Source organism: Bacteroides sp. AR20 (assembly GCF_964250605.1).
Lineage (GTDB): Bacteria > Bacteroidota > Bacteroidia > Bacteroidales > Bacteroidaceae > Bacteroides > Bacteroides uniformis.
In genome coordinates this window covers 57,672-173,014 of the sequence record NZ_CAXUGK010000001.1, presented here as the reverse complement: position 1 = coordinate 173,014, position 115,343 = coordinate 57,672, and the positions used below count along the sequence as shown (strand labels likewise).

Annotated in this window: 84 protein-coding genes (2 of these 84 cut by a window edge); 43 read left to right on the top strand and 41 right to left on the bottom strand. The window is 47.3% G+C overall.

Going from position 1 to position 115,343, the window contains the following annotated elements:
• From ACESTD_RS00685 to ACESTD_RS00650, 8 genes are all read right to left on the bottom strand, one after another.
• A protein-coding gene (locus ACESTD_RS00685; protein WP_081106164.1) for a LolA-like putative outer membrane lipoprotein chaperone crosses the window boundary here: on the bottom strand, window positions 1–432 show its 5' portion. Its footprint begins 219 nt before the window's first position; 432 of the gene's 651 nt are visible here — the first part of the coding sequence; its start codon is at window positions 430–432; its stop codon lies off the left edge, out of view.
• 3 nt (window positions 433–435) lie between these two features.
• Window positions 436–2,940 (bottom strand): DNA translocase FtsK, encoded by a 2,505-nt coding sequence (locus tag ACESTD_RS00680; protein ID WP_061411335.1) that lies wholly within the window; start codon window positions 2,938–2,940, stop codon window positions 436–438.
• A gap of 271 nt (window positions 2,941–3,211) precedes the next feature.
• A complete protein-coding gene (locus tag ACESTD_RS00675) occupies window positions 3,212–3,823 on the bottom strand; it encodes a winged helix-turn-helix transcriptional regulator (RefSeq protein ID WP_005832923.1) in 612 nt (203 codons plus the stop codon).
• A gap of 359 nt (window positions 3,824–4,182) precedes the next feature.
• Window positions 4,183–4,449 carry a hypothetical protein gene (locus ACESTD_RS00670; protein ID WP_005832022.1) on the bottom strand — a complete coding sequence of 89 codons (267 nt, stop codon included), beginning with the start codon at window positions 4,447–4,449 and terminating at the stop codon, window positions 4,183–4,185.
• 13 nt (window positions 4,450–4,462) lie between these two features.
• Window positions 4,463–4,750, bottom strand: a complete 288-nt coding sequence (locus ACESTD_RS00665; RefSeq protein WP_034532966.1) for a hypothetical protein — start codon at window positions 4,748–4,750, stop codon at window positions 4,463–4,465.
• Complete coding sequence (locus ACESTD_RS00660; protein WP_070100542.1) at window positions 4,728–5,303, bottom strand: hypothetical protein; 576 nt, start codon at window positions 5,301–5,303, stop codon at window positions 4,728–4,730. The genes ACESTD_RS00665 and ACESTD_RS00660 overlap by 23 nt, the downstream gene beginning before the upstream one ends.
• A 139-nt stretch (window positions 5,304–5,442) precedes the next feature.
• On the bottom strand, window positions 5,443–6,615 hold the full coding sequence (locus ACESTD_RS00655; protein WP_195288411.1) for a hypothetical protein: 1,173 nt from the start codon (window positions 6,613–6,615) through the stop codon (window positions 5,443–5,445).
• Between the two features lie 23 nt (window positions 6,616–6,638).
• On the bottom strand, window positions 6,639–7,022 hold the full coding sequence (locus tag ACESTD_RS00650) for a hypothetical protein (protein ID WP_195288410.1): 384 nt from the start codon (window positions 7,020–7,022) through the stop codon (window positions 6,639–6,641).
• Window positions 7,023–7,223: 201 nt separating this feature from the next.
• Here ACESTD_RS00650 and ACESTD_RS00645 point away from each other — a divergent pair, with 201 nt between their 5' ends.
• The 13 genes from ACESTD_RS00645 (at window position 7,224) to ACESTD_RS00585 (ending at window position 25,803) form a co-directional block, all read left to right on the top strand.
• The gene (locus tag ACESTD_RS00645) at window positions 7,224–10,043 is read left to right on the top strand and encodes a glycoside hydrolase (protein WP_117680557.1); all 2,820 of its coding nucleotides are present in this window, start codon (window positions 7,224–7,226) and stop codon (window positions 10,041–10,043) included.
• A gap of 89 nt (window positions 10,044–10,132) precedes the next feature.
• Window positions 10,133–12,229 (top strand): BT4734/BF3469 family protein, encoded by a 2,097-nt coding sequence (locus ACESTD_RS00640; protein WP_373158585.1) that lies wholly within the window; start codon window positions 10,133–10,135, stop codon window positions 12,227–12,229.
• Between the two features lie 64 nt (window positions 12,230–12,293).
• The gene (locus tag ACESTD_RS00635; RefSeq protein WP_005832933.1) at window positions 12,294–12,848 is read left to right on the top strand and encodes a DUF5063 domain-containing protein; all 555 of its coding nucleotides are present in this window, start codon (window positions 12,294–12,296) and stop codon (window positions 12,846–12,848) included.
• A 3-nt stretch (window positions 12,849–12,851) separates the two neighbouring features.
• Complete coding sequence (locus ACESTD_RS00630; RefSeq protein ID WP_005832934.1) at window positions 12,852–13,475, top strand: 3'-5' exonuclease; 624 nt, start codon at window positions 12,852–12,854, stop codon at window positions 13,473–13,475.
• Between the two features lie 39 nt (window positions 13,476–13,514).
• Window positions 13,515–14,696 carry a class I SAM-dependent rRNA methyltransferase gene (locus ACESTD_RS00625; protein WP_005826914.1) on the top strand — a complete coding sequence of 394 codons (1,182 nt, stop codon included), beginning with the start codon at window positions 13,515–13,517 and terminating at the stop codon, window positions 14,694–14,696.
• A 314-nt stretch (window positions 14,697–15,010) separates the two neighbouring features.
• Window positions 15,011–16,267 (top strand): nucleoside permease, encoded by a 1,257-nt coding sequence (locus tag ACESTD_RS00620; RefSeq protein WP_005832935.1) that lies wholly within the window; start codon window positions 15,011–15,013, stop codon window positions 16,265–16,267.
• 26 nt (window positions 16,268–16,293) lie between these two features.
• Complete coding sequence (locus ACESTD_RS00615) at window positions 16,294–16,878, top strand: bifunctional nuclease domain-containing protein (protein WP_373158584.1); 585 nt, start codon at window positions 16,294–16,296, stop codon at window positions 16,876–16,878.
• Between the two features lies 1 nt (window position 16,879).
• Window positions 16,880–17,578: a 16S rRNA (uracil(1498)-N(3))-methyltransferase gene (locus tag ACESTD_RS00610; protein ID WP_373158583.1), complete on the top strand. Its 699-nt coding sequence runs from the start codon at window positions 16,880–16,882 to the stop codon at window positions 17,576–17,578.
• A gap of 22 nt (window positions 17,579–17,600) precedes the next feature.
• Entirely contained in the window at window positions 17,601–19,154 is a 1,554-nt protein-coding gene (locus ACESTD_RS00605; RefSeq protein WP_373158582.1) for a DUF4836 family protein, read from the top strand.
• Window positions 19,155–19,195: 41 nt separating this feature from the next.
• Window positions 19,196–19,840 (top strand): ATP-binding cassette domain-containing protein, encoded by a 645-nt coding sequence (locus tag ACESTD_RS00600; protein ID WP_258985559.1) that lies wholly within the window; start codon window positions 19,196–19,198, stop codon window positions 19,838–19,840.
• 11 nt (window positions 19,841–19,851) lie between these two features.
• Entirely contained in the window at window positions 19,852–21,057 is a 1,206-nt protein-coding gene (locus ACESTD_RS00595; RefSeq protein ID WP_098031958.1) for a hypothetical protein, read from the top strand.
• Window positions 21,058–21,059: 2 nt separating this feature from the next.
• Window positions 21,060–23,366 (top strand): helix-turn-helix domain-containing protein, encoded by a 2,307-nt coding sequence (locus ACESTD_RS00590; RefSeq protein ID WP_098031957.1) that lies wholly within the window; start codon window positions 21,060–21,062, stop codon window positions 23,364–23,366.
• A gap of 85 nt (window positions 23,367–23,451) precedes the next feature.
• Complete coding sequence (locus tag ACESTD_RS00585) at window positions 23,452–25,803, top strand: TIM-barrel domain-containing protein (protein ID WP_173675097.1); 2,352 nt, start codon at window positions 23,452–23,454, stop codon at window positions 25,801–25,803.
• Window positions 25,804–25,950: 147 nt separating this feature from the next.
• Here the strand turns inward: ACESTD_RS00585 and ACESTD_RS00580 are convergent, their stop codons facing one another.
• Window positions 25,951–27,810, bottom strand: a complete 1,860-nt coding sequence (locus ACESTD_RS00580) for an SLC13 family permease (RefSeq protein ID WP_005826934.1) — start codon at window positions 27,808–27,810, stop codon at window positions 25,951–25,953.
• A gap of 78 nt (window positions 27,811–27,888) precedes the next feature.
• Complete coding sequence (locus ACESTD_RS00575; RefSeq protein WP_005826936.1) at window positions 27,889–28,164, bottom strand: putative quinol monooxygenase; 276 nt, start codon at window positions 28,162–28,164, stop codon at window positions 27,889–27,891.
• A gap of 166 nt (window positions 28,165–28,330) precedes the next feature.
• Between ACESTD_RS00575 and ACESTD_RS00570 the strand changes: the two genes are divergently transcribed.
• On the top strand, window positions 28,331–28,624 hold the full coding sequence (locus ACESTD_RS00570) for a YtxH domain-containing protein (protein ID WP_035449063.1): 294 nt from the start codon (window positions 28,331–28,333) through the stop codon (window positions 28,622–28,624).
• Between the two features lie 169 nt (window positions 28,625–28,793).
• On the opposite strand, the gene ACESTD_RS00565 is transcribed toward ACESTD_RS00570, so the two are convergent.
• A complete protein-coding gene (locus tag ACESTD_RS00565; RefSeq protein ID WP_009038044.1) occupies window positions 28,794–29,144 on the bottom strand; it encodes a helix-turn-helix domain-containing protein in 351 nt (116 codons plus the stop codon).
• A gap of 213 nt (window positions 29,145–29,357) precedes the next feature.
• On the opposite strand from ACESTD_RS00565, the gene ung reads away from it, so the two are divergent.
• Complete coding sequence (ung, locus tag ACESTD_RS00560) at window positions 29,358–30,020, top strand: uracil-DNA glycosylase (protein WP_057097525.1); 663 nt, start codon at window positions 29,358–29,360, stop codon at window positions 30,018–30,020.
• Between the two features lie 4 nt (window positions 30,021–30,024).
• On the opposite strand, the gene ACESTD_RS00555 is transcribed toward ung, so the two are convergent.
• Entirely contained in the window at window positions 30,025–30,732 is a 708-nt protein-coding gene (locus ACESTD_RS00555) for a TIGR02757 family protein (RefSeq protein WP_022401173.1), read from the bottom strand.
• Between the two features lie 193 nt (window positions 30,733–30,925).
• Here ACESTD_RS00555 and ACESTD_RS00550 point away from each other — a divergent pair, with 193 nt between their 5' ends.
• Entirely contained in the window at window positions 30,926–31,783 is an 858-nt protein-coding gene (locus ACESTD_RS00550; protein ID WP_022401172.1) for a GyrI-like domain-containing protein, read from the top strand.
• A 342-nt stretch (window positions 31,784–32,125) separates the two neighbouring features.
• Window positions 32,126–33,022 carry a DMT family transporter gene (locus ACESTD_RS00545; RefSeq protein ID WP_009038040.1) on the top strand — a complete coding sequence of 299 codons (897 nt, stop codon included), beginning with the start codon at window positions 32,126–32,128 and terminating at the stop codon, window positions 33,020–33,022.
• A 6-nt stretch (window positions 33,023–33,028) separates the two neighbouring features.
• Here ACESTD_RS00545 and ACESTD_RS00540 read toward each other — a convergent pair whose 3' ends face one another.
• Window positions 33,029–34,045 carry an N-acetylmuramoyl-L-alanine amidase gene (locus tag ACESTD_RS00540; RefSeq protein WP_008665171.1) on the bottom strand — a complete coding sequence of 339 codons (1,017 nt, stop codon included), beginning with the start codon at window positions 34,043–34,045 and terminating at the stop codon, window positions 33,029–33,031.
• 137 nt (window positions 34,046–34,182) lie between these two features.
• On the opposite strand from ACESTD_RS00540, the gene ACESTD_RS00535 reads away from it, so the two are divergent.
• The gene (locus ACESTD_RS00535) at window positions 34,183–35,463 is read left to right on the top strand and encodes an O-acetylhomoserine aminocarboxypropyltransferase/cysteine synthase family protein (RefSeq protein ID WP_005826957.1); all 1,281 of its coding nucleotides are present in this window, start codon (window positions 34,183–34,185) and stop codon (window positions 35,461–35,463) included.
• Window positions 35,464–35,527: 64 nt separating this feature from the next.
• Here ACESTD_RS00535 and ACESTD_RS00530 read toward each other — a convergent pair whose 3' ends face one another.
• On the bottom strand, window positions 35,528–38,032 hold the full coding sequence (locus ACESTD_RS00530) for a family 20 glycosylhydrolase (protein ID WP_195288405.1): 2,505 nt from the start codon (window positions 38,030–38,032) through the stop codon (window positions 35,528–35,530).
• A gap of 175 nt (window positions 38,033–38,207) precedes the next feature.
• On the opposite strand from ACESTD_RS00530, the gene ACESTD_RS00525 reads away from it, so the two are divergent.
• From ACESTD_RS00525 to ACESTD_RS00515, 3 genes are all read left to right on the top strand, one after another.
• Window positions 38,208–40,496 (top strand): NADP-dependent malic enzyme, encoded by a 2,289-nt coding sequence (locus tag ACESTD_RS00525; RefSeq protein WP_373158581.1) that lies wholly within the window; start codon window positions 38,208–38,210, stop codon window positions 40,494–40,496.
• A 363-nt stretch (window positions 40,497–40,859) separates the two neighbouring features.
• Window positions 40,860–42,197, top strand: a complete 1,338-nt coding sequence (locus ACESTD_RS00520; RefSeq protein ID WP_195288403.1) for an NADP-specific glutamate dehydrogenase — start codon at window positions 40,860–40,862, stop codon at window positions 42,195–42,197.
• A 189-nt stretch (window positions 42,198–42,386) separates the two neighbouring features.
• The gene (locus tag ACESTD_RS00515; protein ID WP_195288402.1) at window positions 42,387–43,625 is read left to right on the top strand and encodes a GTP-binding protein; all 1,239 of its coding nucleotides are present in this window, start codon (window positions 42,387–42,389) and stop codon (window positions 43,623–43,625) included.
• A gap of 95 nt (window positions 43,626–43,720) precedes the next feature.
• On the opposite strand, the gene ACESTD_RS00510 is transcribed toward ACESTD_RS00515, so the two are convergent.
• The 5 genes from ACESTD_RS00510 to ACESTD_RS00490 form a co-directional block, all read right to left on the bottom strand.
• Complete coding sequence (locus ACESTD_RS00510; RefSeq protein WP_131225381.1) at window positions 43,721–45,925, bottom strand: beta-N-acetylglucosaminidase; 2,205 nt, start codon at window positions 45,923–45,925, stop codon at window positions 43,721–43,723.
• Between the two features lie 120 nt (window positions 45,926–46,045).
• Window positions 46,046–46,624 (bottom strand): nicotinate (nicotinamide) nucleotide adenylyltransferase, encoded by a 579-nt coding sequence (gene nadD / locus ACESTD_RS00505; RefSeq protein WP_005833017.1) that lies wholly within the window; start codon window positions 46,622–46,624, stop codon window positions 46,046–46,048.
• A 22-nt stretch (window positions 46,625–46,646) separates the two neighbouring features.
• Window positions 46,647–46,883: a hypothetical protein gene (locus ACESTD_RS00500; RefSeq protein WP_005833018.1), complete on the bottom strand. Its 237-nt coding sequence runs from the start codon at window positions 46,881–46,883 to the stop codon at window positions 46,647–46,649.
• Window positions 46,880–47,443: a guanylate kinase gene (gene gmk, locus ACESTD_RS00495; protein ID WP_005826973.1), complete on the bottom strand. Its 564-nt coding sequence runs from the start codon at window positions 47,441–47,443 to the stop codon at window positions 46,880–46,882. Before gmk ends, ACESTD_RS00500 begins: the two co-directional genes overlap by 4 nt.
• 36 nt (window positions 47,444–47,479) lie before the next feature.
• Complete coding sequence (locus ACESTD_RS00490) at window positions 47,480–48,364, bottom strand: YicC/YloC family endoribonuclease (RefSeq protein WP_098031951.1); 885 nt, start codon at window positions 48,362–48,364, stop codon at window positions 47,480–47,482.
• Between the two features lie 91 nt (window positions 48,365–48,455).
• Here ACESTD_RS00490 and tsaB point away from each other — a divergent pair, with 91 nt between their 5' ends.
• The 7 genes from tsaB to rseP all read left to right on the top strand — a co-directional run bounded on the left by tsaB (window position 48,456) and on the right by rseP (window position 55,307).
• Window positions 48,456–49,148 carry a tRNA (adenosine(37)-N6)-threonylcarbamoyltransferase complex dimerization subunit type 1 TsaB gene (tsaB, locus tag ACESTD_RS00485; RefSeq protein WP_005833019.1) on the top strand — a complete coding sequence of 231 codons (693 nt, stop codon included), beginning with the start codon at window positions 48,456–48,458 and terminating at the stop codon, window positions 49,146–49,148.
• Window positions 49,149–49,276: 128 nt separating this feature from the next.
• Window positions 49,277–49,897, top strand: coding sequence for a DUF4290 domain-containing protein (locus ACESTD_RS00480; RefSeq protein WP_005826977.1), 621 nt, complete (start codon window positions 49,277–49,279; stop codon window positions 49,895–49,897).
• Window positions 49,898–49,981: 84 nt separating this feature from the next.
• Window positions 49,982–51,289: a UDP-N-acetylglucosamine 1-carboxyvinyltransferase gene (murA, locus tag ACESTD_RS00475; protein ID WP_005833020.1), complete on the top strand. Its 1,308-nt coding sequence runs from the start codon at window positions 49,982–49,984 to the stop codon at window positions 51,287–51,289.
• Window position 51,290: 1 nt separating this feature from the next.
• Window positions 51,291–51,827 (top strand): ribosome maturation factor RimM, encoded by a 537-nt coding sequence (gene rimM, locus ACESTD_RS00470; protein WP_005826980.1) that lies wholly within the window; start codon window positions 51,291–51,293, stop codon window positions 51,825–51,827.
• Complete coding sequence (locus ACESTD_RS00465) at window positions 51,824–52,681, top strand: M23 family metallopeptidase (RefSeq protein ID WP_005826982.1); 858 nt, start codon at window positions 51,824–51,826, stop codon at window positions 52,679–52,681. Before rimM ends, ACESTD_RS00465 begins: the two co-directional genes overlap by 4 nt.
• A gap of 36 nt (window positions 52,682–52,717) precedes the next feature.
• Window positions 52,718–53,863, top strand: coding sequence for a 1-deoxy-D-xylulose-5-phosphate reductoisomerase (locus tag ACESTD_RS00460; protein WP_055288339.1), 1,146 nt, complete (start codon window positions 52,718–52,720; stop codon window positions 53,861–53,863).
• Between the two features lie 112 nt (window positions 53,864–53,975).
• Entirely contained in the window at window positions 53,976–55,307 is a 1,332-nt protein-coding gene (gene rseP, locus ACESTD_RS00455) for an RIP metalloprotease RseP (protein WP_005826988.1), read from the top strand.
• 132 nt (window positions 55,308–55,439) lie between these two features.
• Here rseP and ACESTD_RS00450 read toward each other — a convergent pair whose 3' ends face one another.
• Complete coding sequence (locus ACESTD_RS00450; RefSeq protein ID WP_044467617.1) at window positions 55,440–56,339, bottom strand: diaminopimelate dehydrogenase; 900 nt, start codon at window positions 56,337–56,339, stop codon at window positions 55,440–55,442.
• Between the two features lie 195 nt (window positions 56,340–56,534).
• On the opposite strand from ACESTD_RS00450, the gene ruvA reads away from it, so the two are divergent.
• Both ruvA and ACESTD_RS00440 read left to right on the top strand, forming a co-directional pair.
• Entirely contained in the window at window positions 56,535–57,137 is a 603-nt protein-coding gene (gene ruvA / locus ACESTD_RS00445; protein ID WP_373158580.1) for a Holliday junction branch migration protein RuvA, read from the top strand.
• A gap of 19 nt (window positions 57,138–57,156) precedes the next feature.
• Window positions 57,157–58,149: a DUF3843 family protein gene (locus tag ACESTD_RS00440; RefSeq protein ID WP_195288400.1), complete on the top strand. Its 993-nt coding sequence runs from the start codon at window positions 57,157–57,159 to the stop codon at window positions 58,147–58,149.
• A gap of 202 nt (window positions 58,150–58,351) precedes the next feature.
• Here the strand turns inward: ACESTD_RS00440 and ACESTD_RS00435 are convergent, their stop codons facing one another.
• From ACESTD_RS00435 to ACESTD_RS00400, 8 genes are all read right to left on the bottom strand, one after another.
• Window positions 58,352–59,515 carry a Xaa-Pro peptidase family protein gene (locus ACESTD_RS00435; protein ID WP_005827001.1) on the bottom strand — a complete coding sequence of 388 codons (1,164 nt, stop codon included), beginning with the start codon at window positions 59,513–59,515 and terminating at the stop codon, window positions 58,352–58,354.
• 229 nt (window positions 59,516–59,744) lie between these two features.
• Window positions 59,745–61,082 carry an NADP-specific glutamate dehydrogenase gene (gdhA, locus tag ACESTD_RS00430; RefSeq protein ID WP_151853179.1) on the bottom strand — a complete coding sequence of 446 codons (1,338 nt, stop codon included), beginning with the start codon at window positions 61,080–61,082 and terminating at the stop codon, window positions 59,745–59,747.
• A 377-nt stretch (window positions 61,083–61,459) separates the two neighbouring features.
• Complete coding sequence (locus ACESTD_RS00425; RefSeq protein WP_034522743.1) at window positions 61,460–63,607, bottom strand: glycoside hydrolase family 97 protein; 2,148 nt, start codon at window positions 63,605–63,607, stop codon at window positions 61,460–61,462.
• 3 nt (window positions 63,608–63,610) lie between these two features.
• The gene (locus ACESTD_RS00420) at window positions 63,611–64,948 is read right to left on the bottom strand and encodes an alpha-amylase family glycosyl hydrolase (protein WP_008665154.1); all 1,338 of its coding nucleotides are present in this window, start codon (window positions 64,946–64,948) and stop codon (window positions 63,611–63,613) included.
• A 310-nt stretch (window positions 64,949–65,258) separates the two neighbouring features.
• Entirely contained in the window at window positions 65,259–66,437 is a 1,179-nt protein-coding gene (locus tag ACESTD_RS00415; protein WP_131225382.1) for a hypothetical protein, read from the bottom strand.
• 22 nt (window positions 66,438–66,459) lie between these two features.
• Window positions 66,460–68,253, bottom strand: coding sequence for a RagB/SusD family nutrient uptake outer membrane protein (locus tag ACESTD_RS00410; RefSeq protein WP_005833034.1), 1,794 nt, complete (start codon window positions 68,251–68,253; stop codon window positions 66,460–66,462).
• Between the two features lie 32 nt (window positions 68,254–68,285).
• Entirely contained in the window at window positions 68,286–71,246 is a 2,961-nt protein-coding gene (locus tag ACESTD_RS00405; protein ID WP_005827017.1) for a SusC/RagA family TonB-linked outer membrane protein, read from the bottom strand.
• Between the two features lie 206 nt (window positions 71,247–71,452).
• On the bottom strand, window positions 71,453–73,117 hold the full coding sequence (locus tag ACESTD_RS00400; RefSeq protein ID WP_005827019.1) for a DUF6377 domain-containing protein: 1,665 nt from the start codon (window positions 73,115–73,117) through the stop codon (window positions 71,453–71,455).
• A 231-nt stretch (window positions 73,118–73,348) separates the two neighbouring features.
• Between ACESTD_RS00400 and ACESTD_RS00395 the strand changes: the two genes are divergently transcribed.
• Window positions 73,349–75,814 (top strand): glycoside hydrolase family 9 protein, encoded by a 2,466-nt coding sequence (locus ACESTD_RS00395; protein WP_373158579.1) that lies wholly within the window; start codon window positions 73,349–73,351, stop codon window positions 75,812–75,814.
• Window positions 75,815–75,849: 35 nt separating this feature from the next.
• On the top strand, window positions 75,850–76,653 hold the full coding sequence (locus ACESTD_RS00390) for a ThuA domain-containing protein (protein WP_195288398.1): 804 nt from the start codon (window positions 75,850–75,852) through the stop codon (window positions 76,651–76,653).
• Between the two features lie 584 nt (window positions 76,654–77,237).
• Here the strand turns inward: ACESTD_RS00390 and ACESTD_RS00385 are convergent.
• The 7 genes from ACESTD_RS00385 to ACESTD_RS00355 all read right to left on the bottom strand — a co-directional run bounded on the left by ACESTD_RS00385 (window position 77,238) and on the right by ACESTD_RS00355 (window position 91,004).
• On the bottom strand, window positions 77,238–78,800 hold the full coding sequence (locus ACESTD_RS00385) for a RagB/SusD family nutrient uptake outer membrane protein (RefSeq protein WP_044468636.1): 1,563 nt from the start codon (window positions 78,798–78,800) through the stop codon (window positions 77,238–77,240).
• A gap of 21 nt (window positions 78,801–78,821) precedes the next feature.
• Window positions 78,822–81,932, bottom strand: coding sequence for a TonB-dependent receptor (locus ACESTD_RS00380; RefSeq protein WP_195288397.1), 3,111 nt, complete (start codon window positions 81,930–81,932; stop codon window positions 78,822–78,824).
• A 254-nt stretch (window positions 81,933–82,186) separates the two neighbouring features.
• Window positions 82,187–83,911 (bottom strand): glycosyl hydrolase family 18 protein, encoded by a 1,725-nt coding sequence (locus tag ACESTD_RS00375; RefSeq protein WP_098031942.1) that lies wholly within the window; start codon window positions 83,909–83,911, stop codon window positions 82,187–82,189.
• Window positions 83,912–83,926: 15 nt separating this feature from the next.
• Complete coding sequence (locus ACESTD_RS00370) at window positions 83,927–85,192, bottom strand: MFS transporter (protein WP_008665144.1); 1,266 nt, start codon at window positions 85,190–85,192, stop codon at window positions 83,927–83,929.
• 53 nt (window positions 85,193–85,245) lie between these two features.
• A complete protein-coding gene (locus ACESTD_RS00365) occupies window positions 85,246–85,977 on the bottom strand; it encodes a 6-phosphogluconolactonase (protein ID WP_057097540.1) in 732 nt (243 codons plus the stop codon).
• 22 nt (window positions 85,978–85,999) lie between these two features.
• Window positions 86,000–86,941 (bottom strand): ROK family protein, encoded by a 942-nt coding sequence (locus ACESTD_RS00360; RefSeq protein WP_005833057.1) that lies wholly within the window; start codon window positions 86,939–86,941, stop codon window positions 86,000–86,002.
• 130 nt (window positions 86,942–87,071) lie between these two features.
• Window positions 87,072–91,004 carry a hybrid sensor histidine kinase/response regulator transcription factor gene (locus ACESTD_RS00355; protein WP_195288395.1) on the bottom strand — a complete coding sequence of 1,311 codons (3,933 nt, stop codon included), beginning with the start codon at window positions 91,002–91,004 and terminating at the stop codon, window positions 87,072–87,074.
• A 125-nt stretch (window positions 91,005–91,129) separates the two neighbouring features.
• Here ACESTD_RS00355 and ACESTD_RS00350 point away from each other — a divergent pair, with 125 nt between their 5' ends.
• Complete coding sequence (locus tag ACESTD_RS00350; protein WP_057255754.1) at window positions 91,130–94,099, top strand: PEP/pyruvate-binding domain-containing protein; 2,970 nt, start codon at window positions 91,130–91,132, stop codon at window positions 94,097–94,099.
• Window position 94,100: 1 nt separating this feature from the next.
• Here ACESTD_RS00350 and ACESTD_RS00345 read toward each other — a convergent pair whose 3' ends face one another.
• The gene (locus ACESTD_RS00345) at window positions 94,101–95,168 is read right to left on the bottom strand and encodes a metallophosphoesterase (protein ID WP_044467338.1); all 1,068 of its coding nucleotides are present in this window, start codon (window positions 95,166–95,168) and stop codon (window positions 94,101–94,103) included.
• A 70-nt stretch (window positions 95,169–95,238) separates the two neighbouring features.
• Here ACESTD_RS00345 and menA point away from each other — a divergent pair, with 70 nt between their 5' ends.
• The gene (gene menA / locus ACESTD_RS00340; RefSeq protein WP_005827044.1) at window positions 95,239–96,150 is read left to right on the top strand and encodes a 1,4-dihydroxy-2-naphthoate octaprenyltransferase; all 912 of its coding nucleotides are present in this window, start codon (window positions 95,239–95,241) and stop codon (window positions 96,148–96,150) included.
• Window positions 96,151–96,196: 46 nt separating this feature from the next.
• On the opposite strand, the gene rfbB is transcribed toward menA, so the two are convergent.
• From rfbB to ACESTD_RS00325, 3 genes are all read right to left on the bottom strand, one after another.
• On the bottom strand, window positions 96,197–97,339 hold the full coding sequence (gene rfbB / locus ACESTD_RS00335; RefSeq protein ID WP_373158578.1) for a dTDP-glucose 4,6-dehydratase: 1,143 nt from the start codon (window positions 97,337–97,339) through the stop codon (window positions 96,197–96,199).
• Window positions 97,340–97,426: 87 nt separating this feature from the next.
• Window positions 97,427–98,299, bottom strand: a complete 873-nt coding sequence (rfbA, locus tag ACESTD_RS00330; protein WP_005827046.1) for a glucose-1-phosphate thymidylyltransferase RfbA — start codon at window positions 98,297–98,299, stop codon at window positions 97,427–97,429.
• Window positions 98,300–98,641: 342 nt separating this feature from the next.
• Window positions 98,642–99,136 (bottom strand): metallophosphoesterase, encoded by a 495-nt coding sequence (locus ACESTD_RS00325; protein WP_005827049.1) that lies wholly within the window; start codon window positions 99,134–99,136, stop codon window positions 98,642–98,644.
• A 155-nt stretch (window positions 99,137–99,291) separates the two neighbouring features.
• On the opposite strand from ACESTD_RS00325, the gene ACESTD_RS00320 reads away from it, so the two are divergent.
• A complete protein-coding gene (locus ACESTD_RS00320; protein WP_118273921.1) occupies window positions 99,292–101,358 on the top strand; it encodes an RNA degradosome polyphosphate kinase in 2,067 nt (688 codons plus the stop codon).
• A 142-nt stretch (window positions 101,359–101,500) separates the two neighbouring features.
• Complete coding sequence (locus ACESTD_RS00315; protein WP_034522753.1) at window positions 101,501–103,753, top strand: inorganic phosphate transporter; 2,253 nt, start codon at window positions 101,501–101,503, stop codon at window positions 103,751–103,753.
• Between the two features lie 43 nt (window positions 103,754–103,796).
• Here ACESTD_RS00315 and ACESTD_RS00310 read toward each other — a convergent pair whose 3' ends face one another.
• Window positions 103,797–105,227 (bottom strand): CCA tRNA nucleotidyltransferase, encoded by a 1,431-nt coding sequence (locus ACESTD_RS00310; protein ID WP_008664002.1) that lies wholly within the window; start codon window positions 105,225–105,227, stop codon window positions 103,797–103,799.
• A gap of 129 nt (window positions 105,228–105,356) precedes the next feature.
• On the opposite strand from ACESTD_RS00310, the gene ACESTD_RS00305 reads away from it, so the two are divergent.
• Window positions 105,357–106,187 (top strand): hypothetical protein, encoded by an 831-nt coding sequence (locus tag ACESTD_RS00305; RefSeq protein ID WP_005827058.1) that lies wholly within the window; start codon window positions 105,357–105,359, stop codon window positions 106,185–106,187.
• Between the two features lie 68 nt (window positions 106,188–106,255).
• Here the strand turns inward: ACESTD_RS00305 and ACESTD_RS00300 are convergent, their stop codons facing one another.
• Complete coding sequence (locus tag ACESTD_RS00300) at window positions 106,256–106,657, bottom strand: response regulator (RefSeq protein ID WP_005827060.1); 402 nt, start codon at window positions 106,655–106,657, stop codon at window positions 106,256–106,258.
• Between the two features lie 86 nt (window positions 106,658–106,743).
• Between ACESTD_RS00300 and ACESTD_RS00295 the strand changes: the two genes are divergently transcribed.
• The 6 genes from ACESTD_RS00295 to ACESTD_RS00270 all read left to right on the top strand — a co-directional run.
• The gene (locus ACESTD_RS00295; RefSeq protein ID WP_005827062.1) at window positions 106,744–108,378 is read left to right on the top strand and encodes an ABC-F family ATP-binding cassette domain-containing protein; all 1,635 of its coding nucleotides are present in this window, start codon (window positions 106,744–106,746) and stop codon (window positions 108,376–108,378) included.
• A gap of 83 nt (window positions 108,379–108,461) precedes the next feature.
• The gene (locus ACESTD_RS00290; protein WP_117958944.1) at window positions 108,462–109,838 is read left to right on the top strand and encodes an FAD-dependent oxidoreductase; all 1,377 of its coding nucleotides are present in this window, start codon (window positions 108,462–108,464) and stop codon (window positions 109,836–109,838) included.
• Window positions 109,839–109,900: 62 nt separating this feature from the next.
• Window positions 109,901–110,311, top strand: a complete 411-nt coding sequence (locus ACESTD_RS00285) for a DUF6769 family protein (RefSeq protein ID WP_005827068.1) — start codon at window positions 109,901–109,903, stop codon at window positions 110,309–110,311.
• A gap of 119 nt (window positions 110,312–110,430) precedes the next feature.
• Window positions 110,431–111,651, top strand: a complete 1,221-nt coding sequence (locus ACESTD_RS00280) for an efflux RND transporter periplasmic adaptor subunit (RefSeq protein WP_005833077.1) — start codon at window positions 110,431–110,433, stop codon at window positions 111,649–111,651.
• Window positions 111,652–111,819: 168 nt separating this feature from the next.
• The gene (locus ACESTD_RS00275) at window positions 111,820–114,942 is read left to right on the top strand and encodes an efflux RND transporter permease subunit (protein ID WP_373158577.1); all 3,123 of its coding nucleotides are present in this window, start codon (window positions 111,820–111,822) and stop codon (window positions 114,940–114,942) included.
• Window positions 114,935–115,343: the 5' portion of a TolC family protein gene (locus tag ACESTD_RS00270; protein WP_373158576.1), read on the top strand. It continues 818 nt past the right edge of the window; 409 of the gene's 1,227 nt are visible here — the first part of the coding sequence; it begins with the start codon at window positions 114,935–114,937; its stop codon lies off the right edge, out of view. The genes ACESTD_RS00275 and ACESTD_RS00270 overlap by 8 nt, the downstream gene beginning before the upstream one ends.

Sequence of the window (115,343 nt, the reverse complement as noted above, 5' to 3'; positions counted from 1 at the left end):
GGTGATGTAATAAACAGACTTGTCTTGCTTACCACCGACACTGCTCAACTTCAATCTGTATCCCTGCTTGTAGAGGGACAACCAAGCATACGGATTAAGAGTCTGCAATTCCTCCTGCGTAGGTTCCGATACATTCACCTCATCTGCCGAAGCCACATAGCTCCACTGCGTATGTCCGTCAAACCAAGTCTTCATTCCCTCGGTCTCAACCACAAATTTCTCACCTTCCAGATAGAGAACTCCCGCATAAGAGCCTTGTTGTTCGTTCACGGTAAACGCCAGCTTCACCCCTCCCGCTTTCCGAAAGGCTTCGGCTGTACGCTCCAATATATTCTTGGCATCCGGTTGTTGTGCCGACATCGGCACAGCAAACAACAGCAATAGCACACCAAGTAAAAGCTTATCAAGTTTCATCATTCTATAAATAACCATTCCTTATTGCAAATTGTTTAACCGCATTTCCAGGTCGCTCTCATCTATACAGAACACCTCACGCGCCTTACTACCTTGCGCCGGTCCCACAATCCCCGCTTTCTCCAACTGGTCCATGATGCGGCCGGCACGATTATAACCGATGGCAAACTTACGCTGAATGAGCGATGTGGAACCCTGCTGGTGAATAACAACGAGACGGGCTGCATCCTCGAACAAAGGATCGAGACGTCCCATATCCACATCCCCCAAATCACCTCCTGTATTTTCATCCACATATTCGGGCAGATAGAAAGCAGTGGGGTAACTCTGCTGGCGGGCGATAAACTTCGTAATCTCCGCCACTTCGGGCGTATCAATAAAGGCACACTGCACACGCACCGGGTCAGCTCCCTGTAGGAATAACATATCACCGCGGCCTATCAGCTGGTTGGCTCCCGGACGGTCGAGGATGGTACGCGAATCGACCATTGCCGATACACGGAAGGCGATACGCGCCGGGAAGTTGGCCTTAATCGTACCCGTAATGATGTTTGTTGTCGGTCGCTGTGTAGCGATAATCATATGTATACCCACGGCACGCGCCAACTGGGCGATACGTGCGATGGGCAGTTCCACATCCTTACCGGCTGTCATAATCAAGTCACCGAACTCGTCGATAACGACTACGATATAAGGCATGAACTTATGCCCCTTTTCCGGATTCAGACGACGGTTGATGAACTTCTCGTTATACTCCTTGATATTGCGCACATGGGCAGCTTTCAGCAAGTCATAGCGAGTATCCATCTCCACACAGATGGAGTTCAAAGTCTGCACCACCTTCGTGACGTCCGTAATGATGGCATCTTCCCCGTCGGGTAATTTCGCGAGGAAGTGATGCTCAATTACGGAGTAGATGCTGAATTCTACTTTTTTGGGGTCTACCAGCACAAACTTCAGCTCTGCCGGATGCTTCTTATATAATAAGGAGGTGATGATGGCATTCAACCCCACGGACTTACCCTGACCGGTAGCACCGGCAACGAGCACGTGCGGCATCTTGCACAAATCCACCATAAACACTTCATTCGTAATTGTCTTACCCAGTGCGATGGGCAAGTCGTAAGTAGACTCCTGGAACTTCTTGCTGCCGATAATGCTCTGACCGGATACAATCTTCGGATTGGAGTTGGGCACTTCGATACCAATCGTACCCTTTCCCGGAATGGGAGCGATGATACGGATGCCGAGCGCCGAAAGGCTGAGGGCAATATCATCTTCCAGACCGCGTATCTTCGAAATGCGGACGCCCTGCTCGGGAGTGATTTCATACAGCGTCACCGTAGGACCTACCGTCGCCTTAATGGTACTGATTTCTATACCGAAACTACGCAGAGTATTGATAATCTTATCCTTGTTCGCGTTCTGCTCTACCATGTCAATGGTCGGACCATTGTCATCGTAATGCTTCATCAAGTCTATTGTGGGGTAATGATAGTTTTCCAAATCCAGACGGGGATTGTACGGCTCCTTCTCCGTTCCCACATACTCCTCCTCTTCGGCCTTTTCAACCTGGAATGCCGGCTCCTTCTCTACCGGCTGTTCCCGAAAAGGGGGCACCGGCTCCGGTGCAGGAGTCTCAAAAGTCATGGTAACATCCTCATCCGCAGACTTGGCTGGCTTTACCTTTCCATCACTTCCACCCAAGTCAAGGGTGATTTCATTCAGCGGTTCGTCCTCTTCTTCCTCTGTAGCAACCTCCTCCTCCTTTTCAAGAACCTTTTCCGGCTCCGCAGCTTCCGGTGTCGGAGCAGTAGTCTTTTCCTTTGCACCCCAAGAGGTCTTGAACTCTTCCGGCGTTTCACCCAGCACGCTTTCCGCCTTCTCCTTACGCTTCAAGAAGCTGAGACTAAACAATCTGCGCAACCAGATGACAGTCCGTGCACTCAGATAGATGAGGAAGCAGATGGCAGTTACCAACAATAGCAGCCATACTCCCGGCACACCGACTTGAGACACAAGCCAGTTGCTGACATTGTATCCGTGCATACCGCCCAGATAGAGGAAAGAGTCCTTGTACTGGTCTACAAACACAAAACCGAAAAATACCGAGAACCACACCAGCATCAACGAACAGCCGATGAACCACTTCCACAAGCGCACCACACGCACCCGCATCAGCTTCAATCCCGCCACAGCCAGGAACACGAGAATCAGGAAAGACGATACGCCGAAACAATCATTTATCAGATAGCTGGCCAACTGCGCACCGCGGCTACCGGCGTAGTTCTTCACCCCATTATTGGTGGAAATCAGCTCCTGCGCACTGCCTCCGTCAATGATGCTCTGGTCTGCCGCTCCCGTGAAAAAGAACGACGAAAAGGCGAGCAACAAATAAACCGAAAAGATTACCAGTACCAAGCCGATAACGAAATGAACAGTTTCACTTCTAAATAACGCTGCCACTTTCCCAAAAAACGAGAGTGACAGCTCCGTATCTTTAGCTGTTGAATTTTTCTTTGCCATATTTTTTAAATAACTATTGAGAATTGATTGCAAAAATAATAAAAACTATCCTTCTGCCGCGTTGTTTTCATTCTTTAATTTCTCGTCTGCCGATTATAGGTATTCCTAATCTACAACTGTAGTTTTATCGCATGTTTTACTTACATGCTTGCATGAAATGACATAGCGCACTAATTTACAACAGATTGCGCCATGCAAGCAGACCTCATGCAAGCATGCAGGCAGATTTTGCCTACATGACGCAATCCATGCAAGCCCTATACGCATCAACCTACTCTTTTTCCTTCAAAAAATAAATCGGCTGTTTCTGCAACCCTTTGTTCACCAACACATTCTCCTCACAAAGACGACGAATCTGCCGCGTCGCAGTCGTGCGGGTCATGCCGCAAATCGACTGTACAACACTGCGGGTGATGAACTCATTCTTACGTAGATAGTTCACCACTTTTTGCTTCACCTCATCATCCGTCAGCCTCTTTTTCGTGAGATTCCGCAATTTCAGCGGCTTTACCTTCAATACTCCTATCTCACTGCGCAGCGCCTTGTCCGGTCTGAAAGTGATGTTTTTCAACTTCACCTTAGTACTTTTCCGCTTTGTCTCCAGTGTCACCGGTTCCGTGCAGGTCAGCGTGGGAACAAAGTAACCGATGCCGTCCAAATGTACCTGCCTGCCCTCCCCCAGCTCGCGTCCCACAAAATGCGACAAAGCATCGAGTACCGCTAGTACATCCGTCTCGGTCAGCGAGCAGTATTCTTGTATATGCCTGCGCAGCTCATCGGTCGTCGTGGAGCCGTTCAGTTTAATCCGGGGATGCAGGGTCAGTTCTTCCCCTTGTTTATCCTTCGTTTTCGGGTTTTCGTACCAATCAAATAAAATTGCCATATTCTTTCCTCCATTTTTAGATTCATTTCTGTTGCTGTCTGCAGGTTTCGCTCATGCAAAGTACCGGCTTTCATTAGGCAGAGCATGGGTCTTCCTTACGCAAAGAAGCGTTCTTCCTTCTGCTGAAAGCTTATCAAAAAAAGATGCGCACAGCTGTGGTTTACCTTCTTCATATTTGTGATACACCTTCTTCACAACTATGAGAAAGACATTCCACGACTGTGCGCAACTACAAACTACAGAGGCAAAGATAATGAAAAGCAGGGGGCTTGGCAAAGGAATGCTAATCTTTTTCAGATTGAAGCATGTAATAATGCGGTAATAATAGCGCTATTTGCCCAGTTCCATAATTGCAATAATTAATCTTCATCATCATCGTCATAATCTTCATCGTAGTCATCATCGTCACCATCCCATCTACACCCACAAGCATCACAAGCATAATCATTAATACCACTTGAATCAGGATAGACCAAATGCGAGCCACACTCAGGGCAACGCAACTTGTTGTTATCATCATCGTCATCCGCAATTTCATCACATGGCCATTCTCTTCCACAATCCGGACAAACATAATTCACGCCATCGAAATAGGCATTCTCATTCAAACAAAAAATACATTCCATAACTATCTTATTTTTAATTATTACTTTTATTCATTATTCTTTTTGCATATAAGCAGCATTTAATCAGCACAACTCCCACCAGCATAGAACAGACAATGCCAATTGCAATGAAAAGAGGACTTCTATCAGCGGAAGCAATGCCGTTTTTTGCCAACACCAAAAGTCCCGTCTGAAAACAAACGGCCGACAACAAGCAGAACAGCAGCACATTGCGTTTCCAATGTTTTGGCATCGGTTCATTTTTTTCTACCTCTTCTACCATTTCCTTCATTGCTTCTTCAATCCATATCTTCATCTTCATTGTCTTGAGGATTTATTTCATATTTGGGGTCTAAATCATATCTGTACGCAAGCAAAAAATCGGCCTTTTTATCTTTGGGTTTACAAAGAGAATACAATATGGCCCCTACTACCAATGGGGCAGCCGCAACAACTGCAATCCCTGCCAGCATACCACCTCCTATTATACCGCCAATTGCAGCCAATCCGGAGGTTATTCCTGCTGCCGACAACCCAGCAACAACACCTGAAGCCGAAATCAAGCTTATCATTCCTGCCACCGTACAAACAGATCCTCCACTTGCCATTATTTTGGCAACCAAATCATCTTTGTCTTTTCTAGTCATCTTTTTGTAAGCATCAAAATCTTTGCCTAATACAACGGTGAACATGATACAGAATTCTGCATAGCACACGTCAGTAGGATAGCTCTTGCCCTCGGCCAAACGTGTAATTGCGTACTTCGACATTGTCATAGCCACTGCAAGTTCATCAATAGAAATAGAAGAATTACTCATGAATGAACGCAAAAACGGAGCGAAACCGACTCCTTTTGGAAATTCTTGATTTTCCATAATCTTTTTTTTTAAAGTTTATATTATGGCGCCCTCTGCCTATAAAAACAAAAAGCAACCGTTAGCATTAACGATTGCAAAAATATGGGGGAAGAATCAAGCACGAAATAGACGTCTACGAAAAAGGCAATCAACCTCTTTATCCATTCCTCATGTTCTTTTTAAATTCTTCCCATTGCCAGTCAGGAAAGTTCAATGTATCATTTACGATTCTCCACGCGTCCTTTGGCAGGTCTAATAGAGTTTGCAATATTTTCCATGCATTTATTATTATAGATGTAGCATCGCCCTTTGTACACACCTTTCTTAGTGTTGCCCCGAAAGATCTGCCGTTCATTGTCATCAGAATCTTGTTGATATGCGTGTAAGGAGGTGAAACAGCCACTATTCTATTATTTTCTTTACCACACTTAGAAGTATCTAATGTTTTCAAATAAAATTGCATATACCCAAGAAGAAGTATAATCACATAGACAAATTGTTTATTAGTTTTCTTCTGGAAATCTCGCTCTTTCACATCTCCGTTTCCTACTATCCGCCACGCTGCCTCATAGTGTTTTTCTTTTGTTAAGTATCCACTTTCAGTGGCCTTTTCCAGCAGCTTCTCAAACAATTTTTTATTTGTCTTCCCCTTTCCCTTTTTCGACATTCGGCCTATCTTTTCAAGCAGTTCCTGATATGCCTCTTTTGTAAAGTTAACATCAGCAGAGAAACGTATCTTATCCTCTTTTTGAGACTCTTTCCGGGAGTCAGAACGTTTTCTCAGAGCCTCAACATCTTCATTTTCAAGATACCCCTCATATACACTTCTTATAAGACGAACCGCCCTTGCACCCACCTCCACAATATCCTCATCTTCATGAAGAGTAATCCAAAAGGGCCAATAAGTATGGTTGTTCGCATTATTTGTAGGCTTAAAGCGGTGAGTGAAAAATTTCCCCGGAAATGTATTTTCAAGAACAGCAGTAACATAATAACGAATATCTTCCCATTCTTCATTGAACATGGCCATCCCATCTTTATCATTCTCATCAAGAATCAGTCCCTTACACCCATAATAAATACCGACAACCGGTTCATACACATCATATTCTATCAGAAATTCATACCCTCTGCATCCATCCTTACTATACAATGTCTCCAGCTTATACATCATGTGATGCGGAGCCTTGTTTCCATGAAAAGAAGCATCCGCTTTAAAATCCTCCACTTCATCCAACAACCTCATCTTCTTTTTATAAAACTCTGAAGCTATGCCATTTAGTTCTTCCCAATGCTTCCGGTTCCTCTCTCTGATTTTATCTTTCTCCATCTCAGAGACAGCCTCCTGACAGTTCACATCACATTCGGCCCATCAAAATCAATGCTAACACTGGAAAAATATTCAAGGGCTGCCTGCACTTCTTTCTTTTTAGCATAGACCTGCCTCGCTATAAAGATGCAAGCCTCCCGCGTAAGGTGATAGTTTTCCACGCTCCTACATGCACCAGAGCCTACCCCAACCATTTCAACCATCAGGTTAAAATGGTCATCCACATTTATGCCATCCGCTTCGGCGGACTTCATGGCCTTTGCCAATGGAACGGAAAATTTCTGGTACGTACTATACCCCAAAGCAGCGCACAATTCCCTCGAAGTCCAGTATGACCGTCCTTGCCCATCAAACTTCCTTATTTTCTCAAAAGGTGATTTATCACTGATTTTCAATTCTTTATTCATAAAGACAGAAACAAATTACATGATATAAAAATCCTCATCTATAATGACGAACACTCAACAACACTAATATCAAGCATGAAGATAGCAATAAAAAAACATCCCGTCACATAATTGGAAACATTTTGTATACAGAGAGACGGGAGCAATGCCCTATATTTGCAACCGGTCAATCAATCACCGGCCATGAAAAACAGGTAGTTTATGAGAAATTTCATTGTATTATGCTTATTGGCATGTCTGGCATCATGTACAGACAAAAAAGAATTCCAGACAATAAGAGAACGAATCGATTTATCAGGAAATTGGAACAGTTCATTAGGGAACTGCACATTGCCCGGTACGACGGATGAAAACAAGTTGGGAGACGGCAGGCATCCCACCAATGTAACCTCCCAGTTGACACGGACTTATCCCTACTCCGGCATCGTAGAATATGAAAAAGATGTTGAAATTCCCGTACAGATGGAAGGGAAACGCCTGATACTCTTCATGGAACGTACAAAGCCCAGTACTCTCTGGATAGACGGGGACAGCGTCGGCACGTTGGGACATATCTATGCACCTCACTGCTATAGCCTGCCGGCCTTGGCACCCGGCAGCCACCATATAAAGATACGCATTGACAATTCCCCCAGCTCCGTACCAGCCGAAATCCAAAGCTCGCATGCCTGGACCGACGGCACACAAACCAACTGGAACGGCATTCTGGGCGATTTCTACATCGAAGCGACCCCACACACCTATCTCGAGCAGGTACAAGTCTACCCGTCTGTAAAGGAGAAAAAGGCCCGCATCCATGTAAACATATACAGCGATTCGGAGCAATCGGGCGTAGTGACCCTTTCTGCCAAGACGTGGAACACCCAACAAGAACACCAGTTACCGGACATGGAAAAACAAGTCGGCTTGAGCAAAGGTGAAAATAAAATAGAACTGACGCTCGACATGGGCAACCGGATGCAGACATGGAGCGAATTCCACCCCACACTTTATGCACTGAACGTGACCCTTGCCACAAACGAGGGTAAAGACAATATAATAACAGATTTCGGTATGCGCGACTTTGCCACCGAAGGTACTCAGTTCACCATAAACGGCTTCAAGACCTTCTTGCGCGGCAAACACGACGCTTGCGTATTCCCACTTACCGGATATGCGCCGATGGATGTAAAGTCCTGGCGAAAAGTTTTTCAGACAGCCAAGAGTTATGGCATCAACTACTACCGTTGCCATTCCTACACCCCGCCCCGCGCCGCTTTTGCCGCTGCCGACATCGAGGGTATCTATTTCCAAGCCGAGTTGCCTTTATGGGGAAGCATTTCACCGGACAACCATCGCTTGAATGACTTCTTGCTGAACGAAGCCTATATGACCCTCGACTACATGGGCAATCACCCCTCATTCACCATGTTGGGACTGGGCAACGAGTTGGGTGGCGACGTTGACCTGATGCGCAATTGGCTGGACGGATTCAGAAAACATGACAACCGCCATCTCTATTCGTTCGGTTCCAACAACTTCCTGGGTTGGGGAGGTGCCATAGACGGTGAAGATTATCTGACAACCTGCCGGGTAGGAGGAGGCGAAGGCTATACAACGCACGTACGCAGTTCGTTTGCCTTTGTCGATGCCGAAAAGGGAGGTATCTTGAACAACACCCGTCCCAATACCCGTGCGGATTATACTGCTGCCATAGCGAAATCTCCCCGACCGGTCATCAGTCACGAAACCGGACAGTTCCAAATTTATCCCGACTACAAGGAGTTGGAGAAATACACCGGCGTATTGCATCCATATAACTTGGAGATATTCCGTGACCGGCTCAATGAAAATGGACTGCAGAACCAGATTGACGCATTCCATCAGGCCACCGGCCGGTTTGCCGTCGAATGCTACAAGGCTGATATTGAATACGGCCTGCGCACTGCCGGTTTAGGCGGATTCCAGATGCTCGACCTTCAAGACTTTCCCGGACAAGGCTCGGCACTGGTAGGCATTCTGGATGCTTTCATGGACAGCAAAGGCATTGTCACTCCCGAAACATTCCGCGGCTTTTGTGCTCCGGTGGTACTGCTGGCGCTTATGGACACCTACTGTTACAGCAACAAAGAAGAGCTGAACATAGGACTCGCCCTGACAAATTACGAAGAGCAACCATGGTCTGATGCATTATGCTGGCGTCTGGAAAGCCTGAGTGACAGCGTAACTTTTGTTCGCGAAGGCAAAGTCCCCGCCCATGTAGAGCAAGGAAAAGTAATGCAGGTGGGTGAGTTGAAAAGCACCCTTACCGAAATAGACAAGCCTGCCCAATTGCGACTGACACTGACCACCGGGAATTATCATAACTATTATAACTTATGGGTATACCCCGACCGGACACCGGAAAGCGAAGCGGACATCTTCATCTGTCAGTCCTTGGATGACGAGGCGCGAAAGATACTGAGCCAAGGAGGGAAGATACTGCTTATACCCGACCACAAAGCCATTGAAGAACAGAGTGTAGGCGGACTTTTTACTCCTGACTACTGGAACTATGCCATGTTCAAAAGCATTTCGGAAAACGCCGGCCGCGAAGTTTCGCCGGGCACCCTCTCCTTGCTGATGGACGAGAAACATCCCTTGTTCCGGCAGTTCCCCACCGAGTGCCATAGCAACTGGCAATGGTGGAGCATCGTACGCCATGCCCGTCCCTTTATTCTGAACGCTACACGCCACGAATACAAGCCGCTTATCCAAGTAGTAGACAATGTGGAGCGGAACCACAAGTTAGGCTTGCTGTTCGAATTTGCCGTAGACAACGGTAAGGTATTGGTTTGTATGAGCAACCTCGAAGCAATTCGCCACACTCCGGAAGGAGGTCAGCTGCGCAATGCCATTTTAAGCTATATGAAGTCGGCTGAGTTCTCTCCCACCGAGACGCTGACCTCACAGCAGTTGCAGCACATATTAACAACCGAGGTGAGGAAGCAAGACATTGTCGGCGTGAAAAACCAGTCGGATTACGACGTACAGCCGGAATAAATATGAGAAGTTTCATCATAATTCCACTTTTCCTCGGCTGTCCCGTCATTTTTCAGTAGCTTTGCGGACTTTAATACAGCAAGCACCCCATGAAACTTACCCTTATACGCACCGCTCGTGAAACCGGCAAAGAGACATTCAGCACATGGCCCAGCGACACCTTGATGGAGAAGATGAAAACCGAGAACAAAGCCGGACACATATCCGCCTTGCGCAGCCTCATTCCCCACATCACCGGAAGCAACGGACACTACCCCTGCATAGACAAACTGCCACGCATCTGCCCTGCCGCAGAATATGCCCGCAGCAAAGAGGGGGAAAGATACCTAAAAACCTATAACGGACTGGTACAGATTGAAGTCAACCACCTGGCCAATGCCGTGGAAGTGGAGCAAGTAAAGCACCAGGCGGCCCTGCTGCCGCAAACTTTTGCCGCCTTTTGCGGAAGCAGTGGACGAAGCGTAAAAATATGGGTACTGTTTGCCACCCCCGACGGTTCGCGCCCCAGGCAGGAAGAAAAAATCAGGCTGTTTCATACCGCTGCCTACCGGCTCGCCGTAAACTGTTACCAGCCCCTGCTCCCCTACCCCATCACACTGAAAGAACCTGCCGTGGAGCAAAGCTGCCGCATGACGCTCGATGACCGTCCCTATTACAATCCGTCTGCCGTCCCTTTCTGTCTGGAACAGCCTTTGTCCGTGCCCGACGAGCCCACCTTCGGCCAACGGAAACAGACCGAAGCAAACCCGCTGATGCGCATTGCCCCCGGCTATCCGGCCTCCCAAACCTTCTCCATCCTCTTCGAAGCCGCCCTGAACCGTACCTTCGAAGAGCTGGAAAACTGGAAACGGGGCGATGACCTTCGCCCCCTGCTCTACCTGCTTGCCGGGCATTGCTACAAAGCCGGCATTCCCGAAGAAGAGGCAGTACGTCAAGTCATGATGCACTACTACCGCGAAGCGGATGAACAACTGGTGCGCATGACCCTGCACAACCTCTACCGCGAATGCAAAGGCTTCGGCACCCGCAGCAGCATGACCCGCGACCAAATCACCGCCTTCCACCTGGAAGAATTCATGAACAGACGCTATGAGTTCCGCTGGAACACCGTGCTGGGAGAATTGGAATTCCGCCAACGGGACTCCATACACTTCCATTTCCGCCCTGCCGACCAGCGGGTAAGAAGCAGTATCGGACAGAATGCCCTGAAAGAAGGAATCAGCGTATGGGACAGAGATGTGGCACGCTACCTCAACTCGGACGCCATTCCCTTGTACAACCCCATCGAAGAATATCTGAACAGCACCGGACATTGGGACGGCAAGGACCGTATCCGCGCATTGGCCGACCTCGTCCCCTGCAACAATCCGTACTGGCGGGAACTCTTCTACCGCTGGTTTCTCAGCATGACGGCGCACTGGCAAAACATCGACCGTCAGCATGGAAACAACACGTCTCCCCTACTGGTCGGAGCCCAAGGCTATCGTAAAAGTACCTTCTGCCGCATCCTGCTGCCACCCGAACTGCGCTTCGGATATACCGACAGTATCGACTTCAAAAGCAAGCAGGACGCAGAGCGGAGCCTCGGCCGCTTTTTCCTGATAAACATCGACGAATTCGACCAAATCAGCGTCAATCAGCAAGGTTTTCTAAAGCATCTGCTGCAGAAACCCGTGGCAAACCTGCGCAAGCCTTACGGCACCGCCATCCAGGAAATAAGACGCTACGCCTCCTTTATAGCCACCAGCAACCAGAAAGACCTGCTGACAGACCCCAGCGGCAGCCGCCGTTTCATCTGCATCGAAGTCACCGGCCCCATCCATACCAATGTCACCATCAACTACCGGCAACTCTACGCACAAGCCATGGATGCCATAGCCAAAGGTGAACGCTACTGGCTGGACGATTCCGACGAAGCCATCTTGAAACAGACCAACCGGGAGTTTGAACAGCCCACACCGTTGGAACAGCTCTTCCTCTTCCTCTGCCACTTCCATCCCGCCGAAAATGAAGAGGAAGGAGACTGGATGACCCCTATGGAGATTCTCTCCTTCTTGCAAACCAAGACCAAAGACCGGCTGTCCATCAATAAAGTGGCTCTGTTCGGACGTGCACTCCACAAACTGGGCATCAGCAGCCGCCGGAAGACAAGAGGAACAGAATATCATGTAGTGAAAAAAGAATAATCCTGCCAATTAATTTGCTTCTACTTTCGGTTTGCGCTATCTTTGCGTTTCAAATCAAGAAGATATGAAAAAAGAAAGTCAAGTGATATTCGACCGGAATGCCGTAGAGTTTGTGACCGTAGCCGCCGAGTTTTGCAAGTTTCTGGAACAAGCGGAAGGGGGGAAACGTTCCGCGTTCGTCGATACCTCCTTAAAAATACTTCCGCTGCTCTACCTGAAGGCCTCCATGCTGCCCGAGTGCGAAACCATAGGAGACGAGGCGCCGGAAACATTCGTCACCGAAGAGACCTATGAGGTACTCCGCATGAACCTCGCCAATATCCTGGCCGAGAAAGACGACTACCTGGACGTATTCGTATCCGACATGAAGTATAGTGACCAGCCCATCACCAGGAACATTTCCGAAGACTTGACCGACATATACCAGGACATCAAGGACTTTATCTTCGTATTCCAGCTGGGTTTCAACGAGACGATGAACGATTCGCTTGCCATCTGCCAGGAAAACTTCCGCCTCCATTGGGGACAGAAGCTTGTCAACACCCTGCGTGCCCTACACGAGGTGAAGTATGCGCAAGGCGAGGATGAAGAGGAAGAAACCGCTGACTTTGAATTTTAAATTATGGTTATCAAAAGAACAATAGATAAAGAAATCTTGAAAGACCTGCCCAAAGCCGCTTTTCCGGGACAGATACATGTCGTACAGACACCATGGGAAGCGGAAAAGGCAGTCGCCTATCTGAAGTCCTGCCCGTTGCTGGGCATAGACAGCGAAACCCGTCCATCGTTCACAAAAGGACAGATACACAAGGTGGCCCTGCTACAGATTTCCTCAGAGGAACATTGCTTTCTGTTCCGCCTCAACCTGACGGGACTGACTCTGCCGGTTATCACATTGCTGGAAAACCCAAGCGTAACGAAAGTAGGCCTTTCCTTGCGGGACGACTTCATGATGCTGCACAAACGCGCGCCCTTCGAACAGCATGCCTGCATCGAATTGCAGGAATATGTCCGCGCTTTCGGCATCCAGGACAAAAGCCTGCAGAAGATATACGCCATCCTCTTCGGGGAAAAGATTTCGAAAAGCCAGCGCCTTTCCAACTGGGAAGCCGAAACCTTGACCGAACCGCAGAAACTGTATGCCGCCACCGATGCCTGGGCATGCCTCAACATCTACAACAAGCTGCAAGAACTGAAACGGACAGGAGATTTTGAGATAGAAGCCAATAATAATGTGGTAATGTAATGCACATTATCACATTACCACATTAATCACATTATATATATGTACAAAGTATACCTTAAACCCAATAAAGAGGAGTCATTAAAGCGTTTTCACCCGTGGGTGTTTTCCGGCGCCATCGCACATTTCGACGGAGAGCCCGAAGAAGGGGAAGTTGTTGAAATCTACACGTCCAAAAAGGAATTCATAGCCAAAGGGCATTTTCAGATTGGCAGTATCGCCGTACGCGTACTGACCTTCCGTCAAGAAGAAGAAATCAATGCGGACTTCTGGAAACGCAAACTCAGCATAGCATACGACATGCGCCGCAGTATCGGCATAGCCGGAAACCCGACAAACAACACCTATCGCCTGGTGCACGGGGAGGGAGACAACCTGCCGGGGCTGGTTATCGACATTTATGCCCGTACCGCAGTGATGCAGGCACATTCTGCCGGCATGCACCTCGACCGCATGGCCATTGCCGATGCCCTTACCGAAGTGATGGGCAGCCAGATTGACAATATCTATTACAAATCGGAGACGACCCTTCCCTTCAAGGCCGACCTCTATCCGGAGAATGGTTTCTTGAAAGGCGGCAGCACGGACAATGTAGCCATGGAGTACGGCCTGAAGTTCCACATCGACTGGCTGAAAGGCCAAAAAACCGGTTTCTTCGTAGACCAACGCGAGAACCGTTCGCTACTGGAACGTTATGCCAAAGGCCGCAGCGTACTGAATATGTTCTGCTATACCGGCGGCTTCTCCGTATATGCTATGCGTGGAGACGCCAAACTGGTGCATTCCGTGGACAGCTCCGCCAAAGCCATCGACTTGACCAACAAGAACATCGAACTGAACTTCCCGGGTGACACCCGCCATGCCGCCTATGCAGAAGATGCCTTCAAATACCTTGACCGCATGGGCGACCAATACGACCTGATAGTTCTTGACCCTCCTGCTTTTGCCAAGCACCGCGATGCTCTGCGCAATGCCCTGCAAGGCTACCGCAAACTCAATGTCAAGGCTTTCGAAAAAATCAAGCCCGGAGGTATTCTTTTCACTTTCTCGTGCTCGCAAGCCGTCAGCAAAGAAAACTTCCGCACCGCCGTGTTCACAGCCGCTGCCATGTCCGGCCGCAGCGTACGCATCCTGCACCAACTGACGCAACCTGCCGACCACCCGGTCAGCATCTATCATCCGGAAGGGGAATACCTGAAAGGACTGGTTCTATATGTAGAATAAAGGAAAAAGCAGGCTTTGTTAGCCTGCTTTTCTTAAATAGAGTTAATAAAAAGCAGAAATACGCCAAAACAGCATGTTATATAACATAAACCGTGTATATTTGCACTGTGTTTTTCATGGTATTAGATTTAAGGTTAATAAAGATTGGGTGTCTGGGATAGATACCCTTCTTTTTTTATAATACATTCCTTCCCAAAACCCATCCCTCATTAATCTCTTTCGTTGAAGAAAAAGCCGTACAGAACTTGTTTTTCTCCTAGTCTCATTGTACATTTGCATCTATTACATAATTCAAAACATAAAAAGCTAATATTATGAGCATCAAATTCCGACTCACTGCCATGCAATTCCTGCAATTCTTCGTTTGGGGAGCATGGCTGATTTCATTAGGTGGTTACATGGGCGGTACGTTACATTTTGAAGGCGGACAAATCGGAGCAATCTTTGCAACCATGGGTATAGCCTCACTGATAATGCCCGGACTGACCGGTATCATCGCCGACAAATGGATAAACGCCGAACGCCTTTATGGCATACTCCACCTCATCGGTGCCGGTGCTCTGATTTATGCTTCAACTGCCACCACATACAACCACATGTACTGGGCCATGCTGCTCAACATGCTTGTTTACATGCCTACACTATCTCTGGCCAACACCGTATCCTACAATGCGCTGGAAAGATATAAAATGGATTTGGTGAAAGACTTCCCCCCCATCCGTGTATGGGGAACGGTAGGCTTTATCTGTGCCATGTGGGCTGTGGACCTCACCGGGTTCAAGGCAAGTTCGGCACAGCTCTATGTGGCAGCCATATCGGCAGCCATGCTGGGACTTTATGCTTTCACTTTGCCAGCCTGCCCCCCCATGCGCAGCGAAGGAAAAACGATGCTCTCCGCTTTCGGACTGGACGCACTGGTGCTGTTCAAGCGCAAGAAGATGGCTATCTTCTTCTTGTTCTCCATGCTGCTGGGAGCCGCCCTTCAAATAACAAACACATACGGCGACCTTTTCCTGGGTTCGTTTGCTTCCATACCCGAATATGCAGATTCGTTCGGTGTAAAACACTCCGTCATCCTGCTCTCCATCTCGCAAATGAGTGAGACGCTGTTTATCCTTGCCATCCCCTTCTTCCTGAAACATTTCGGAATCAAGCGTGTTATGTTAATAAGTATGTTTGCATGGGTATTCCGTTTCGGGCTCTTTGCCCTCGGAGACCCGGGAAGCGGACTCTGGATGCTCATTCTCTCGATGATTGTCTACGGCATGGCATTTGACTTTTTCAATGTATCGGGCTCGCTGTTTACAGAAATGGAGGCACATCCCAGTATCCGTGCCAGCGCACAAGGCTTGTTCTTCATGATGACGAACGGTGTGGGAGCCATCATCGGAGGTTATGCCAGCGGAGCCGTGGTGGATGCCTTCTCGGTATATGCCGAAGGCGGAGGACTGGTAAGCCGCGACTGGACACCGGTATGGCTTATCTTTGCAGGATATGCTTTAGTCATTGGTCTGCTATTTGGAATGGTGTTCCGCTATAAACATAATCCGGAAAAAATAGAGAAAAACTGATTGAGAGTCAGGTTGATTTAATAGGTATGAATAAGAAAAAGATAGAACTACAAGTACTAAACATTTCCAACAGCCAGGCGCAAGCGGGTGCCTATGCCCTGGTACTGGGTGAAGTGGGTGGCAAACGCCAGCTTCCGATTATTATAGGTGCCACCGAAGCACAAGCTATGGTCATCGAGATGAAAGGTATTGTACCGCCCCGTCCGCTGACCCATAACCTATTTGCTTCCGTTCTTGAGGTGCTGGGTGTAAAACTGATGCGTATTCTTATCTATAAAGTAGACAACGGAGTATTCTACTCTTACCTTTATATGAAAGCCGAAGAAACCATTCTCCGGATTGATGCGCGTACCAGCGACGCCGTTGCCCTGGCATTGCGCATGAATGCCCCCATCTTTGTCTACGAAGACATCCTCGAAGCAGAATGTCTGAAAACCGCCGAAGGTTCCACCGACCCGATGGGAGGCAGCGAACCGGACAAAGACGAACTGCTGCAGGAAGACACGATAGGCATACTGAAAACGGCCCTGCAAAAAGCAGTCGATGAAGAGGACTATGAACGTGCCGCAAAGCTGAGAGACCAGATTAACCAACTCAAGAACAATTTATAACATGCACGTATTCTATACACCCGACATACAAGCCCACGCAGAGCTGCCCGAAGAGGAAGCCGCACACGCCGTACGCGTCTTGCGCCTGCAGGCTGGAGACGAGATTATGCTGACAGACGGAAAGGGCTGCTTCTATCGCGCCGAAATCAGTACGGCTACCAACAAACGCTGCCTGGTGAATATTCTGGAAACCCTTCCGCAAGCCCCCTTGTGGAAAGGTCATCTGCACATTGCCATGGCACCTACCAAGAACATGGACCGTACAGAGTGGTTTGCCGAGAAAGCGACGGAAATAGGGTTTGATGAACTGACATTCCTGAACTGCCGTTTCTCGGAACGGAAAGTCATCAAGACGGAGCGCATCTCCAAAATTCTGGTTTCTGCCATCAAGCAGTCGCTCAAGGCACGCCTGCCCCAACTGAATGAAATGACAGACTTCAACAAGTTCATCACACAGCCTTTTCCGGGTCAGAAATTCATCGCCCACTGTTATGAAGGCGAAAAACCGCTTTTGAAGGATATGGTACATCCCGGAGAGGACGCTCTCGTACTAATCGGTCCTGAAGGAGACTTCAGCGAAGAGGAAGTCCGGAAGGCGACGGAAAACGATTTTATCCCCATCAGCTTGGGAAAATCAAGGTTGCGTACAGAGACGGCGGCACTGGTTGCCTGCCACATCCTCAATTTACAGAATCAATGATACTCACTAAAACAAAAACTATATGAAAAAGAACCTATTCTTCCACTTCTCAGTACTGGCAATGCTCATCGTGCTGATAAGCGCTTGTTCGTCCAAAAAGCCAGAATACACCAACGTTATTCCTTCCGATGCCTCGCAAGTCATCGCTGTCAATTTAAAATCATTGGCAGACAAGGCCGGTACCAAAGATAAAGAGACTAAAGAAGCACTGCAAAAGCTGACAGATGCCTTGAAAAGCGATATGAATGCAGCTACTTTCCAACAATTGGAGGCTGTACTGAAAGACCCTGCCAAATCGGGAGTGGACGTCAATGCGCTGATTTATGTCTTCAACGCTCCCTCGTTCCCCTACACCACCATGGTAGCCAAGGTTCAAAGTGAGGATGATTTGCTGAAGCTTCTGGAAGTTACGGAGAAAGAACAGATAATCAGCCATGTGGCAGAAGCGGACGGTTACAGTTTTGCACAAATCAACAAGCGGGCATTGCTCGCTTTCACTCCTACCACGCTTATGGTGGTGAACTACACCGGCACATCGCAACTGGAAAAAGTCAAAGAAGGAATTCCCGCCTTGCTGAAACAGACCGGAGAAAACAGCATCAACAGTAACACCGCTTTCAAGAAAATGCAAAAGCAGGATGGAGACATCAATATGCTCATCTCTCCTTCCAGCCTGCTGAGTGCATACGCCAATCCGCTGAATTACGGAATATCCCACAATATCGACCTGAAAGACTTGAAGATGCTGGGAAGTCTCTCCTTCGAAAAAGGGAAAATAGAACTGAAAGTAGAGAGCTATACCGAGAACACAGAATTGAAAGCACTTTTCGAAAAGCAAATCAAAAGTACTTGTCCCATCGAAAACACGTTCTTGAAGTATTTCCCAAAATCTACCCTGGCGCTATTCAGCATAGGTATCAATGGAGAAGAGTTCTACAATGTGCTGCAAGAGAATGAGCAGTTCCGCAACGATTTCTCCATTACCAAAGCCGCTGAAGTAAAAGACTTGTTCAGTGCTTTCCACAACGACCTGACCATAGGCCTTATCAATGTAACCATGAACAGCAATCCCTCTTTCCTGGCCTATGCCAGCGTAAAGAATGATGCTCCAATGAAAGCCCTTTATGAGAAAAAGTCCGAACTGGGACTGAAACGCGGCGAAGACATCGTGAAACTGAATGAGAATGAATATGTCTATAAATCACGCGCTATCAACATATTCTTCGGTATACGAGACAAACAGATGTACGCCACCAATGACGAACTGCTGTATAAAAACGTCTGCAAGGCTGTTGACCCGTCTGTTAAAGAAACGAACTTCGCTTCCGGTCTGAAAGGCAAGCGCACAGCCTTTGTCATCAATGCGGAAGCCGTACTCGACCTGCCCGTCGTAAAAATGCTTGTTGGATTCGGCGGACAAGAGTATAGCACCTATTACTCGCTGCTCGGCAATATCTCGTATCTGGAAGCTGTCGGCACCGAGGACAAGGCAACCGTTACCCTGCAACTGAAAAATAAGGATGTAAATGCGTTGAAACAGATTGTGGACTTCATCAAACAGTTTGCAGGAATGTAATTTAAGGATTAAGGATTAGAGATTAAGGATTAATACCACTCATGAATAGGATTCACCTACGGCAAACACTACCTCAAGTGTTTGCCGACCGTGATGCCATTACCTCAGACGTATGGCATCGGGACATTACGTTCCACAAAGGGAAACGTTATCTCATAGAAGCCGCTTCGGGTACCGGAAAGTCATCGCTCTGCAGCTATATTTACGGCTATCGGCACGATTATCAGGGAATCATCAACTTTGATGAACGCAATATCCGTTCACTCTCCGTCAATGACTGGATAGATATACGCAAACACTCTCTCAGCATTCTTTTTCAGGAGTTGCGTATCTTTCCCGAACTTACCGCCATCGAGAACATACAACTGAAGAACCGGCTTACCAATTTCAAAAAAAAGAAAGAAGTCCTTACCCTCTTCGAAGCCATCGGCATTGCCGACAAGGTAAACGAAAAAGCCGGAAAGCTATCTTTCGGCCAGCAACAAAGAGTCGCCTTTATCCGCAGCCTCTGCCAGCCTTTCGACTTCATCTTCCTGGACGAACCCGTCAGCCATCTGGATGACGAGAACGGAACAATCATGGGCAGGCTGCTGACAGAAGAAGCCAGCCGCCAAGGAGCGGGAATCATAGTGACTTCCATCGGCAAACATCTGGAATTGGATTATGATGAAATTTATCAATTATAAATGTGGCTAATATGAACCGACTTGTTTGGAAACTTCTCCGCCAGCACATCAGTGTCGGACAGTTGGCAGGCTTTTTCCTCGCCAATCTCTTCGGCATGATGATTGTATTGCTGAGCGTACAATTCTATCGTGATGTCCTTCCCGTTTTTACGGAAGGGGACAGTTTCATGAAGAAGGATTATATCATTGCTACCAAGAAAATCAGTACTTTGGGCAGCTTTGCCGGGAAAAGCAATACCTTCTCCAAAGATGAGATAAAAGACCTGAAAGCCCAACCTTTCACCAAAGGGGTAGGCGCGTTCACTCCTTCCTTGTTCAAAGTCTCTGCCGGACTCGGTATGCAGGAAGCCGGTATCCGCTTGTCGACAGAGATGTTTTTCGAGTCTGTACCCGACGAATATGTGGATGTCAGTCTGGACAAATGGCATTTTGATGAAGATACCCGGATAATTCCCATCATCGTTCCGCGCAATTATCTGAACCTCTATAACTTTGGCTTTGCACAAAGCCGGAGTCTGCCGAAACTCTCCGAAGGTTTGATGAGTCTGGTACAGATGGATATCATGATGCGGGGCAACGGACGTGTGGAACAATATAAAGGCAACATTGTAGGATTCTCCAACCGGCTGAATACCATTCTCGTCCCCCAATCCTTCATGGACTGGGCCAACAAGAATTTTGCACCGGAAAAAGAAGCTGAACCGTCCCGACTTATTGTGGAAGTGAAGAATCCTACCGACACAGCCATCACCGACTATTTCCAGCAAAAGAATTACGAAACCGAAGGCAACAATCTGGATGCCGGAAAGACAACTTATTTCCTGCGCCTCATTACGGCTATCGTCATGGGCGTAGGATTATTCATCAGCATTCTGTCATTCTACATCTTGATGCTGAGCATCTTCCTGCTTCTCCAGAAGAATACGGTAAAACTGGAAAACCTGCTGCTGATAGGATATAGCCCGACGCGGGTAGCCACGCCTTATTATATACTGACAGTAGGGCTGAATGTACTGGTACTGTTCCTCTCCATCGGTTGTGTGATATGGGTACGCAGTTACTATATAGAAGTAGTCAGGAATCTCTTCCCGCAATTGGAAAGCGGGTCACTGCTTCCATGTATATTGACCGGTTGCCTATTATTTTTTGCTGTATCACTGCTGAATATTTTGGCAATAGGCAAAAAAATTATCAGTATCTGGAAAGGGGGAAAATAAAGATGGGAAAAATCCATCCAACAGATATAAAGTTCATGGTATTGTTGGTATTATGCCTCAGCATGGCATTTCCCAGCTCTGCCAATAACTTTCTATTCACTACCATTGACACCTCGCACGGTCTGAGTGATAACCAGATACGCTATATCCTCCAACTTCCGGACGGAAGAATGGTATTTACCACCACCCGGAACGTCAATCTGTATGATGGAGCCAACTTCACCTCCCTGCAGCCCACCCCCGAAGATATATATCCGCTGAAACAATACAAGGGCTTCTACCATGTCTATCTGAGCGGCGATTCCCTCTTGTGGATAAAGGATTACCAACGGCTGATGTGCATCAATCTCCATAACGAGCGATACATTGCCAACCTGGACTCCGTCTTTCAACAGAAAGGCATGCAGCATCCCATAGAGGATTTGTTTGCGGACGAACGGGGGCTTGTCTGGGTAATCAGCCATGGCGAGCTGTTACAGCCGGAACTTTCCTTCCGATTGAAACTGCCTGAAGACCGGGGAACGATACAAGACCAGACTGCAGATGACGAATCGCTGTATCTGTTCCATGACACAGGAGAAATCGTATGCTATGATGTAAAAAACGGAAAGCAACAGTATGACATTGCCGCATATCCCCGGACGGAACAAGAGAAGTTCCAAAACACCTCCCTCATACTCAGAGGAAAAAACGGGTTCTATCAACTGCGCAACGGCTCTAAAGGAGGATTTTTCCATTTCGACCTCCATAAGCGAGCATGGGAGAAGCTGATGGAAACAGACTATACCCTCAATACACTGATGATTTCCGCGGATGAGAAAGCATACATCAGCTGCATCCGTGGTTTTTGGATTATCGACCCTAAAAAGGGGACACGCCACTATATGCCCACCTTGAGGACCCGAAAGGGCAACGTCCTTGCCACAGAAATCAGTACGATTTTCCAAGACCAACAAGGGGCTTTATGGCTCGGAACATTCAACAGAGGATTGCTGTACTACCATCCGGCCCTATATAAGCACATCCACATAGACAAGAAGGATTTCCCCCTATCACTTGAAAGAAATACAGCCGTAGCAAACTTTACGGAAGACCGGGACGGCAACATATTCATAAAGGACCGGACAGCTATCTATAAGCTCGACCTACAGGAAGACGGCAACCGGATACTCATGCCGGTAGAAGCATCCACCCTGCCCAAAGAGCTACAAGGGGAATACGGTTCGGAAGCGGCATTCGTGTCACATGACGGAACGCTCTACTTCGGAGACGCTGACGGATGCAATATCTTTTCTCCCAATCCGGAGCCTCCATCTTCCAGTCTGCCCTATCCACCGGTTTTCACGGCAATCCATGTACATGGAGAACGCATCCTCCCGGGCAGAAGCTATGAAAGCCGGACTATACTACCCGAAAACTCTCCTTATGTGGAAGAAATATCATTGAACCACGACCAGAACTTCCTCACTCTCGAGTTCTCCGCATTGAATTACTTCAACCGCGAGCACACCCATTACCGCTATCAGCTGGAAGGTATCGACGCACAATGGGTAACCGCCGGCAACATGAAGCAGAGCAACGGCATTCTCCAAGCTCCCTATACCAACTTGCCACCGGGAAGCTACACCTTCAAGGTAATGGCCTCTAACGATGGAAAGCATTGGAATGAAGAGCAAACGGCCCGGATAAGCCTAACAGTCCATGCTCCCTGGTGGAAAACCGGCGTTGCATACGTCATCTATATAGTCTTGTCAATCGCCATCATTGCGGCAAGCATCCGCCTCTACATACACCGCACCCGGAAGGAGATGGAACGGAAACACAAAGAAGAAATCCTTTTGCTCCGCATCCGCAACTTGATAGAGCAGTGCAACCGTTATGAAGCGGAACAAAAGAAATCACTGGAAGGAAAAAACATAACTTGTGTACATAGCCATACCGAACCTCACCAAACAGAAAACAAGCAAGACGCATCCGAATCTGTTTTCCTGACAAAAGCTATCGAACTGGTGGAAAAGAACCTGCATGTACCCGGCTACTCCGTAGAGCAGCTAAGCCGCGACTTGTGTATGGAACGCACCGGACTTTACCGGAAACTGGTAGCCATGCTCGACCAGTCCCCCAGCCTCTTCATCCGCAACATCCGCTTGCAACGTGCGGCACAACTCATCCTGGAAGGCAGCCTCAGCATTACGGAAATCGCAGAGCGTACCGGCTTCAGCAGTTCCAGCTATCTCAGCAAATGTTTCCAGGAAATGTACGGCTGCCGTCCCTCGGAATATGCGGAGAAAATGCAGAAATCAACTTGAGTGTTGTTCCGTTTCAACAAGATTGTTGCCACCTAAAGGGGATTCAAGGCTACTTTTGCAGCATAATTTTAAAAGAACCATGAAAATGAATTTTATGAAAAGAGCCGGCTTCGTGCTGACTTGTGCAACCATGCTTGCAAACTTGTGTGCCGCCCAGAACACAGAGCGCACACCTCAAGGAATGAAATGCACCACACAAGGAATGGACATCCGTGTGGAATTCTATTCGCCTTCCATTGTGCGGGTTTACAAAACTCCCGAAGGCAAACCCTACAACAAAGAAAGTCTGGTAGTGGTCAAATCACCCGAAACGGTCAAAGTGGACTTTTCGGAGGAAGCAGGACAAACCGTGCTGAAATCTTCCATATTGAAAATTTTTGTCAATCCGGCAACCGGAGGCATCAGTTTCCATACCATCGCCGGCAATGAGCTGCTGAAAGACAAGGACTACGGCACCTCTTTTGCCGATAAGAATGATGCCGGCACTCCCTCCTATCAAGTAAGGGGCTCTTTCCTATTGGATAAAAACGAACCTATCTACGGAGTAGGACAAGTGATGGACGGCAAATTCAACCGCCGCAACTCCATGCACCACATGCAGAACGAGAACATGTTCACCTATTCTCCTTATTTCATGTCGCCTGTGAAAGGCTATGCCGTATATTGGGACAACTACTCCATTTCAGAATTCATGGATACTCCGCAGGAACTCGCTTTCCAGAGCCTGGGACACTGTGCGGACTATTATTTCATGTATGGCGGAAACGCCGACGGCATCATCGCCCAGGTGCGCGACTTGACGGGACACTCCCCCATGCTTCCGTTGTGGGCCTATGGTTTCTTCCAAAGCAAGGAGCGCTATCATACGCAGGAAGAAAGCCTGAATGTCTTGAAGAAGTATCGCGAACTACAAATTCCCATTGACTGTATGATTCAAGACTGGCGCTACTGGCCCGAATATCAGAAGACGGACAGTGCGTGGAACTCACACAGCTTTGACCCTGAACGCTTTCCCAACCCCAAGAAGTGGGCCGACGAAATACACAAGCTGAATGCCAAGCTGATGATTGTGGCATGGCCCGGCTTTGGCACCCACACAGAGCAACGCAAGGAGCTGGATGCCAAAGGCATGATTATCAATTTTGATACCTGGCCTCCACAAAGTGGCGCACGCCCCTACGACGTCTACAATCCCGAAGCAAGGGATATTTATTGGAAATATCTGAATAAAGGCATTTTCAGTTACATCGGCAACGACGGCTGGTGGCTCGATTCTACAGAGCCCGACCATATCAACCGACAAGAATCGGACTATGACCTCCCCACTCACTTGGGATCTTACCGAAGTGTAAAGAACACCTACTCACTGATGCACAACAGCGGAATAGCCTCGCATCAAAAGGCTTTGAGCAAAGACAAACGCGTTGTCATCCTAACCCGTTCCGGATTTATCGGACAACAACGTTACGGCTGCAACACCTGGAGTGGTGACGTGACCTCCACTTGGGACATGCTGGAGAAACAGATTCCTGCCGCACTGAACTACACCTTAATGGGCATTCCGAACTGGAACAGTGACATAGGCGGCTTCTTTGCCGGACGCTGGAACCAAGAAGGGGGAGCCAAGAACCCCAAATACCAAGAACTGTATGTACGCTGGATGCAGTTCGGCACTTTCTGCCCGATGATGCGTTCGCACGGTACGGAGTTGCCCCGTGAAATCTGGAACTTCGGCAAGCGTGGCGAGTGGTGTTTCGATGCCCAGGAGAAGATGATTAATCTGCGCTATCGCCTTCTGCCCTACATTTACAGCACTTCCTGGGATGTGTCCCACAATGACGGTACATTCATGCGTCCTTTAGTAATGGATTTTGCAGCAGATTCTAAAACACATGAAGTTGGCGGCGAATTTCTTTTCGGACGCTCCCTACTGGTAGCACCGGTCACCCGGCCGGAAGTGACGGAATGGTCGGTTTACCTTCCTCAAGGCGCAGACTGGTGGGACTTCTGGAGTAACGAAAAACAGCAGGGCGGACAGACCTTGAACCGCTGTGTATCGAAAGAGATTCTGCCCGTCTATGTAAAAGCCGGCAGTATCCTGCCGTTCGGTCCCAAAGTACAGTATTCCGCCGAAAAGAATTGGGACAATCTGGAGATACGCATCTATCCGGGTGCCGACGGCACATTCACCCTCTACGAGGACGAAAATGACAACTACAACTACGAAAAGGGAGCTTATTCCACCATCCGCTTCCATTGGGACGACAAGGCTCGTCGCCTGACAATAGAAGAGCGGGAAGGCAGTTTTCCGGGTATGCTGAAAAGCCGCAAGTTCAAGGTTGTTCTGGTCGGTCAGAACTCCGGTACGGGAGACCGGCCGATGAAAGGCGGAAAGACAATAAGCTATGCAGGAAAGAAAAAAAGTATAAAGCTGTAACAGTAAAAAGGAGGAACGTGTCAAAACTACCTTACTATTTTTTAGGCGCGGATTACGCAGATTTCAAGAATTCAATTTGCATAGTCCGCGTTATTCCACGTAATCCGCGCCTAATATTACAGCATAATGAAGTGGTCATATACTTTATTAAAAAGGAAACAGCAACGGCAACACAAATACCATCACCACTCCCATAATAATCTGCAACGGGAGCCCCACTTTTATATAATCCATGAATGTATATTGTCCTGCCGGCATCACCAGTGCATTGGGCGGTGTAGAGAATGGAGAAGCGAAACACATGCTTGCCGCAACCGTCACGGCAAACAAGAACGGAACGGGACTTACTCCAATCTGAACCGCACTTTGAAGAGCAATAGGGGCCATCAGCACTGCCGTCACCGTATTGCTGATGAACATGGTCATCAATGAAGTGGTGAAATAGATACCTGCCATCAACACAATAGGACCATAACTACCCAATCCGCTCACAAGACTGTTGGATATATATTCCGAGGCACCGGTTTTTTCGAGTGCAAGAGACATGGGGAGCATGGCTGCAAAGAGCACAATCGTTTCCCAGTTTATCGTTTTATAGGCGGCTTCCACATTCCTGAAACATCCCGTCAGCACCATCAGCAAGCCGGCAATCATCACCGCTGTCACCGGGGCCACGGGAATAAAGTCGAAGACCATCATGGCAACCATCAGCACCATGATAGCGGCAGCTATGGGCGCTTTATAATCCAGCGTCACTTTGGCGGCTTCTGCCAAAGGCTGCCCCAATACCACCCAATCGGAATCTTCCCTGCTTATCCGTGCGATGTCCTGCCACGCACCCTGCACCAGCAAAACATCGCCACTATGCATACGCTCACGTCCCAATTCACGTAATATATATTCCTTCTTACGACGGATGCCCAATACATTTACATTAAATTTATCACGGAACCCTGCTTCCTTCACCGTCCGGTTCACAATATTGGAAGAGGGCATCAACACGATTTCGGCGATTCCGATGTCATAAAAGTCAAGGGACTTGTCGGCTTTGGAGGCTTCTTCAGTGGTATGCCCGTCGAGCATTTCCATTAAAAAGTCTTCAGCAAAACGATTTACGTTCGACACCTCTCCCGTAATGTAAAGCACGTCGCCCACCCAAATGGTCGTATCGGGCGATGCCAATTTCTGGGTAATGGTTTTCAGGAATCTATGTTGGGAAGAGTCTACACGCCGTACTTCAATGATATTCAGACCATACTTGCGGCGTACATCCAGGTCTATGATGGTTTTTCCTATCAGACGGGAGTCATTGACAGCCCTCAAACGGAACAGATTGCTGGAAAGTCCGTACTCCTGTACCAGTTGGTCCAATGATTTGCCCGACAATGTTCCGTCATTCTTTTTACCTTTCTTGGAGAGAAACCATTTGGTCAGAGGCATTAAAACCAAAGTTCCCACTATCACGCACACAATGCCCACCGGCAAAAAGGAGAAGAAAGACAGCGGTTCAAAGCCCGCTCCCGTCAATGTATTCTGAATGACCAAGTTAGGAGGCGTACCGATAAGTGTCATCATACCGCCCATGCTGCTGGCAAAAGCCAAAGGCATCAATAGACGGCTAGGATTCATTCCGGCACTCAGTGCCAAGCTCACCACGATAGGCAGCATCAAAGCCACCGTTCCCGTATTGCTCACAAAAGCACCAATGGCAGAGGTAACCAGCATAACCAGCAAGAAGAGTTTCAGCTCGCTTTTGCCTGCCAGCTTTAAAATGCGCGAACTTATCATTTTAGCCAGCCCGGTCTGAAAAATGGCGCCGCCCACAACGAACAAGCCCACCATCATAATCACCACCGAGTTGGAGAAGCCGGAAAGGGCCTCTTCAGGAGTAAGAATCTGAAATATCAATAAACCAATCAGCGCACAAAGCGCCACAATGTCCGAACGGACTTTGCCTGCTACAAAAAAGGCAGCGGAGAGAACAAGGATAATAAGGGTAATCAGCATAAATATGTATATTAAGAATGCACAAATATACTTATTTACGCATGATCACACAACCCCTTACTACCTCAAATTACTGATTCAGAACTCGAATTTTTCCAACTTCATGGCAGCCAGCCCCTGGATTTTGGGCACCAGGGCCACAAAATGGTCTGCTTTTTCATGGGCAGACAATGACTCTGCATCTTTCCATGTTTCACAAATCATAAGAACATCGCTGCGAGTGGCGCTCTCAAACACATCATAAGCAATGCATCCATTGTCCTTCAAGGAATATGCGACCAGTTCTTTGGCAGATTCCAATACTGCGGCACGGTTCTCCGCACTTACCTGAATAAAAACATTTAATCTAATCATACTTGTATAAATTTTAAGTGCATCGCAAATTTAAGCAGAATAAATATCTCCACCAACAAAAGTAAATTGTTATTAATTCCTTTCTCGCCGGATGAACCAATCTTTGGCAAGTATGTTGTCTCATCAGAATTGATTCTAACTTTAACTATTAAAAACTGACTTGATTATGAAATGTAAAGATTCTAATTTCTGGATTGGACTGGGAATAGGTTCGGTTGCCGGTGCATTGGCCTACCACTTCTCCCGTACGGAGAAAGCTAAAAAGCTGGAAGATGCCATATGCCGTGCCATCCACAAAGCAAGTGGCGAAGCCAAGGAGTTCATCAACACTGCTGAAGAAGAAGCATTGCACGTTGGCACCAAAGTAGCAGACAAGATGGCCCATGAGGCCCATGAGGCCGCAGAGAAAGCTGACAATCTGAAAAACAAGGTTCACAATTTTGCCGATGCTAAGAAATAAAACAAGCACTTGGAAACTTCTGAAGGGGTGTGTCAAAATTCACCACAGATTACACGGATTAACACAGAATGAGCTTAATCTACTGATAATCAAAGATGCTTATCTGTGCAAATCTGTGTAATCTGTGGTGAATACCAGTTTCGACACACCCTCTTTGCATATCGACCCATCAGTTCTGCAGACTGCGCCGATTCAAAATATCATTCATATGCTCCAATGCCCATCCTACCAAAGATTCAATATGCGGCATCAGGCTACATCCGGTTTCTGTAAGGTTATACTCCACACGGGGAGGAACTTCCGCATAGACTTTCCTGACAATCAGCCCGTCCGTCTCCAATGAGCGCAATGTAACCGTCAACATCCGCTGGGAAATATCCCCTATGGTTTTCTGTATATCGCAAAAGCGCATCGTTCCATTCGCTTTCAGTGTGACCAGCACAAGCATTGTCCATTTGTCTCCCAACCTGCTCAGTACATCCCGTACCGGACAAGCATCCATACGATGAAAATTTTCCATTCCTTTATTTTACCAATCAGTTCAACCTCAGCAATGGCGACTCTATGCTTAGTGTCCGGCATTGCACCACAAAAGTAATAAACTTACTCAAAATAACTATCGTTTCATACAATAATAAAAACATTCTTTATACTCATAAAAGCATCCGTCTCATCCGGATTATTTGTATGTTTGCAACATCATTTCCCATTCATATGTAACTGCAAGACTCTTATGAACGTAAAAATAGAAGAAAGCTGGAGAAAACGCCTGCAAGAGGAGTTTGACAAACCTTATTTTGAGAAGCTGGTAGCATTTGTAAAAAGTGAGTACGGGCATGCCAACGTGCTACCTCCCGGCCATCAGATTTTCCATGTCTTCAACTCTTGCCCGTTCGAAAAAGTGAAAGTCGTCATACTCGGACAAGACCCTTATCCTAATCCCGGTCAGTATTATGGAGTCTGCTTTTCCGTACCGAAAGGAGTAGCCATTCCCGGTTCTCTGACAAACATATTCAAGGAAATACATCAGGACCTGGGAAAGCCCATTCCGACTTCCGGAAATCTGGACCGTTGGGTAGCGCAAGGCGTGTTTCCTATGAATTCCGTCCTCACAGTACGTGCCCACGAAACCGGCTCGCACCGGAACATGGGATGGGAAACCTTCACAGACGCTGTTATCAAGAAACTGAGTGATGAACGGGAGAATCTTGTATTCATGCTTTGGGGAGCGTACGCCAAAGAAAAAGCCGCTTTAATCAATAGCAGCAGACACTTGATTCTGACTACCGTCCATCCGTCCCCACGTTCTGCCGAATACGGATTCTTCGGTTGCAGGCACTTCAGTAAAGCCAACGATTTCTTACGGAGCAGAGGGATACAAGAAATTGACTGGTAACACGCTACAATACTCCGCTGACTCCGCTTCCAAACAAAGCAAAGTCCCCCAGGCACGGGTCATCCGGAAAGGCCTCTGCCAGAGCTTCAGTAATCCGGCGGGCATTCTTCAAAGAAAATGTTTCTGTCTCGGTGAGTCCCAAAGCATAGGCCACACGGCAGACATGCGTGTCCAAAGGCACAATCAGGTCCCTGCAATCAAATCTCTCCCAAATACCAAAATCCACTTCCGGACCTTTCCTTATCATCCAGCGCAAAAACATGTTCAGTTTCTTTTGGGGGCTCTTTGCCGAGACTTCCAAAAATGCACATAACCTTTCCATCGGATTACCGGCATACGTACATAAGGCATCCTCCAGACTGTCAAAAGCAGAATAGGCAGCATGCAAACGCCTGAAATAGGAATGAAAGTCAGCATAAGAAAGCATTCGGTAAAAACTGCTTCTGTCCGTAGCAGGGAAGTCATTCTTCCATCGGCAGGACAACACGTATTGATGAGGTGATACCCCCATCAACCTATGCAACTCATCAGCCTTTTTCAATATCTGCTTACGGTTGCCGAAACTCATGATGGCAGTCAGCAGCCCACTGATTTCAATATCCTGCTTCCGTTCATAGCGATGTGGAAACTGTACGGGGTCGTTCTGAATGAAGCCGGCGCAATGATAGGCCGCCGCCCACTCCCAAAGTTGTCTTTTAATCTCCTCGGTCATCTGCAAGCATTTGTTTTTTCATCTGAAATGCAAAGATATTGCAAATCGAATGCAAAACTTTCATGCTTGCACGAAAAAGTTGTGCCGGGATATAACTTATCTTATTTAAAGATATTGCATTTATAGCAACATCGGACAAGTAACCTATTTCTTTTCCTCCTATTTTTGCAACATGAAAAAGCCCAATAGAACCATGCAACAGAAAAAGACAACCCAGGAGGAATACCAAAAGTGCGTGAACGCAGTAGTGGATTATATAAATCTGCACCTCGGAGAAGAAATTGACCTGAAATCTTTGGCCAGGATTTCCCATTTCTCTCCCTTCTACTTCCACCGCATCATGAAAGCTTTCCTGGGTGAACCCGTCGGTACGTTCATTGTCCGGACGCGTACCGAAGCCGCTGCCCGGTTGCTTCGTTACTCGGACATGCCGATAGCGGACATAGCCTACCGTATAGGCTACTCTTCGCCCTCGTCACTGTCAAAAGTATTCAAGCAGTTCTATGGCATTTCACCATTAGAGTATCGTAACAATAAAAACTTTGTAATTATGAAACCAGCCATTATTCGTCCGGAACTGGAACTGAAACACGAAATCAAAGAAGTTCCTGCCCGAAATGTAATTTACATCCGCCTCTTTGGCGACTATAAACTGAACGACTATTGCAGCGCATGGATGCGCCTTTGCCAGTTCATCCAGGAAGAAAAACTGCCTATGGGAGAAGTGATGCCCTACTGTATCTATCACGATGACCCCAAAGTGACGCCCGCTGAAAAGCTGCGTACCGATGTATGTATAGTCCTACCCTCATCTACAACGGCCAAAGGAGACATAGGATTTAAACAGCTCGCGGCAGGCCGCTATGCCATATTCCTATACAAAGGCCCATATGAACATCTGCAGGCCGTATACGATACCATCTACGGGAAATATATCCCCGAAATGGAATGTAGCTTACGGGATGAGTCCAGTGCGGAACGTTACCTGAACAACCCCGCAGATACGGCGCCGGAGGAACTGTTGACAGAAATTTATATTCCGGTAGAGTAGGCAAACCGTTCTGCCGGAGCTATCAGACTTTCTCCCCGGAAGAGTTTAGGAGCCGGACAGCGAACAAGTATTCGTTCCTCCATGGAGTAAAAATCGTTCCACCATGGTGGAACGATTTTTACTCCGCGGTGGAATGATTTTTACCTCATGATGGAACGAATAAATATCAGGCAAGCCGGTCGATACTATATTAGATACCCATATCTATACTGTATTGTAAAAAAGGGACACTCCCTTGTCTGTATGCTTGTTTTTATTCATTAATTTTGCACGACGCAATGCGAATCAAGCAATTGACGCAAACAGATAATTTTAAAATCTCCATTAAAATCAAGATAAAAAATGCAAAATGTTTCCATAAAAGGGTTTATATATGCGGCTCTCTCCTCTGCCACCTTCGGGCTGGCTCCTTTCTTCACCATTTCATTACTCCTTGCGGGCTTCTCCTCTTTCGAAGTATTGGCCTACCGATGGGGAATAGCTTCACTTACCTTGGTCGTTTTCGGCATTATGCTGGGCGAGACATTCCGCATCAGCAGGAAAGACTGGGGAACGGTGTTCATCCTCAGCCTGCTCCGAGCAGCTACCTCCTTCAGTCTGGTCATCGCCTATCAGAACATATCCAGCGGAGTGGCATCCACCATTCATTTCATGTATCCGCTGGCCGTGGCACTGGCCATGATGGGCTTTTTCGGAGAAAAGAGGTCATTCGCCATTCTGTTTGCCGTGTTGGTGTCACTAAGCGGAGCTGGACTTTTGTCATCCGGCAAAATAGACTTTGAAGGAGGAAACACGACCATCGGGCTGATTGCTGCCGGTCTGTCCGTATTCTTTTATGGAGGATATATCGTAGGAGTAAGGAAGAGCCGTGCCGTGCAGATTCCCTCCACTGCATTGACATGCTACGTAATGGGGCTGGGAGCCTTGTTCTTTATTATAGGAGGATATCTGACCGGAGGCATCCGGCTGGCCAATGATACCTACACATGGCTGAATATTCTCGGACTGGCGCTGCCGGCAACAGCTATATCCAACATCACCCTGGTAAAAGCCATTAAATACATAGGGCCTACACTGACTTCCATTTTCGGGGCCTTGGAACCTCTGACAGCCGTAGTTATCGGTTGCCTGATATTCAATGAAAGCTTCACACCGGCCAGCGCCATCGGCATGGCGCTGATAATAACGGCCGTTACAGTCGTGGTGGTACACGAAAAGAAAAAGGAGAGTGAGAGTTGATTGTCCTTATTTCGCCTTTTTATAATCCGTGATGAAACCCTCCATCATCCACTTGGCCAAGGCCTGGCGGTTCGAACTGATTACAAAACGGCGCTGGTCAAAAGTGTTCTGGATATTTCCCAATTCCACGAATACGGAAGCGGGAGAAGTATTGGCTAACACATAAAGATTGCGTGCGCTGACAGTTCCGGTAAACCCACGGTTGGGCTGGTGCTTGTCATATTTCGATTCGAAAGTTTTCTTCATGGTCTTAGCCAGACGCTTGCTGTCGGGCTTGCTTTTAGAGTGGTAAAAGAACACATCGGTCTGATGGCTCTTACTGCGACTGTCCACATGAAGAAAAATGGCACGGCAATATTTATAGTTCTTGCGGTCCTTCTTGTAAAACTCATTGATTTTGGCGCAACGTTGCCGGAGACGTGCCACTTGGTTCAAGGGTATGGGAGCTCCCATGCACGTCTCACGTTTGCTGTTGGAAAGGTACTTGTCATCACGGATTCCGTCTTTAGCATCCTGGATAATGATACGGACTTCCGCCCCCTCTTGCATCAAGTTACGGGCAAGGCGCAAAGCCACATCATACGCATACTCATCTTCATGCAGTTCTATTTTGCCGATTCTGCCGATAGCTCCGGGGTCGGGGCCTCCATGCCCGCTCACTACATAAAAACAAGCGCCCTGCAAACGGTTGGATGTCACTTTTACACTGGCAAGCGCTTTCCCGAACAAAGGTTCATTGATTGTCTTCTTCCCATTGCCAACCGGCTTTGATAATGGGGGCAGTACATACTTCACTCCCAGCCGCAATTCCTCCTTCCCTTTAAGAAGTTTCTTGTTCAGCTCCAAAAACTCCTTATAATAGGCTCTCCCCGGGCGCTTGTTACGTTCCAGGAAAACAGAGATTCCTTCTCCACGTCTCGGACTATCCCGCTCTTCCTGAGCCGAAGCATTAAAAGCAAACAAAGTACAAAAGAGGATGGTCAGTAAACAAAATATGCGTTTCATATTCCAATTATTCATCATTTATTCGGTTCGCTACAAATTTCCAGCCGCTAATTTATAGCATTTTACCATACTTAAGCACAAAATTATAATTTTTTCCCTACTTTTGCGACAACTTACGCGATAATAGATAAGAAACTTTTAAAACAGATAACATTATGGCAAAGCAATTCAAGCCGGAGACGCTGTGCGTACAAGCCGGATGGACTCCTAAAAAGGGCGAGCCCCGTGTACTCCCCATCTATCAAAGTACAACTTTCAAATATGATACCAGCGAACAGATGGCACGCTTGTTCGACCTTGAAGACAGCGGCTATTTCTATACCCGCCTGCAGAACCCTACGAACGATGCTGTAGCCGCCAAGATTGCCGCCCTCGAAGGTGGTGTGGCCGCTATGCTGACATCCAGCGGACAAGCAGCCAACTTCTATGCCATTTTCAATATCTGCCAGGCAGGAGACCATTTTGTTTGCTCCTCTACCATCTATGGCGGAACATTCAACCTCTTCGGAGTAACTTTGAAGAAATTGGGCATCGACGTCACTTTCGTCAACCCGGATGCCAGCGAGGAAGAAATTTCCGCTGCTTTCCGCCCCAATACCAAGGCCCTATTCGGCGAAACCATCTCCAACCCTACGCTCGAAGTGCTCGATATAGAGAAGTTTGCCCGCATTGCCCACAGCCACGGCGTGCCCTTGATTGTGGACAACACCTTCCCTACCCCTATCAACTGCCGCCCGTTTGAGTGGGGTGCCGACATCGTAGTACACTCTACCACCAAATACATGGACGGACATGCCACCAGCGTAGGTGGAGCCATTGTAGACAGCGGTAACTTCGATTGGGATGCACACGCCGACAAATTCCCCGGACTGTGCACACCGGACGAGTCTTACCACGGACTGACTTATACGAAAGCCTTCGGCAAAATGGCTTACATCACCAAGGCTACAGCCCAACTGATGCGCGACCTGGGCAGCATCCAGTCTCCACAAAACGCATTCCTACTGAACCTGGGTCTGGAAACACTGCACCTGCGTATGCCCCAACATTGCAAGAATGCACAAGCGGTAGCCGAGTATCTTGCCCAGAACGACAAAGTGGCTTGGGTGAATTATTGTGGTCTGCCGGGCGACAAATACTACGAGCAGGCACAGAAGTACATGCCGAACGGCTCTTGCGGCGTTGTCACCTTCGGCTTGAAGGGCGGACGGGAAGAGTCTATCAAGTTTATGGATTCACTGAAACTGGCGGCCATCGTGACTCATGTGGCCGATGCACGTACTTGCGTGCTGCACCCAGCCAGCCATACACACCGCCAGTTGACAGACGAGCAGCTGATGGAGGCAGGTGTACGCCCCGACCTGATTCGCTTCTCGGTAGGTATAGAGAATGCAGAGGATATTATTGCCGACATCGAACAAGCGCTGAACGCCTAAAGGAATAAACAAAAGGGAGTGCATTTTCGGACAATGCACTCCCTTTTCATTTCAATATTCTCTATTACTCAACATTCAATATAATCGTCAAACTTTCCTTGCCTTGGTAGAAGGTCTTTGCTTTCACTACCAGGGAACCACACTTCACCGGTTCTTTCCATAAGGTTGACTGGGCAGTAGGTTCCGAACCATCAGTTGTGTAACGTACTTCAGCACCATCAATGGCCACATTAGCATACAGATTTCCATCTTTTACCAATAATCCCGGCTGAGGCAAGCGGAAGTTAATCCCATTCTTTGCCCAATAAGGCATTTCACTCTTGCTGATTTTCTCATAATAAAGTGCCAAAGCCTGATTGAAAGCCTGCTGCTCCCGCATGCCGGACAGGTTTTCCCATACCGGATGAGCATTCCAGCCACGTTCTGCCAGCCCTAATATTTTGGGGAAAAGAAGATATTCCACGCCATCAAAACTACGGATAGTTTCGGCAAACAATTGCCCTTGTACACCCATAATATGCTTCTTGCCTATCTCTGTCAAAGCAGTCTTCCCCTTTTCCGCATTATCCAAATCAATGGGATTGCCTGCCATATCCACACGCAGTGAACGATAAATGCTGAAAGGAAGCATAGAGAAAGAGACAGACTCATCCACATAACCTCCCCAATCGAGTCCACGCTCGTCCGGATGACCATTGTAAGCCATATCCATATAGAAATTGCCCACGTTGCAAAGGATGACCGGGTAACCGTTATTGGCTGTCTGATAAACCACTTCATCAGAGCCCGGTACAGTATTCCAGCAATACACACCGGCAGCCTGGCCCCTCAACTGTTGATGAGCCTCTTCGGTATGCCCCAAAGCAACTTCCTGCCAACCACTGAATTTCAGTCCGTTCTTCTGCATCACATCCGCCATTTGCGTAATGAAATACTCTGACAAACCATGAGCTTTCGTCATGCCTTTTTCCTTCATCAGTTCCTGGCATTTCGGGGAGCCCATCCACACACCGCGAGGCACTTCGTCACCACCCAAATGCACTGTGTACAGTGAAAGACCAGCTTCCTGATACATCGCATTAAGTTCCTGAATCACCTTCTCCATAAAACGGTAAGTAGAAGGCAAGGCGACATTCATCACATTGTCCGTATAATATTGTACAGAAACATAACGTGAAGTATCTTCCGGTTCACTCAACATATATTCTGTAGCTTTCCCCGGATCAGTTTCAAAATATTTGTTATAGCGTGCCCTCATGGAGACAATGGCAGCGCGGGCATGCCCCGGAGATTCTATTTCCGGAACAATGCGGACATGTCTTTCGGCAGCATACTTCAGCAAATCAATAAATTCCTCGCGGCTATAATATCCATTGCCTACAGTCTTTGCATCAGGGTCATAGCCACCGTCATAACATGGGTAGAGGCACTGGCTTTCGTCAGTGGTATGCCCGCGACGGCTACCCACAGCAGTCAGTTCCTCCAAACCAGGAATCTCCAAACGCCAGGCTTCATCATCACAAAAATGGAAATGCAGGACATTCAATTTATAAGATGCAAAAATATCCACCAGTTTCTTCAAGTTCTCCGGAGCGGTGAAATTACGGGCAATATCTATCATTTGTCCACGATATGCCAAGTCCGGATAATCCCGAATGGAGACTGCCTCCAGCAAATAAGGTGTCTGCTTGCCCTTCAACATTGACAAAAGTGTCTGTGTACCATTAAAAATGCCATGAGGAGTGGCAGCACTGATTTTTATCAGGTTGTCACCTATATTGATAGTATAATATTCATCATTTACGGCCTCCTTCCTATCAAGCAGTTCTTCCAGCACAATCTTCACGGAAGCATTTCCGACAACTTCCAAACCATACAAACCAGTCAGTTTCTCTTTCAGCAACTTGGCTTCACCGGCAAAGTTCTCCGGAAATGCCAAAGCTACCTTACCTTCCAATACGACATTATCGCCTTCAATGGCTACCACTTTCTTTACAGACGGAAGAATGTCTGACTGCACCAAAGCAGGAGCACCAGCCAAGCGAAGATTGGATTCATAAATCTTAGTCGCATCCGGATAGCCGCTCATTGACTCGGGAGAAGGAAGCGGCAGCGCCTTCAAAGCCACGGGCAACGGACTGCCCTCTTTACCATCCACAGTCTCCACCCAATAAGTTCCTTCCGGTACATGGGAGTTCCGGTCCAGCTTGTAAGTGCAAAGGAAAGTGATCCGCATGGAATCACCGGGAGCCAGCGGAGCAAATTCGTCTGTCGGATACATTTTGAAAAAATTACCGTTCACTACCTCTACCTTCACTTCAGAGGCTCCTTCCTGCTTCACCCCTCGGGGAAGCTGTGAATAGTAAATCGTCCAGTTCTTTTTTAGAGGTTTTTGAGAGATATTCTTGAGAATAAAGGTATTCTCATAATATCCGGGTTCGATGTCACTTGCACCCATTTCCCAGGTCAGAGCAACCGGTGCCTTAGGTTCATTACTCGTTTTACATCCAGCAAATAGTGCCATTACACAAAATAATAATCCTGCCAGAGGAAGTTTCAAAATTCTCATGCAACTCATGTGTTAAGTTAATAAATGGGGGTAATCTCTAAAATCTGATGCCAAAAATAAGCATTTTAAGCTAATTAACTGATAAAAGTAATAGATTTTATTGACAGCGAGCTACAATTTAGAACTTTTATACCTACATTTGCAGCCAAATTATAACCAATTTAACTATTCTACCATGGCTAAAATAACCAAAGAAGCAGCCTTGCTCTACCATTCGCAAGGCAAACCGGGTAAGATTGAAGTAGTACCCACCAAGCCTTACAGTACACAAACCGATCTTTCTCTCGCCTACTCTCCGGGCGTTGCAGAACCGTGCCTCGAAATTGAGAAAAACCCGCAAGATGCATATAAATATACAGCAAAAGGCAATCTGGTAGCTGTCATCTCCAACGGAACCGCCGTGCTCGGCCTGGGCGATATCGGTGCCCTCAGCGGCAAACCCGTCATGGAGGGTAAAGGTCTGTTGTTCAAAATTTATGCCGGTATCGACGTATTCGACATCGAAGTAAATGAAAAAGACCCCGACAAGTTCATCGAAGCTGTCAAGGCTATTGCCCCAACATTCGGAGGTATCAACTTGGAAGACATCAAAGCACCCGAATGTTTCGAAATAGAACGCCGCCTGAAAGAAGAATTGGACATCCCCGTGATGCACGACGACCAGCACGGCACCGCCATCATCTCCAGCGCAGGATTGCTGAACGCCCTGGAAGTGGCAGGCAAGAAGATAGAGGAAGTGAAAATCGTCGTAAACGGTGCCGGGGCTTCCGCCACCTCATGTACCAAACTGTATGAAGCGCTCGGTGCACGCCGTGAGAATATCCTGATGCTGGACAGTAAGGGAGTCATTACCAGCGATCGCGAGAATCTGACCGAGCAAAAACGTTACTTTGCCATCGACCGTCGCGATGTACATACTCTGGCAGAAGCCATCAAAGGCGCCGATGTATTCCTCGGACTGTCAAAAGGTAATGTGTTGACCCAGGACATGGTTCGCAGCATGGCAGACCATCCCATCGTGTTTGCCCTTGCCAACCCTACTCCGGAAATCTCTTACGAAGACGCCATGGCAGCACGTCCGGACGTACTGATGTCCACCGGTCGTTCCGACTATCCTAACCAGATTAATAATGTAATCGGTTTCCCCTACATCTTCCGCGGCGCCCTCGACACGCAGGCAAAAGCCATCAACGAAGCCATGAAAATTGCTGCCGTACACGCCATTGCCAACCTTGCCAAGCAGCCCGTGCCCGATGTGGTGAACGAGGCATACCACGTAAACAACTTCACTTTTGGTCCCGAATACTTCATCCCGAAACCGGTTGACCCGCGCCTCATTACCGAAGTGTCCTGCGCTGTGGCCAAAGCTGCCATGGAAAGCGGTGTAGCCCGCAAAGACATCGAAGATTGGGATGCCTACCGCCTGCAACTGCGCGAGCTGATGGGTTACGAAAGCAAACTGACCCGCCAACTCTACGACACCGCCCGCCGCAACCCGCAACGTGTGGTATTTGCCGAAGGTATCCACCCCAATATGCTGAAAGCTGCTGTGGAAGCCAAGGCTGAAGGTATCTGCCATCCTATTATATTGGGCAACGACGAAGCCATCGAGAAGCTGGCAAAAGAACTAGACCTTAGCCTTGAAGGTATCGAGATAGTAAATCTGCGTCATCCGGATGAAGCGCCGCGCCGTGAACGCTATGCCCGCATTCTATCTGAAAAACGTGCCCGCGAAGGAGCCACTTACGAAGAAGCCAACGACAAAATGTTCGAACGTAACTACTTCGGTATGATGATGGTGGAGACGGGTGAAGCAGACGCTTTCATCACAGGTCTTTACACCAAATACAGCAATACCATCAAGGTTGCCAAGGAAGTCATCGGCATCCGTCCGGAATACAAGCATTTCGGCACCATGCATATCCTGAACTCCAAAAAAGGTACATACTTCCTGGCCGATACGCTGATTAACCGTCATCCCAATGCCGAAACGCTAATCGATATTGCCAAGCTATCGGAATATACCGTCCGCTTCTTTAATCATACACCGGTAATGGCCATGTTGAGTTACTCCAACTTCGGTGCGGATAAAGAAGGCAGCCCGGTAAGTGTACACGAAGCTGTGGATTATATGCAACAAAACTATCCTGACCTTGCCATTGACGGAGAAATGCAGGTGAATTTCGCCATGAACCGCGAAATGCGTGATGCCAAGTATCCGTTTACGCGCTTGAAAGGAAAAGACGTAAACACACTGATTTTCCCGAACTTGAGTTCTGCAAACTCTGCTTACAAGCTGTTGCAGGCGATGGATACGGACTCCGAACTGATTGGTCCTATCCAAATGGGATTGAACAAGCCTATCCACTTTACCGATTTTGAGAGCTCCGTGCGCGATATCGTTAACATCACTGCAGTAGCAGTTATCGATGCTATCGTAGACAAAAAGAAGGCTGCCAAATGAGACGACCGTTATCAAAATTCCAAATAGTTTGCATTGTGCTGCTTTGGGCAGCACTTTGCTACATTGTTTTGATATCTGTCGAACGAATTGACGGTCCAATTATCCTAACGCTTGCCATTTCGGCGGCTTTAGTATTTATTCCCGTCATAAAGTCTCTAAAAAGAGGATAAATAATATCTTTTTATTCCATTTTGCGGTATAAAACAATAAAATTGTTGTTTTATACCGCATTTTCTTTATAAAATGTTTGCTCGTTTCATTTTTATGTGTACTTTTGCAACCGCAATGAGAGGAAAAGGAAACAAACCGAAAATCGAATTGTTTTAGGTAACATATAGTAGCAACCAATAAAAGAAATAGATTATGAATGCAGCTAAGGTATTAGAAGACCTGAAAAGACGGTTCCCCAACGAACCGGAGTATCATCAAGCAGTAGAAGAAGTTCTTTCTACGATTGAAGAAGAGTATAACAAGCATCCGGAGTTTGACAAAGCCAATCTGATTGAACGTCTTTGCATCCCCGATCGCGTTTACCAATTCCGTGTTACTTGGGTAGACGATAAAGGTAACGTACAAACCAACATGGGCTATCGTGTGCAGCACAACAACGCTATCGGCCCTTATAAAGGCGGTGTTCGTTTCCACGCTTCTGTAAACCTGAGCATCCTGAAATTCCTTGCTTTCGAGCAGACATTTAAAAACTCATTGACAACTCTGCCCATGGGTGGCGGTAAAGGCGGTTCGGACTTCTCTCCGCGCGGCAAGTCGAATGCTGAGGTTATGCGTTTCGTTCAGGCTTTCATGCTGGAGTTGTGGCGTCATATCGGTCCTGAAACAGACGTACCTGCCGGTGATATCGGTGTAGGTGGTCGCGAAGTAGGTTTCATGTTCGGTATGTATAAGAAGCTGGCTCATGAATTTACGGGTACTTTCACCGGTAAGGGCCGTGAGTTCGGCGGTTCGCTGATTCGTCCGGAAGCTACCGGCTACGGTAACATCTACTTCTTGATGGAAATGTTGAAGACTAAGGGTACTGACCTGAAAGGCAAAACTTGTCTGATTTCCGGTTCCGGTAACGTAGCTCAATATACGGCCGAGAAAGTATTGGAATTGGGTGGCAAGGTATTGACCATGTCTGATTCTGACGGTTATGTATACGATCCGGACGGCATTGACCGCGAAAAGTTGGATTACATCATGGAGCTGAAAAACCTCTATCGTGGACGTATCCGCGAATATGCTGAACAATATCCGGGTGTGAAATATGTGGAAGGAGCCAAGCCTTGGGGCGAAAAGGCTGATATCGCTTTGCCTTCTGCCACTCAGAATGAATTGAATGGCGACCATGCCCGTCAGTTGATAGCTAATGGGGTAATGGCAGTATCCGAAGGCGCCAACATGCCCTCTACACCGGAAGCCATCAAGGTATTTCAGGATGCAAAGATTCTGTATGCTCCGGGTAAGGCAGCCAATGCTGGCGGTGTATCAGTATCTGGTCTCGAAATGACTCAGAACTCTATCAAGTTGAGCTGGAGTGCAGAGGAAGTGGACGAGAAATTGAAGAGCATCATGAAGAACATTCACGAAGCTTGCGTGCAATATGGTACGGAAGCCGACGGTTATGTAAATTACGTGAAGGGTGCCAATGTGGCCGGATTTATGAAGGTGGCAAAGGCTATGATGGCACAAGGGATTGTGTAAGGACTAAAGCCATAGTACAACTATAACAGAAGAAAGGTGAGGAGCTCAAAGCTTTTCACCTTTTTTCTGTTTAGATAATATAGAAGAAACAAAAAATTATCTCTTTTCCAATCCATTGTCACATAAATCAGATACTTTTGCAGAAGTTAATGAAAGAAGACCATCATCATTGAATAAAATCAAACGATTATGAATACAACAGAAATCCCCGTACTGCTGTTGACCGGTTATCTGGGTAGTGGCAAAACGACGTTGGTAAATCACATCCTTTCTAATAAACGTGGCATTAAGTTTGCCGTTATCGTCAATGACATAGGCGAAGTGAACATTGATGCAGACCTTATACAGAAAGGTGGCGTGGTGGGAAAGAAAGAGGAAAGTCTGGTAGCTCTACAGAATGGTTGTATCTGCTGTACGCTGAAGACAGACCTGATAGAGCAGATGTTCGAAATCATGAAGATGCAACGCTTCGACTACATCGTGATTGAGGCGAGTGGCATCTGTGAACCGGAACCTATTGCCCAAACACTCTGCTCCATTCCTCATATGGGAGGAGCGTATACTAAATACGGTATTTGCCGCTTAGACTGCATTACCACCGTAGTGGACGCCTTACGTCTGCAAAGTGAATTTTCTTGCGGAGATAACTTGACACGCAAAGGCATTGATGAGGAAGATATAGAGAACCTCATCATTCAGCAAATTGAGTTCTGTAATATTATCCTGCTGAACAAAGCAGCAGAAGTACAGCCCGAGGAATTAAAACGTATCAAACAGATTATCCGCACCTTGCAACCCGGTGCCCAAATTATAGAGTGCAATTATGCAGATGTAGACCTGGATAAGATTATCCATACCCACCTCTTTAACTTTGAACGTGCCGCAACTTCCGCCGGATGGATTCGTGGCATAGAGCAACAAGTAAGCGAAGAGGAGGAAAAAGAGGCGCATTACCATCATGAAGAGGGTCATCATCACCATCACGAAGATGAACATCATCATGAAAGCGAACATCATCACGAGAAATGTCATCACCACCATCACGAAGGAGGTGAAGTAGAAGAATACGGTATTGGCACATTTGTCTACTACCGCCGTCCTGCATTCGACATTCATAAGTTCGACCACTATGTCGCTACCAAATGGCCCCGCAGCGTTATCCGCACCAAGGGTGTCTGCTACTTCAGCCACAACCGCGACATGTCCTTCCTCTTTGAACAAGCAGGTATACAGAAGAAAATAACTGAAGCCGGACAATGGTATGCCACCGCCCCCGAAGAAGACATGATAGAACTGATGCGCCAAGAACCGGGATTGCTAAGAGACTGGGACGAGCAATACGGCGACCGCATGCTGAAGATAGTATTCATCGGACAAAATATGGATAAAGAGCAAATCATCCGCGACTTGGACAAATGCCTTGAATAACTTCCTAAAAAAGTGCTCCCTGTCATTCCGATCTTAAGAACAACGGGGAGCATCGTCCCAGGCGCGTAACTCTATTTTAAGAATCAGGAACCATATCAATTCTCCGTAAAACGGAACATTTTGAAATACACCTTCTGCTCTGTGTCGGATACATTCACCAGCCTCATCTTCGCAACGCTCAAATCTTTGAGAGATGCCTTCACCTGCGTTCTGTATCCCGGCTTCAAATCCACCGCCTGCCAGTTTGTGCCATCCGAAGTTACTTCCAGTTTAAACTTCGAATCAGCAACCTCCGCATCTCCCAAATCGATAAGCACCGAACTCAACTGGCGGGCATAATCCATCGAAATGGTCAGCACACCGCCTGCCTGCCAGTTGATGACTTCATTGGACGGAATAATTGTATTCACCTTTCCCTTCTGCTGAATAGGAAGCGAAGCCAACTGATTCACGTCGCTCTTCAACGTGTAGGGAGAATAAACAGCCTTTGTATCAAGCCCGGCATGGAACGCTGCATTATAGCCCGTTGTCGCCGCTTCGAACAAAGCATTGAAAGTAGGCATCAGATGCAGGCTACCGCTCTTTATGCCCGCTTTATATTGGGCATCCGTCTCACCCATCAGCACCAGCAGGGCGCGGGCGTGTTCGTAGCTACCTATAAATGCATCCTTCTGCTGGCGCAGGCGTATCATGTTCAGCACCTCCGCACCATACTCTCCCACTTGTTTGAACTGAATGAGCCAAGGCCTTATTTCAGTTATCAATGGACGATTCTCATTTCCCGACGCAAGCAATCCATCAGCGGCAACGATTATCTTCCGGCATTCCTCAGCTACCTGCCGATAGGCATCTTCATCTATCTCGTTTTTCTCTTGATAGGCTTTCAACAAGGCAGAGAGAGCAGGCTGAATGGCAACGGACTCTTCACGACGGAAGCGATGTCCATTCTGTCCCGGGTCGGAATTATGAGCAGCGAAGATTTCCAAATATTCGGCATGAAGTGGCATAAGGTCTCTGACTGCATGTTTCCAAGAAGTTTCACTATCATAATTCTCCATATTCCAAGTATAATCAGCTACACTGTACAGAGAGATTTTGGAAGCCTCGGCATGTTCCATCGGATTGGAAACAAAAGCAGACATATCATCTTTTATATCAAGCCCGTTTCCATAAACCGGCCCTAGCAGCAAATGGTCTTGTACATAATCCGAAACGGGGAAATTCCACCAAATGTACGCCTTACGTTTCAGAAGCGGATTGACGAAGTCCAGCGTAGACTTATCTATAGTAGCAACTACCATATCACCGGTCCACATCACCTTGATACCCTCGTTCAACTTATCACCAAGCGTAGTGAGATAGCCCCCCTCCACATCAGTCCATGACTTGTTATACTCCGTGGGACACAGTATTAACGGCGCAACATCCCGCTTGACTTTTACAAAATGGTCATCAATATAGTTCAACAGTTCAGCCTGCTTGTCCGCCTTTGTCCCTTCACCCGAAATATCATCAAAGAAAACGGCAAAACCACGCACACCCAACTGGTACATGCTTTCGAACTTCTGCAACAATAACGAGCGGTCTTCTTCATTCCAGCGAATATCCTGACCCGGATGAATGGCCCAATAGAAAATAACATTGTTCTCCTTCGCCCTATTCACCAATACTTTCAACTCTTCTCCTTCTCGAGCAGGATAAGGCTTGCGCCAGTTGGGAGTCCGGTGATAAGGATCGTCTTTCGGTCCATAGATATAGACATTCATTTTGTTCCGACCATAAAAATCAAGCTGGCGTATACGCGCCTCCTGACTCCAAGGAGCACCGTAAAACCCTTCCACCACACCCCGATAGGGAACATCGGGATAGTCCGTCACTTCAGCCAAAGGCAGCTTGTCTAAAGCAAGCAACTGCGCAAGAGTCTGTACACCATAGTACGCTCCCCGTTCGTCAGCACCGGCTATGACGATGCAGTCTTTTTCTATTTTCAGGAAATAACCTTCGGATTTGCGTGGAATCCGATGTTGGTATTTCTTAATAATCTTATCTCCTTTCACTCCTATATATACACGGAAAGAAGCGCCAAGCACCTCTTCCGGCATCAATGAACGGAGTAAAGGCAACGCAGGTCCGTCCTGCACGGAATTGCCGGAAAGGATCTGGTATTGTCGGGGAATATCAACAGAATCTTTTTGCGTAATATATTCTTGGGGAGTAGGTTGCAAATGAAACTCTTGCGCACAAAGCGTCGCTGTCGTCAGCATACCGAATGCTCCCAGTAACAGTAGTTCTTTTCTCATAAGCGGATTATAAAATTAAGGAATATCTATGTATTAAGAAAACTCTTCCATGCATTCAAGGTTGATACGTTCAAAAATAAGAAATAAATATGAAAACACGTACAAATACAGACATTTATTTCAGTTTAAAGATTCATTCTGCATCCGTTTGAGTTCATCGCACACTGCCGGATGCAGGAAGTAGCGTACGTCTTTCCCCTCCTCCATGGCCCGACGGATAAAAGTGGAGCTGATTTCAAATATCGGAGAAGAAACTGTCCGCACATTTTGAGGTAAAGAGGCGGCCTCTACCGGATAGCCGGGGCGAGGATAGACCAGAAGATGATTTTCGGCAAGAATACGTTCCGACTTGTACCAACGGTGGAACAGCCTCCAGTTGTCCGAACCAATGACAAGATGGAAAGTGTGTTGAGGATAAGTTCGTTTCAGCGCATCCAACGTATGAACTGTATAAGAAGGCCGAGGCAGATGGAATTCAAAATCGGAAGCGCGAAATTTGGGATAACCCTCAGTGGCTAGCTGCACCAGCTTCAAACGTAACTTGTCATCCATCAGTTCGTTTTCTTCCTTCAGCGGATTGTGGGGGGTGACCATAAACCACACTTCGTCCAGGTCCCCGTATTCGCAAAGATAGTTGGCGAGGGCCAAATGTCCGATGTGTATCGGGTTGAACGAGCCGCTGAAGATTCCTATATTCATTTATTCTTATTCATATACAACCTTACAAAGGACGTCTTTGCAACGCACGCCAGGCAGCCCAAGCATTGAAAATCGTCACTACAGAGATAAGAAACATTGAAATACTGGAACGAGGCTCGCCATGCTGTATATACAATACACCCACAACAAGGGAGCAGACGAACAAAACGCTATTAATAATCAACAAAGCCTTGTTCAGCTTCGGGCTGTTCTTCCTCCTCGGTGCCAACTGGTTGTACACTCCTCCACGTTGTTTCATTCGTTCAAGAATTGAGAGATTACTTTCAATGCTTCCGCTTTGGCTGTCTCCAGGTCATCGTTCACAATCACGGTATCGAACTTCGGTGCAAAGCCCAGTTCGTATTCGGCTTTCGCCACGCGGCTCTCTATCACTTCGGGAGCATCTGTTCCGCGCCCCACCAAGCGTTTGCGCAATTCCTCCACTGAAGGTGGCTGAATGAAAACAGACAAAGCACGCTCACCATAGAATTTCTTGATATTGCAACCACCCACTACATCCACATCGAACACTACATTCTGTCCGGCAGCCAATTGCTTTTCCACCTGCTCCTTCAGTGTTCCGTAAAAACGGTCCTGATATACCTCTTCATACTCCAGGAATTCATCATTGGCTATGCGACGACGGAACTCGTCAGGAGTCAGAAAGAAGTACTCCACTCCATCTTTCTCCGTTCCGCGGGGCGGACGGCTGGTCGCTGAGATGGAAAATGCCAAGTTCAGATTTTGAGTCAGCAGATAGTTGATAATCGTTGACTTGCCGGAGCCCGAAGGGGCTGAAAATATGATAAGTTTTGCCATCGAATTATTTACGATTTGACGATTTACTATTTGATACTACATGACGTTCAATACTTGTTCCTTGATTTGCTCCAATTCATCTTTCATCTGAACGACAATCTTCTGCATCTCCGCATGATTGGACTTACTGCCCAAGGTATTGATTTCGCGTCCCATCTCCTGGGCGATGAACCCTAACTTCTTGCCTTGTCCGGTTCCGGTTTCCAGCGTATTGATAAAATATTTCAGATGATTGCCAAGACGCTGTTTCTCTTCGTTCACATCCAGTTTTTCGATGTAGTAGATGAGTTCCTGCTCCAGACGGTTCTTGTCATAATCCACGCTCAAGGTCTTTTCCAGTGCATCGGTAATACGCTCCTTCACTTTGGCCACACGCTCTTTCTCGTAGGGAGCGATAGTCTCCAACAAATGGGAGATATTGGCGATCTTCTCACGGAACTTCTTTTCAAGGGCAGCTCCTTCCTGCTTACGGAAGTCCACCAGCGCACCGACAGCCTTTTCCACAGCCGAATAGACCACAGTCCATTCCTCCTCACTCAGTTCCTGCGTATCATTCTTCGTCATCACATCCGGCATACGGAGTAACGTGGCAAACCAGTCCGTCGCATCCGGCACAGGTATTCCTAGATTTTCTGATATAGCACAAATCTGCTTGTAATATCCCTCAACCAATGTCTGGTTGATGGGAGTGGCGCTTTCCGCACTCTCTTTCTTTTCTATCCAAAGGCTGAAATCCACCTTTCCGCGCTCCAGTTTCCGTGATATTTCATTACGGATTTCCATCTCCTTCTCACGATAAAGCGGAGCAATGCGGGCAGATAGGTCCATTGCCTTACTATTGAGCGACTTTATTTCAACGTTGATTTTCTTATCAGGCAGTTCGACGGTTGCTTTGCCGTAGCCTGTCATAGATTGTATCATAATGTTATAGTTTTGCGCAAAATTACACGATTATTTTAATTAGTGAAAATAATCACGTAAATTTGCCACAATAAAATCAAGAATAAAAGTTATGTCATGTATCTTGCATATTGAAACGTCCACTTCTGCCTGCTCCGTAGCCGTGAGCGAGGATGGACAGAACGTTTTCAAGAAAGAGGACCTGAATGGCCCTTCACACGCCGTTTCATTGGGAATCTTTGTGGACGAGGCGCTATCCTTTGCCGATAGCCATGCCATGCCGTTGGATGCAGTCGCCGTGAGCTGCGGCCCTGGTTCGTATACCGGGTTGCGTATCGGCGTGTCGATGGCAAAAGGTGTCTGCTATGGACGTAACCTGCCACTTATCGGGCTGGAAACCCTGAAAGTCCAGTGTGTACCGGTATTGCTCTACCACGATGAGTTACCCGACGACGCATTACTCTGCCCGATGATTGACGCCCGCCGTATGGAAGTCTATGCTGCCATCTACGACCGTGCCTTGAAATCGGTGCGCGACATTGCAGCCGATATTGTGGACGAAAACTCCTACCTGGAATTTTTAGAGCAACATCCCGTCTATTTCTTCGGTGACGGTGCAGCCAAATGCAAAGAGAAAATCACGCATCCCAATGCACACTTCATCGACGGCATCCGCCCGCTTGCCGGCATGATGTTCCCGTTGGCAGAAAAGGCAATAGCCGAACAAGATTTCAAGGATGTGGCCTATTTCGAACCCTTCTATTTGAAGGAATTCGTAGCCGGCACGCCAAAGAAACTTATTTAGGGTTTAGCGATTAGGGATTAGGGATGAATACCATGCGGTATCACTACGTAGCCCATTAATCACTAATCACTAACCACTAATCGCTAAACCCTAATCACTAATCGTTGAACATTAATCACTAATTAAAGATGCAATATAACACTCAACAAAAACGGATGCCCCTACCCGAATATGGTCGTAGCATCCAGAATATGGTAGACCACGCGCTGACAATCGAAGACCGTGCAGAACGCCAGCGTTGCGCAAACACAATCATCAACATCATGGGAAACATGTTTCCCCATCTGCGCGATGTGCCCGACTTCAAACATAAGCTATGGGACCACCTTGCCATCATGGCCAACTTCCAATTGGATATAGATTATCCGTACGAAATTATCCGCAAGGACAATCTGAATACCAAGCCGGAGAGCATCCCCTACCCCAGTACCAAAATCCGCTACCGCCACTATGGCCGTACACTGGAAGTACTGATAAAGAAAGCCATCGAATTTCCGGAAGGAGAAGAGAAGCAGAACTTGATAGCGCTCATTTGTAACCACATGAAGAAAGACTACATGGCATGGAACAAAGATACCGTCGATGACCGTAAGATTTCAGATGACCTCACCGAACTCTCTGACGGAAAACTGCAAATGACAGACAGTATCGTCCGTCTCATGGCCGAACGTATTGACCAGAACTACCGTCCGAAAGTGAACAACCAGAATAACCGGAACAACAACCGGAACAATAAACGGAAATACTAAAATTGAATGATTAGTGGTTAGTGATTAATGCCATGCGGCATCACCATGCAGACCACTAATCACCAACCCCTAATCACTAATTTCATGGCATCATTTGTAATCGAAGGAGGACACAGACTTTCCGGTGACATTTACCCCCAAGGAGCAAAAAACGAGGTGTTGCAAATTATCTGCGCCACATTGCTCACTGCCGAAGAGGTGACTGTGCACAATATCCCGGACATACTGGACGTCAACAACCTTATCCAATTGATGCGAGATATGGGAGTCAGCGTATCTAAAAAAGGCATTGACACTTACAGCTTTCAAGCTGCCAACATTGATTTCGCCTATCTGGAAAGTGACGCGTTCCTGAAAAAATGTTCCAGCCTGCGCGGTTCCGTCATGCTGGTGGGGCCGATGGTGGCACGTTTCGGCAAGGCCATGATTTCCAAGCCGGGCGGAGACAAGATAGGACGCCGCCGTCTGGATACACACTTTATCGGTATCCAGAATTTAGGAGCCGACTTTGTCTATAATGAGGAGCGTGGCATCTACGAAATCTCAGCCAAACAACTGCATGGCAGTTATATGCTACTCGACGAGGCATCTGTTACGGGAACTGCCAATATCGTAATGGCAGCCGTCCTTGCCAAAGGCAAGACCACCATCTACAACGCCGCCTGCGAACCCTACGTGCAGCAACTTTGCAGAATGCTGAACCGGATGGGAGCTAAGATAGAAGGCATCGCCTCCAACCTCCTGACTATCGAAGGAGTAGACGAGCTGCACGGAACCGAGCATACCATCCTCCCCGACATGATTGAAGTGGGCAGTTTCATTGGCATGGCAGCCATGACCCGTAGCGAACTGACCATCAAGAATGTCTCCTACGAGAACTTGGGAATTATCCCCGACAGTTTCCGTCGACTCGGCATCAAGATGGAGCAGTGGGAAGACGACATTTACGTGCCCGCACAAGAGACGTACCAGATAGAGTCCTTTATCGACGGCTCCATCATGACCATTGCCGACGCACCCTGGCCCGGACTGACACCAGACTTGCTCAGTGTGCTGCTGGTGGTTGCCACCCAGGCAAAAGGTAGTGTACTCATTCATCAGAAAATGTTCGAAAGCCGTTTGTTCTTTGTGGACAAGCTGATAGATATGGGAGCGCAAATTATCCTCTGCGACCCGCACCGCGCCGTTGTCATCGGTCACGACCACGGCTTTAAACTACGTGGCGGCAACATGACCTCGCCCGATATCCGTGCGGGCATCGCCCTGCTGATAGCTGCCATGAGTGCGGACGGCATCAGCCGCATCCACAACATAGAGCAGATAGACCGTGGGTATCAGAACATCGAAGGGCGACTGAATGCGCTCGGAGCAAGAATAACAAGAATAGAATAAGATGATAAAGAGAGAAGAAGTATATAAGATAGGTATATTCAACAAGCCCCACGGCATTCACGGAGAACTATCGTTCACTTTTACGGATGACATCTTCGACCGGGTGGAAGCCGAATACCTAATCTGCCTGCTGGATGGTATACTGGTGCCTTTCTTCTTGGAAGAATACCGTTTCCGCTCCGACACCACCGCCCTTGTCAAACTGGAAGGCGTGGACACAGCAGAACGCGCCCGCATGTTCACTAATATTGAGGTCTACTTCCCCGTAAAACATGCAGAAGAGGCAGGACCAGGTGAACTGAGTTGGGACTTCTTCGTCGGTTTTCGTATGGAGGAAGTACATCACGGCACGCTGGGAGAAGTGACGGACGTGGATACATCGACCATCAACACACTGTTTGTGGTAGATTATCAGGGAGAAGAACTGCTGGTGCCGGCACAAGAAGAGTTTATCATAGACATTGACCAGAAGCACAAGGTCATCACCGTAGACCTGCCGGAAGGTTTGATAGCTTTGGACGAAACAGAAGAGGTATGAAAAAGAAACGAAGAAAAGCATTTTGGAGTAACATCAAGTTCAAGTACAGACTGACGATTACGAACGAGAATACCCTTGAGGATATCATCACGTTGCGCGTATCCAAGCTGAACGGACTGTCCGTATTGCTCTCCGTGCTGTTCGTATTGTTTCTCATCGCCTCCCTGATCGTAGCCTTCACCCCGCTGCGCAACTACCTGCCGGGATATATGAACAGTGAAATCCGTGCCCAGGTAGTGGAGAATGCCTTGCGCGTAGATTCCCTCCAGCAACTGGTGAACAGACAGAACCTCTATATCATGAATATCCAGGACATCTTCCAGGGCAAGATAAAGGCAGATACCATACATTCCATCGACTCGTTGACCCACCTGCGCGAAGATTCGCTCATGGAACGTACACAACGGGAAGCCGAATTCCGCAAACAGTACGAGGAGACAGAAAAGTACAACCTGACGAGCATCACCGCTCGCCCCGAAATAGACGGACTGATTTTCTACCGCCCCACACGCGGCATGATTTCATCTCCCTTCAATGCCGAAACAAAACACTTCGGCACGGACATTGCCGCCAATCCGGGCGAAAGCGTATTGGCCACCTTAGACGGTACCGTCATACTGAGTACCTACACTGCCGAGACGGGTTATCTGATAGAAATACAGCACAACCAGGACTTCGTGTCAGTCTACAAGCATTGCGGCTCTCTGCTGAAACGGGAAGGCGATGCGGTGAAAGGGGGTGAAGCCATCGCACTGGTAGGAAACACCGGCGAGCTGTCCACCGGTCCCCACCTTCACTTCGAGCTGTGGCATAAGGGCAGGGCCGTAAATCCCGAGCTTTACATCGTATTTTAGTCTCCAAATAGTAAATTGTAAATAGCATAATAGTAAATGAAACAGATTGCCATACTCGGTTCTACCGGTTCCATCGGTACACAAGCGTTGCAGGTCATCGAAGAACATCCCGACCAGTACGAAGCATACGTATTGACCGCCAATAACCGCGTAGAGGAACTCATAGCCCAGGCACGCAGATTCAAGCCTGAGGCAGTGGTAATAGCCAACGAATCGAAATACACGCAACTGAAAGAAGCGCTTGCCGACCTACCTATCAAGGTATATGCCGGCGCAGATGCCCTCTGCCAGATTGTGACCGAAAATCCCATTGATATGGTATTGACCGCCATGGTGGGATATGCAGGGCTGAAGCCCACCATGAATGCCATCCGAGCCCGTAAGCCGATAGCCCTTGCCAACAAAGAGACGCTGGTGGTGGCGGGAGAGCTCATCAATGACCTGGCACGCTTCAGCGGTGTCCCCATCCTACCCGTCGACTCCGAGCACTCCGCCGTTTTCCAGTGCCTGGCCGGTGAGATAGGCAACCAAATAGAAAAAGTGATACTGACTGCCTCCGGAGGTCCGTTCCGCACCTGCACTATGGAGCAACTAACAACCGTCACCAAAGCGCAAGCACTGAAACACCCCAACTGGGACATGGGCGCCAAAATCACGATAGACTCTGCTTCCATGATGAACAAAGGGTTCGAGGTAATCGAAGCCAAATGGCTGTTCGGTGTACGTCCCGACCAGATAGAAGTCGTGGTACACCCGCAATCCGTCATCCACTCCATGGTACAGTTTGAGGACGGTGCCGTGAAAGCACAACTGGGAATGCCGGACATGCGCCTGCCCATCCAATATGCCTTCTCCTATCCCGACAGGTTGAAAGCCTCTTTCCCGCGCCTGGACTTCAAGCTGTGTACGGAACTGACGTTCGAGCAACCGGACACCACCCGTTTCCGTAACCTCGCCCTGGCCTACGAAGCGCTGCATCATGCAGGCAATATGCCTTGCATTGTCAATGCCGCCAATGAAGTGGTGGTAGCCGCCTTCCTGCAGGACAAAATTTCGTTCCTTGGCATGAGTGAAGTAATAGAAAAGACCATGTCGCGTGTATCCTACTTACAGAAGCCCACCTATGAAGACTATGTGGCTACAGATGCCGAAGCCCGGCGGATAGCAGAAGAGCTGATTTGATAGATACACCGGAATGAAAAGAATTATAAAAAACATCTACTCATTTGATACGTTAAATAAGAAAACGTACCTTTGCGAAAATTATAAAAATCGTAAAACAGCAAATAATTAGATGGAAACATTCTTGATTCGTGCCCTGCAACTCATTATGAGCCTCTCGTTGCTCGTTATTGTTCATGAGGGGGGGCACTTCCTTTTTGCGCGTCTGTTCAAGACGCGGGTAGAAAAGTTCTGCTTATTCTTTGACCCTTGGTTCACATTATTCAAGTTCAAGCCCAAACACAGTGACACGGAATATGGTATCGGGTGGCTACCCTTAGGTGGTTATGTAAAAATAGCAGGTATGATAGACGAATCTATGGATACCGAACAGATGAAGCAACCCATGCAGCCATGGGAGTTCCGTGCCAAGCCGGCATGGCAGCGCCTGCTAATTATGGTAGGCGGTGTATTGTTCAACTTCCTGCTCGCATTGTTCATCTATTCCATGATACTTTTTACTTGGGGCGACGAATATATACCAGTACAAAAAGCCCCATTGGGTATGGATTTTAACGAAACAGCCAAAGCCATAGGCTTCCGCGACGGCGATATCCTAATATCTGCCGACGGGGTACCGTTCGAACGCTATGATGGCGACCTGCTGACCAGTATTGTCGATGCTCGCCAGGTAAGCGTATTGCGTGATGGGGAAGCTGCTTCAGTCTACATCCCCGAAGACATGATGAACCGCTTGCTGGCAGACAGCGTGCGTTTCGCCAGTTTCCGTTTCCCTTATGTAGTCGACAGCCTGATTGTAGGATACCCTGCCGCTTCCGCCGGTCTGCAAGTAGGTGACAGCATCACCCACTTGGATGGAAAGTCAATAGCCTACTACGACTTCAAAGAAGAGATGCTGAAGCGCAAGAAAGCCAATGCATCCCATGAGGTAACCTTGACATACGTCCGTAACGGTGTGACAGACACCTTGAGCATGATGACCAATGCCGACTATGAAATAGGCGTAGCAGCACGTACGGCAACCGACAAACTGCTGCCCGTTGTCCGCAAGGAATACAGTTTTCTTTCCTCTTTCCCTGCCGGCGTATCTTTGGGGGTAAAGACTCTGAAAGGCTACGTAGGCCAGATGAAATATCTCTTCTCCAAGGAAGGAGCCAAGCAACTCGGAGGTTTCGGAACCATCGGCAGTATTTTCCCCGCCACGTGGGACTGGCACCAGTTCTGGTACATGACGGCATTCCTCTCCATCATCCTTGCCTTTATGAATATTCTGCCCATCCCCGCACTGGACGGCGGACACGTGTTATTCCTCATTTACGAAATCATTGCACGCCGCAAGCCCAGCGACAAGTTTATGGAACGTGCACAGATGGTGGGCATGTTCCTCTTGTTCGGTTTGCTGATTTGGGCAAACTTCAACGATATACTGAGGTATTTCTTTTAAAGAACAAGACATAAAAAAACGCATCATCCATTCGCAGTAGAACGGATGATGCATTTACATCAAACAGATGATGTGTTCGGGGCAAGCAGACGATGCGTTTGAGCCAAACACATCATCTGTTTTTTCTGTGTCTTATACCAAATGGCCGATCCACTCTTCTCTATCGCCCGGAAGCAGGTCTATTACCGGAACTTCAACCATTGTATAGCAACCCGGCTGCTGACGCATAGCGGCACGCGCCACACATACCAGCACTTGTGCCGTGAGGGCAGGATTGTTAATACGCATGTTGAACTCAAATAGCTGGTTCTGCGTCTTGCCGGACACACCCTTACGGGTCAAGTTTACCCCATGCCCCATATCGAGCAGTGCATCCACACTCGGAACCAATTTTACATGTGTTTCGTCATTCACGAAGTACGGGTCGGCTTTGATGGCTGCAGCCACCTTATCAAATTCGTAACCATCCTTCAACTCAATGTACACCATACGACGGTGAATGCCGGTTCCTGTAGGAATAGTCATGGAAAGAGCGGCTTTCACACCTTCGATGGCCTTTACAGCCACGGTGTGTCCCATGCTCATACCCGGACCAAAATTAGTATAGGTAATGCCTTTCGGAGCAATGGCTTCCAGCATAGTGCGGACAATGGAGTCACTACCCGGATCCCAGCCGGCAGAAATGATGGATACCGTATTATGCTTTTTAGCCTCTGCATCCAGTGTGCGGCGCAAGGCAGTGATACCCGTATGGATATCGAAACTGTCCACAGTATGAATGCCTAAAGCAAGGATCTCCTTTGCATACTCTTCCACCTTGCGGGTAGGCGTACAAAGGATAGCAACATCCACGTCTTTCAGTTCCTTGATATTCTTCACAACGGGATATGCACTCAGTTCCGCAGGACAGTTTTCAGCTCCGGCACGGCGTACTACACCGGCAATTTCGAAATCGGGAGCTGCTTGCAGGGCTTCGAGCACATAATGCCCGATATTACCATAGCCAACGATGGCCGCTCTTACTTTTTTCATTCTTTTTATGAATTTATTTATCAGTTTTCTACTTTATCGGCGCAAAAGTAAGCATTTTAATTTATTATATCGGCAGAACTCCCTGCTGTTTCACACAGTTTTTCTTTTTTTAGTGAGTGAAAGTCCAATAATAATTCATACATTCGCAGATGATATGTATGCAAGGCGCATTTTGGGCCGACAAGTAAAAGAATTATGATAGAATACATCAGAGGCGGAATTGCCGAACTAAGTCCGGCAACCGCAATAATAGACTGCAACGGATTGGGATACGGCGTCAATATTTCATTGAACACGTATGCCGCCATCCAGGGCAAGAAAGAATGCAAACTATATATATACGAAGCTATCCGTGAAGACGCCTATGTCCTCTACGGATTCGCCGACAAGCAGGAACGCGAACTATTCCTGCTGCTCATCTCCGTTTCAGGCATCGGCGGAAATACAGCCCGCATGATTCTCTCGGCGCTCTCGCCATCCGAACTGATAAATGTCATCAGCACGGAAAATGCCACTCTACTGAAAACAGTTAAGGGTATCGGGCTGAAAACAGCCCAACGGATAATTGTGGATTTAAAAGACAAAATCAAGACCGGCAGCGTTGTAGCCGGCAACGCAGGGAGCATAGGTACACTGGTATCGGCAGCCAACGCACAAGTACAAGAAGAAGCCGTAGCCGCCCTTACCATGCTGGGCTTTGCACAAGCCCCCTCACAAAAAGTAGTGCTTGCCATTTTGAAGGAAGAACCAAGTGCACCGGTGGAACAAGTCATCAAATTGGCATTAAAAAGACTATAATCTTTATCTAAAACAAATCATGACAACAATCAACATGCAATATTGGTTGGGGGCCAATGAACGCACCCGCGTACTGCCAACAGACAAATGGTACCTCGACTTCGCCACAAGCATCCTGCCCCTCGTCAAAGCCTCTCCTCTGTTCAACAAGGAAGACCTGCGTACCCAAATTGACGCAGCCATCTCCCTCGGCATGTACTTTCAAGATGCCATTGCCCAAAGCGGAGGCTGGAAACTTTTCTCCGAAGCCTTTCAAGGAGTATACGGAACTTACCTGCCGTTCTATCCACTGGGTGACGATTATACGCCCGATGAAATAAATCAGGAAGACATTGCATTCGTACTGTGGACATTGAAATCACAATTCAGTATTTTTGACAAGGAATACACCTTGTTCAGTCCTTATGACAAAGACCTGCTTGCATTAAGCCAAAGCGCCTATGAACTGATGGATGCACGTTTCGAAGAAGCTCCCATCAGCGAGGGAGAATCTTCCTTCCTTTGGGTAATGGGACTTGATTTACTGGATATGCCCATTACTCCGCTGCCGGAAGTCACTCCGGAAACCAAACTGAGTAAAGATGCCGCCCGCTGTCTGGAATACAGCCAGGGGAAACCGCTGCTATACTTCACCGATTACAAGGAGCTTTGCACTTTCTTTGTCGATGTCTTGGGATGGGAAAACAAACGGTCCGCACTATTGCCCGACCTGGAATACCAAAAAGAGTTCGTGATTTATGCCAACGCCAAAGGTATGCTCGTAGCCCACAACGTGGCCGCCTATTTCTGTGAAGAACATAACCCGATGTACGATGCCAAACGCGCTGCTGCAGAGGGTTACAAGATGTTCTGCCAACCCGGAGAGTGTCCGTTCGACCTGCTGAAATACGGAATGACCAAAGGAATTCTACCCGATGTGGAACTTCCCTTCCTGAAAGGAAAAGAAACACTGCATCAATATTGGGACTTTATAGCCCGCTACTACTTATGTGAATATTATGAAGGCGAGTAACCATTCCGGCATAAAGCCCAAACGAAGCAACAAGGCCAAGCCAACCGGAAAACGGATTGGTAAATCCAAACCTTCGAAAGCGAATAATCAGCTTAACAGAAGGGTGAAATAATGGAAAATGGATAATGGAAAAACAAACAGTGCAGCGTATTTATTGAAACCGCATGGCAATTTTCCATTATCCATTATCAATTTTCAATTTTCAAAGTTCCACAATCTCTTCCTTACACAACGTCAGTTTCTCCACTCCTTCCGCTGTTACAACCCAAGAGTTTTCGATACCAACGGGACCAATGCCCGGCAAAACAATTTTCGGCTCCAATGCAAAGACCATACCCGGCTCCAACTCCTGCTTCATACGCGGAGCCAATACCGGCATTTCATTGATTTCCAAACCGATGCCATGACCGATAAACTTGGCCTTTTGAGTGGCTCCCATAAAGTTGTCGGCAAAGCCTGCTTTGGTGACAATATCGATAGCGAGATTGTAAAGGTCCTCACAAACAGCACCCGGTTTCGCTTTTTCTACAACAGCCTCTTGTATGTCCAGGCAAACTTGATGGGCAACATATGCCTTTTCCGGCAGCTTTCCGATAGAGAATACACGGCTCATGTCTCCCATATAGCCATAGAAGTTACCCCCCATATCAACCATAAAGCTCTGACCGGGCTGCAACAGTGCACCGTTCACACTGATAGGCAGTGACGGGTCAAGTCCCTCGCCTCCCAGAGCAAAATCATAGGGGGCAGGCGCAGTGGCATTGTCTCCTGCCAGCAGACTTCCCATAAAAATCTCCATACTTTGTCCGAAGGTACGAAAAATACCCAGACAACCTTCCAGACGCATCAGGCGCTCTATTTCGATGGATAACTGGCGGTCTGTCATTCCTGGTCTATAAACCGAGGGTATTTGTTCGTAAGCTTTAGCATGTGCAATGCCGGAACGACGGAACATCTCAATCTCTATTTCAGTCTTGACACTTCGGGCCTTCCGGATAAGTGCCGTACCACAAGGAAGCACCTCCGTTTCAGGGAAACACGCAGCCAAACGGTTATATTCCGTAAAAGACAACTCATCCCCCTCCAGCATCAACCTCGCAGGTATGGGCAAACCACATTCCTTTAGTAAGTCAGGCAGTTGTTCCGGTTTACGGATAGGATGAATATGTTCCCCTTCAATATTGTTAGGACGTTTGATGAATAAACGGGCGGGAGCATTCAACGGCAGATACAAGTAACCGCTGACGACACGTCCGTACGTATAGATTAAGTTTACATTGCAAGCGATAAGAGCGGCATCAATCTCTTGTTGAGCCATGAGAGAGCGTATTTTATCACGTCTCAGTTTCAATTCAGGTAGTAACATTTATATATTTATGATTTATAGATTTATGATTTCATTGCATACGACAGCTTTTAAAGTATTACCCGCATCTTTTACGAAGCGCAAAGATACAATTATCGCCTCATAAATCATAAATCATAAATGATAAATCATAAATCTATAAATCATAAAAAAAGTACTGCCCCATACCTTCACAGGCGTAGGGCAGCACAAACCACAAATACAAATACAACTAAACAAAGTTTCTCTCTTAGATAATTCCCTGACCCATCATGGCATGAGCCACCTTCATGAAGCCGGCGATATTCGCTCCCTTCACGTAGTTGATGTAGCCATCAGGTTCTGTCCCATATTTTACGCATTGAGCATGAATTCCGTGCATGATGGCGTGGAGTTTTTCATCCACTTCGGCTGCACTCCAGCTGAGGTGCATGGCGTTCTGCGACATTTCCAGTCCGCTGGTAGCCACACCACCTGCATTGACAGCCTTACCCGGTGCATACATAATCTTGTTGTCAATGAAAAGGTCGATAGCTTCGGGCGTACATCCCATATTGGAGATTTCGCCTACACATGTCACCTTGTTGTCAATGAGGTGTTGTGCATCTTCGCCGTTCAGCTCGTTCTGGGTAGCGCAAGGCAGAGCGATGTCCGCTTTCACTTCCCACGGGCGTTTGCCTGCCACGAAAGTAGAGCCGGGGAATTCGTCGGCATACGGTGCTACGATATCGTTGCCCGATGACCGGAGTTCCAGCATATAATCTATCTTTTCGCCACTGATACCGTTCGGGTCGTAAATGTAACCGTCGGGACCGGAGATGGTAACCACCTTGGCACCCAATTCGGTAGCCTTGGTAGCAGCACCCCAAGCCACATTTCCAAAACCGGAGATAGCCACGGTCTTGCCCTTGATGTCAATGCCTTTTGTCTGTAACATTTGGTTTACGAAATACAAGCCACCAAATCCTGTTGCTTCAGGACGAATCAGCGAACCGCCAAATTCCAATCCTTTACCGGTAAATGTGCCCGTAAATTCGCGAGTCAACTTCTTATACATACCGAACATATAGCCCACTTCGCGACCGCCTACACCGATATCACCGGCAGGAACATCCATATCCGGACCGAGGTGACGCCACAATTCCAGCATGAAGGCCTGACAGAAACGCATGATTTCAGCATCGCTCTTTCCGCGCGGAGAGAAGTCGGAACCACCCTTACCACCGCCCATAGGCAATGTAGTCAAAGCATTCTTGAAAGTCTGCTCAAATCCCAGGAATTTGAGGATAGAAAGATTTACGGAAGCATGGAAACGAATACCGCCTTTGTACGGGCCAATGGCATTGTTGAACTGCACACGATAGCCGAGGTTCGTCTGAACTTCACCCTTATCATCCACCCACGTTACACGGAAAGTAAAGATACGGTCAGGTTCAACCAGACGTTCTATAATTTTCACTTTCTCGAACTCGGGATGTTGGTTATAGATATCTTCGATGGAAAGAAGAACTTCCTTTACGGCTTGAAGATACTCAGACTCGCCGGGGTGCTTTGCCTCTAAAGAGGTCATGATACGTTCGATATTCATAATATTACGTTTTAAAGGTTATTACCTTGTTGACTTTACGCTATTCAAACAAAATGTCAATGAATAACACCGCAAATATAAGAAAACTTTTCAAAACAGCTAAATTTTACGGTTATATTTTGATTAAAGAATGATAAAATGTCAAATCCCCGGCATTCTCTATTCATACCTAAATGGTCTATTCTTTTCCTATTCTGTCAACAATTCGCCATAACGGCATAAATATAGAAAAATTATAATAAAGCAAATAAGAAATGACGAATAATTTACGAAAAAAGACACAATCCTCACGGACTATGCCTTTCCAATTGCTAACTTTAATTCTTAAATGCTTGTATTAAATCCGCAACATAATAATTACTATGTACGGACAAGCTTCATAATTTCTTCAATCCTTTTACCTCTTCTTTTGTTGCTTCTCGAACACTGATAGCCACCCCTCCACTACTTGCCAAAGGTTGACGCAGCACACTCTTTGACGTTACTATGCCACGACGGATGTCATAGCTCTGCGGATTATCTTTCCAGTCTGCATCCCGACCATCTGCATAAACGGTAACAATATATTTCCTTCCTTCGGGTAAGAAAGAGAAAGGAATAGTTGCCGTACGAGGATGTTCGTCGGTAATAGCACCTACATACCACTCTTGTTTTCCTTTGGCTTGACGAGCCACTGTGATATAATCACCCGGTTCGGCTTCCAAATACCAAGAATTGCTCCAATCCACCGCTACATCCTTAATAAATTGAAACGCATCGGGAAAACGGCGATAATTATCCGGCAGGTCTGCTGCCATCTGTAACGGAGAGGGCATCGTTACATATAGAGCCAATTGTTTTACCAATGTAGTACCCGCCTGACCTTTAGGTTTCGAACTATTATAATACGAAAGTTTTGTCTGGAAAATACCAGGAGTGTAATCCATCGGACCACCCTTCAACCGAGTAAACGGCAAGATACAAGTATGATCCGGATCATTGCCCCCCATAGATTCAAACTCACCACCACGGGCAGATTCTTGCGCTACCCAGTTGGGCCAGGTCCGACACAAGCCGGTGGGACGAACAGCCTCGTGACTATCTACCATAATCTTATAATCAGCAGCACGCTTCACCACATGTATATAATGATTGTTCATCCATTGTGAGGAATGATATTCACTACGGGGAATGATTGAGCCCACATATCCTGTCTTTACAGAATTATAGCCATTATCTACCATAAATTGAAAGGCTACATCCAGCTGCCGCTCATAATCGGCAGCATTAGCAGCCGTCTCATGATGCATGATAATCTTTACCCCCTTTGATTTGGCATAGGCATGTAGTACCGCAACATCAAAGTCCGGATAAGGTTTGTCAAAAAGGAACTGACGATCCTTACGATAGGATACCCAATCTTCCCAACCTTCATTCCAACCCTCAACCAATACCGCATCAATACCATTCTCCGCCGCAAAGTCTATGTACTCTTTCACATGTTCAGTATTGGCCGGATGATGTCCATTAGGAGTTAACTTTGAATAGTCGGTTATGCCGGGTTTAGCCTTATAATAGTCGCTATATGCCCATGTACCTCCTCCACCAGTAAACATCTCCCACCAGACACCGATAAATTTCTGTGGCTTAATCCAAGAAGTATCTTCCAGCTTACAAGGTTCATTCAGATTAAGAATCAACTGAGAAGCAAGGATGCTACGTGCATCGTCACTAACCATAATTGTACGCCACGGGGTATGCAACGGTAATTGCAGATATCCTTTCTTTCCTAATTTATCGGGAGTAAGATGAGCAGAAAAGTTAAACTCTTTATCATCCACATTCAGCAACATGGCAGAATAATCTACCAAGGCAGCTTCATGAATATTGATATAAAGTCCTTCGGTAGTCTTTATCATAAGGGGTGTTTGTACTGTGAATGAAGTCGCTTTAGCTTCATATCCTTTTTTACGTAGATTACGTTCCATAGCTTCGCGCACTTCGGAAATGGCCGCAGTAGTATAGGCAAACTCATTCGTATCATAATCACCGGGAATGCAATAGAGTGTATGATTACCGGTCAGATTGAATTCCGTCAGTTCGTCTTTTACCGTCAGATAATTCATGTTTTTTTGCTCCGGCAACTCATAACGGAATCCGAGTCCATCGTCAAACAATCGAAAACGTACAATCATCGTACGGTCGTACTTTGCCGGTTGTGAGAGAGTGACAGTAAGTTCATTGTAATGGTTACGGACTTTTTCATACTCTCCCCATACAGGCATCCAAGTTTCATCAAAAGTAGAATTTGTTGCATCAAGAATCCGGAAGCCATTTGACAAATCCGCTTCTTCCATAAGTATTCCCAAGGCAGAAGGTTCTACAACCGGCTCTCCTTTGTAATATAAGCTATAGACCGGCCCCCCCTCGGAATCAAGCACAACATTGAGTTTCAGATTCCCATTGGGAGATAACAATTCGTGTGCCATCGCCACACAAGCAATTCCCAGAAATACAACTGTTAATAATACATGTTTCATATACATCCGTTATTGTTGATATATAAAATATTGATAAGGCTCCATCGTCATTACTGTAGGCAACTCCACATCCACACCGGCAATCACATCGGTCATGGTCTTGCCAGCATGCTCCATAGGTACTTTCACTTGTACAGACTCATTGGCGGTATTCACCATGACCAACATGCCATGACTGCCTGCTGCCCGATAAAATGAAGCGACATCTCCGGTAGTATAAACTTCCAGTTCACCACCACGTACACTGCTCGTAGCTTTATAGGCTCTGATGATTTCTGCCATCTCTTGCGCAAAGACTTCATTGGACTTCAAGTCTATAACTCCGTAATTGAAAAAGTTAAGTGACCGCGGATAGGCTACTTCCTGCGAACTATAAATAAGAGGTATCCCCTCGAGCATAGTCGTTAATACAAAAGCAGACATGGCACCACGCTCACCGCCATAACATTCTATCGGTGATGCCTCACTTGCCTGGTCATGATTAGTAGAATAGCGTAACCGTAACGTACCCTTCGGCATTCCCTCCAATTCGGAAGTATTCATAGCATAAAGGTCAGTAAGTGAGCATTTACCGGCATAATAGTCTTTCAGTTTACTATGGAAGTTCCAGCCGTAGAGCAGATTGAAACCATTGTTCATTAAAGACGTTTTTCCGCCTTCGGCAAGCATCAGCAAATTATTGTCAAGTGTACGGAGCTCGGCGATTGCTTTCTTCCAGAAAGCATCTGGTACCCCCTCGGCATAATCACAACGGTATCCATCAATACCAATTTCTGTTACCCAATACTTCATGGCATCAATCATGGCTTGCTGCATGGTTTCGTTGTCAAAATTCAAGTCAGCAACATCCGCCCAAGGCTGTTCTTGAGGTTGTACCACATTGCCATTTGCATCCTGTGTATACCAATCCGGATGCTCAGTCACCCAAGCATTGTCCCACGAAGTATGGTTGGCAACCCAGTCAAGAATCACTTTCATTCCTTTGGCATGGGCAGCATCTACCAGTTCTTTCAAGTCTTTTTTTGTTCCGTAACGTGTATTCAGCTTTTTATAATCCTTTATACAATAAGGTGAATTCACACTTTTCAGTACTCCCGGCTCATTTACAGGCATCAGCCAAAGCACGGTAGTCCCCAGGCTTTGAATACGGTCAAGCTCTGCTTTGATGGCAGAGAACGCATTTTCTTCGGCAAAAATGCGGGGATTTGCCTCATAAATCACCATATCCGAAGCCATGTATTCTTCCTGTGGGACGGGAATCGGTTCCATGTCACTCTGACTATCACTACACCCCATACAAGAATGTAGCATCGTAAAGAGCAGTGTCGCAATTATTACTTTTTTCATATTTCTACTTTTTATCTATACTTATACTCATTGGCGGAACTGATATCTGCAAAAGGAGCATCCAAACTCTCCAGTAATGGGCATTGGCAGAAAAGATACTAAGCCTTAATACTAAAAATCCCGGAAGCCAATACTAAAAAACAAAAGAGCTAAGAGATAACTTCTTCCCAAGGCTTGGTTTTTCTATCCCAAGACTTGGGATAGAAAAACCAAGCCTTGGGACATATATCCGCAAGATTGAAAAGAGATATCCTATCCCCAATCTCATTCCACCAATAGGTCATTTAACATCTTCATTACTATACAAAACTCATTTCAAGAAATTATTCTGATTAGGAACAAAAGCCGCTTCAGATTCCGGTTCAGAGTCTCCGTCCGGATTGTTAGGGTCAATCTCCTCACCAGCTATGTCCGTAATACGGAAATAATAATCTCGATCAAGCGTCACTGCTGCGAGGTCAAATTGTGAGCCTCCATTGTTATTATTCATTATCAGATTGTAAGTCAATCCCTTATTTGCTTCACCTGTATCGTAATAATTATACGTGACACCTTTTATCTCAACACTACCGGTTGGTAATATTCCTGGCCAACTGCCAAAGAGTTCCGGTATATCATTTCCCCACGCATATATGGTTGTTTCTGCCCATCCGGACTGGTCTTCAATAAAAATGGTATAACCATCATGGATGACCACTGCATCCGGATCTATTTCCGTCCAACCGCTTTCTGTGATTTCCAAATATATGTCACGGTCAAGAGTAAAGTTCTGTGGTCCATCAAATTGTGAACCTACTCCATTATCGTTAAATATCAAATTGTAAACCAATCCCTTATTTGCTTCACCTGTATCGAAGTATTTATAGGTAATTCCTTTTATCTCAACGCTACCAGTAGGTGAAATACCGGGCCAACCTCCAAAAAGTTCCGGCAAATCATTTCCCCACGCATAAAGTGTCAGTGCATCCCAACCTGTATTGTCCATCACGAACACAGCATAACCGTCGTGGGTCACTTCACTTGGGTCTTCCGGCTCCTCAAAATAAGCATTCCAGCGGGTTACCGTTATATCAGTGCGAGTACCTACCTTAGCCGAAATTTGATGTAAAGCATCCCCATTCTGCAAAGTACGCTCTATACCTTGTGTCTTAGAAACGAAATAAAAGCCATCGGCAAGTGTCTTTCCATTAACAAAATCTTCCGGATAGAGGTATATGCCCCATTTAACATCATTGTTTGCAGCTTTCTCCATCTGCCACTTAAGGTCTCCGGAAGCAGCATCCTGACCTCCATTGAAATCGCCTGCAATATAAATTATTTCATCGGCACCAGTTCCTTGGGGCATAATCACCTCCAGCAAGATAGCATCGCTACGAAGTTCAAATTGCGGCAACTCATGGTCAAACACAATTTCCTCCTTGTCACAACTACTGATGAAAGCTACAAAAAGCAACAAAAGCCATAGCGGATTACATATATATTTTTTCATTGTTACTATTATTATAGGATGATTAATAATTAGGATTCTGTACCAGTCCCGGATTTACCATAAGGGCAGACTGGGGCAAGGGATACCACTCGTATTTGCGGTCACGTTTAGCCGGATAGCTTAAACCGTCGTCCGTGGCACGGCCAAAGAACCACCATTGCCCTTGCGTAAACTTATCGAAACGACGCAAGTCTGTACGACGACGACGCCCCTCTCCCAAGAATTCAAGTCCCCATTCACTCAACATCCAATCCATATCAAAGGATGTAAAACCAGGACCGGGCTGTTCGAGAGCCGATTTATCTGTAAAATAGCGTGTTTTAACTCTATATACCAGCTCTTTAGCACCTTCTGTATCACCTGCACGCATTTTACATTCAGCAAGAGTATAGACCACTTCACTCAAACGGAATTCCACCTCATCGATGTTTTGGAAATCAATGCCTGCACTCTCCGGATAAACCGGATATCTTACCAAACGGACACCTGAATTCGTTTCACCCCAGCGAGGTGACATGACAGTCTCCAGATTACGTCCTAAATTAAGGAATGTACCCACTTGATCCACATAAACCAAATCCTGACCGTCACGGTCGGCATCTGCTTTCAAAGCCGCACCCTTACCATAGTTGGCTTTAATAGCCCCTTTCAAAAAAATGCCTTGATAGTTTCCTGTTGTTTCATTATACACATAGTTCTGCTTACGGATATCTTTATCGTGGAAACGTTCATAAACTGCTCCTAACTTATCACCGTAGTCGGTAAGAAAGCTCTTAGGATTGTCAGTACCACCATACGGCTGTACATTTCCAGAATTATCCCATGAAGGTGCCAAGCATACACAATTCCATCCGCTCTGGCTGTATGTACCTCCAAAGTAATCCCAACAATTGTAAGGCATGAAAGGCATGTTACGCATCCAACCGGTATTGACCTGACCGACTTCCATCGCCAATGCCATTACAACTTCCGGACATTCTACATTGTTTATCGAATAAATATCACGATAGTCATCGGTAATGCTGTAAGTACCATAATCGCCATTCAGAATTTTTTGGCAAAGAGTGGCACACTCATTATAACTGTTTTGTTTGATAAACACCTCAGAATTCAGCAACAAGCGCATCTTAATCATACGATTGGCAGCTTGGTTCATGCGGTTGCGAGTCTTTCCAGAACCATCTTCTTTCATAAGATCTGTAACTGACTCATCTAATTCCTGACTGATAAAATCGTAGATAATCTTGCACCCCTTATCAAAATCAGTATCTGCAGAACCAGGGATTTCCGCACCCGAAGAAATGTTCAAGGGAAGTGCTCCACCCCAAATCTCAAAGATATTGTAGTATGCCCAAGCACGCAGGGTACGTACTTCGGCAATATAACTATTCAAAGCATCCTCAGTCATGCGTATAGATGCGGGGCTGATTGCCTGCAAATCTGTAATAAGCGTATTGCAAAGCCCAATAGTGGTCCACGCATTCTCCCAAGTTTGGCGAATAATGGTTGATTCTGACGTCCAGGTATGTGAAGACAAAGCAAACTTCAATGCCTCATCCCATCCCCAAAGTCCACCGTTCCAACTGCGCCATGCCACCTGGTCGGCAGAAAACTCCTGCAAATACCAGAAGTATTCCAAATAACTATATGCAGCTTTCGAATAGATGGCTGCCACTGCCCCCTGAACACTCGTCTCATCTTGATAATAAATTCCGGCATCCACACGATCGAACACTTCCTCGTCCAAATTAGTACAAGAGAAAAGTGAACATGACATAATCATCGCCAATAACCAACGACATTTTATATATTTCATATCTTTCATATTTTTAATAATTTGTTTCTCATTTATTTGAAGCGAAGAGTCACACCTAAACTCAATTGAGTTGCTGTAGGATAAGCACTATTACTATCTACTCCCGGCTGGATACCATTCACGTCTATAATTGAAGGGTCATTACCAGAATATCCGGTCAAGGTAAACAGATTCTTGGCAGACAGATATATGCGCATATTATCCAGTAACTTACGGTTCTTAGGAGTAAAATTATATCCCAAGGTTACATTTTCCAGTTTTATGAAGCTACCATCCTCCAGGAAATAGGAAGATATTACTCCACCACCGGTACGGATATTCTTATCTTCCAGATACGCAGAGCGAAGAACATTATCTGTACCACATCCCTGAAGCCCCATACCATATTTACGCATATTGAATACATCAAAACCGAATGTACCGCGGAAGAATACACTCAAATCAAAATTTCTCCAAGTCAGGTTGTTACTCCAAGACAAGAAGTGCTTGGGAGCACCATTGCCAATATAACGTTTATACTTGGCATCAGCCTGAGAAATCGGTATTTGCTCATCTTTATCATTCAAAATAAGCATATTGCCATTTTCGTCAACACCTGCATATTCATAACCGTAGAACTGCCCTATCTCTCCCCCTTCCTGCACACGGAAGAAATATTCGCTGGAGCCAGTACCCGGTTTTAAGTAAAGGTCGAGATAAGATGCCTTGTAAATATCGTTAGAAAGTTTGGTCAACTTAGTCTTCCCATAAGAATAATTGATTCCGCTCGTCCACTTCACTGCTGTTTTAGTAAGGATGTCACCATCCAAAGATACTTCTATACCGGTATTTTTCGTTGTTCCAACGTTAACCAAAATAGTGGAATAGACAAAAGGCGGTTGAGGTGCCGTGTACGTATAAAGCAAGTCTTTAGAACTACGGTCAAAATACTCCACTGAACCACGTAAACGATTCCATAGAACAAAATCAACACCCAGATTAATCGCAACGCTCTTTTCCCAAGCCAAATCCGGATTAGCATTACTAGAGGGAGCATAGCCCGTTACCCAACGCCCGTCAAAGAGATAACTACCATTGGTATTGTAAGTAGAAAGTGATTTATAAGCATCAAAATCCGAACGACCGGTAATTCCGAAAGAAACACGCGGTTTCAAACTGGTCAACACTTTCCGGGTATTCTTCATAAAGCCCATCTCCATCATTTCCCAAGCCAAAGAAGCTGCTGGGAAGTACCCCCACTTTTGGTTAGCACCAAATTTGGAAGAGCCTTCATAGCGCAACGAAGCCGATGCAAAAAGCATATCCTTCCAATTATAGTTCAACCGACCAAAGAAGCCAATAAGTGTCGATTCAGAGCGACCGCTATATAAACTTGCCAAACCATCCTTCAGATAAGAGCCACTGCCCAAATCCCAATATTTCGTATTATCAAAAGAGAAGTCGTTGTTACTACCACCAATCTGTTCCCAGATAGACTTCTCATAAGTATAGCCCACTACAGCCTTAATATTGTGGTCGCCCAAGTTCAGTGCATAATTTCCCAACCACTCCAATCGATTGGTGTACCATTTCTGATACTTCATTTCCGCACGTCCTTTATAACCATTCCAATAGGACTCCGAACCGGCAGACGAAGCATAATATTGTTGCTTCATGTCATTGTAATGCAATGAGTAACTTAATGTTGTATTCAACAAATGCTTTTCTGTCTGCAAAATATTCAGTTTAGCCTCAGCCGTACCCAACAAATACATACGCTGGCCGTTGTTATCTCTCAAAGCAAGCTCCGCAACCGGATTGGTTGCACCCGTAGGAGAAGTAGGCTGATAATACGAACCGTCTGCATTATATACCGGCATTGTAGGATTCATTGTGAGTGCCCTATCGAAGAAACCATCATTTCCCCAGGTTTCATTTACACGACGTGCACTCAACGAACCGTTGAATTGTAAGCGATTCTCCAGTACACGCTGTTCCATAGAAAAACGACCTCCAAATTCTTCACGACCACTCACGATGTCAAGTCCATTGGCACTTTTGTAATTGAAGGAAGCACCATAGAAACCATTCTTTGTGCTACCATCAATAGATATATATTGGTTTGTGTCGTATGCTACATCACGAGTAATCAGTCCATACCAGTCAGTGTCGGCTCCATAGTCTGTACCTCGTCTCGAACGACGGAATTCATCAGCCGACAGAATATCCGGAGAGGGCTTGGCTACATTAAAAGCGATGTAACTGTCATATGTGACTACCGTTTTTCCAGCTTCACCCGAGCCACGTTTCGTTGTAACTAAAATCACACCATTAGCACCTCGCGTTCCGTAAATAGCAGCTGAACCCGCATCTTTCAATACCGTAATAGATTCAATATCCTGTGCAGCGATGTTACGGATATCGCCACCTGCCACACCATCTATGACAATCAAAGGACTATTACTTGCAGAAACAGATGTTGCACCACGTACTTGTAATGAAGAACTGGAGTTAGGATTGGCAGCTGCCTGCGTATTGACATTCAAGCCCGCGACTTTTCCCGATACCATTTCCATCGGGTTATTCATAGCCCCCAAATTAAAATTTTTCTTATCCACTTGTACAATGGAACTGGAAACTTCTTTTTTACTCAATGAACCGTAACCCACTACTACAACTTCTTCCAACACCTGCTGGTCATCATGCAAGACAACATCAATCTTGTTTCTACCGGATACGTTCAGTTCCTGCGTTTGGTAACCTACATAAGAAAAAATAAGTATTGCATCAGGATTGACATTCAATAACACATAGTTACCGTCAATGTCAGTTATCACCCCCGAAGTTGTACCCTTTACCAATACACTTGCACCGATAAGACCTTCACCCGTTGCATCGGTCACCTTTCCTTGTACCTGAAGTTGTTGCGCAACAGCAACACCAGTCATCATAAGAAAACCCAGTAAAAGGATCATGCGCTTTTTAAGGCATCTCTTTAGACTTTTCTTTTTCATCTTATTAGAAATTAGTTAAACAATAAATAGATTGATGCAAATGTATTATCAAAACAAACGCACGATTTGGGCTGAGATAAAAATCTAAAGTCCTGCAACAGGCAATCAACTATAATACAACGCATTACGAAAATGCTATTGCTACTAATTTCTAAATCATTTCTAGACTTTTTAAGGCAGAAGAAAGCCTCAAAAGGAGGATAAAATCAAAAAGAAGTTATTTTCATCACTCGTTCTTCAAAGTCCTCTTTACAAAGAGACTTGTTTTTTAGCTTGGAACGATAAGTATAGATGGTAGTTATGGAATAACGCAAAAATTCTGCAATACGCGCACTGTCTGTAATACCTAAACGAATCAGTGCAAATATGCGCAGTTCGGTAACAAGCAATTCTTCATTTTTAGGATGCAATTGTTCTTCAACTGGCAACAAACGATTAAATTCTTCTACAAAGTTAGGGAATATCTTAAGAAAAGATACATCGAAATTGTGATAGAACTCTTTCAACTCTTGATTTATGAAACGGTCGGACTTCAATGTACGATATAACTCCTCAAGTTTACCGGCAGCAGCCTGCTTGTTCAATATGCGGCGATATTCTTCCATCTTACTTATATAAGAGGAACTTAAACTGAGGAAACGTCCCAAATACTCTTCCTTAATATGATTGGCTTCCGTAAGAGTCTGATTAGTATGCAATAATCGTTCATTAGCCTCATGTTGAGACTTGTTCAGCTTCTTCAATTCACTATTCAATATACTCAATTGGGAATTGGCAGCAACAACTTTTTTACGGGCATAAGACAATTTTTTCATTTGCCATAGCACACACAGTACTGTCAATAGAAGGAAAACAGAAAGGATACATATGCCTGTAATAAACATTCTCTGCCGCTGTTGCTGTATTTCCTTTTCTTGCTGATAAGCACGATCTATGAGCGGAAGCATCTTGGAATTCTGCGAACTACGCAACCGAGTAGTATAATAATTAGCATCTTCCATACTAATCTTGATATAGTGATTAGCACGTTCCAAATCGCCCATTCCATAAAGTAATTCCGCTAATGCGCACAAAGAATAATTTTCTTTCACCACTGCCCTAATGTCAGCAATGGCACTGCTAATACGTGCTTCCATTTCTTTTTGCTTGTTCCCCACGACATGATAAGCAAAAGCCAGAATTGAAGTAGCTACTGCATACTCACGCGTATTGGATTTCAACCGAGGTAAAAAATTCTTCAATAAACATATAGCCTCCTGACTTTTTCCCTGGTCAATGAGCTGAGGTGCATGCACGACTACATATCTATAAGTATCTTCCGGTACTAGGCTGATTATAGAATCCCTATACAAATTTGCTATCCGAAGATAATTGTTCACGTAGTTCCGATCAGTGGCGTACTCTGCCTGATAGAGATATAGGTTTTCAAAACATACATAATAGTCCACTATATTTTCACCCTCCAACGTGTTACGAGGAAGCGATTTCAGCAATTCCATTGCTTCAACAAAAAGGCCCGAAGTATTTAGAATATGTACTTTATTTAATATAGAACTATTTATCCATTGCCTATTATTTAGCCGTGTGGCAATAAGAATATTTTCATTTATATAATGTAATGCAGAATCACTAATATAAGAATTATATTCGGCAAAAAGACGATTTTGTATCAGATAACGCTCCATGTCAGTAAGCCTCCCTTGCTTCAACTCATCCTTTATCAAAGAAATATACCGTTCTTTTTCTTCCTCGTATTGTCTACGCATTACGATAGTCTTATCCAGAACAGACAAAAGGCTATCTATTGCAGATGCATACATACCAAGCGAACATGGCAACAGCATTATTATTAAAATCAAGATACGCATCATAGGTTAACATTGTGACATAACTTCGCAAAGTTACAATTTTCTTCTGTTATGAAAATACGATTTTAGTATTTTCTTTGGCATTATAAGTCGTACATCATAGGGATTATACATCTACCGAAATTCATATTTCCTCTACTTCGGATAGCTTTTAAAGCTTTTATGGCAGTTTTCAAACCTCCTTCTGCCTAATAATGGCTAACATTGCAACCGAAACCAAAGGTTGACATCAACATGAGAAAGACATTATTATTTTTATACCTTTTATCTCTCGGCAGTATTGCCGCATACGGTCAGACACGTCTGACCCAAGACCCCAAACTGGAACGACAACTCCACGAAAGCGGACTGATACATCAACCCCTCCCCCTGAATATTGAAAACTCTTTCGAAACCAACGGATGGAAAAAGGAGGTCTTGCAAAGCGCTCCTCTCACCCGCTCGGCAGGTACAGAGGGATGGAGTCATTCCGGCGCAGGAAGCATGTCCTTCAGTACGGAAAAGACCGTTTCCGGCAAAGGCAGCATCAAACTGCAATTCCCCACATTCACCGGGAAAAGGGCGACCGGCTCTCCTTCCGACCCAGACTATGCCACCTACGGAAACAGCAGTGTTACCTATCATCTAGACGGCGCCAATCTGGAGAAGTACAACCGCATCGTATTCTCCATCTATCCCGATTGCGACGGCGCGCGCATCGTCAACATGAACCTCACGTTTCGCAATGCAGATACTCCTGCCAAGAAAGGATATAATCAGCCTTCGGGTTCACACCTCATTAACCTTATTAATAAGGAGTGGAACCAATGCTTCCTCGAAATAGACGAGTATCAGCGCGACAAGGTGATGTCCATCACCTTCAGCACAGCCCTCAAAGGCAAAGACCGGACTACAGGAGATTCAGCTATCTACTACCTGGACAATCTACAACTGCAAACGGTGAAAGCCCCTGAGAAAGTCAGCGGATGGATACCTGCCGATGGAAAAATCTCCTACTCGACAACCGGCTATGCCGTCAACCACCCCAAAACCGCCCTCATCAACACAAACCTCACCATAGACGCCGGAAAGCGCTTCCAACTGCTTACCCCAACCGGAGAAATAGCTTACGAAGGAGACATCCGAAAAGAGAAAACCACTCTCGGAGAATTTGGCCTTATTGATTTCACCTCCTTCAATAATCCCGGAGAGTATCTGCTGAAGGTCGGAACATCGCTAACTCCCACCTTCCGGATTGGAGAAAGACTTTGGGAAGATTCACAATGGAAAGTACTGAACTTCATCTTCTGCCAGCGCTGTGGACATCCGGTTCCCGGCAAGCATTCCACCTGCCACGTAGACCTCATGTCCCGACATGACGGACGCAGCATCTCCTACTCCGGCGGATGGCACGATGCAGGAGACTTGTCCCAGCAAACCTTGCAGACGGGAGACGTGACCTTTGCTCTGCTCGAAGCCTATAATAAACAAAGAAATATCAACCCAACCCTCGCCGCCCGCCTGCGTGAAGAGGCGGAATGGGGAGTAGAGTTCATCCTAAAGAACCGCTACGGCGATGGTTACCGCGCCAGCAGCATGGGATTGCTTATCTGGCAAGACGGTGTGTTCAATACATTGGACGACATATCTTCCGTACGTGTACAGAACATGGCATTTGACAACTTTCTCTATGCCGGATACGAAGCTTACGCCTCCATGACGCTGGACAACGACCCGATGCTGCAGGAATACCTATTGCGCGTGGCCGAAGAAGATTTCGCTTTTGCTATGGAGAAGTTCAAAAAAGATGGCTTCGACCAGTTCGTCCAGCCTTACGAACACAGTTACAACACTTCGAAAAGTCAGTATATGGCTACCATCTCCTGGTCGGCAAGCCAATTATACAAGCTGACCGGAAAACCTTCTTATGCGGACATCGCCGCCGAATACATCCGCTACACCCTCGACTGCCAGCGCACGGAACCGCTGAAAGACAAAGACGGGACACGCGGATTCTTCTACCGGGACAAATCCCGCAAATCCATCGTACATTACATACACCAGTCGCGCGAGCAGGTCTATATGCAGGCCATGGTGATGCTTTGCGAAACCCAGAAGGAGCACCCCGATTATCCTAAATGGGTGAATTCCATACAACTATATGGAGAGTATCTGAAAGGAATGATGAAGTATACCCATCCCTACGGTATGATTCCAAGCGGTGTTTACCATGCAGAGGAATATAAGGATACCACCAACTTCTACGCCCTCCATCTGTTTCCCCCTGCCAATGCCAAGGAACTGTACACGGAACAGATTAAACGAGGAGTACAACTGGACAAAGAGCACTACATGAAACGTTTCCCCGTGTGGTTCAACATTTTCAACGGCAATACCGCCATCCATCTTTCCAACGGAAAGTCCGCCGCCATCTGCGGAAACTTCCTGAAGGACAAGGAACTGCTCAACATCGGTCTGGAACAGTTGTACTGGACCGTAGGCAAGAATCCTTTCGGACAATCCTTGATTTATGGAGAAGGACACAACTATCCGCAACTGAACACCTTCTCTTCGGGAGAAATGACAGGAGAGATGCCCGTCGGTATCCGTACCCTGGGCAACGACGATGTCCCCTATTGGCCGCAAACCAACAATGCCTGTTATAAAGAGGTATGGGTTACCTCGGCAGGCAAATGGCTGTCTCTGATTGCGGAATATTAGATAATGAAGAATTAATAACTTATAAATTACAAATTATGAAACATCTGCTTATTTTATTGTTTACGGCTTGCACCCTGCTGACGTACGCACAAGTCCCCGAAGGTTATCCGGCAAACTATGCCAAAGCTCCTCGCTTCAAGGCCTTGGTTTATTACACGCAACATGCGGAAGAAGCACACGTACAATTTGCAGAACAAGCAACCACTTTCTTCAAGAAGCTCAATTACGGTGACGGCTTTGTTCTGGATATTACTACCGATTTTTCAAAATACCCATACGAGAAACTGAAAGAATACAATGTCATTATCATGCTTAACACATCCCCCAACACCAAGGCCGAACGCGATGCTTTTGAGCAATACATGGAAAACGGAGGCGGTTGGGTAGGTTTCCACGCAGCAGCCTACAACGACAAAAACACGCATTGGCCCTGGTTCGTTAAGTTTCTTGGTGGTGGGGTGTTCTATTGCAACAACTGGCCTCCCCAGCCGGTATTGGTCGAAGTCGACAACGAAGAACATCCCGTTACCAAGAATCTGCCTGCATCATTCGTGGCTCCCGCCAGCGAATGGTACCAATGGACTCCCAGCCCTCGCCAGAACAAGGACGTAGAAGTGCTCTTGTCCCTATCTCCCAAGAACTATCCACTGGGTATCAAGGATGTAGTGAATTTTGGTGACTTCCCCATCGTATGGTCCAACAAGAATTACAGAATGATTTACCTGAATATGGGGCATGGTGACGAAGAGTTTATCGACGGTACACAGAACCTGCTATTGGTTAATGCTTTCCGCTGGGTAGTGAGCAAAGACAAAAGCGGCAACCCGTTCCTCAAATAAAACGGTTTCCATAACAGCAATCAAGAGAATAAATAGGGGATAATTCCCCTATTTCCTATGTTAACACTACGTTTTTATGCCGAAACAGATACTTTTCGAAGGAAAAGTATCTGTTTCGGTCGTTTTATATAGATACCCTTGCCAGTTCCCAACGGGCCGAAATGACAGTTTCATATCGTTGAAACCAAAAGTTTCACTTGCTGAAACTTTTAGTTTTACGAAAGGAAACTAAAGGTTTCCCTTAATGAAACCAATTATTTTCCCAATTAAAACTTCTAGTATTTAGCCTCAAAACTAAAAGTTTCATGCTGAGAACTAAGATAATAGCCACTTTTACGATTTACCCAATAAATAGGAGGCATCATCTTTTAGAAAGATTGGAAAGCGTGATAGATGGTTGTAACGTTTTTTATCTGTCACGGGTATCTATCACGATTTAATTGATTTATAATCAAAACAATACACCCATTTGCGTGATAGCATGACAGATATTTTGCCAAAACAAACTTTGTGAAGGAACAAAAAATCCCCGGTATTATTCACAAGGAAATACCGGGGACTCTTCAGAAAAAAACAATCAAAACTTATAACCAGCCAGGGTTCTGTGTCAAGCCACCTTTAGCCCTATCCATTTCCGACTGGTCAATTGGGAAGTATCTGAACTTCTCCGTCCAACCTTTGTTACCTAAAATCTCTGTTCCTTTATCGAAACGCAGAATATCAAACCAACGCTGCATTTCATCCATAAACTCATACCCACGCTCTTCAAAAAGAATATCCAACAGCTCCTGCTTGCTCTTTCCGGCCAAGTTGATACGATGCTCTTTGTCTTTGAAAGCGCGGTCTCTGACCTGGTCGAACCAGCCTTGCGCATCGGCACTGGCAGTTCCGTTGATGCGTACATCAAGCTCCACAGCCAGCAGCAAAACATCAGCATAACGGTAAATACGCCAAGAGTTATAATAGTTATCCGTAGGATTCACCGTAGACGTCGTCTCCTTTCTCGGATGAATCTTATAGTGCCCCAGGCCTTCGTAATTTTCCTGCTGGTCACTGACTTGGAAAGCACTTCCTGCCGGCAGTTCACCTTTGGCCACCATTTCTGCCACTTTCTTAGCCTCGTCCGCATAGACAATGACTGTTCCTTCTCGGCGCGTATCGCCTTCCTTAAACATGTTGTAAACGGAACTCGGCATGGTATTCTGCCCATAACCTTCGCCCAAGCCGCCCTGCTCGGCACTTCTCGGGTCAACAATGTTACGACCACCCAAAGAACGTGCAAGACCAAACCCTTCACCGGAGTTATTGCCGGCATAACATACCTCAAAGATAGATTCCGCACACCATTCTCCGTCTTTCACCCATAAGCTTTGATAATCAGGGTTCAACTGGTATCTTCCACTGGTGATTATTTCTTTCATGTCATTCAATGCCACCTGATATTTAGTCTCATCACGATGGAACAAAATAATTTTAGCACGAAGCAGCTTGGCAGCATCCCGGCAAACGCGTCCCTGCTGTGTAGCACTGCGCTGGGGCAGATACTTAGTCACTTCGTCATCCAAGTCACCCATCATAAACTCATAAATTTCTTCACGGGTTCCTTTGGCAACGCTATACATTTCACTGGCTGCCAGATAATGTTTGATAAGCGGGAATTGCTCATACCCCATAAACAGATGGTAATAGAAAATGGCACGGTAAAAGCGCGCTTCGGCAGAAATGGAATTGACAAAGTCTGCACTGAGGTTGCATCCGGCCAATTTGTCAATCAACAGATTGGCAGCAATGACTCCATTGAACAAGCCAAAATCCCACTCATTCCACCAAGAACCATATCCCCATGCACCGAAACAAGAAGTCGCGTCATAGGTAAAAGTATCCCATTTCGTCTTGTAAGACCCCTCACCGATACCACCGCCGGTTTCGGACTCATCACCCAGCAAAGAAGAGTAAGACCAAACCTCCGGCATACGGGTCTGCATTTCATTCATCACGGCATACAAGCCCTTCATCATATCGTCTTCCGTCTTATAGAATTCGGTTTCCGACACCTGAGTTCTCGGATTCACTTCCAGAAAATCTGAACAAGCTGTGGTCGACAAAGCCATCGCACCCAAAGCCAATACCTTTAATATCTTATTCATTGTATCTAATTTTTAGGTTAATCAAAATGTAATATTCGCACCGATAGTATAAGTACGTGCTTGCGGATATGTTCCCCCGTCAAATCCATCACGTGTTCCCACTTCAGGATCATAACCGCTGTAGTTGGTAATTGTAAACAGATTTTCGCCCTGCACAAAGAAACGCAGCCCCTTGACGCCGACACGCTGCAACATCTGTCCAGGCAGACTATAGCCAATCTGCAACACTTTCAAACGCATATACGAACCATCTTCCACAAAAAAGTTTGAAACCTGATAGTTATTGTTGTCACCATCTATCACACGTGGCACCCAATTGGAAGTGCCTTCACCATGCCAACGGTTCAGCCAAGATTTGTCGTAGTTACCAAAAGTCACATTGGAACGTCTGTACAGTTTATAAATGTCGTTTCCGATACTTCCTTGAAAGAATGCACTGAAATCCAGCCCCTTCCAATCGGCAGAGAGCGTAAATCCATACGTCCAGTCGGGATTCGGCTTACCTATCATAGTACGGTCATCGCCATTAAGACCATTTTTACCATCCAAATCTTTAAAACGGATATCTCCGGGCTTGGCATTCGGTTGTATCAAATGAGTCTTTCCGTTAGAATCTACGTAGGTATAGTTGTCTATCTCCTGCTGATTCTGGAAAATGCCATCATGCAAGTAACCGTAGAAGAAGCCGTACGGACGCCCGTTCTCCCTCCAACTGACCTGACCGCCCATACCACCACCGATATTATTGAGACCGACGCGGTCGGGGCCTTGGTCTGTTACGGTATTCTTCACATAAGAAGCATTTCCATTGATACCCAGATTCACTTCACCCACCTTAAAGCGATAGGACGCTTCGAACTCGATACCTTCGTTCTTCACTGTACCCGAATTGACCGTCATACTGCCATAACTGGTATAAAGAGGAATCGGCATGGAAAGCAGCATGTCCTTCGTCTTCTTCACGAAATAGTCGGCAGAGAATGTCAATGCACTGTTGAAGAAACGCAAGTCAATACCCAAGTCGGTCTGTTCGGAGGTCTCCCATTTCAAATCAGCATTGGCATAGCCACTGGGCAGCATGCCCGTATATACCTTTCCATTTATGACTGCATTCTTACCCTGACTCATCATACTTGTATAGGCAAAGGAGCCGATGCGTTCGTTACCGTTCTGTCCCCAGCTCAGACGTATCTTGGCAAAATCCAACCAGGAAGGTCTGTTCTCCATGAACTTCTCACGGGTCAACACCCAACCCAAAGAAACCGAAGGGAATGTAGCATACTGGTGGTCACGACTGAAGTTTGACGAACCGTCCCGTCTTACTACCGCTTCGAACAAATACTTTTCATCATAATTATAATTGATACGTCCGAATACGGATGCAATGCGGTGGTCTTCCGCCCCACCCCATACTTTGGACTGCTCTTCGGGTGCTGTGGCCGTGTCTATATATCCCTTGTCTATATCCACCACCAGCAGATTATAATCTTCCGCTTCCAAATTGGAGTAATGGTAGGAAGACATACTCGTACCGAACAGTGCACCTATATTATGACGGCCGAAAGACTTTGTATACGACAGTACATTTTCCCACTGCCAATAGGAAGACTCCCTTTTCTTATCCTCTACCTTGGAAGTGGCATTCTTACTGGTAGCATTCAGCTCGTAGACTGGAGTCACATTCTTAATGGAATTGAACACCCATTCCGCACCATAGGTAGTCTTGAACTTCAAACCCGGTAACAAGTCCACATCAAGGTTAAAGTTCGCACCGAAATTCTGAGGCATAGTCCTCTGGTTATGACTGACCTGCATGGCTGCCAGCGGATTGGTTATTTCACGCATCTCGATGATATTGTATGCCAGGCCGTTGGGAGCAATGACATGATTTGGATAAGTTACGGCATATTGCTCCAGTATAGCAGGGTCGGTCTGATAAACCGGCTCGGTAGGAGGCAACATATTCATGGAAGTAATCAAGCCTGCAGCTTCACTGTTGCCAATAGTATTACCTGTCTGGATTGACTTGGAATAGCTTGCAATTGCACCAAAACTAATCTTATTCAACCAATTTCGTGATTTCGTGTCCAGTAATACATTATTGTAATTCAAGCGTACATTGTAGCGTTCATAATCAGCATGTCCTTTGGCATAAATACCTTCTTGCTTTACATAACCGAAAGAAGCATAATAGGTAGAGTTGTCCGTACCTCCACTCAACGAAACCTTGTGGTTCATAATAGGAGCATTCTTGTTCTGCAGTTCCTTTTGCCAGTCGGTATTGACGCTGGAAACAGTCGGGAAATAAGGGTCCTTACCTGCGTTGGCAGCCATTTCATTCATCAACATCTGATAATCCGCACTACCCAGCAAATCCACCTTCTTGGAAGGATTCTGAATACCGTACGTAAATTCATAGTTCAAAGTAGCCTTCCCTTTAGTACCCTTCTTCGTAGTAATCAGTACAACACCGTTAGCACCACGGGCTCCGTAAATAGCGGCGGAAGCTGCGTCTTTCAGCACTTCAATAGACTCAATATCAGAAGGATTCAAATGACTGATACCACTTTCAGACGGCATGCCGTCTACTATATAAAGCGGATCGGAGTTGTTGACCGTACCGGTACCCCGAATACGAATCTTTGATTCCGCACCGGGCTGACCTGAATTAGAGATAATCTGTACACCGGAAACTTTACCTTTCAAGGCATTCTGAATATTTGTAGGATTACCTTTATCCAACTCTTCACTGGTAACACGGCTCACAGCAGACGAAAGTACACTCTTCTTTTGTACACCATAGCCTACTACAACTACCTCGTCCAGCAACTCAGAAGAATCAGTAAAACGGACTTTCAGATTTGTATCTGCAGCAGTCAGTTTATACTCAATAGGCTCATAACCGATAAAGGTGAAGACCAACACATCACCCACAGAAGCTTTCAGACTGAAATTCCCATCAATATCCGTCACAGTACCCACAGCCGGATTACTTTTCATACTGACATTAGCACCCGGAACCGTTTCTCCGGAAGGGTCATAAACGACACCCTGCACATTAATTTGTTGTGCGAAGAGCTGCAAAGTGCAACTGAGAATGCAAAGCAGCAAAAGGACTCTTTTTCTTTTCATGATAATAGTATTAGTTTATAAAATAGGAAGTTATTCATATTGTATTGATACAAATTCCAATACTTCGATAAGCGAAATTACGTACTAAACAAGAAATGGAAGTTGAATATTTCTCATAAGGAGTTCATTTACTAACACATCCATAAAAAACGTTTTATTTTAAACTTAAAGTGATAAAGTTTAAACCCATAAAAAAACGGATACGTTTCTGTAACGTACCCGTTTTCTTCCAAATCCATTGATTATAAAAAGTATTACCTTTCTAAAGTCCAGTTAATGGCATTTCTGAACATGGTCGTAAACCCTTCCGTTTCGTACAACTTACTACTATGCCCTATCTGGAAATAAACATTGCGTGCCTTTTTGCTTTCATTGACCCAAACCACCGGATGATCGCCCATCTTGATGTCCGATGCAGGCGTGTAGCTCGATTCGTCTACATTGGCTAATACATGTACATTAGGGCGCGGACTCTTGTCATAAGTATACCACTCGTCATCGGGCACCACGAAAGAGGCCGGAACATCCTTCATTACCGGATGCTGTTTATCTTCCACAATCAGCGTACCGTCGGCCAGCGGAGCTATGTAGTTCTTGAAACGTACACCACCCATGAAATCAGAGAACCATTGCCACATGGGATAACCGTCAAACTCGCCCAGCAAAGTAGCATGATGGAAACCGATCCAGCCGCCACGGCCTTCTTCTATATACTTGACGAATGCATCTTCCGCTTCCTTCGGCCAAGTATAAGGCGGGAAATCCAATTGAATAACCAAGCTGAACTGCGACAAGTAAGCCTCCGTTATGTTCCTGGCATTGTTTATCTCGGTAATACTGAAATTCCCCTTTACACCTTCGGCCGCCAACCACTTCAAGCCGGCATCTGTAAATCCTCCGTGCTGTCCACCACGTTCCGTCAACACCAGTACCTTCGCCTTGTGCGGCTTGCCCAATAGGTTTTCTGCTACCGTACGGCGCAAATCACCCTGCTCATTGTCTCCGCTATAATCCCAATACATGCCTCCCAGCAAATCTTTATCCAGAATATACTGACACTTGATGGCAAGTGAACGGGGATTCTCAAAACCAAATACCAACGTATCATTCTTATCGGCCAGATAAGGCACTTGAGCCACCTCATCCCACTTTTCAGTATATTGGGTATCCGTATTCCCTACCTTATTATAGTCTTGGAAGCTGGGATAACCGTCACCTCCACGACCATAGAAGGGCATACCCATCACCAGCTTGGAAGGCGGTACGCCCGCTTTCAAGTGTGCAGTAACGGCACCGTCCGAAGTAATGTCACCGCTATGTCCTGACGGATAAAGCGCCGAATGGTGCTTGGGAGCAGAAGCCATGTCATAAGCCATGATATTCACAAAATCGACGGAAGGCAAGATAGCCTTGAAGTCAATGTAACGGGCAGAAGCTACGGTGGCAAGTGTCAGTTCCTTTTCATTGCCGATGGCAGCTCTGATATCCTGCATCAGAAGTGTAAAATTCTCCGTATCGTCCGGTGACGAGGATATATTTGCCATAGAGCTGGTGGGATATTCCCAATCGATGTCAATGCCATCCAAAGCGAACTCCTTCACCACACGGTCACAGTCCGCGGCAAAAGCACGGCGATATTCATCATTGGCAGCCATCTCACTGAAACGTCCGCTTCCCCAGCCGCCGATGGAAAGCAGCACTTTCAGCTCCGGCTTCTGTTTCCTCAAATCAACAATCTGTCTCAAACGTTCCTCATTATCAATCTTGACACCGTTAAAGCTCTCGTTTACATGACCGAACGCATAGTTGATATGCGTCATGTACTGCGGGTCGGGCATCACCTCACTCCACGAAGTGACATAAGCAACCACAACCTTTGAATCGCGGGAAGCCGCAACGACCTCTTCTCCCGACTTAACGCTACCGCATGAAACCAATACGCCCAAAGCGGCAGCCATCATCATTCTAATTTTTTTCATAAGTACTATCTTTAATTACAAATTATCGCAGGTCTGACGGACCCGTGAACCTATCAATGCATAATACAGCATAAACGCTTCTCCAAAAAGAACGATGAGCCATGACCATCTCCAGCCTCCAAGAACATCGGCAAGCACTCCTTGCAACAAGGGCAATATGGCACCGCCTACCACTCCAATCATGAACACACCCGAAGCCACCGAAGTGTATTTTCCCAAATGGGCAACGGACAAAGTAAAGATAGCTCCCCACATGATGGAATGGAACAGACCTACTGCCGTGAGCAGCCACGGATTATTCAGAAGAATGGCCAGTAGGGCGAGTAGTCCTGCCGATACCGTAGTAACCGTCAACTGCACGCGGGGAGAAATCCTGCTCAGGCTACTCCCCACCAGGCGGCCCACAAGCATACCACCCCAATAGAGCGTAGCCATCAGTGCCGGAGAAGCATAATCCATCTCGATGGCGTACAGATTGATATTGGCCCCGATACAGACTTCCACTCCTACATAAAAGAAGATAGCCACCACGCCCAATGTCAGATGACGGAAGGACCATACACTTTTTTCCAGCTTTTCTCCCTTCTCTACCCTGGTTCCTTGGATATCGGGCAAAGACAATTTCATCAACAACAATACAATCAAAGAAATAACAGCCATCAATGCCAGGAACGGAACCATCAGCTGGTCAATCTGAATGTCCTCCATAGACAGACCACCGAACACGACACCGGTCACGAAATAAGGAGCAAGCGTAGTTCCCACAGAATTGGCGGAACCGCCTATAGCCAAACGCTGAATGGACTGGGTACCCTTGACATGGCAAGCCGTCAGATAAGGATTTATAACCACTTGCAGAATGGTAGCCGAAGCCCCTACCACGAAAGAACCCAGTAAGAAAATCAAGAACCCTCCAGGGATAACATTATTTCCTGCATGCCAATTCGCTTCAGGAAAGTGTACTGTGAAATAGGAAGAGGCAAAGAACAAACCAAGCCCCACAATCATCACCAGCAATCCACGCATCAATGTTCCTTTATATCCGTATTTGCTAATCCACGACGAGCCTACCCCTCCACAAACCGGATAAGCAAGGAACCAGGAGAAAGTAATCAAAGTAGCAAAAGTATTTTTCAACCCGCCCACTTCCGAAAGAAAAGTTTCTTTCAGAGGACCCTGAAACTGAGTATTGGCAGTCGTAAGGAAACCTACAATAAAGAACAAGAACACCATCGTGATGAATGGCCCCATATAGTTTATTTGTTTTTCTTGTTGTGTCATAGTATTTTGATTATTAATTCAAATAATTAGTTATCAGCCGCCTGCAAGGCGACTTAGCAGTTAAGCATGCTTGCCGCCGCCTCATCCAGCAGAAATTCACAGTTGGGATGAAGCTGAAGGATGGAAGCAGGAACATCTGTTGTCACAGGCCCTTCAAGCATCCGCTTGACAATATCCGCTTTATTAGTCCCTTTGGCAACCAGTACAATCCGGCGTGCCTGCATAATGTTCTTTATTCCCAAAGTAGCCCCTCCCAACTCTTTATCGGGAGGAGTACCCGTTTCTCTACGGATGCGTTCTTCCAGTTCCACATTCATCCGGGTCACCCATGCTTCACCGCCAAAGGGAGATTCCGGCTGGTTGAATCCCAGGTGTCCGTTCTCACCCAACCCTAAAATCAGCAAATCAATACCGCCACGGTTCGCAATTTTCTGCTGGAAATCCCTGCATGACTGTTCAAAATCACCAGAAATGGTAGGCAGCATCAAAAAATTCTCTTCCTTGATGCCCAATGTATCCATCAACTCCGTTTTCAGCATCGTGTAGCATGCTCCGGCATATTCGCGCGGCACATTCGTTACCTCATCCAATCCGAAGAAAGTAACGGTATCCACCTTAAACGGATATTTAGTATAGATTTCTCCCACCAACCGATGAAGATTGCCGGTAGTACGTCCCGTCGAAAGTCCTATCACACTCTCCGGTTCATTCAACATCTGCCCGATGATGCGCCATGCAGCCGTGCAGTCAAACTCCTTTTCATTCTTTGTTATTGTTATTTTCATATTCTTAATCATTAATTCCTAATCACATATTCATCGCCACCGCACCGGCTCCCAGAAGCCCGATAAATCCGGGATTCAGTTTCGTAATGACAACCCCGTTGCTGACAAAACGCATGGTCGTAGGATGAAGTTTCTCCAGAATCTTCTCGTGCATATACCCGTCGGCCACAATGCCTCCACCCAACACCACCGTGTCCGGGTCAATCACACGTACCAGATTCATGATAAGATTGGCAAGCGCCTCAGCTGCATTCTCCACCAGCACCGTACAGAGAGGGTCACCTTTCTGACTAAGTGCAAACACCTCACTCACAATCACCCGTTCCCCTTTTTCAGCCGGAATATGCAGGCCGGTCTCATACTGGTTGCGGAGCAGACGGGCACAATTGTCAAAACCTATGCCGGCAGCAATCGCCTCCACACAGTCCATCCGTCCACAACCGCATTTAATGCCTATGTTCACACCTACACGCACGTGTCCCACTTCGCCGGCATTGAAATGGCTGCCACGGATTTGTCTCCCATTTATCACCGTACCCACGGCAATGCCTGTACCTACATTTACGTATATGAAGTTTTTGGAAATTTGTCCGAATCCCCAGACGCGTTCGGCTCTTGTAGCGCTCTTCACATCATTGTCTATATGGCAAGGCATGCCATATATATCCGACAGTTCCTTTGCCAACTCAATCCGCTGTGTCCTGCTCGGGTCAATCTGCAGCCAGACACCTTCGTTGGGATCTACACGCCCTATCAGCCCAACACCCATCGCTACCGGTTTCTGGTCATACCAGCCCACGGTACGGATATAATCATCGAGCGACGACTTGATGATTTCCAGCGCAGCCTGCTGATTAAAGTAACCGGAGTCATATTTCTTATACCTCAAAATGTTGCCACGGCTATCCATTTCGCCAATCAGCAACTTCGTGCCTCCTAAATCAAGACCTAAATACGTTTCCATTTTTTATATGCGTTTTTTAATATTGTTTACTGTCCACAATATTACGCACTATCAGGGAGACAAGGGTTTATTCTCTGACAAAAAAGGTTTAATACTTGTCAGCGGTGGTTCAAAAGCAGTCTTCATGGCTCTAAATTTTGCTGGGACTGGTGCCAAACTGCTTTTTGAAGCATGTACTAAAATATTTCGGGTCAGAAAATCCGACCATATTCGCCACTTCCCCTATCGAATATTTCCGGGAAACCAGCAGCTCTTTTGCCTTGTTCAAACGGACAATGCGGATGAAGTCATTCGGTCCCTGCCCGGTCAGCGTCTTTATCTTATTGTAGACAGAAGTGCGGCTCATGCCCAGCATCCGGCAGAAGTCATTGATGGAGAATTCCGAATCGGACAACTCCTCCTCAATCACTTTCATAACCTTGTCCAGAAACTCCTTGTCCAACTGGCTGGTATAGTCTGTCTCTTCGGGCTGCGCATCCATCGCCAACACGGTTTCGCGCAAATGCTGCCTATTCTGAAGAATATTCCTGATACGCACTTTCAGCACAGACAAGTCGAAAGGCTTGATGATGTAGTCATTGGCACCGGCCTCCAGTCCGAAGATGATATTTTCCCTCTCACTCAGTGCGGTCAGTAATATAATAGGTATATGGCTTGTATCTACCGATGACTTCAGAATCCGGCACAATTCATCACCTTCCAGTACCGGCATCACAATGTCCGAGATAATGATATCAGGATTGATTTCCCTTGCCGTCTCCAATGCCTTTCCGCCGTCGGGCACGGCAACTACCTTATATTCGGAAGACAAGCTGTCCACCAGATACTCCCTCATATCCGCATCGTCCTCCGCCAGAAGAAGGACATTCTTCCCGGCACGTTCCGTTTCTTCATGCACAGCCCCGGTAGCGGCCTGAGCTTCTTCCCGGCCGTCAGCCTTCGCTTCCACCGCCACGCTCGCCTTTATCCTCTGCGGGAAAGTTACCGTAAACGTAGTTCCCTGCCCTTCCACGCTACTGAAAGAGATGGTGCCGTGATGCTGTTTCACAATGCGGCGCGTAATCATCAGACCGATACCCGAACCGGTTTCCTCAAAGTTCATGGCATTCTGGGCTCTATAATATTCGTGAAAAATATTGCCCTGCTCCTCTTTCGGAATGCCGATACCCGTATCCTTCACTTCAATAGTCCACTTCTTTCTTGCAGTCTTCACCAGTATGTGAATGACTCCCTTCTCTGTATACTTCAAGGCATTGGAGAGCAGATTGTCTATGATATGATCCATCTTCTCCCGGTCAATCCAAACCTTGGGCATATCCGGCTCCACCTCCAACTCTATCCCGACGCTCTTCTGCATGGCGGCTAAATGAAACTCCGCCATCTTTTCCTCCAGATAAGCCTTAATGTCGTATGGAGAAACCTTCAGACACTCCTCGACATGCAGTTCCGTTTTCTGCAACTCAAGCAGTTGAGTAATCATTCCCATCAGTTTTTCCACATTCTTCATTGCCACCGCAACGGTTTTCTTACCCTGCTCCGGAAGTCCCTCCTGCGCTTCGAGCTCGCTCAGCGGAGCCTTTATTAAAGTAACCGGTGTACGGATATCATGGGCTATACTGATAAAGGAACGTATCTTGTCCCTTATACGCCCCTCGTTCACCTTATGCCTCCTATACTGCACAAACATGTAGACAAAGACAGACAACAAGATGAAATAGAGGAGCAGCGCCCACCACGAAACCCAGTAAGGGTTATGAATGACAATGTCCAGACTTCTTTCTCCCACCTGCTGCCCGGTGTACTTATCAAATGCCCGCAAGCGGAATACATACTTACCGGACGAGAGATTCATATAGCTCACGTTCCGCACTGAATTGGAGTGTTCCCACTCCTCATTGTGATTTTCGAGCCTATACTCATACCTGATACGATGCGGGACTGCAAAGTTGATGGCAGAGAAGGAAATAGAGAAGGAGTTTTGATTATACTTCAAATCTATTTTCCGGGTATCATTGATATTCGTTTGCAAAAGAGAGCCTTTCATTCCCGCTTTGACCGATTCGTAAAGCAGTTTAAAGTCTGTCAGAATCAGCTCAACAGACACATGGGGCCCTAAGTCCAAAGACGGGAGAAAGGAAAGAACCCCTTCTGCAGTGCCGAAAGCAAGACATCCATTCTTCAACTTAAGGGCAGCATTCGGGTTGTAATATCCCCAGCTGACATCCAAAAAATCATTGGCACTGATGATAATATCCCGGGAGCAGTCCAAGCAATACAATTCCTTCTCCGTACTGAACCAGATACGCCCTTCGTTATCCTCCAGCAGGCTGTTGATGGAATTGGAAACCAGATTGTCATCTACGGTATAGGCATGCGCCTCTTTCCCATCCGGCCCAACACGTATAAGGCCTTCCCCGTCTGTAGCCAGCCAGGTATCGCCGGATGAGGACTGCATCAGGCAACGGACAGGATAATGCAGAGAGATGTCTCCAAACGTCTGATGCCACTGCGTGTCTCCCGACTTCTTATCAAAGACGGCCAACCCGCTGCAACCGGCAATCAGTAATGAGCCCCCCTTACCCGGCTTTATGTCACCTATGCAATCAATCGGGTAATATGTATAAGTATCCGTCCGTATATCGTAACGGGTAAACTCTCCTTCAATACCACCGAACCAGACATAATCCCCTTCCGCATAAATGGCATAAACATAGTCGGTGGCCATTCCCTTCTCCGGATGTGCATTTCTTTTCTCTTTCTTCTGTACCCGTCCGGTCTGTTTATGAATACAATAGACACCGATACCATAGCCACCTACCCAGATGTTTCCCCCGGAGTCTTCGGCAAGCGCCAATACCACTTTGCCACTATATTCCGTACCGTCCAGATAGTGGGTCCATTTGCGTGACCGAGGTTGATAGAGGCTGACGCCGTTGTTTGTACCATACCAATAATCTCCCTCCGAGTCCTGAAACATCACATTTACATGGTCCGACTTCAGGGAATTATCATTATTGCGTTCGTGCCTGATTCTATAGACATCCGGCATCTCCGGATCCAGATAGCTGATGCCATTCGTAGAAGTGCCAATCCATACAACTCCGGATTCATCCACACAAATATCGGATACCGTATTACCACTCAAGCTTTTGTCATCATCCCCGTTATTCATATAATGGTTCAAAAGTTCTCCGGTAGCGACATCCATGCAAAAAACACCTGCACCGTCGGCTCCCACCAGCAGCAAATTATCCTTTGTCTTTGCAAACGAACGGATAGGTACATGAGGAATCCGGTCATTCAAGGAATGTATTTGCCCTTCGGGACCGTCAAGCACAAATACGCCGTTTGAAAAGGTACCGATGAACAGCTTCGCTCCGAAGACATAGAGCGATTCCACATGCATCTCTGTATGCAGGTCAACCGGCCTCGTCTCAAAAGACGAAGAACCTGCCGCTCCTGCCTTCGTCAGCCGGAAGACACCCTTGTCGGTGCCTGCAAAAAACACTTCATCTTCCATTTGGACTATGCAACGGACAGATTGCCCCTTCAATCCGGCAAAAGACAGCCCTGCACTTTCTTCCCAAGAATAAAGCCCCTTTGACATACACAACCACAAACGGTTTTCGTCATCAAACAGCATATTATACAATACCGGAGAAGGCAGGTAATCGGCCAAGTCCACACGCAATTGGAAAGAGTCCGTCAGTTTGTTGTATGCATAGATTTTTCCATTCTTCAATGCAACCCAGACAATACCCTCCTTATCACACATCATGGTAGTGGAAGACTGGATATTGTCCCTGGAATCAACCATTCCGTCCAGCTTGTAATGCTTGATTTCATTCCCGTCATAACGATCTATCCCGACATGAGTATACACCCAGACAAATCCGGCTGAATCCTTGTTTATCTGGAATACTTGCCGACTGCCCAATCCCTCCTTGATACCCAAGGTGCGGAATGAACCGGCAAACAAGTCAGCGGACAAAAAAACGAACACCCATAACAGCAGAAATGTACATGCAACGGATTTATATGGAAACGGATATGGAGCAGACATAGGTCATATATTGTTTTTCGGATGCAATATTACGCATAAATATAAAAAAAACGGTCGAAAAACTATCCGAATAGGTTCGATTTCTATTACTTTTGCCTTCCGAAACCAACAAATCATGAGAAGCCATGCTCAGTAAGTTCAAATTAAACCAGCTCTATTTCAAGGACACACAGTTTGCCAACCTCATGACACGGCGCATTTTCAACGTCCTTCTGATAGCCAATCCTTACGATGCTTTCATGCTGGAAGATGACGGGCGCATCGACGAAAAGATATTCAATGAATACACTTCGCTCTCCTTGCGCTACCCTCCCCGTTTCACGCAGGTTTCCACTTGCGAGGAGGCGCTGACACAGCTGTCCTCCATCTCTTTCGACCTCATCATCTGCATGCCGGGCACGGGAGACAACGACAGCTTCGACGTGGCACGATACATCAAAAACCTGTATGAACAGATTCCGATGGTGATACTTACCCCTTTCAGCCACGGCATCACCAAGCGTATTGCCAATGAAGACCTCAGTCCCTTTGAGTATGTGTTCTGCTGGCTGGGAAACACCGACTTGCTGGTTTCCATCATCAAGCTGATAGAGGACAAGATGAACCTGGAGCACGACGTCAACGAAGTGGGTGTGCAGCTCATCCTGCTGGTGGAAGACGGCATCCGCTTTTACTCCTCCATCCTGCCCAATCTGTATAAATTCGTATTGAAGCAGAGCCAGGAATTCTCTACTGAAGCACTGAATGCCCACCAGCGCACACTGCGCATGAGGGGACGTCCCAAAATTGTACTGGCACGTACCTATGAAGAAGCCTTTGGCATCTACCAAAAATATAAGAATAATATATTAGGTGTCATCACCGACGTACGCTTCCCCCGCGTAGAACGGGGCGAGAAGGACGGACTGGCCGGTATCAAGCTCTGTGCCGCCATCCGCAAGGAAGACCCGTTTGTACCCCTTATCATACAGTCCAGCGAATCGGACAACGCAGCGTATGCAGCCAAATACGATGCCGCCTTCATCGACAAGAATTCCAAAAAGATGGATGTGGACCTGCGCCGTATTGTATCAGACAATTTCGGCTTCGGCGACTTTATCTTCCGCAACCCGGACACGCTGGAAGAGATTGCCCGCGTAAAGAATCTCAAAGAGCTGCAGAACATTCTTTTTGCTGTTCCGGCAGAATCATTCCTTTACCACATCAGCCGCAACCACGTCAGCCGCTGGCTCTACTCACGTGCCATGTTTCCCGTGGCAGAGTTCCTGCGGCCCATCACCTGGAATAGCTTGCAAGACGTGGATGCCCACCGTAAAATTATCTTCGAGGCTATCGTGAAATACCGCAAGATGAAAAACCAGGGAGTAGTGGCAGTCTTCAGGCGCGACCGCTTTGACCGATACTCCAACTTTGCCCGTATTGGCGACGGTTCGCTGGGAGGCAAGGGGCGCGGACTGGCTTTCATCGACAACCTGGTGAAGCATCACCCCGAGTTCGAAGAGTTTGAGAATGCCCGTGTCGCCATCCCCAAGACCATCGTGCTCTGTACCGATGTGTTCGACGAGTTTATGGATACCAACAATCTGTATCAGATAGCCTTGTCCGATGCCGACGATGACGTCATCCTGCGCTACTTCCTCAAAGCAAAGCTGCCCGACCGCCTGGTGGAGGACTTCTTCACCTTCTTCGACGTGGTGAAGTCGCCCCTTGCCATCCGTTCGTCCTCGTTGTTGGAAGACTCGCACTACCAACCCTTCGCCGGTATCTACAACACCTATATGATTCCCTATCTGGACGACAAGTACGAGATGCTGCGCATGCTGAGCGATGCCATCAAGGGAGTATATGCTTCGGTCTACTTCCGCGACTCGAAGGCATACATGCAGGCAACGAGCAATGTTATCGACCAGGAAAAGATGGCTGTCATCCTACAAGAGGTAGTGGGCAACCAGTATGGTGACCGCTACTACCCCAGCATGTCCGGCGTGGCACGTTCGCTCAACTACTACCCCATCGGCGACGAGAAGGCGGAAGAAGGTATCGTCAACCTGGCACTCGGCTTGGGCAAATATATTGTGGACGGCGGCATGACGCTCCGCTTCTCGCCCTATCACCCCAACCAGGTGCTGCAAACCAGCGAAATGGAGATTGCCCTCAAAGAGACTCAGACCCGCTTCTATGCCCTCGACCTGCGCAATGCCGGTCACGACTTCTCCATCGACGACGGCTTCAACCTGCTGAAACTGCACGTCAAAGAAGCGGAAAAGGACGGAGCACTGAACTACATAGCCTCCACCTACGACCCTTACGACCAGATTATCCGCGACGGGCTTTATCCCGGCGGACGCAAAGTCATCACCTTTGCCAACATCCTGCAACACGACGTATTCCCCCTGCCACGCATCCTGCAACTGGCTTTGAAATACGGAGAGCAGGAGATGCGCCGTCCCGTAGAGATAGAGTTTGCCGCCACCATGAGCCGCGAGAAGGACAAAACCGGCACCTTCTACCTGCTGCAAATCCGCCCGATAGTCGACACCAAGGAGATGCTGGATGAAGACCTTACCGCTATTCCAGACAACCAGGTACTGCTCCGTTCCAACAACTCATTGGGACATGGCATCATGAACGAGATACATGACATTATCTATGTGAAGACAGACGACTATAGTGCCTCCCACAACCAGGAGATTGCCTGGGAGATAGAGAAGCTGAACCAGCAGTTCCTGGACGAAGGCCGCAACTATGTCCTTGTAGGTCCCGGACGCTGGGGTAGCAGTGACACCTGGCTCGGCATCCCCGTGAAGTGGCCGCACATCAGCGCTGCCCGCGTGATAGTGGAAGCCGGACTGACCAACTACCGGGTAGACCCCAGCCAGGGAACCCACTTCTTCCAGAACCTGACCTCCTTTGGAGTGGGATACTTTACCATCAACGCCTTTATGAATGACGGCGTATACAACCAGGAATTCCTGAATGCACAGCCTGCCGTACACGAGACGAAGTACCTGCGGCATGTACATTTCCACCAGCCAATGGTGGTAAAGATGGATGGCAAGAAGAAACTGGGAGTGGTGCTGATGCCCGAAGAATAAATCAGTCCGTCAGCCGGTGCAGCACAATCATCACCACCTCTGCGGGAGCAAACATGCGGATGGCTTTCTGCGAAGTGCCGATGCCGTTGGTGACAATCATCGGGATGTTCTTTGAGTTGTACTTCAGCCCGGAGAGGAACCGCTGCCCGTAGTGCGAGGGGACTATCGGTGCATAAAGCCCGAACAGCGTCACCTGCCCGCCATGCGTGTGTCCGGCCAGGATGAGATCGGAGTTTGTCACCGGGACGTCCTCGGCATAGTCCGGCGTATGCGTCAGCAGGATTACGAAATCGTCGGGCGAAAGGCCGAGTGTGGGCGATGTGCCGTTCTTGCCCAAGTCGAAAGGATTGCGCACGCCCGCCACAAGAATCCGCTCACCGCCACGCCGCAGGGTGTCCACCTTATGCTCCAGCAGATGCATGCCATAATGCCTCATTTCGCGCACGATGTCGTCATAGCAAGCCTCGTAGTCATTGTTGCCAAGCACGGCATAGGTGCCCAACGGCGTCTTCACTTGCGCCAGGGCAGCCATGACGGGCGGCACGTACTGGCAGCCTTCGTGAAAGTCGCCGCCAATCAGCAGCACGTCGGCCTTCTGGTCTATGAGCAGGCGGACCAGGTCCTTCAATCCCTCCTCCTTCAGCAGGCTTTTGTAGTGCAGGTCGGAGACAAAGGCGATGCGGAAGCCCTCGAAGGCGGCAGGCACGTCGCGATGCGTGAAGTCGTACGTCTTAATGCGGCTGACGCCCTTATAGGCCGAGCCTACGTGGGTGGTTTTCGATGTGATTCTTGTACCTCGCTGCACAATTACCTTTTGTACCGGTGCCGTTTTCTTTATCTGCTGTTTCTTTACCTCGCCCTTCGCCGGCTGGCGGCGAACATTACGCAAATCAGACTGGTCAAAGGTGAACATCGGCGAAAGGCGGGCAGGCAACCCGATAGTATCGCCAAGCTGCGTGCTGTCTGCCTGCATGACTGACTGCGGCAACGACACGGTAATCATCCGCTTGGAACGGCAGGAAGACAAGAGCAGCAGAGAAAGAATGGATATGTAGACTAACTTCTTCATCATAAGTGGGTACAAATATAGGGATTTTCAGTATTTTTGCTGGCAGATGCCGAACTAAATTGGAACTACGATGAACGAGATTAAACAGAATTCACCCTACGCATGGTTTCTCGCCGCCCGCCCCAAGACGTTGACGGGAGCCATCATCCCGGTATTGCTGGGCAGTGCCCTTGCCTTCAGCGACGGACAGTTCAAGACCGCACCCGCCCTGCTGTGCGCCCTCTTTGCCTGCGGCATGCAGATTGCCGCCAACTTTATCAACGACCTCTTCGACTTCCAGAAAGGGACCGACCGTCGGGAAGACCGGCTGGGGCCGCAGCGCGCCTGCGCCGAAGGTTGGATTACGCCGGCAGCCATGAAAACCGGCATCGGCATCGCACTGACACTGTCGTGCCTGGCAGGGCTGGCAGTGCTGTTCACCGTCTGGGGGCAGCTGCCCCACGGAGGCTGGGAACTGGTGGTGCTGGGCGTGGTGTGCATACTGTTTGCTTTCCTCTATACCACGCTGCTCTCCTATCGGGGCTGGGGCGACGTACTGGTGCTGGTGTTCTTCGGCTTCGTGCCCGTATGCGGCACCTACTACGTGCAGGCCTATACGCTGAATATGGATGTGGTGGTGCTGTCGCTCGTCAGTGGCCTCGCCATAGACACCTTGCTGATGGTGAACAACTATCGCGACCGCGAGCAGGATGCCGTGAGCGGCAAGTGTACGCTGGTGGTACGCTACGGCAAGAAGTTCGGTGAGAATATGTATCTGGCACTGGGCATCGCCGCCGTGCTGCTCTGCTTCTGGTTTGTCTACACGGGCAAGCTGACTCCACTGGAATTTATCTGGGCTCCCTGCGTCTATCTCTATATGCACGCACTGACGTGGCGCAAAATGATACAGATAGGTAGCGGTAAAAAGCTGAACAGCATACTGGGCGAGACGTCGCGCAATATGCTGTTCTTAGGATTACTGTTAGCGGTGGCGCTGAATTGAGAGGTTAGAGGTTAAGGATTAGCGGTTAGACCCTAATCCCTAAACCTTAACCTCTACCTCCATACATCTGTTCGTAATACTTCTGATAATCACCGCTGGTCACTTCTTCCACCCACGGCTGGTTGTTCAGGTACCATTCAATGGTCTTGACGATGCCGACCTCGAACTTCGTCTCCGGATACCAGCCCAGGGCATTGGTAATCTTTGTGGGGTCGATGGCATAACGCTGGTCGTGACCTAGGCGGTCTTTGACGAAGGTGATAAGGTCTTCGTTTATCCAGCTGATGTCAATCGTGCCGTCGGCGGCTTTTACTTGTTTCTTCAGCACTGCACGGTAACGGGGTTCTTCCTCCATCAAGCGGCGGACGGTGGCAATAGTCAGCTTCACGATTTCAAGATTGGTCTTTTCGTTGTGACCGCCTACGTTGTAGACTTCGCCTTCCACACACTCGCGGACAACCAGGTCGATAGCTTTGCAGTGGTCTTCCACGTAGAGCCAGTCACGCACGTTACTGCCGTCGCCATAGACGGGGAGGTTCTTGCCTTCGAGAATATTCTTGATGATAAGCGGAATCAGCTTTTCGGGGAAGTGATAAGGACCGTAGTTGTTGGAACAGCGGGTGATAGTGACGGGCATCTTATAGGTGTCGTGATAGGCCATCACTACCATATCGGCACTCGTCTTGCTGGCGCTGTAAGGGCTGTGCGGGCAGAGCGGGGTTTGCTCTGTGAAGTAGCCTTCGGCACCAAGTGAGCCGTAAACTTCGTCGGTAGACACTTGATGGTAACGAACGCCTTTGCGCCAAGTGGGATAACCGGACTCGTCCTTGCCCGTGACCCAGGCACGGCGGGCGGCGTCGAGCAGGTTTTGTGTACCCAGGATGTTGGTCATCAGGAAAAGCTGGGGATTCTCTATGCTACGGTCTACGTGGCTCTCGGCAGCAAAATTCACTACGTAATCGAATTTATACTTGGCAAACAGTTCGTCGGCAAGCACGCGGTCGCAGATGTCACCTTTTACAAAAAAGCAACGTTCATCGTCAATGTCATTGGCAATGGTGCCCAGATTGCCTGCGTAGGTCAAGGCATCCAGTATCACCACTTTAATATCATTATGTTTTGCCAGGATATATTTAATATAGTTGGCGCCGATAAAACCGGCGGCACCGGTTACGAGATAAGTCTTCATGAGAATTAAAAATTATAAATTAAAAATTAAAGTCAGCGGGCCTTTATAGGAGAACTATTCTCCTTCTCTTTTTGGGGAACAAAGAGTTCATCGCTTCGATTCAGCCAGTTCCATCAGGTATTTGCCATATTCGGTCTTGCCAAGCTGTTCACCCAAGCGATACAGCTGGTCTACATCTATCCAGCCCTTGCGCCAGGCAATCTCTTCGATACAGCTCACGCGGAAGCCTTGACGGTTCTGGATGGTGGCGACAAAATTGCTGGCTTCCAGCAGGCTGTCGCAATTGCCGGTGTCGAGCCAGGCAAAGCCACGGCCGAAGAGCTCCACTTTCAGCGTGCCCTCGTCCAGATAGAGACGGTTGAGGTCGGTAATTTCGTATTCGCCGCGAGCAGAGGGCTTCAAGGAGGCGGCTTTCTCTGTCACGGTGGAGTCGTAGAAGTACAGTCCGGGGACGGCATAGTTGCTTTTAGGATTGGCAGGCTTTTCTTCCAGCGAGACGGCTTTGCCGTTGGCATCAAACTCCACTACACCGTAGGCACGGGGGTCCTTGACGTAATAACCGAAGATGCAGGCACCCTTGTCTATGGAAGCGGCACGCTTCAGCATGGCGGAGAAGCCTTGACCGTAGAACATGTTGTCGCCCAGGATGAGGCAGCCCGGTCCGCCGTCCAAGAACTCTGCACCCAGCACAAAGGCTTGTGCCAGTCCGTTGGGATTCTCTTGTATCTTATAGGAAAAGGACATACCGAGTTCTTCACCGGTTCCCAGCAGCTCGCGGAACATGGGTAAGTCACGTGGAGTAGAGATAATAAGCACTTCGCGAATTCCCGCCAACATCAGTGTAGAGAGCGGGTAGTATATCATCGGCTTGTCGTAGACGGGCATTATCTGCTTGGAGATAGCCTTGGACAACGGATAGAGACGAGTGGCACTGCCACCTGCAAGAATAATTCCTTTCATATTTCAGTTCTTTTTCGGTGATACTTCAAAATGGAGAATAAAATAAGAAGGAGGACGATGCCCCACGGCTCTACTTGCTATTCGGGTACAAAGATAATGGAAAAATTCGATTAAGTGAAGGCTTGGTTTCATCTTTTTACTTCATTGTTTTGCTTACTTCAGTGCGTAACGGCCGTCACCCCTTGATGAAACGGTCTTTACCTCAGCGTGTAACGACCTTTACCAAATAGTGTAACGGCCTTTACCCAATAGCGTAACAACCTTTACATTAGCATGTAACGGCTTTTACACTATAGCGCAAGCAATCGGTAAATACAATCCATTGAAAATAAACAAACTACATCATCGGTCAGCAAGTTCTATCACCTCCAAATCTTTAAACGTTCCCCCATCAACCGCAAAGCGTACCATCGTACGCACCTTATGGAAACCTTGAATGCCCGCAGCGCCCGGATTGATGTGGAGTACATCCAACGTCTTGTCATACTTCACCTTCAGTATATGCGAGTGCCCGCTGATGAACAGCTTTGGGGGACGCACCAGAATGCTGCCCTTGATGGAAGGGTCGTAGTTGCCGGGATAACCGCCGATATGCTTCATCAGCACCTCCGCCCCATCCACCGTGAAACGGAGAATCTGCGGATAGAGCTGCCGTATCTCCTGCCCGTCAATATTGCCATACACGGCACGGAAGGGACGGAAAGCCGCCAGCTTCTGTGCCACTTCCAGCGAACCGATGTCACCGGCATGCCATATTTCGTCACAGCCCTCAAAATATTGCAGGTACTTTTCATCCCAGTAGCCATGCGTATCCGATAATAAACCAACTTTTGTCATCTTTCCTTTGTTTATTAAGACAAAGATAATTATATTTGGGAAAGAAATCAATATGCTAATGTGATAATGTGCCAATATGCTAATTGGCTGCGCACCATCCGCGAACTTCTCTTCATTAGCACATTGGCACATTAATCACTTTAGCACATTAAACTATGGAAAACAGATATTTCAAACGTGATATCAGCTGGCTGTCTTTCAACTACCGCGTGCTGCTGGAAGCCGAAGACGATACACTGCCGCTATACGAACGCATCAACTTCATTTCCATATACTCCTCCAATCTGGAAGAATTCTACAAGATACGCGTGGCCGACCATAAAGCCATAGCCACCGGAGCCTCGCAAAGCGATGAAGAGACTGTGCAGTCCGCCGCCGAGCTGGTAGATGAAATCAACCGGGAAGTCAACCGCCAACTGGAAGACCGTATCCGCATCTACGAACAGAAGATACTGCCCGCCCTACGGAAACACCACATCATATTCTATCAGAGCCGCAACGTGGAACCGTTTCATAACGACTTCGTGCGCAACTTCTTCCGCGAAGAGATATTCCCCTATCTGGCCCCGGTACCCGTAAGCAAGGACAAGGTGATTTCATTCCTGCGCGACAACCGTCTCTATCTGGCCGTACGGCTTCATCTGAAAGGAGCTCCCGTCGGTTCTCCAAACCGCATCCAATATTTCGTGATGAAACTGCCGTACAGCAAAGTGCCGCGCTTCATCCAGCTGCCTAAGGTGGGGAAAGACTATTATCTGATGTTCATTGAAGACATCATCAAGGCCAATCTGGATACCATCTTCCCCGGTTATGAAGTGGACAGCAGTTATTGCATCAAGATTTCACGCGATGCGGATATTCTGATAGACGATGCCGCCAATACCTCCGAAATCATCGAGCAGGTGAAGAAGAAGGTAAAGAAACGCAAGATAGGCGCCGTGTGCCGTTTTGTATACGACCGCGCCATGCCCCAGGACTTCCTCGACTTTCTGGTAGATGCCTACCGCATAGACCGCCGGGAGCTGGTGCCGGGAGACAAGCACCTCAACATGGAGGATTTGCGGCATCTGCCCAATCCCAACCAAAGCGTACGTCCCATCAAGAAACCCCAGCCCATGAAGCTGACCTGCCTGGACGAACGCGAATCCATCTTCCGCTATGTGGAGAAGAAGGACCTGCTGCTGCATTATCCCTACCACTCCTTCGACCACTTCATCCATTTTCTATATGAAGCCGTCCACGAACCCACCGTGCGCGAAATCATGGTGACCCAGTATCGCGTGGCAGAGAACTCCACCGTCATCAACACCCTGATAGCCGCCGCACAGAACGGAAAGAAAGTCACCGTCTTTGTGGAACTGAAAGCCCGCTTCGACGAAGAAAACAACCTCGCCACCGCCGAGATGATGAAAGCCGCCGGCATCAACATCATTTTCAGCATACCAGGACTAAAGGTACATGCCAAAGTAGCCCTCGTGCTACGCCGCGATAAGGAAGGGCGCAAACTGACAAGCTACGCCTACATCAGCACCGGCAACTTCAACGAAAAGACCGCCACCCTCTATGCGGACAGCGGACTATTCACCTGCAACCCGGTGATTGTAAACGACCTGCACAACTTGTTCCGTACTCTGCAGGGAAAGGAAAATCCAGTGTTCCACCGCCTGCTTGTGGCCCGCTTCAACCTGATTCCTGAACTGAACCGCCTCATCAATCACGAAATAGAACTGACCCGGCAAGGCAAGCAAGGACGGATTATCCTAAAAATGAATGCCCTGCAAGACCCCGCCATGATAGACCGCCTCTACGAAGCCTCGCAAGCCGGTGTAGAGATAGACCTCATTGTCCGCGGCATCTGCTGCCTCATCCCCGGGCAGGAGTACAGCCACAACATCCGCGTGACACGCATCGTGGATACCTTTCTGGAACATGCCCGTGTGTGGTACTTCGGCAACGGCGGCGCACCCAAGCTCTTCCTCGGCTCGCCGGACTGGATGCGGCGTAACTTGTACCGCCGTATCGAAGCCGTCACCCCCATTCTGGACCCGGACTTGAAGCAAGAGCTCATCGATATGCTATCCATACAACTGTCGGACAAACGGAAAGCCTGCTTTGTGGACGACCGGTTGCGAAACCGCTGGAAGTCGTCGCGACCGCAAAAGGAGAAGGTACGGTCGCAATATAGCTTTTACGAATACTTGAAACAAGGGATTAAGGATTAGCGATTAACGATAATTATCAATCGTCAATTATCAATCGTCAATTATCAATCGTCAATCACTTTGTAACATTTCTGTAACATGTATGACATTTCCCTGCAACACCAAACTCTTTCCTTTGCAGCCGGAAATAAAATACATGTCTATGGAAACAATTTATCTGGGTATCGTCATCTTTCTGTTCGTACTCGCGATTTTCGACCTCGTGGTAGGTGTCAGTAATGATGCGGTCAATTTTCTTCAGTCGGCTGTCGGAGCAAAGGCAGCATCTTTCAAAACCATACTGTTCATTGCAGGCATTGGCGTCTTCATCGGTGCGGCACTCAGCAATGGCATGATGGACATTGCACGACACGGCATCTATCAACCGGAGCACTTCTACTTTGCCGAAATCATGTGCATTCTGCTTGCCGTCATGTTGACGGACGTCGTGCTATTAGATGTCTTCAACACTATGGGAATGCCTACCTCCACCACTGTATCCATGGTGTTCGAACTGTTGGGAGGTACGTTCGCACTGGCGCTCATCAAGGTCTATAACAGCGATACATTGGGACTGGGCGACCTCATCAATACAGACAAGGCACTGTCTGTCATCATGGCCATTTTTGTATCCGTAGCCATTGCCTTCTTCTTCGGTATGCTGGTACAGTGGCTGGCACGTATCGTGTTCACCTTCAACTACAAGAAGAACATGAAATACAGCATCGCGCTGTTCGGTGGTATAGCTGCCACCAGCATCATCTACTTCATGCTGATAAAGGGGCTGAAAGACAGCTCATTCATGACCCCTGAAAACAAGCAATGGATACACGACAATACCGCATTGCTGATAACCGGTTTCTTTGTATTCTTCACCATACTGATGCAGATACTGCATTGGTGCAAGATAAATGTCTTCAAAGTAGTGGTTCTGATGGGTACTTTCGCCCTCGCTCTTGCCTTTGCCGGCAATGACTTGGTGAACTTTATCGGTGTCCCCCTCGCAGGATATTCCTCATTTATTGACTATACAGCCAATGGTACGGCCGCCGGCCCCGACGGATTCCTGATGTCCTCACTCCTCGGTGCAGCCAAAACCCCGTGGTATTTCCTTATCGGTGCAGGCGCCATTATGGTTTATGCACTCTGCACATCCAAGAAAGCCCACAACGTTATCAAGACTTCCGTGGACCTTGCCCGCCAGGATGACGGTGAAGAGAACTTCGGAAGTACCCCGATAGCCCGTACGCTGGTACGCTTCAGCATGACTCTGGCTAACGGAATATCCAAAACGATGCCTGAAAGCAGCAAGCGGTGGATGAACACACGCTTCCAGAAGGATGAAGCCATCATAGCCGACGGCGCCGCTTTTGACTTGGTTCGCGCCTCCGTCAATCTCGTATTGGCTGGTCTGCTCATCGCCTTGGGAACTTCCTTGAAACTTCCCCTTTCCACCACTTACGTCACCTTTATGGTAGCCATGGGTACATCGCTTGCCGACCGTGCCTGGGGACGTGATTCGGCGGTATTCCGCATTACGGGTGTGCTCAGCGTTATCGGCGGTTGGTTCATCACTGCCGGAGCAGCGTTCACCATCTGTTTCTTCGTAGCACTGATTATCCATTTCGGCGGTACGGTTGCCATCCTGGCACTGATTGGTCTGGCAGTCTTCATGCTGATTCGTAGCCAAGTGATGTACAAAAAGCGCAAGGAGAAAGAAAAAGGCAACGAGACCCTGAAACAGTTGATGAAGAGTACGGACAACAATGAAGTCATCGAATTGCTCCGCAAGCATACCCGTGAAGAATTGGTGAAGATTATGGAATTCACAGAAGAGAATTTTGAACGTACCGTCACTTCCTTCCTACACGAGAATCTACGCGGACTGCGTCGTGCCATGGGCTCAGTAAAATTCGAAAAACAACTCATCAAGCAGATGAAGCGTACCGGAACACTTGCCATGTGCCGTCTCGACAACAATACCGTACTGGAAAAAGGACTCTATTACTATCAAGGCAACGACTTTGCCAGCGAACTGGTGTACAGCGTAGGCCGTCTTTGCGAACCTTGCTTAGAGCACATAGACAATAACTTCAATCCGCTGGATGCCATTCAGAAAGGAGAATTTACAGACGTAGCCGAAGACATCTGCTATCTGTTACAAGTATGCCGCCACAAGCTGGAAACGAACAATTATGATGAACTGGAAACAGAGATTCGCAAAGCCAACGACCTCAACGGACAGTTGTCTCACCTGAAACGCGAAGAGCTGCAACGCATCCAAAGCCAGAGCGGCAGCATCAAAGTCAGCATGGTATACCTGACTATGATACAAGAAGCCCAGAACGTAGTGACCTACACCATCAACCTGATGAAAGTAAGCCGCAAGTTCCAAGTAGAAAAAGAAGAGTTATAAGTTATGAGTTATAACGCATGGTACATAACATGCAACTTATAACTCATAACTCCTTAAGCCCCATCTTCTCCGCCCGTTGCAACATAAATGCACGGGCGGCTTCGTATTCATTGGGAATGATGCCGTCCAAAATGGCATCCTTAATGGCACTCTTCAAGGCACCTACCTGCTGGCAAGGAGAAAGGCCGAAAGTCTTCATGATTTCTTCACCACTGACCGGAGGCTGGAAATTACGGATACGGTCGCGTTCCTCCAAATCCTTCAGCTTCTGGCGTACCAACTGAAAATTATTAAGGAAGCGTTTCTTACGCTCCATATTCTTGGAAGTAATGTCGGCTTCGCACAGTGTCATCAGGTCGTCTATATCATCACCTGCCTCAAACAAGAGACGACGCACTGCCGAGTCGGTCACTACATCATCCGCTATCACAATGGGACGCATGTGCAGGCTCACCATTTTCTGCACATATTTCATCTTCTCATTCATAGGGAGCTTCATCTTGCGGAAAATATCGGGTATCATCTTCTCGCCAATGAAATTATGGTTATGGAACGTCCAGCCCGCACGGGGTTCCCAACGCTTGGTGGCAGGCTTGGCTATATCATGCAGAAGAGCTGCCCAGCGTAGCCAAAGGTTGTCGGTCTTCTTGCTGATGTTGTCGAGTACTTCGAGCGTATGGTAGAAATTGTCCTTATGGGCGCGTCCATTGCGCGTCTCCACGCCTTGCAGCCTAACAAGTTCCGGGAATATCAGTTCCAGCAGACCACAGCGGTCCAGTTCAATGAATCCCTTAGACGGAATAGGTGACAAGATGATTTTGTTCAGTTCGTCTGCAATGCGTTCTTTGGAGATGATGGAGATGCGTTCGCGATTACGCTCCAGAGAATCGAATGTCTCATCGTCAATATAGAATCCCAGCTGGGTGGCAAAACGGACACAGCGCATCATGCGCAAAGGGTCATCACTGAAAGTTATATCAGGGTCGAGGGGAGTCCGGATGGTCTTTTCCTTCAAGTCTCCAATACCGCCAAAGGGGTCGACCAACTCGCCATAACGCACCCGGTTCAGGCAAACAGCCAGTGCATTGATGGTAAAATCACGGCGGTTCTGGTCATCCTCCAATGTACCGTCCTCTACAATAGGCTTGCGGGAATCGTGTGTATACGATTCTTTTCTTGCACCCACAAACTCAACTTCCGTACCATAGTACTTCAATTGTGCCGTACCGAAATTCTTGAAGACGGAAACATGCGCCCCACGCCCCAGACGCTTACCCAGCGCCTCGGCCATGGCAATGCCACTGCCTACCACCACCACATCAATATCCTTGGAAGGACGTTGCAGGAAAATATCACGTACATATCCACCGACTACGTAACATTCCAATCCCAATTCATCAGCCGTTTCGGATATCCGCTTGAATATATCATCACTAAAATATTGCTTCAGTTCTTCTGCCGTCAAATCTATCATAAATAATGCGCTAATGTAATGAATACGCAAATGTGTTAATGGTCTATTAGCACATTTGCACATTAAAATGCTGCAAAGATAAAGATATTATTTCTATTTTTGTGGACTCTAACTCCAAGAACAACAAATATGAAAAAAGTAATACTCCTTGCATGCCTATGCTGTACACTCTTCTCTTGCGAAGATGTGGAGAAGAAGGCCGGTGAAAAACTACAAGCTGCCCGCGAAGCGTTTGAACTCGGCAACTACAATGAAGCGAAGATTCTGATTGACAGCATCAAGATGCTCTATCCCAAAGCGTTTGAAACTCGCCGTGCAGGCATCGGCCTGATGCAGGAAGTGGAACTGAAAGAGCAGGAAAAGAGCCTGGTCTATCTGGACAGTATGCTTCAAGCCAAGCAAAAGGATTTCGATGCAATCAAAGGGAAATACACCTTTGAAAAAGATGCCGAATACCAGAATATCGGCAATTACCTTCATCCTTCCCAAGTGATAGAAAAAAATCTGCATCGCTCTTTCCTTCGCTTCCAGGTAGACGAAAACGGAGTCATGAGCATGACTTCCATTTATTGCGGAGCCCATAATATCCACCATGTGGCCGTCAAAGTCACTGCTCCCGATGGTAGCTTTGCCGAAACACCCGCCGCCAAAGACAGCTACGAAACCACTGACCTCGGTGAAAAGATTGAAAAGGCAGACTTCAAACTGGGAGAAGACGGAAACGTCATGGGGTTCCTTTATCTGAACAAGGACAAGAATATCAAAGTCAACTATCAAGGGGAACGTCCCTATTCCATCACCATGACTGCCGCCGACCGCCAGGCCCTTGCCAGCGTCTACGAACTGGCACAACTGCTGTCATCCATGACGGAAATAAAGAAGAATATGGAAGAAGCCAATCTCAAAATCGAATTTGTAAAAAAGAAGATGGAAGAGAGAAAAGACAATGCACAAGAATAAAAAGAAGGAAACCGGATGATATATTCATTACTTAGTCATCCGGTTCCCTTTTTATTATCAGTAAAGCCTTACCAAACTAATTTAGGTAAATAACGGCTCAGACATGTACGCAAAGCAGACAGAGTGATGGGTTTTACCAACACTTCCGAGGCTCCGCACTCCAAGGCTTTTTCGCGGTCGGCAGTAAAGGCGTAAGCGGTCTGCATGATGATGGGAAGTTCCTTATCCTTCTTGCGAATAATCACCGTAGCATCCAGCCCGTTCATAATAGGCATTTTTATATCCATCAGAATAGCTTCCGCCTTGTCGCGATTCTCTTCGAACAAATTTACAATATCCTCACCATTCTTTGCCCATAGTATCTCGCATTTCTTGCCGATAATAGCCTTTATCAGTTTAAAGTTACTATCATCATCTTCCGCAACCAGAATAAGCGGACGGTAATCTCCTGACACTTTTTCTATTTCCATGACCTATGCGTTTTGTTTATATAGGGGCAAAGATATAAAAAATAATAGATTTGCACTATCTTTGCAGCTCATTAAAAAAATATATAATGATTTCTATAGACGGACTGGCCGTAGAATTCGGCGGAACTACTTTATTCAGTGACATATCTTTCGTTATCAACGAAAAAGACCGTATCGCCCTGATGGGTAAAAATGGAGCGGGGAAAAGTACATTGTTGAAAATCCTGGCAGGTGTAAGACAACCTACCCGTGGAAAAATCTCAGCCCCCAAGGACAGTGTCATAGCTTACCTTCCACAGCACCTTATGACGGAAGACGGACGTACCGTATTCCAGGAAGCGGCGCAAGCCTTTGCCCACCTGCATGAAATGGAAGCTGAAATAGAGCGCCTCAACAAGGAACTGGAAACGCGTACCGACTACGAAAGCGACAGCTACATGGAACTTATCGAGAATGTCTCCGCCTTAAGCGAAAAGTTCTATGCCATCGACTCCACCAATTACGAGGAGGATGTGGAAAAAGCACTGCTCGGACTGGGCTTTGTACGCGAAGACTTCAACCGCCAGACCAGTGACTTCAGCGGCGGATGGCGCATGCGCATCGAGCTTGCCAAGCTGTTGCTGCAAAAGCCTGACGTGCTGTTGCTAGACGAGCCTACCAACCATCTGGACATAGAATCCATACAATGGCTGGAAGATTTCCTTATCAGCAATGGAAAGGCTGTCATCGTCATCAGCCACGACCGTAAATTCGTAGACAACATCACCACCCGTACCATTGAAGTGACCATGGGACGGATATACGATTACAAAGTAAACTACTCCAAATACCTGGAACTCCGCAAGGAACGCCGCGAACAGCAACAGAAAGCCTACGACGACCAGCAGAAGTTCATTGCCGAAACCAAGGAATTCATCGAACGGTTCAAAGGCACCTACTCCAAAACCCTGCAAGTGCAAAGCCGCGTAAAAATGCTGGAGAAGCTGGAACTGCTGGAAGTGGATGAAGAAGACACTTCAGCGTTACGCCTCAAATTCCCTCCTTCTCCCCGCTCAGGCAATTATCCCGTCATCATGGAGGGAGTAGGGAAAAGTTACGGTGACCATGTGGTCTTCAAGAATGCCAACCTCACCATAGAACGGGGAGACAAGGTTGCTTTCGTTGGTAAGAACGGTGAAGGAAAGTCAACGTTAGTGAAGTGCATCATGAAGGAAATAGAACATGAAGGCACCCTCACGATAGGACACAACGTGCAGATTGGATATTTCGCACAAAACCAGGCCTCATTGTTGGATGAGAACCTGACCGTATTCCAGACCATCGACGATGTGGCAAAAGGGGAAATCCGCAACAAGATACGCGACCTGCTGGGTGCCTTCATGTTCGGTGGCCCCGAAGAGTCCATGAAGAAGGTCAAGGTGCTTTCCGGTGGAGAGCGCACGCGCCTCGCCATGATAAAGCTTTTGCTCGAACCGGTGAATCTGCTGATACTGGACGAACCGACCAACCATCTGGACATGAAAACCAAAGATATCCTGAAGCAAGCGTTACTGGATTTTGACGGTACCCTTATCCTCGTCAGCCACGACCGTGACTTCCTGGACGGACTGGTAAGCAAGGTATATGAATTCGGCAACAAACAAGTGAAAGAGCACTTGAGCGGCATCTACGAATTCCTTGAAAAGAAGAAAATGGACTCCCTCCGCGAACTGGAACGATAAGCATCTGCTAAACCCGGCGTCCGAACAAATGGCCGATACATATTGTTTTCATTTTACTAAACACTTAACTAAGAGATATTAAAATGAAACAATATGATGCCATCATAATAGGATTCGGCAAGGGCGGCAAGTTATTGGCCGCCGAACTGGCCGAACGGAATTGGAAAGTAGCCATCGTGGAACGTTCCCCTCAGATGTACGGAGGAACATGTGTAAACGTAGGATGTATCCCTACCAAAACTCTGATTCACGAATCGGAATATGCGGAAAAAAGATACTATGACGATTATAAGAACCAGTCCAAACTGTATGCACTTGCCGTGGCGCGGAAAGACAAGCTTGTATCCTTCCTGTGTGAGAAAAATTATGAAAATGTAAAAAACAAGCCTAATATAACCCTCTATGACGGAACTGCTTCTTTCTTGTCCGAAAATACAATCCGTATAGTCTCCGGCAAGGACGAAACGATTCTTGAGGGAAAAGAGATATTCATCAACACCGGGTCCACCCCTATCCTGCCTGCCATCGACGGACTCAAGGAGAGCAAGTACGTATATACCAGTGAGACCTTGCTGCAATCGAACAAACTGCCCGCACACCTGCTCGTCATCGGCGGCGGTGCTGTCGGATTGGAGTTTGCCACTATGTATGCAGGCTTTGGAAGCCATGTCACACTGCTGGAAGCGGGAAACCGCTTTCTGCCTAAAGTGGACCGCGACATTGCCGCCTCCATGCTGGAAGCATTGAACCGAAAGCGTATCAATGTCCGGTTGAACGCCCGTGTCCAATCCGTGTACGACACAGCCGAAGGAATAACTCTGACCTATACGGACAGTGCAAACGGCACTCCCTACTACCTGAAAGGAGATGCCTTGCTGGTAGCCATCGGCCGCAAGCCTATGACTGCAGAGCTGAATCTGGAAAAAGCGGGTATACAAACAGACAAGCGGGGAGCCATCGTTGTCGACAACCAATTACGGACTACAGCCCCACACGTATGGGCCCTGGGGGACGTAAAAGGAGACGAACAGTTCGACTACTTGTCCATCGATGATTTCCGTATCATCCGTAATCAACTCTTTGAAAACAAAAAAAGGAGTACAAAAGACCGGTATCCAATCCCCTTTGCCATTTTCACCGACCCACCGCTGGCACATATAGGACTGACGGAAGAGGAAGCGATGAAGAACGGTTATTCCATACATGTGGCACGTATCCCTGCTGCCATGATTCCACGTGCCCGTACGCTACACAGCATAGACGGTATGCTCAAAGCTATTGTAGACATCCATACCGGACGGATTCTGGGTTGTACCCTACTTTGTGCCGATGCACCAGAAGTAATCAATACCGTAGCATCAATCATGAAAACGGGACAGCGTTACCATTTCCTGCGGGACTTCATTTTCACCCACCCCAGCATGAATGAGGGATTGAATATGTTATTCAAACCTTTTTAGCATTTTCTATTTGGTAATTAAGTCCTTAACCTCTATCTTTGCATCCGTCCAAAGATAGAGGAATGAAAAAGAAACAGTACATAACCTATATTCTTTTTTTCATCAGCTTGATAATGCTGGTGATACCCGTCATTCCCCACCATCATCATGCCGACGGAATGATATGCATGAAGAATGATATCACCGCCGATTGCTGCGGACACCGTCATAGCCCGGGCAACGAGCACTGCTGTTGCGACACGGGATGCATGACAACCCACTTTGTACAACAGACGCCCAGCTCTTCCAATGATGTGTGTTCACATCCGGATGCCTTGTGGGCAGTTACCCTACTCATTGAACCTTTTTCCAAGTTACTCATCCTACCCGAGTTTGACATAAGCAGGCAGGAGTGTATCTATCTGGAATCTCTTCATAGCACATTTATCATATGTGCTACGGGACTTCGTGCCCCTCCGTCTCTTCTTGCTTAACTGTTACCGGAACATCACCGGGACAGATTTCTATCCGGCATAAGGAACAATGCAATTTGGTTGCACGCCCTATGCCCTAACTTTGTATTCAAAATCAAAAAGTAAGAACAAATATCATCATGAAAAAAGTTATTTTCATGGGAGTCTTGGGATTATTCCTTTTAGGCTCCTGTAACAGCAAGTCCGGAGACAGCCACGAAGGACATAATCACGAAACAGAAGAGCACAATCATGACGGACATGACCACGAGGGACATGACCACGAACATGAGGGACACAACCATGAGCACGAAGAGCAGGAAAACCATGCCGGAGGAAGCGATGAAATCATCCTGCCACCAGCAAAGGCGCAAGCTGCCGGCGTAGCAGTCAGCACTGTTGAACCGGGTAGTTTCCATCAAGTCATCAAGACCAGCGGCCAGGTGATGGCAGCCCAGGGAGACGAGAGCGTAGCCGTAGCTACAGTAGCAGGCGTGGTTTCCTTCAAGGGAAAAGTTATCGAAGGAATGAGTGTCAGCAAAGGTACTCCTTTGGTGGTATTGTCATCCAAAAACATGGCCGACGGAGACCCGGTGCAGAAAGCCCGGATAGCCTACGAAGTTTCCAAAAAGGAATATGAGCGTATGAAAGCGCTTGTAGGCAACAAAATCGTATCTGAAAAGGAATTCGCGCAAGCTGAACAGATTTATGAAAATGCCCGTATCAGTTACGAGGCAGTCGCAAAGAACCATTCGGCAAGCGGCCAGGCGGTTGTTTCTCCCATCAGCGGTTATGTAAAGAATCTGTTGGTGAAAGAAGGGGACTACGTCAGCGTCGGCCAGCCGTTGGTAAGCGTCACCCAGAACCGCAAGCTTTTCCTGCGTGCAGACGTATCCGAAAAGTACTATCCTTACTTGAACAGCATCGGTTCCGCCAACTTCTGTACTCCTTATAATAATAAGGTATATACATTGAAAGAACTGGGCGGGCGCATGCTTTCTTATGGAAAGGCTTCGGGTGAGAACGGATATTATGTACCCGTAACTTTTGAATTCGACAATAAGGGAGACGTTATTCCCGGCTCGTTTGTAGAAGTATTCCTATTATCCTCACCAATGGAGAACGTGTTGTCTCTTCCTCACAGTGCGCTGACCGAGGAACAAGGCAGCTTCTTTGTCTACCTGCAACTGGATGAAGAGGGCTACAAAAAACAGCTTGTCACCCTGGGTGCCGACAATGGCGAGAGTGTACAAATCCTTTCCGGCATAAAAGCAGGCGATCGCGTCGTAACCCAAGGAGCCTATCAAGTGAAGCTGGCATCGGCAACGAATGCTATTCCGGCACATAGCCATGAACACTAATCTCATGTACAATTTGACAATTTACAAAGTACCATTTCGCTATGCAGTATAAGGGTTACGTGACGAATGGGGAGTGTAAAGTCAGATAAACAAGAAATATTAGATAAAACAGCAAGTGCGGCTGACATTGCGCAGCCCAATTGTACATTGTAAATAGTAAATAGAAAGATGTTAAACAAAATAATTGGTTTTTCTCTTCAGAACCGCATCCTGGTGCTGGTAGCATCGGTGCTGTTGCTGATTGGCGGTACTTATACCGCCATGCATACGGAAGTGGATGTGTTCCCTGACCTCAATGCGCCGACCGTGGTCATCATGACCGAAGCAAACGGTATGGCAGCAGAGGAAGTGGAACAACTGGTCACTTTTCCCGTAGAAACGGCTGTAAACGGTGCAACGGGTGTGCGCCGTGTACGCTCTTCCTCAACGAACGGTTTTTCTGTAGTCTGGGTAGAATTCGACTGGGATACAGATATCTATCTTGCCCGGCAGATTGTCAGTGAGAAACTGGCAGTCGTCAACGAATCCTTACCGGCCAACGTAGGCAAACCGACACTAGGCCCACAATCGTCCATTTTGGGCGAGATGCTGATTGTAGGTCTGACAGCAGATTCGACCTCTATGCTGGATTTGCGTACCATTGCCGACTGGACCATACGTCCCCGCCTGCTCTCTACGGGCGGTGTGGCACAAGTAGCCGTACTGGGCGGCGACATCAAGGAATATCAAGTGCAGCTGGACCCGGAACGGATGCGCCATTACGGCGTGACATTGAGCGAAGTGATGAACATCACCCGCGAAATGAACCTGAATGCCAATGGTGGAGTACTCTATGAATATGGCAATGAATATATCGTACGCGGCGTACTTTCTACCGACAAGGTAGACCAGATAGCCAAGGCCGTGGTGCGGAGCAACGGAGTCTCCGGCGCCCCTATCCTGCTGGAAGATATTGCCGACGTTCAAATCGGAGCCAAACTTCCTAAACTGGGTACCGCCTCGGAACGCGGTAAGCATGCCGTACTGCTGACAGTCACCAAGCAACCCGCCACAAGCACGCTGGAGCTTACAGACAAACTGGAAGCTTCCCTGCAAGACCTGCAGAAGAATCTACCGGCGGACGTAAAGGTTTCCACAGACATCTTCCGTCAAAGCCGTTTCATCGAAAGTTCCATCGGAAACGTTCAGAAGTCGTTGTTGGAGGGAGGTATTTTCGTTGTCATCGTGCTTTTCCTGTTCCTTGCCAACATACGTACCACAGTCATCTCGCTGGTGACACTGCCGTTGTCACTGATTGCCTCCATCCTTGCCCTGCACTATATGGGCTTTACGATAAATACCATGAGCCTGGGAGGTATGGCTATCGCCATCGGTTCGCTGGTGGATGATGCCATCGTGGACGTGGAGAATGTCTACAAGCGTTTGCACGAAAACCGACTGAAACCTGCCGGCGAGCAACTTCCTATTCTGGAAGTGGTGTTCAATGCTTCGAAAGAAGTGCGTATGCCTATCCTCAATTCAACGCTGATTATCATTGTCAGCTTCGTACCACTGTTCTTCCTTAGTGGTATGGAAGGTAGGATGTTGGTACCACTGGGTATTGCGTTCATTGTGGCATTGGCGGCTTCAACTGTTGTGGCACTGACCGTAACGCCGGTACTTTGCTCCTATCTATTGGGAAAAGAGAAAACGAAAAAACAAAACAACGAAAACAGCGATTCTGCCGTAGCACGCAAGATGAAGCAATGGTATGGTTCTGCACTGACTTTCGTATTGGGGCATAAGAAAGGGGTACTGGGAGGTACTATCGGACTATTTGTAGTAGCGCTCGGCTGTTTCTTCACCCTGGGCCGCTCGTTCCTGCCGCCTTTCAATGAAGGTTCGTTCACCATCAATATCTCCTCGCTTCCAGGCATTTCCCTGGAAGAAAGCGACAAGATGGGGCACCGTGCCGAGGAGCTGCTGCTTTCCATCCCCGAAATACAGACCGTGGCCCGTAAAACGGGACGTGCAGAGCTGGACGAACACGCTCTGGGAGTAAACGTCTCTGAGATCGAGGCACCGTTTGAGTTGAAAGACCGCTCGCGCAGCGAGCTCGTGGCAGAAGTCCGCGAAAAACTGGGTACCATTGTAGGGGCAAACGTGGAAATAGGCCAGCCTATCAGCCACCGTATAGACGCCATGCTATCCGGTACAAAGGCGAACATCGCCATCAAACTGTTCGGCGACGACCTGAACCGCATGTTCACTCTGGGCAATGAAATCAAGAGTGCCATCCAGGGGATTCCCGGTATTGCCGACCTGAACGTGGAACAGCAGATTGAGCGTCCGCAACTTGTCATTTCACCCAAACGGGAAATGCTTGCCAAATACGGCATTTCACTGCCCGAATTTTCGGAGTTTGTCAATGTCTGCCTGGCCGGTGAAGCCGTTTCCCAAGTTTACGAAAAGGGAAAGAGCTTCGACCTGACCGTACGCGTGAAAGACAACCTACGCGACGAAATGGAAAAAATACGCAACTTGATGATTGATACGGGCGACGGACAGAAAATTCCACTGAACTATGTAGCGGAAATCCGCTCGGCCATGGGTCCGAACACCATCAGCCGCGAGAATGTAAAGCGTAAAATCGTCATCTCCGCCAACGTGGCCGACCGCGACCTGCGAAGTGTAGTCAATGATATACAAGCCCAGGTAGACGCACAAATCAAACTGCCGGAAGGATACCACATCGAATACGGCGGACAATTCGAAAGCGAGCAGGCAGCAAGCCGCACGCTGGCACTTACTTCGTTCATGTCCATCGTGGTGATATTCCTGCTCCTCTACCATGAATTCCGCAGTATGAAGGAGAGTGCCATCATCCTTATCAATCTGCCGCTGGCATTGATAGGCGGTGTATTCGCCCTGCTCATCACAACGGGAGAAGTGAGTATCCCCGCCATCATCGGTTTCATCTCACTGTTCGGTATCGCCACCCGAAACGGAATGCTGCTCATCAGCCATTACAACCACTTGCAGCAGGAAGAAGGCTATGGCGTCTACGACAGCGTTATCCGCGGTTCGCTCGACCGTCTGAATCCAATCCTGATGACCGCCCTATCCAGTGCACTGGCACTTATCCCGCTGGCTCTCAGTGGCGACCTGCCGGGCAACGAGATACAAAGCCCGATGGCAAAGGTTATCTTGGGCGGCCTTTTAACATCCACGTTCCTGAACGGTTTCATCATTCCGATTGTTTACCTGATGATGCACCATAACCAACAACCTAAAACGTCAGACAATGAATAAAAGATTTTCCATATTCAGCGCCGCCATCCTCGCTTTTGCGGGGATGAGCGCACAAACGTCCGGCATTGATGCCGTGCTCCAGCAGATAGAGGCCAACAACAAGGAATTGCAGGCTAACTCCCACCTCATTTCCTCACAAAAACTGGAGAACAAGACAAACAACAACCTCCCCGACCCTACACTGTCATACGCCCACCTTTGGGACTCCAAGAACAGTGACGAGACAGTCGGCGAAATGGTCATCTCGCAAAGCTTCGACTTCCCCACGCTTTACGCCACCCGAGGGAAGATGAACCGACTCAAGACAAATGCACTGGATGCACAAGCCACCGCCTTCCGCCAGCAGATATTGTTGCAAGCGAAGGAAGTATGCTTGGACATCATCATGCTGCAACGCCAGC

Bases quoted from the DNA above. Each gene is read 5' to 3' on its own strand.
- ACESTD_RS00680 (WP_061411335.1), bottom strand. From the start codon at position 2,940: ATGGCAAAGAAAAATTCAACAGCTAAAGATACGGAGCTGTCACTCTCG.
- ACESTD_RS00675 (WP_005832923.1), bottom strand. From the start codon at position 3,823: ATGGCAATTTTATTTGATTGGTACGAAAACCCGAAAACGAAGGATAAA.
- ACESTD_RS00670 (WP_005832022.1), bottom strand. From the start codon at position 4,449: ATGGAATGTATTTTTTGTTTGAATGAGAATGCCTATTTCGATGGCGTG.
- ACESTD_RS00665 (WP_034532966.1), bottom strand. From the start codon at position 4,750: ATGAAGATGAAGATATGGATTGAAGAAGCAATGAAGGAAATGGTAGAA.
- ACESTD_RS00660 (WP_070100542.1), bottom strand. From the start codon at position 5,303: ATGGAAAATCAAGAATTTCCAAAAGGAGTCGGTTTCGCTCCGTTTTTG.
- ACESTD_RS00655 (WP_195288411.1), bottom strand. From the start codon at position 6,615: ATGGAGAAAGATAAAATCAGAGAGAGGAACCGGAAGCATTGGGAAGAA.
- ACESTD_RS00650 (WP_195288410.1), bottom strand. From the start codon at position 7,022: ATGAATAAAGAATTGAAAATCAGTGATAAATCACCTTTTGAGAAAATA.
- ACESTD_RS00645 (WP_117680557.1), top strand. From the start codon at position 7,224: ATGAGAAATTTCATTGTATTATGCTTATTGGCATGTCTGGCATCATGT.
- ACESTD_RS00640 (WP_373158585.1), top strand. From the start codon at position 10,133: ATGAAACTTACCCTTATACGCACCGCTCGTGAAACCGGCAAAGAGACA.
- ACESTD_RS00635 (WP_005832933.1), top strand. From the start codon at position 12,294: ATGAAAAAAGAAAGTCAAGTGATATTCGACCGGAATGCCGTAGAGTTT.
- ACESTD_RS00630 (WP_005832934.1), top strand. From the start codon at position 12,852: ATGGTTATCAAAAGAACAATAGATAAAGAAATCTTGAAAGACCTGCCC.
- ACESTD_RS00625 (WP_005826914.1), top strand. From the start codon at position 13,515: ATGTACAAAGTATACCTTAAACCCAATAAAGAGGAGTCATTAAAGCGT.
- ACESTD_RS00620 (WP_005832935.1), top strand. From the start codon at position 15,011: ATGAGCATCAAATTCCGACTCACTGCCATGCAATTCCTGCAATTCTTC.
- ACESTD_RS00615 (WP_373158584.1), top strand. From the start codon at position 16,294: ATGAATAAGAAAAAGATAGAACTACAAGTACTAAACATTTCCAACAGC.
- ACESTD_RS00610 (WP_373158583.1), top strand. From the start codon at position 16,880: ATGCACGTATTCTATACACCCGACATACAAGCCCACGCAGAGCTGCCC.
- ACESTD_RS00605 (WP_373158582.1), top strand. From the start codon at position 17,601: ATGAAAAAGAACCTATTCTTCCACTTCTCAGTACTGGCAATGCTCATC.
- ACESTD_RS00600 (WP_258985559.1), top strand. From the start codon at position 19,196: ATGAATAGGATTCACCTACGGCAAACACTACCTCAAGTGTTTGCCGAC.
- ACESTD_RS00595 (WP_098031958.1), top strand. From the start codon at position 19,852: ATGAACCGACTTGTTTGGAAACTTCTCCGCCAGCACATCAGTGTCGGA.
- ACESTD_RS00590 (WP_098031957.1), top strand. From the start codon at position 21,060: ATGGGAAAAATCCATCCAACAGATATAAAGTTCATGGTATTGTTGGTA.
- ACESTD_RS00585 (WP_173675097.1), top strand. From the start codon at position 23,452: ATGAATTTTATGAAAAGAGCCGGCTTCGTGCTGACTTGTGCAACCATG.
- ACESTD_RS00580 (WP_005826934.1), bottom strand. From the start codon at position 27,810: ATGCTGATTACCCTTATTATCCTTGTTCTCTCCGCTGCCTTTTTTGTA.
- ACESTD_RS00575 (WP_005826936.1), bottom strand. From the start codon at position 28,164: ATGATTAGATTAAATGTTTTTATTCAGGTAAGTGCGGAGAACCGTGCC.
- ACESTD_RS00570 (WP_035449063.1), top strand. From the start codon at position 28,331: ATGAAATGTAAAGATTCTAATTTCTGGATTGGACTGGGAATAGGTTCG.
- ACESTD_RS00565 (WP_009038044.1), bottom strand. From the start codon at position 29,144: ATGGAAAATTTTCATCGTATGGATGCTTGTCCGGTACGGGATGTACTG.
- ung (WP_057097525.1), top strand. From the start codon at position 29,358: ATGAACGTAAAAATAGAAGAAAGCTGGAGAAAACGCCTGCAAGAGGAG.
- ACESTD_RS00555 (WP_022401173.1), bottom strand. From the start codon at position 30,732: ATGACCGAGGAGATTAAAAGACAACTTTGGGAGTGGGCGGCGGCCTAT.
- ACESTD_RS00550 (WP_022401172.1), top strand. From the start codon at position 30,926: ATGCAACAGAAAAAGACAACCCAGGAGGAATACCAAAAGTGCGTGAAC.
- ACESTD_RS00545 (WP_009038040.1), top strand. From the start codon at position 32,126: ATGCAAAATGTTTCCATAAAAGGGTTTATATATGCGGCTCTCTCCTCT.
- ACESTD_RS00540 (WP_008665171.1), bottom strand. From the start codon at position 34,045: ATGATGAATAATTGGAATATGAAACGCATATTTTGTTTACTGACCATC.
- ACESTD_RS00535 (WP_005826957.1), top strand. From the start codon at position 34,183: ATGGCAAAGCAATTCAAGCCGGAGACGCTGTGCGTACAAGCCGGATGG.
- ACESTD_RS00530 (WP_195288405.1), bottom strand. From the start codon at position 38,032: ATGAGAATTTTGAAACTTCCTCTGGCAGGATTATTATTTTGTGTAATG.
- ACESTD_RS00525 (WP_373158581.1), top strand. From the start codon at position 38,208: ATGGCTAAAATAACCAAAGAAGCAGCCTTGCTCTACCATTCGCAAGGC.
- ACESTD_RS00520 (WP_195288403.1), top strand. From the start codon at position 40,860: ATGAATGCAGCTAAGGTATTAGAAGACCTGAAAAGACGGTTCCCCAAC.
- ACESTD_RS00515 (WP_195288402.1), top strand. From the start codon at position 42,387: ATGAATACAACAGAAATCCCCGTACTGCTGTTGACCGGTTATCTGGGT.
- ACESTD_RS00510 (WP_131225381.1), bottom strand. From the start codon at position 45,925: ATGAGAAAAGAACTACTGTTACTGGGAGCATTCGGTATGCTGACGACA.
- nadD (WP_005833017.1), bottom strand. From the start codon at position 46,624: ATGAATATAGGAATCTTCAGCGGCTCGTTCAACCCGATACACATCGGA.
- ACESTD_RS00500 (WP_005833018.1), bottom strand. From the start codon at position 46,883: ATGAAACAACGTGGAGGAGTGTACAACCAGTTGGCACCGAGGAGGAAG.
- gmk (WP_005826973.1), bottom strand. From the start codon at position 47,443: ATGGCAAAACTTATCATATTTTCAGCCCCTTCGGGCTCCGGCAAGTCA.
- ACESTD_RS00490 (WP_098031951.1), bottom strand. From the start codon at position 48,364: ATGATACAATCTATGACAGGCTACGGCAAAGCAACCGTCGAACTGCCT.
- tsaB (WP_005833019.1), top strand. From the start codon at position 48,456: ATGTCATGTATCTTGCATATTGAAACGTCCACTTCTGCCTGCTCCGTA.
- ACESTD_RS00480 (WP_005826977.1), top strand. From the start codon at position 49,277: ATGCAATATAACACTCAACAAAAACGGATGCCCCTACCCGAATATGGT.
- murA (WP_005833020.1), top strand. From the start codon at position 49,982: ATGGCATCATTTGTAATCGAAGGAGGACACAGACTTTCCGGTGACATT.
- rimM (WP_005826980.1), top strand. From the start codon at position 51,291: ATGATAAAGAGAGAAGAAGTATATAAGATAGGTATATTCAACAAGCCC.
- ACESTD_RS00465 (WP_005826982.1), top strand. From the start codon at position 51,824: ATGAAAAAGAAACGAAGAAAAGCATTTTGGAGTAACATCAAGTTCAAG.
- ACESTD_RS00460 (WP_055288339.1), top strand. From the start codon at position 52,718: ATGAAACAGATTGCCATACTCGGTTCTACCGGTTCCATCGGTACACAA.
- rseP (WP_005826988.1), top strand. From the start codon at position 53,976: ATGGAAACATTCTTGATTCGTGCCCTGCAACTCATTATGAGCCTCTCG.
- ACESTD_RS00450 (WP_044467617.1), bottom strand. From the start codon at position 56,339: ATGAAAAAAGTAAGAGCGGCCATCGTTGGCTATGGTAATATCGGGCAT.
- ruvA (WP_373158580.1), top strand. From the start codon at position 56,535: ATGATAGAATACATCAGAGGCGGAATTGCCGAACTAAGTCCGGCAACC.
- ACESTD_RS00440 (WP_195288400.1), top strand. From the start codon at position 57,157: ATGACAACAATCAACATGCAATATTGGTTGGGGGCCAATGAACGCACC.
- ACESTD_RS00435 (WP_005827001.1), bottom strand. From the start codon at position 59,515: ATGTTACTACCTGAATTGAAACTGAGACGTGATAAAATACGCTCTCTC.
- gdhA (WP_151853179.1), bottom strand. From the start codon at position 61,082: ATGAATATCGAACGTATCATGACCTCTTTAGAGGCAAAGCACCCCGGC.
- ACESTD_RS00425 (WP_034522743.1), bottom strand. From the start codon at position 63,607: ATGTATATGAAACATGTATTATTAACAGTTGTATTTCTGGGAATTGCT.
- ACESTD_RS00420 (WP_008665154.1), bottom strand. From the start codon at position 64,948: ATGAAAAAAGTAATAATTGCGACACTGCTCTTTACGATGCTACATTCT.
- ACESTD_RS00415 (WP_131225382.1), bottom strand. From the start codon at position 66,437: ATGAAAAAATATATATGTAATCCGCTATGGCTTTTGTTGCTTTTTGTA.
- ACESTD_RS00410 (WP_005833034.1), bottom strand. From the start codon at position 68,253: ATGAAATATATAAAATGTCGTTGGTTATTGGCGATGATTATGTCATGT.
- ACESTD_RS00405 (WP_005827017.1), bottom strand. From the start codon at position 71,246: ATGAAAAAGAAAAGTCTAAAGAGATGCCTTAAAAAGCGCATGATCCTT.
- ACESTD_RS00400 (WP_005827019.1), bottom strand. From the start codon at position 73,117: ATGATGCGTATCTTGATTTTAATAATAATGCTGTTGCCATGTTCGCTT.
- ACESTD_RS00395 (WP_373158579.1), top strand. From the start codon at position 73,349: ATGAGAAAGACATTATTATTTTTATACCTTTTATCTCTCGGCAGTATT.
- ACESTD_RS00390 (WP_195288398.1), top strand. From the start codon at position 75,850: ATGAAACATCTGCTTATTTTATTGTTTACGGCTTGCACCCTGCTGACG.
- ACESTD_RS00385 (WP_044468636.1), bottom strand. From the start codon at position 78,800: ATGAATAAGATATTAAAGGTATTGGCTTTGGGTGCGATGGCTTTGTCG.
- ACESTD_RS00380 (WP_195288397.1), bottom strand. From the start codon at position 81,932: ATGAAAAGAAAAAGAGTCCTTTTGCTGCTTTGCATTCTCAGTTGCACT.
- ACESTD_RS00375 (WP_098031942.1), bottom strand. From the start codon at position 83,911: ATGAAAAAAATTAGAATGATGATGGCTGCCGCTTTGGGCGTATTGGTT.
- ACESTD_RS00370 (WP_008665144.1), bottom strand. From the start codon at position 85,192: ATGACACAACAAGAAAAACAAATAAACTATATGGGGCCATTCATCACG.
- ACESTD_RS00365 (WP_057097540.1), bottom strand. From the start codon at position 85,977: ATGAAAATAACAATAACAAAGAATGAAAAGGAGTTTGACTGCACGGCT.
- ACESTD_RS00360 (WP_005833057.1), bottom strand. From the start codon at position 86,941: ATGGAAACGTATTTAGGTCTTGATTTAGGAGGCACGAAGTTGCTGATT.
- ACESTD_RS00355 (WP_195288395.1), bottom strand. From the start codon at position 91,004: ATGTCTGCTCCATATCCGTTTCCATATAAATCCGTTGCATGTACATTT.
- ACESTD_RS00350 (WP_057255754.1), top strand. From the start codon at position 91,130: ATGCTCAGTAAGTTCAAATTAAACCAGCTCTATTTCAAGGACACACAG.
- ACESTD_RS00345 (WP_044467338.1), bottom strand. From the start codon at position 95,168: ATGAAGAAGTTAGTCTACATATCCATTCTTTCTCTGCTGCTCTTGTCT.
- menA (WP_005827044.1), top strand. From the start codon at position 95,239: ATGAACGAGATTAAACAGAATTCACCCTACGCATGGTTTCTCGCCGCC.
- rfbB (WP_373158578.1), bottom strand. From the start codon at position 97,339: ATGAAGACTTATCTCGTAACCGGTGCCGCCGGTTTTATCGGCGCCAAC.
- rfbA (WP_005827046.1), bottom strand. From the start codon at position 98,299: ATGAAAGGAATTATTCTTGCAGGTGGCAGTGCCACTCGTCTCTATCCG.
- ACESTD_RS00325 (WP_005827049.1), bottom strand. From the start codon at position 99,136: ATGACAAAAGTTGGTTTATTATCGGATACGCATGGCTACTGGGATGAA.
- ACESTD_RS00320 (WP_118273921.1), top strand. From the start codon at position 99,292: ATGGAAAACAGATATTTCAAACGTGATATCAGCTGGCTGTCTTTCAAC.
- ACESTD_RS00315 (WP_034522753.1), top strand. From the start codon at position 101,501: ATGGAAACAATTTATCTGGGTATCGTCATCTTTCTGTTCGTACTCGCG.
- ACESTD_RS00310 (WP_008664002.1), bottom strand. From the start codon at position 105,227: ATGATAGATTTGACGGCAGAAGAACTGAAGCAATATTTTAGTGATGAT.
- ACESTD_RS00305 (WP_005827058.1), top strand. From the start codon at position 105,357: ATGAAAAAAGTAATACTCCTTGCATGCCTATGCTGTACACTCTTCTCT.
- ACESTD_RS00300 (WP_005827060.1), bottom strand. From the start codon at position 106,657: ATGGAAATAGAAAAAGTGTCAGGAGATTACCGTCCGCTTATTCTGGTT.
- ACESTD_RS00295 (WP_005827062.1), top strand. From the start codon at position 106,744: ATGATTTCTATAGACGGACTGGCCGTAGAATTCGGCGGAACTACTTTA.
- ACESTD_RS00290 (WP_117958944.1), top strand. From the start codon at position 108,462: ATGAAACAATATGATGCCATCATAATAGGATTCGGCAAGGGCGGCAAG.
- ACESTD_RS00285 (WP_005827068.1), top strand. From the start codon at position 109,901: ATGAAAAAGAAACAGTACATAACCTATATTCTTTTTTTCATCAGCTTG.
- ACESTD_RS00280 (WP_005833077.1), top strand. From the start codon at position 110,431: ATGAAAAAAGTTATTTTCATGGGAGTCTTGGGATTATTCCTTTTAGGC.
- ACESTD_RS00275 (WP_373158577.1), top strand. From the start codon at position 111,820: ATGTTAAACAAAATAATTGGTTTTTCTCTTCAGAACCGCATCCTGGTG.